Source organism: Pedobacter jeongneungensis (assembly GCF_000633455.1).
GTDB lineage: Bacteria > Bacteroidota > Bacteroidia > Sphingobacteriales > Sphingobacteriaceae > Pedobacter > Pedobacter jeongneungensis_A.
Window position 1 is genome coordinate 1 of the sequence record NZ_AYMG01000017.1, and the last position, 115343, is coordinate 115343.

At 38.6% G+C, this 115343-nt stretch carries 100 protein-coding genes and 1 tRNA gene (1 of these 101 running past the window's edge); 42 read left to right on the forward strand and 59 right to left on the reverse strand.

The features are described 5' to 3' along the window. Positions 1-1084: 1084 nt before the first annotated feature. From U859_RS0116200 to U859_RS0116225, 6 genes are all read left to right on the forward strand, one after another. Positions 1085-4537 carry a SusC/RagA family TonB-linked outer membrane protein gene (locus tag U859_RS0116200; RefSeq protein ID WP_029985845.1) on the forward strand — a complete coding sequence of 1151 codons (3453 nt, stop codon included), beginning with the start codon at positions 1085-1087 and terminating at the stop codon, positions 4535-4537. Positions 4538-4548: 11 nt separating this feature from the next. Continuing rightward, complete coding sequence (locus U859_RS0116205) at positions 4549-6021, forward strand: RagB/SusD family nutrient uptake outer membrane protein (protein WP_025144386.1); 1473 nt, start codon at positions 4549-4551, stop codon at positions 6019-6021. Positions 6022-6037: 16 nt separating this feature from the next. Next, positions 6038-7450 carry a substrate import-associated zinc metallohydrolase lipoprotein gene (locus U859_RS31155; RefSeq protein ID WP_025144387.1) on the forward strand — a complete coding sequence of 471 codons (1413 nt, stop codon included), beginning with the start codon at positions 6038-6040 and terminating at the stop codon, positions 7448-7450. 51 nt (positions 7451-7501) lie between these two features. Beyond that, positions 7502-8848, forward strand: a complete 1347-nt coding sequence (locus U859_RS0116215) for a DUF4302 domain-containing protein (protein ID WP_025144388.1) — start codon at positions 7502-7504, stop codon at positions 8846-8848. A gap of 316 nt (positions 8849-9164) precedes the next feature. Continuing rightward, positions 9165-10292, forward strand: a complete 1128-nt coding sequence (locus U859_RS0116220; RefSeq protein WP_025144389.1) for a hypothetical protein — start codon at positions 9165-9167, stop codon at positions 10290-10292. A 194-nt stretch (positions 10293-10486) separates the two neighbouring features. Further along, positions 10487-11392, forward strand: a complete 906-nt coding sequence (locus tag U859_RS0116225; protein ID WP_025144390.1) for a VOC family protein — start codon at positions 10487-10489, stop codon at positions 11390-11392. 147 nt (positions 11393-11539) lie between these two features. Here U859_RS0116225 and U859_RS0116230 read toward each other — a convergent pair whose 3' ends face one another. Further along, on the reverse strand, positions 11540-12121 hold the full coding sequence (locus tag U859_RS0116230) for a ferritin-like domain-containing protein (protein WP_025144391.1): 582 nt from the start codon (positions 12119-12121) through the stop codon (positions 11540-11542). Positions 12122-12587: 466 nt separating this feature from the next. On the opposite strand from U859_RS0116230, the gene U859_RS0116235 reads away from it, so the two are divergent. Continuing rightward, a complete protein-coding gene (locus U859_RS0116235; RefSeq protein ID WP_025144392.1) occupies positions 12588-13235 on the forward strand; it encodes a response regulator transcription factor in 648 nt (215 codons plus the stop codon). 196 nt (positions 13236-13431) lie between these two features. Here the strand turns inward: U859_RS0116235 and U859_RS0116240 are convergent, their stop codons facing one another. Further along, positions 13432-13935 carry an RNA polymerase sigma factor gene (locus U859_RS0116240; RefSeq protein ID WP_025144393.1) on the reverse strand — a complete coding sequence of 168 codons (504 nt, stop codon included), beginning with the start codon at positions 13933-13935 and terminating at the stop codon, positions 13432-13434. A 388-nt stretch (positions 13936-14323) separates the two neighbouring features. Here U859_RS0116240 and U859_RS32225 point away from each other — a divergent pair, with 388 nt between their 5' ends. The 3 genes from U859_RS32225 to U859_RS0116250 are packed head-to-tail and all read left to right on the forward strand — an operon-like array spanning position 14324 to position 17858. Further along, on the forward strand, positions 14324-15115 hold the full coding sequence (locus U859_RS32225) for a sulfatase-like hydrolase/transferase (protein ID WP_051584717.1): 792 nt from the start codon (positions 14324-14326) through the stop codon (positions 15113-15115). 13 nt (positions 15116-15128) lie between these two features. Beyond that, positions 15129-15758, forward strand: coding sequence for a sulfatase/phosphatase domain-containing protein (locus tag U859_RS32230; protein WP_410477228.1), 630 nt, complete (start codon positions 15129-15131; stop codon positions 15756-15758). A gap of 30 nt (positions 15759-15788) precedes the next feature. Beyond that, positions 15789-17858: a sulfatase-like hydrolase/transferase gene (locus U859_RS0116250; protein WP_025144394.1), complete on the forward strand. Its 2070-nt coding sequence runs from the start codon at positions 15789-15791 to the stop codon at positions 17856-17858. An 86-nt stretch (positions 17859-17944) separates the two neighbouring features. On the opposite strand, the gene U859_RS0116255 is transcribed toward U859_RS0116250, so the two are convergent. After that, positions 17945-18976 carry a S41 family peptidase gene (locus U859_RS0116255; RefSeq protein ID WP_025144395.1) on the reverse strand — a complete coding sequence of 344 codons (1032 nt, stop codon included), beginning with the start codon at positions 18974-18976 and terminating at the stop codon, positions 17945-17947. 221 nt (positions 18977-19197) lie between these two features. Between U859_RS0116255 and U859_RS0116260 the strand changes: the two genes are divergently transcribed. The 3 genes from U859_RS0116260 to U859_RS0116270 are packed head-to-tail and all read left to right on the forward strand — an operon-like array spanning position 19198 to position 21664. Next, the gene (locus U859_RS0116260; RefSeq protein ID WP_025144396.1) at positions 19198-20073 is read left to right on the forward strand and encodes a universal stress protein; all 876 of its coding nucleotides are present in this window, start codon (positions 19198-19200) and stop codon (positions 20071-20073) included. A 52-nt stretch (positions 20074-20125) separates the two neighbouring features. After that, a complete protein-coding gene (gene adhP, locus U859_RS0116265; protein ID WP_025144397.1) occupies positions 20126-21163 on the forward strand; it encodes an alcohol dehydrogenase AdhP in 1038 nt (345 codons plus the stop codon). A gap of 30 nt (positions 21164-21193) precedes the next feature. Next, positions 21194-21664 (forward strand): pyridoxamine 5'-phosphate oxidase family protein, encoded by a 471-nt coding sequence (locus tag U859_RS0116270; RefSeq protein WP_025144398.1) that lies wholly within the window; start codon positions 21194-21196, stop codon positions 21662-21664. A gap of 113 nt (positions 21665-21777) precedes the next feature. Here U859_RS0116270 and U859_RS0116275 read toward each other — a convergent pair. The 4 genes from U859_RS0116275 to U859_RS0116290 form a co-directional block, all read right to left on the reverse strand. Next, positions 21778-21864: transfer RNA gene (locus U859_RS0116275), tRNA-Ser, on the reverse strand. 172 nt (positions 21865-22036) lie between these two features. Beyond that, positions 22037-22483 (reverse strand): DoxX family protein, encoded by a 447-nt coding sequence (locus U859_RS0116280; protein ID WP_025144399.1) that lies wholly within the window; start codon positions 22481-22483, stop codon positions 22037-22039. 658 nt (positions 22484-23141) lie between these two features. Then, positions 23142-23966, reverse strand: a complete 825-nt coding sequence (locus U859_RS0116285) for a response regulator (protein WP_025144400.1) — start codon at positions 23964-23966, stop codon at positions 23142-23144. Then, a complete protein-coding gene (locus U859_RS0116290; protein WP_162799958.1) occupies positions 23951-27124 on the reverse strand; it encodes a two-component regulator propeller domain-containing protein in 3174 nt (1057 codons plus the stop codon). The genes U859_RS0116285 and U859_RS0116290 overlap by 16 nt, the downstream gene beginning before the upstream one ends. Before the next feature lie 156 nt (positions 27125-27280). On the opposite strand from U859_RS0116290, the gene U859_RS0116295 reads away from it, so the two are divergent. From U859_RS0116295 to U859_RS0116340, 10 genes are all read left to right on the forward strand, one after another. Beyond that, positions 27281-28297, forward strand: a complete 1017-nt coding sequence (locus tag U859_RS0116295) for an exo-alpha-sialidase (RefSeq protein WP_029985848.1) — start codon at positions 27281-27283, stop codon at positions 28295-28297. Between the two features lie 930 nt (positions 28298-29227). Further along, the gene (locus U859_RS0116300) at positions 29228-32455 is read left to right on the forward strand and encodes a SusC/RagA family TonB-linked outer membrane protein (protein ID WP_025144403.1); all 3228 of its coding nucleotides are present in this window, start codon (positions 29228-29230) and stop codon (positions 32453-32455) included. 19 nt (positions 32456-32474) lie between these two features. Then, positions 32475-34379 carry a RagB/SusD family nutrient uptake outer membrane protein gene (locus U859_RS0116305; RefSeq protein ID WP_025144404.1) on the forward strand — a complete coding sequence of 635 codons (1905 nt, stop codon included), beginning with the start codon at positions 32475-32477 and terminating at the stop codon, positions 34377-34379. 12 nt (positions 34380-34391) lie between these two features. After that, positions 34392-35093 carry a DUF3823 domain-containing protein gene (locus tag U859_RS0116310; RefSeq protein ID WP_025144405.1) on the forward strand — a complete coding sequence of 234 codons (702 nt, stop codon included), beginning with the start codon at positions 34392-34394 and terminating at the stop codon, positions 35091-35093. 151 nt (positions 35094-35244) lie between these two features. Further along, on the forward strand, positions 35245-36210 hold the full coding sequence (locus tag U859_RS0116315; protein WP_025144406.1) for a glycoside hydrolase family 43 protein: 966 nt from the start codon (positions 35245-35247) through the stop codon (positions 36208-36210). Positions 36211-36325: 115 nt separating this feature from the next. Continuing rightward, positions 36326-37366, forward strand: a complete 1041-nt coding sequence (locus U859_RS0116320) for a family 43 glycosylhydrolase (protein ID WP_025144407.1) — start codon at positions 36326-36328, stop codon at positions 37364-37366. Positions 37367-37381: 15 nt separating this feature from the next. After that, complete coding sequence (locus tag U859_RS0116325) at positions 37382-38461, forward strand: cellulase family glycosylhydrolase (protein ID WP_025144408.1); 1080 nt, start codon at positions 37382-37384, stop codon at positions 38459-38461. A 241-nt stretch (positions 38462-38702) separates the two neighbouring features. Beyond that, positions 38703-40556 (forward strand): glycoside hydrolase family 2 protein, encoded by a 1854-nt coding sequence (locus tag U859_RS0116330; RefSeq protein WP_025144409.1) that lies wholly within the window; start codon positions 38703-38705, stop codon positions 40554-40556. Positions 40557-40670: 114 nt separating this feature from the next. Continuing rightward, positions 40671-41216, forward strand: coding sequence for a GNAT family N-acetyltransferase (locus U859_RS0116335; protein WP_025144410.1), 546 nt, complete (start codon positions 40671-40673; stop codon positions 41214-41216). Positions 41217-41291: 75 nt separating this feature from the next. Further along, the gene (locus U859_RS0116340) at positions 41292-42815 is read left to right on the forward strand and encodes a glycoside hydrolase family 43 protein (RefSeq protein ID WP_162799959.1); all 1524 of its coding nucleotides are present in this window, start codon (positions 41292-41294) and stop codon (positions 42813-42815) included. A gap of 186 nt (positions 42816-43001) precedes the next feature. Here the strand turns inward: U859_RS0116340 and U859_RS0116345 are convergent, their stop codons facing one another. From U859_RS0116345 to U859_RS0116360, 4 genes are all read right to left on the reverse strand, one after another. Beyond that, positions 43002-43997: a hypothetical protein gene (locus U859_RS0116345; protein ID WP_025144412.1), complete on the reverse strand. Its 996-nt coding sequence runs from the start codon at positions 43995-43997 to the stop codon at positions 43002-43004. Positions 43998-44048: 51 nt separating this feature from the next. Then, positions 44049-44492 carry a GNAT family N-acetyltransferase gene (locus U859_RS0116350; RefSeq protein ID WP_025144413.1) on the reverse strand — a complete coding sequence of 148 codons (444 nt, stop codon included), beginning with the start codon at positions 44490-44492 and terminating at the stop codon, positions 44049-44051. 242 nt (positions 44493-44734) lie between these two features. Beyond that, a complete protein-coding gene (locus U859_RS0116355; protein ID WP_025144414.1) occupies positions 44735-45550 on the reverse strand; it encodes an MOSC domain-containing protein in 816 nt (271 codons plus the stop codon). A gap of 11 nt (positions 45551-45561) precedes the next feature. After that, the gene (locus U859_RS0116360; RefSeq protein ID WP_025144415.1) at positions 45562-47922 is read right to left on the reverse strand and encodes a mechanosensitive ion channel family protein; all 2361 of its coding nucleotides are present in this window, start codon (positions 47920-47922) and stop codon (positions 45562-45564) included. Between the two features lie 238 nt (positions 47923-48160). Between U859_RS0116360 and U859_RS0116365 the strand changes: the two genes are divergently transcribed. Beyond that, positions 48161-48754, forward strand: coding sequence for a hypothetical protein (locus U859_RS0116365; RefSeq protein ID WP_025144416.1), 594 nt, complete (start codon positions 48161-48163; stop codon positions 48752-48754). Positions 48755-48902: 148 nt separating this feature from the next. Here the strand turns inward: U859_RS0116365 and U859_RS0116370 are convergent, their stop codons facing one another. Both U859_RS0116370 and U859_RS0116375 read right to left on the reverse strand, forming a co-directional pair. Next, a complete protein-coding gene (locus tag U859_RS0116370; protein WP_025144417.1) occupies positions 48903-49868 on the reverse strand; it encodes a M57 family metalloprotease in 966 nt (321 codons plus the stop codon). Between the two features lie 283 nt (positions 49869-50151). Further along, the gene (locus U859_RS0116375; protein WP_025144418.1) at positions 50152-51117 is read right to left on the reverse strand and encodes a M57 family metalloprotease; all 966 of its coding nucleotides are present in this window, start codon (positions 51115-51117) and stop codon (positions 50152-50154) included. 434 nt (positions 51118-51551) lie between these two features. On the opposite strand from U859_RS0116375, the gene U859_RS0116380 reads away from it, so the two are divergent. Further along, positions 51552-52331 (forward strand): hypothetical protein, encoded by a 780-nt coding sequence (locus U859_RS0116380; RefSeq protein ID WP_025144419.1) that lies wholly within the window; start codon positions 51552-51554, stop codon positions 52329-52331. 14 nt (positions 52332-52345) lie between these two features. On the opposite strand, the gene U859_RS0116385 is transcribed toward U859_RS0116380, so the two are convergent. Then, positions 52346-52771, reverse strand: coding sequence for a hypothetical protein (locus tag U859_RS0116385; protein ID WP_025144420.1), 426 nt, complete (start codon positions 52769-52771; stop codon positions 52346-52348). Positions 52772-52946: 175 nt separating this feature from the next. Here U859_RS0116385 and U859_RS0116390 point away from each other — a divergent pair, with 175 nt between their 5' ends. Then, a complete protein-coding gene (locus U859_RS0116390) occupies positions 52947-53615 on the forward strand; it encodes a hypothetical protein (protein WP_025144421.1) in 669 nt (222 codons plus the stop codon). A 72-nt stretch (positions 53616-53687) separates the two neighbouring features. Here the strand turns inward: U859_RS0116390 and U859_RS31170 are convergent, their stop codons facing one another. From U859_RS31170 to U859_RS0116410, 4 genes are all read right to left on the reverse strand, one after another. After that, the gene (locus U859_RS31170; protein ID WP_025144422.1) at positions 53688-54281 is read right to left on the reverse strand and encodes a GIN domain-containing protein; all 594 of its coding nucleotides are present in this window, start codon (positions 54279-54281) and stop codon (positions 53688-53690) included. Between the two features lie 238 nt (positions 54282-54519). After that, on the reverse strand, positions 54520-55095 hold the full coding sequence (locus tag U859_RS0116400; protein ID WP_162799960.1) for a hypothetical protein: 576 nt from the start codon (positions 55093-55095) through the stop codon (positions 54520-54522). Between the two features lie 10 nt (positions 55096-55105). Next, positions 55106-55834, reverse strand: a complete 729-nt coding sequence (locus tag U859_RS0116405) for a hypothetical protein (RefSeq protein WP_029985854.1) — start codon at positions 55832-55834, stop codon at positions 55106-55108. Between the two features lie 120 nt (positions 55835-55954). Continuing rightward, on the reverse strand, positions 55955-56551 hold the full coding sequence (locus tag U859_RS0116410; RefSeq protein WP_025144425.1) for a GIN domain-containing protein: 597 nt from the start codon (positions 56549-56551) through the stop codon (positions 55955-55957). A gap of 266 nt (positions 56552-56817) precedes the next feature. Between U859_RS0116410 and U859_RS0116415 the strand changes: the two genes are divergently transcribed. Continuing rightward, positions 56818-57717 (forward strand): glycerophosphodiester phosphodiesterase family protein, encoded by a 900-nt coding sequence (locus tag U859_RS0116415; protein WP_025144426.1) that lies wholly within the window; start codon positions 56818-56820, stop codon positions 57715-57717. Between the two features lie 8 nt (positions 57718-57725). Here U859_RS0116415 and pepE read toward each other — a convergent pair whose 3' ends face one another. The 5 genes from pepE to U859_RS0116445 all read right to left on the reverse strand — a co-directional run bounded on the left by pepE (position 57726) and on the right by U859_RS0116445 (position 62920). Next, the gene (gene pepE, locus U859_RS0116420; RefSeq protein ID WP_025144427.1) at positions 57726-58421 is read right to left on the reverse strand and encodes a dipeptidase PepE; all 696 of its coding nucleotides are present in this window, start codon (positions 58419-58421) and stop codon (positions 57726-57728) included. A 109-nt stretch (positions 58422-58530) separates the two neighbouring features. Beyond that, positions 58531-58983 carry a Crp/Fnr family transcriptional regulator gene (locus U859_RS0116425; RefSeq protein WP_162799961.1) on the reverse strand — a complete coding sequence of 151 codons (453 nt, stop codon included), beginning with the start codon at positions 58981-58983 and terminating at the stop codon, positions 58531-58533. Between the two features lie 323 nt (positions 58984-59306). After that, the gene (locus tag U859_RS0116430; protein ID WP_162799962.1) at positions 59307-60236 is read right to left on the reverse strand and encodes a helix-turn-helix domain-containing protein; all 930 of its coding nucleotides are present in this window, start codon (positions 60234-60236) and stop codon (positions 59307-59309) included. 631 nt (positions 60237-60867) lie between these two features. Beyond that, the gene (locus U859_RS31175; protein WP_025144430.1) at positions 60868-61980 is read right to left on the reverse strand and encodes a sensor histidine kinase; all 1113 of its coding nucleotides are present in this window, start codon (positions 61978-61980) and stop codon (positions 60868-60870) included. 205 nt (positions 61981-62185) lie between these two features. Beyond that, a complete protein-coding gene (locus tag U859_RS0116445; RefSeq protein ID WP_025144431.1) occupies positions 62186-62920 on the reverse strand; it encodes a LytR/AlgR family response regulator transcription factor in 735 nt (244 codons plus the stop codon). Positions 62921-63284: 364 nt separating this feature from the next. Between U859_RS0116445 and U859_RS0116450 the strand changes: the two genes are divergently transcribed. Genes U859_RS0116450 through U859_RS0116480 form a run of 7 tightly spaced genes read left to right on the forward strand, consistent with a single transcriptional unit; the run spans position 63285 to position 70476 of the window. Continuing rightward, positions 63285-63506, forward strand: coding sequence for a hypothetical protein (locus U859_RS0116450; protein ID WP_025144432.1), 222 nt, complete (start codon positions 63285-63287; stop codon positions 63504-63506). 60 nt (positions 63507-63566) lie between these two features. Beyond that, positions 63567-64775, forward strand: coding sequence for a hypothetical protein (locus U859_RS0116455; protein WP_025144433.1), 1209 nt, complete (start codon positions 63567-63569; stop codon positions 64773-64775). Then, the gene (gwsG, locus tag U859_RS0116460) at positions 64772-65767 is read left to right on the forward strand and encodes a grasp-with-spasm system ATP-grasp peptide maturase (RefSeq protein ID WP_025144434.1); all 996 of its coding nucleotides are present in this window, start codon (positions 64772-64774) and stop codon (positions 65765-65767) included. The genes U859_RS0116455 and gwsG overlap by 4 nt, the downstream gene beginning before the upstream one ends. Then, on the forward strand, positions 65757-65951 hold the full coding sequence (locus tag U859_RS0116465; RefSeq protein ID WP_025144435.1) for a hypothetical protein: 195 nt from the start codon (positions 65757-65759) through the stop codon (positions 65949-65951). Before gwsG ends, U859_RS0116465 begins: the two co-directional genes overlap by 11 nt. Next, on the forward strand, positions 65938-66990 hold the full coding sequence (gene gwsS, locus U859_RS0116470) for a grasp-with-spasm system SPASM domain peptide maturase (RefSeq protein WP_025144436.1): 1053 nt from the start codon (positions 65938-65940) through the stop codon (positions 66988-66990). Before U859_RS0116465 ends, gwsS begins: the two co-directional genes overlap by 14 nt. Beyond that, positions 66987-69173, forward strand: coding sequence for a peptidase domain-containing ABC transporter (locus tag U859_RS0116475; protein WP_025144437.1), 2187 nt, complete (start codon positions 66987-66989; stop codon positions 69171-69173). Before gwsS ends, U859_RS0116475 begins: the two co-directional genes overlap by 4 nt. Positions 69174-69183: 10 nt before the next feature. Continuing rightward, entirely contained in the window at positions 69184-70476 is a 1293-nt protein-coding gene (locus U859_RS0116480; RefSeq protein ID WP_025144438.1) for an HlyD family efflux transporter periplasmic adaptor subunit, read from the forward strand. 134 nt (positions 70477-70610) lie between these two features. Here the strand turns inward: U859_RS0116480 and U859_RS0116485 are convergent, their stop codons facing one another. The 34 genes from U859_RS0116485 to U859_RS0116655 all read right to left on the reverse strand — a co-directional run bounded on the left by U859_RS0116485 (position 70611) and on the right by U859_RS0116655 (position 106087). After that, positions 70611-71006, reverse strand: coding sequence for a hypothetical protein (locus U859_RS0116485; protein ID WP_025144439.1), 396 nt, complete (start codon positions 71004-71006; stop codon positions 70611-70613). 202 nt (positions 71007-71208) lie between these two features. Further along, the gene (locus tag U859_RS0116490; protein WP_025144440.1) at positions 71209-71763 is read right to left on the reverse strand and encodes a WcaF family extracellular polysaccharide biosynthesis acetyltransferase; all 555 of its coding nucleotides are present in this window, start codon (positions 71761-71763) and stop codon (positions 71209-71211) included. 10 nt (positions 71764-71773) lie between these two features. Continuing rightward, entirely contained in the window at positions 71774-72370 is a 597-nt protein-coding gene (gene xrtY / locus U859_RS0116495) for an exosortase Y (protein ID WP_162799963.1), read from the reverse strand. A 22-nt stretch (positions 72371-72392) separates the two neighbouring features. Next, positions 72393-73247, reverse strand: coding sequence for a glycosyltransferase family 2 protein (locus U859_RS0116500; protein WP_025144442.1), 855 nt, complete (start codon positions 73245-73247; stop codon positions 72393-72395). Positions 73248-73259: 12 nt separating this feature from the next. Further along, the gene (locus U859_RS0116505; protein ID WP_025144443.1) at positions 73260-74441 is read right to left on the reverse strand and encodes an XrtY-associated glycosyltransferase XYAG1; all 1182 of its coding nucleotides are present in this window, start codon (positions 74439-74441) and stop codon (positions 73260-73262) included. A gap of 12 nt (positions 74442-74453) precedes the next feature. Then, positions 74454-75866: an exosortase Y-associated Wzy-like protein gene (locus U859_RS0116510; protein ID WP_025144444.1), complete on the reverse strand. Its 1413-nt coding sequence runs from the start codon at positions 75864-75866 to the stop codon at positions 74454-74456. Then, a complete protein-coding gene (locus tag U859_RS0116515; protein ID WP_240183067.1) occupies positions 75856-76590 on the reverse strand; it encodes a glycosyltransferase family 4 protein in 735 nt (244 codons plus the stop codon). The genes U859_RS0116510 and U859_RS0116515 overlap by 11 nt, the downstream gene beginning before the upstream one ends. Before the next feature lie 426 nt (positions 76591-77016). After that, complete coding sequence (locus U859_RS0116520) at positions 77017-77901, reverse strand: FkbM family methyltransferase (protein ID WP_025144446.1); 885 nt, start codon at positions 77899-77901, stop codon at positions 77017-77019. A 5-nt stretch (positions 77902-77906) separates the two neighbouring features. Then, positions 77907-79190: a hypothetical protein gene (locus U859_RS0116525; RefSeq protein WP_025144447.1), complete on the reverse strand. Its 1284-nt coding sequence runs from the start codon at positions 79188-79190 to the stop codon at positions 77907-77909. Then, positions 79187-80365, reverse strand: coding sequence for an acyltransferase family protein (locus U859_RS32675; protein ID WP_410477229.1), 1179 nt, complete (start codon positions 80363-80365; stop codon positions 79187-79189). The genes U859_RS0116525 and U859_RS32675 overlap by 4 nt, the downstream gene beginning before the upstream one ends. A gap of 52 nt (positions 80366-80417) precedes the next feature. Beyond that, entirely contained in the window at positions 80418-81653 is a 1236-nt protein-coding gene (locus tag U859_RS0116535) for a hypothetical protein (protein ID WP_025144449.1), read from the reverse strand. Between the two features lies 1 nt (position 81654). After that, complete coding sequence (locus tag U859_RS0116540; RefSeq protein ID WP_025144450.1) at positions 81655-82680, reverse strand: glycosyltransferase; 1026 nt, start codon at positions 82678-82680, stop codon at positions 81655-81657. Then, on the reverse strand, positions 82677-83663 hold the full coding sequence (locus U859_RS0116545) for a glycosyltransferase family 2 protein (protein WP_025144451.1): 987 nt from the start codon (positions 83661-83663) through the stop codon (positions 82677-82679). The genes U859_RS0116540 and U859_RS0116545 overlap by 4 nt, the downstream gene beginning before the upstream one ends. Then, entirely contained in the window at positions 83656-84606 is a 951-nt protein-coding gene (locus tag U859_RS0116550; protein WP_025144452.1) for a glycosyltransferase family 2 protein, read from the reverse strand. The genes U859_RS0116545 and U859_RS0116550 overlap by 8 nt, the downstream gene beginning before the upstream one ends. Continuing rightward, positions 84596-85678: an acyltransferase family protein gene (locus U859_RS31655; protein WP_162799965.1), complete on the reverse strand. Its 1083-nt coding sequence runs from the start codon at positions 85676-85678 to the stop codon at positions 84596-84598. Before U859_RS31655 ends, U859_RS0116550 begins: the two co-directional genes overlap by 11 nt. Beyond that, positions 85675-87012, reverse strand: coding sequence for a glycosyltransferase family 4 protein (locus U859_RS0116565; RefSeq protein ID WP_084153092.1), 1338 nt, complete (start codon positions 87010-87012; stop codon positions 85675-85677). The genes U859_RS31655 and U859_RS0116565 overlap by 4 nt, the downstream gene beginning before the upstream one ends. Beyond that, positions 87012-87938 (reverse strand): hypothetical protein, encoded by a 927-nt coding sequence (locus U859_RS0116570; protein ID WP_025144455.1) that lies wholly within the window; start codon positions 87936-87938, stop codon positions 87012-87014. The genes U859_RS0116565 and U859_RS0116570 overlap by 1 nt, the downstream gene beginning before the upstream one ends. Then, positions 87928-88797, reverse strand: coding sequence for a glycosyltransferase (locus tag U859_RS0116575; RefSeq protein WP_025144456.1), 870 nt, complete (start codon positions 88795-88797; stop codon positions 87928-87930). The genes U859_RS0116570 and U859_RS0116575 overlap by 11 nt, the downstream gene beginning before the upstream one ends. An 11-nt stretch (positions 88798-88808) precedes the next feature. Then, positions 88809-89816 carry a glycosyltransferase family 2 protein gene (locus U859_RS31180; protein ID WP_025144457.1) on the reverse strand — a complete coding sequence of 336 codons (1008 nt, stop codon included), beginning with the start codon at positions 89814-89816 and terminating at the stop codon, positions 88809-88811. A gap of 25 nt (positions 89817-89841) precedes the next feature. Further along, positions 89842-91056, reverse strand: coding sequence for a glycosyltransferase family 4 protein (locus U859_RS0116585; protein WP_025144458.1), 1215 nt, complete (start codon positions 91054-91056; stop codon positions 89842-89844). Then, positions 91049-91981, reverse strand: coding sequence for an FkbM family methyltransferase (locus U859_RS0116590; RefSeq protein WP_025144459.1), 933 nt, complete (start codon positions 91979-91981; stop codon positions 91049-91051). Before U859_RS0116590 ends, U859_RS0116585 begins: the two co-directional genes overlap by 8 nt. Further along, positions 91978-92925 (reverse strand): glycosyltransferase, encoded by a 948-nt coding sequence (locus U859_RS0116595; RefSeq protein ID WP_025144460.1) that lies wholly within the window; start codon positions 92923-92925, stop codon positions 91978-91980. The genes U859_RS0116590 and U859_RS0116595 overlap by 4 nt, the downstream gene beginning before the upstream one ends. Continuing rightward, the gene (locus U859_RS0116600; RefSeq protein ID WP_025144461.1) at positions 92922-93761 is read right to left on the reverse strand and encodes an alpha-1,2-fucosyltransferase; all 840 of its coding nucleotides are present in this window, start codon (positions 93759-93761) and stop codon (positions 92922-92924) included. Before U859_RS0116600 ends, U859_RS0116595 begins: the two co-directional genes overlap by 4 nt. Before the next feature lie 19 nt (positions 93762-93780). Beyond that, positions 93781-94686 (reverse strand): FkbM family methyltransferase, encoded by a 906-nt coding sequence (locus tag U859_RS31185; protein WP_025144462.1) that lies wholly within the window; start codon positions 94684-94686, stop codon positions 93781-93783. After that, positions 94673-95962, reverse strand: coding sequence for an ABC transporter ATP-binding protein (locus U859_RS32395; RefSeq protein ID WP_025144463.1), 1290 nt, complete (start codon positions 95960-95962; stop codon positions 94673-94675). Before U859_RS32395 ends, U859_RS31185 begins: the two co-directional genes overlap by 14 nt. 9 nt (positions 95963-95971) lie before the next feature. Continuing rightward, positions 95972-96829: an ABC transporter permease gene (locus U859_RS0116615; protein WP_025144464.1), complete on the reverse strand. Its 858-nt coding sequence runs from the start codon at positions 96827-96829 to the stop codon at positions 95972-95974. Next, a complete protein-coding gene (locus U859_RS0116620; RefSeq protein ID WP_205314409.1) occupies positions 96826-97983 on the reverse strand; it encodes a DegT/DnrJ/EryC1/StrS family aminotransferase in 1158 nt (385 codons plus the stop codon). Before U859_RS0116620 ends, U859_RS0116615 begins: the two co-directional genes overlap by 4 nt. Further along, complete coding sequence (locus U859_RS0116625; RefSeq protein WP_025144466.1) at positions 97962-98720, reverse strand: class I SAM-dependent DNA methyltransferase; 759 nt, start codon at positions 98718-98720, stop codon at positions 97962-97964. The genes U859_RS0116620 and U859_RS0116625 overlap by 22 nt, the downstream gene beginning before the upstream one ends. A 116-nt stretch (positions 98721-98836) precedes the next feature. Further along, a complete protein-coding gene (locus U859_RS0116630) occupies positions 98837-99232 on the reverse strand; it encodes a hypothetical protein (RefSeq protein WP_029985866.1) in 396 nt (131 codons plus the stop codon). 67 nt (positions 99233-99299) lie between these two features. Continuing rightward, a complete protein-coding gene (locus U859_RS0116635) occupies positions 99300-100292 on the reverse strand; it encodes a glycosyltransferase family 4 protein (protein ID WP_162799966.1) in 993 nt (330 codons plus the stop codon). A gap of 124 nt (positions 100293-100416) precedes the next feature. Continuing rightward, positions 100417-102204, reverse strand: coding sequence for an asparagine synthase (glutamine-hydrolyzing) (gene asnB / locus U859_RS0116640; protein ID WP_025144468.1), 1788 nt, complete (start codon positions 102202-102204; stop codon positions 100417-100419). A gap of 191 nt (positions 102205-102395) precedes the next feature. Continuing rightward, the gene (locus U859_RS0116645; RefSeq protein ID WP_025144469.1) at positions 102396-102899 is read right to left on the reverse strand and encodes a UpxY family transcription antiterminator; all 504 of its coding nucleotides are present in this window, start codon (positions 102897-102899) and stop codon (positions 102396-102398) included. 12 nt (positions 102900-102911) lie between these two features. Next, positions 102912-105326, reverse strand: coding sequence for a GumC family protein (locus U859_RS0116650; protein ID WP_025144470.1), 2415 nt, complete (start codon positions 105324-105326; stop codon positions 102912-102914). Beyond that, a complete protein-coding gene (locus U859_RS0116655) occupies positions 105326-106087 on the reverse strand; it encodes a polysaccharide biosynthesis/export family protein (protein ID WP_025144471.1) in 762 nt (253 codons plus the stop codon). Before U859_RS0116655 ends, U859_RS0116650 begins: the two co-directional genes overlap by 1 nt. Positions 106088-107355: 1268 nt before the next feature. Here U859_RS0116655 and U859_RS0116660 point away from each other — a divergent pair. The 6 genes from U859_RS0116660 (at position 107356) to gap (ending at position 112726) form a co-directional block, all read left to right on the forward strand. Further along, positions 107356-107808, forward strand: a complete 453-nt coding sequence (locus tag U859_RS0116660; RefSeq protein WP_025144472.1) for a hypothetical protein — start codon at positions 107356-107358, stop codon at positions 107806-107808. 812 nt (positions 107809-108620) lie between these two features. Continuing rightward, positions 108621-109052, forward strand: coding sequence for a hypothetical protein (locus U859_RS0116665; RefSeq protein WP_025144473.1), 432 nt, complete (start codon positions 108621-108623; stop codon positions 109050-109052). A 98-nt stretch (positions 109053-109150) separates the two neighbouring features. Beyond that, on the forward strand, positions 109151-109576 hold the full coding sequence (locus tag U859_RS32020) for a hypothetical protein (protein ID WP_162799967.1): 426 nt from the start codon (positions 109151-109153) through the stop codon (positions 109574-109576). Positions 109577-109685: 109 nt separating this feature from the next. After that, complete coding sequence (locus tag U859_RS0116670) at positions 109686-110426, forward strand: glycosyltransferase family 2 protein (RefSeq protein ID WP_029985869.1); 741 nt, start codon at positions 109686-109688, stop codon at positions 110424-110426. A gap of 102 nt (positions 110427-110528) precedes the next feature. Then, complete coding sequence (locus tag U859_RS0116675) at positions 110529-111608, forward strand: MraY family glycosyltransferase (protein ID WP_025144474.1); 1080 nt, start codon at positions 110529-110531, stop codon at positions 111606-111608. A 122-nt stretch (positions 111609-111730) separates the two neighbouring features. Beyond that, entirely contained in the window at positions 111731-112726 is a 996-nt protein-coding gene (gap, locus tag U859_RS0116680; RefSeq protein WP_025144475.1) for a type I glyceraldehyde-3-phosphate dehydrogenase, read from the forward strand. Here the strand turns inward: gap and U859_RS0116685 are convergent. After that, positions 112716-113117, reverse strand: a complete 402-nt coding sequence (locus tag U859_RS0116685) for a membrane protein (RefSeq protein ID WP_025144476.1) — start codon at positions 113115-113117, stop codon at positions 112716-112718. The two genes, gap and U859_RS0116685, sit on opposite strands and share 11 nt — an antisense overlap. 258 nt (positions 113118-113375) lie before the next feature. Here U859_RS0116685 and U859_RS0116695 point away from each other — a divergent pair, with 258 nt between their 5' ends. Together U859_RS0116695 and U859_RS0116700 are read left to right on the forward strand one after the other, a co-directional pair. Further along, positions 113376-113813 (forward strand): GNAT family N-acetyltransferase, encoded by a 438-nt coding sequence (locus U859_RS0116695; RefSeq protein ID WP_025144477.1) that lies wholly within the window; start codon positions 113376-113378, stop codon positions 113811-113813. A 5-nt stretch (positions 113814-113818) separates the two neighbouring features. Further along, positions 113819-115012 carry a phosphoglycerate kinase gene (locus U859_RS0116700; RefSeq protein WP_025144478.1) on the forward strand — a complete coding sequence of 398 codons (1194 nt, stop codon included), beginning with the start codon at positions 113819-113821 and terminating at the stop codon, positions 115010-115012. A 70-nt stretch (positions 115013-115082) separates the two neighbouring features. Here the strand turns inward: U859_RS0116700 and U859_RS0116705 are convergent, their stop codons facing one another. Beyond that, a protein-coding gene (locus U859_RS0116705) for a SusD/RagB family nutrient-binding outer membrane lipoprotein (RefSeq protein ID WP_025144479.1) crosses the window boundary here: on the reverse strand, positions 115083-115343 show its final stretch. The gene runs 1317 nt beyond the window's last position; the window shows 261 of its 1578 coding nt (coding positions 1318-1578); its start codon lies beyond the right edge, outside the window — the gene reads right to left on this strand; the stop codon is at positions 115083-115085.

Genomic DNA, 115343 nt, shown 5'->3' on the forward strand with positions numbered 1-115343 from the left:
AGCGCAGATTTTAAGGTAAGTATGAAAACATACATTTAATCAGCGGCTATAAATAAAACTGTAAACTGAAAATTGTCAACTACCCATCTGCGTTTATCATCTTAAATCTGCGGGAACAATATCATAGCGGTTTTTCCCGCAGATGACACAGATTAGCGCAGATGGTAAAAGATGCTTTTGTTCTAAGTCGAAAAAGCATAAACCTACGATCTGCAAGTATAATGATATCAAGTATAAACCTTCGAACTACAAGTATAATGTTATCGATGGAAAGTATAGAACTATTAACTGTAAGTATAAACCTGCGAACTGCAAGTGTAATGTTGTCGATGGAAAGTATAAAACTTTTAACTGCAAGTATAAATCTGCGAACTGCAAGTGTAATGTTGTCAATGGAATGTATAGAACTTTTAACTGCAAGTATAAATCTGTGAACTGCAAGTATAATGTTGTCAATGGAGAATATAGAACTTTTAACTGCAAGTATAAATCTGTGAACTGCAAGTATAATGTTATCGATGGAAAGTTTAAAACTATGAACTGCAGGTATAGACCTACGAACTGCAAGTGTAATGTTATCAATGGAAAGTATAGAACTGTCAACTGCAGGTATCATAAGCCTTTCCTGAATTTTCAACGAACTATACCGCTATCAGGTGCAGCGCCGAAGTGAGCCGGCATAAAAACATACACTCCCATCAAAGTTGAAATTTAGTTCCCTACTTAAAGTTTCAAAAGCAAGAAAACAGTCACGATTGAATAGGTGATCCGATCCCCTTAAAGTTAATAATCTGTTAGCATTGGTTAAGAAATGATTGTTTACAAATACTAAATATAGTTTACTTTGGTTCGTCTTCTTAATAACAATGAACAATAGAAATTTATAAAGAAAGTATTTGCATTTCGATTTTATTAATCAAGGAATAATCGCTGGTTAGCCGCCTTCAGGTTTTGACCAGAATAAGAAACAGGATATTAATTACAGCGGGATAAAATTTAAATCTTCAATAAACATACTAACGCTCAAAGTTTCCATATCATCAAATCTCACTAATACAACAAAATAAACTAAAAACTATTAATTATGAAGTTAAATCTCTACAAAAGAAGAATGGAGAGGAGCATCAGCAGAATTGCGATACTGTTACTCTCGGTAATCTTTTGCAACGCCCGGGCCAGTTCGGCAGAAGGCGGAAAATTACCCCTTTTAATAACTATGGTAAAAAATCAGCAAAAAGCCATAATTGTTAAAGGAACAGTAAAAGAAAAAACCAATGGAAAAACCATGCCCGGCGTTAGCGTATTTGTTAAAGGAACTTCGACCACAGTATCTACAGACGCCAATGGACAGTATCAGATCTCGGCACCCGAAAACGGTACCCTGGTATTCAGATTTATAGGTTTTAAAACGATGGAAACACCTGTTGAAGGAAGAGCGCGGATAGATATTGCCCTAACTGAAGATGCTGCACAACTTAATGAAGTAAATGTAGTTTCGACCGGTTACCAGGTTTTAGACCGGAAATTATTTACCGGTTCGGCAACATTGGTTAAGGCATCAGATGCACAGCGTAACGGCGTGCCCGATGTAAGCAGGATGTTAGAAGGGCAGGTTGCAGGGGTAAGTGTACAGAATGTTTCTGGTACATTTGGGGCTGCTCCAAAAATACGTGTACGTGGTGCAACATCGCTTTCAGGCGATAACAAACCACTTTGGGTAGTAGATGGGATCATTTTGGAAGATGTGGTCAACATTTCTAACGATGCCTTATCCACTGGTGATGCCAACACACTGATCGGTTCATCTGTTGCAGGCTTAAACCCCGATGATATTGAGAGTTTCAGTATTTTAAAAGATGCTGCCGCTACGGCTCAGTACGGTGCCCGTGCCATGAATGGTGTGATTGTAATTACCACGAAAAAAGGACGCGCAGGCGAGGGCGCACCTAAAATTTCGTACACAGGGAATTATACCACCTATTTAAAACCGCAGTATTCGAGTTTCGATATTATGAATTCTGCAGAGCAGGTGGGGGTATTAACGGAATTGGATAACAAAGGTTTTTTTAACCATGCATCAGCATCAAGAGGTGCTGATGGAGGTATTTTCTCGAAGTATTACAATTCATTGTACGATTATGATGAGGCTACCCAAACATTTAAAACCAAAAATGATATTGCCACGCGTAAAGCATTTTTACAAAGATATGCAGAGGCCAATACCGATTGGTTTGATCTCTTGTTTAAAAACTCATTGTTACAGGAACACTCGATCAGTATTAACGGTGGAACAGAAAAATTTCAGACTTATGCTTCAACATCTTACCTGCATGATAGTGGTCAAACCTTAGGTAATGGTGTTGACCGTTATACCGGTAATTTTAGGGCCAATGTGAAAATGAGCGATAAATTAAGTGCCGAGGTGCTAATAAACGGCTCAATCCGTGATCAAAAGGCACCGGGAACGTTAAATCGCAATTCAGACCCGGTTTATGGTACCTACTCGAGGGATTTTGACATCAACCCTTATTCTTACTCTTTAAACACCAGCCGTGCGTTAACTGCTTTTGATCAGAACGGTAACAGAGAGTATTTTACAAAAAACTATGCCCCTTTTAATATTTTAACAGAGCTTGAAAACAACTATTTAAAATTAGGTCAGATCGATTTAAAAGTGCAGGGCGGGATTAAATATCAGATCATTCCGTCACTTAAATATTCAATTGACGGTGCTTACCGTTTTGCCAAAACCGAACGCCAAACCTATATCCTCGAAGGCGCCAACCTGGCCCTGGCCTACCGTGCGGATCAGGACGCAACCACAATCGGATCAAACAAATACCTGTACAGCGATCCCGATCAGCCTTATGCCGATCCCACAGTAGTATTGCCTGATGGTGGTTTTTATAATACGCAGACCGATAACCTTAAAAACTTTTATTTCCGCCAGAACCTGGAGTTCGATAAAACCTTTAATGTAGACCACAGGTTAAACGTTTTCGGATCAATGGAAGTTCGTTATATCGATCGTCAGGCCGAAAATTTTGACGGGGTAGGTTACCAGTACGAAAACGGAGGTGTGGTTAACCCCAGTTATAAATACTTCAAATTTGCACAGGAATCAGGCTTCCCCTATTACGGAATGGCTACCTATAGAGATCGCTTTTCTGCATTTTCGCTAAGGGCCGCCTACTCTTATAAAGATAAATATAGCTTTAATGCCACTACGCGTTACGATGGATCCAACTTATTGGGCAGTAGCAGAAGAGCAAGATGGTTACCTACCTGGAACGTTTCGGGCGCATGGAATATAGATCAGGAATCTTTCTGGCCTAAAAACAACATTCTAAGTTCTGCCAGGGTAAGGGCAACCTATGGTTTGGTGGCCAATTTAGGCAATGCCAATAACTCATCTGCACTTTTCTATAATCAGATTACCAGGAGGCCTTACGAAAATGAAAAGGAAACAGCAACTTATATTTCCAGCTTAGAAAATTCGGAACTTACCTGGGAGAAGTTAAAGGAATTTAATTTAGGAGCTGATTTAACCTTGCTTAACGACAGGCTTAACCTAACCGTTGATTTATATAAGAGAAACATTTATGACCTGATCGGGAGCATCCGTACATCGGGTATTGGCGGGCAATTTACAAAAAATGCCAATTATGCCGATATGAGTGCCAAAGGTTTAGAGTTTACGGTTGCGGGCAACCCGATTAAAGGAACTGATTTTAAATGGCGGACCCAATTTAATTTCGCTTTCAATAAAAACGAAATCACCAATCTTCAGGTTAGTCCGAATATATTTAGTTTGATTGATGCAGATGGTGGTGCGCTTATGGGTTACGCACAAAGGGGACTTTTTTCGCTTCAATTTGCCGGTTTAGATCACAATAACGGTTATCCGTATTACATCGATCAAAATGGAAAAAGGAATTCAAACGTAGATTTACAAAGTACAAAAACCGCATTTTTAAAATATGAAGGTCCCGTTGATCCCACTTTTACAGGCGGCTTTTATAACCAGTTCCGCTATAAAGCTTTTACACTTTCGGCTCTGTTTACCTTCGCAACTGGTAACAAGGTTCGTTTAGGAAATGTATATTCTGCCACCTATCCCGATTTTTACGCCATGTCTAAAGATTTGCTTAACCGGTGGATCAAACCTGGCGACGAACAGTTTACCAACGTACCGGCACTGTTAGATTCATACCAAACAGGTACGCAGGTTAAAGATGTTAACGGCAATACCATTTCTGCAGTATATCCTTACAATCTATATAATTTCTCTTCAGAAAGGGTAGCCAGTGGCGATTTCATCAGGTTTAAACAAGTTTCGCTGGGTTACGAACTTCCCAAAGAATTTTTGAGCAAGCTGAAAATTGCCTCAGCGCAAATTTCGTTTGTAGGCAACAACCTTGCTCTGTTATATTCAGATAAGAAGCTTAACGGACAGGATCCGGAGTTTTTTGCCTCAGGCGGCGTAGCACTGCCTATACCAAAACAATATACTTTATCACTTAAAGTTGGTTTTTAAACAGCATAACAATGAAATTTAATCATACAAAAACTTTATTTCTTGCACTAGTCGCATTGCTTACCACACAATCGTGCAATAAATATTTAGATACAGAACCAGATAACAGGACTGAAATTAATACGATTGATAAATTGTCTCAATTGGTTACTACTGCTTATCCAGACCGCGATTACCTATACTTTACAGAGGCGGCTTCGGATAATTCAGAAGATAAAGGAAACGGTGTTGGCGATTTGACCAATGTAATTTCTAACCCTTATGCCTGGCAGGATTTTATAGGAAGCGATACCGGTTCGCCAACGGCGTATTGGAATGCCTGTTACGAAGCCATTGCAGCTGCCAATCAGGCGCTCGAATCAATAGAAAAAAATAATTTCGGAAGTGCCGCATTACCTTACAAAGGCGAAGCTTTGGTTGCCAGGGCCTATGCACATTTTATGCTGGTTAACTTTTTTGCCAAAGTATACGAAATTAACGGCGCCAACAATTCGCCTGGCATACCTTATGTAACCCAGCCAGAAACCAAGGTGATTCAGAATTATGAAAGAGGCACGGTAGCCTCAACCTATCAGAAAATAGAAGACGATTTAAAAGCAGGAATGGCTTTGTTGAACGGAACCGCTTACGAAGTTCCAAAATATCATTTTACCCCTGCAGCAGCCAGTGCATTTGCAGCCCGCTTCTATTTATTTAAAGGAGAGTGGCAGAAAGTTGTCGATTTTGCCACAGCCACAGTACCTGCAGGCGATTTTCTAAGCAATATCAGGCCTGTTAATACCACTTTACGGACTTATGGTACAGCAGAATTCAATTTGGCTTTTACCCGTTCCGATCAGAAATACAACCTGTTGCTGGCCACAACTTATTCGCTTTTTCAAAGACAGAATACCCCAAGACAAGGCTATGGACAAAATCTTGTTAAGATGTTTGGGGTAAACTACAATTTTACAGGCAAAGCAACCGGACATAAAATTCTGTTTAACGGGGTGCCTAATTATACCACCTATAAATATAAAGAGCTGTTTTTTAGAACAACCCCTAACGCACCAAGCGGTGTGCCATATATTATGATGCCGCTTTTCACTGCTGATGAAGCATTAATGAACAGGGCAGAAGCTTATGCAGAATTAGGACAATTGGATAATGCGGTAAAGGATATCAATATTTTTTACAGCACCAGGATTTTATCTTACAGTCCCGCAACTGATGCAGCCACCACGGCAAGGCTATCTACTTTTTATAATCTTCCTGATCAAAAACAGGCCGTGATTAAAACCATTTTAGAAACCAAGAAATTCGAGTTTTTACAGGAAGGAATCAGGTGGCTGGATATTATCAGAAGGGGTTTGACTGTAGTGCACAACAAGTACGATAGCAATAACGATCAAACATTTCTAGAGTTAAAAGCCGGCGATAACCGCAGGGTTTTCCAGATTCCAGAAGAGGCTAAGCTTTCAGGCGTGCCATTAAATCCAAGATAATTAAATTAATAAAGTCATGAAAAATAATTTAATCAAAACTTTCTTAGCACTGTTCCTTGTCATCATGATGTTCTCATGTAAAAAGGAAGCGCCTTTAAATGCTGAAAACAGTACTATAAACCTGGATAATCCAGTTGCAAATACCGAGTTGGATCAATGGTTGAGAACCACCTTTTTAGATGAGTACAACATTGATGTGGTTTACCGTTACAACAGGTTTTTGCATGGTAACGATAAAGATATTGCTGCGGTAAACGTAGATAAGGTAAGGCCACAAATGGAAAACATTTTACAGGGCTTTATTTTACCATACCGCAAAATTGCAGGAGCCACCTTTATTAAAAGGTTGGTGCCCAAGCAATTTGTGCTTTATGGATCGCCATCGTATAATACTGATGGATCAGCAATTGCAGCTACTGCATCTGCAGGCCGCAACATCACCATGTATAATGTGAACAATTTTGATGTAAACAGTGCTGCTGCCAATTTCGATAAACTAAGAACTATCCATCACGAGTTTACACATACTTTAAACCAGATTGTGCCGATGCCGGCAGATTTTCAGACCATTACAAAGTCTACTTATCTGGCTACCTGGACAACCACACCTGATGCAGCCGCAAGGGCCAATGGTTATGTAACCAGTTATGCATCATCATCACCTTTCGAAGATTTTGCAGAAACAACAGCATATTTACTGGTAAATGGTCAAGCCTGGTTCGATTTAAGGGCCGCAGGTGCTGGTGCGGCTGGTAAGGCTGCCTTAAAAGCAAAAGAAGCCAGTGTGGTGCAATATTTTACGATTAATTTAGGTGTCGATTTCCGGGCTTTACAACGCGAAATTCAAGGTATTGTTAGAGACGGATACAAATATATACCCACCAGTTTTGGATACTTTGTTGGGCAGGATTTAGGCGCTGCCGCAGATAAGGCGATATTAAGAACCCTCACCATAAACCTGGAAGATGCATTATATGTTAAGTATGGTATTTCAACTGAATTTGCAGCCGCTTACAACAATTTTAAAACACAGGTAGCTGCAAGCCCGGCATTTTATGCTTATCACGTAGATAACATACAATTGCGGTTCGAAAGCGCTACCTCAATGGTGGTGAGATTGGCCTTTACAGGAACTCAAAATATAGGGCCTACACAATACATGGCAGATTTTTCTTTCTCGTTTACTTCCAATTCAAATACCGGAGAGCTGGTGTTTACTAAAATTGCACAGGGAACAGGTACAACCTTTGGTAATGCCACCCAGTTTCTTACTGCATTTACCAACACCTTGCAGCCTTACCTAACAGGTAAAACCTTTATCGCAGATTGGATCCCCAAAAATGTATCAACTACCGATTTTAATACTTTCGGCGGTTTTTATGTAAAGGGAAACTCCGCAAATTATTTTTATGGCCAATTTGCTTATTAAGATAAAGGAAGTCATTCTGCATTTTATCAAAACCGATAAAAAATTAAATAAATGAAAAAACTATTATTCCTATATATATGCCTGTTGAGTTTAGCAGGCTGTAAAAAATCAGATTTTGAATCTAACTTCGAGCAATCGCCCGAAGCAAGGTATCAGGAAGAGCTTGTAAAAGTGAATACGGCCCTAACCGGAGCGGGCAATGGCTGGGTGGTTAATTTAGCTACTCAGGCTGGCGGCGGTTATGCGTTTTACATGACTTTCGACGGTGCGAAGCAGGAAGTTAAAATGTACGGCGATTTAAATGATAATACCGCTACCAGGATCGGAACCTCAACCTACAGGGTGAAGGCCGATGTGGGTGCTACATTGATTTTTGATACCTACAATTATATTAACTGGCTCCAGGATCCTAATCCTGCTGCGTTTGGAGGCGATAGGGCTACCGGCTTTAAAAGTGATGTGGAGTTTACTTTTGATCATATCACGACTGATAGTTTGGTAATGATCGGAAAAAAATATAAACAAAAACTATCCATGGTAAAAGCAACAGCTGCACAAAAAGCAATTTATGAAGCTGGCGGTTATAAGGCGGTTATAGATAACTTTAAGAGCTTTTTTGTAGCTAAAAATCCCTACATAGAAATTACTGCAGGAGGTAAAAATATTAAGGTGGCAATATCATTAAATACTTCAAACACGGTATTGTCTGGTAAAAGAGTTACCTTTTTAAACGTGGGCGAAGATGGTGTTTCCACATCTGTCATTGGAAAATATTCTACAACCCTTGATGGAATTAATATTTTAAATGATGGTTTGGTTTATCAGGGGATAAGATTTGTTAAGTTTGCTTTAAAAGACGCCACAAACATTGTCCTTTATGATAATACAGGAAAGGAGTATGCCATTAAATATAGTACAATACCCATCTTCCCATTGTCTCAACTATTTGGCAAGGTTTATACCAGTCTCTCATTGGTAAATGCCACAACCTATCCTGGATGGGGTGCCGATTATGTAGCCAGAAGGGCTACAGCAGCCAGAGAAATGCTGGTGACCAATAAGTTTGGACTTACCCTGGCTGAGATGTATTACACTTTTAATTTTGTGACTAAAACGATGGTATTAAAGGTAAATCAACCTCAAAATGGTACACTTTACGTGGCCAATATCACTTATGGTTTTACAAAAAGTGATGCAGGGGTGTTTAAATTTACCTATCAAACTGCTGATACCAATGGTGCTGATATTTATCCAAACCTGGCGGCATTGTTGGCGCAACGCTTAAATGTTGACGATTTTACAATTGATTACTTTGTACATCCAACAACAGGTGAAGTTTTGGGACAGTTTAAGAGTGTTCAGAACCCTACTTTTACTTTCTCGGGTTCGCTTCAATAACATTTGTTGAAATCGCTTTGTACGATTACTGGAAATGGATCTTCTTTTTAAGAAGATCCATTTTTTTATACCTGCTTTTTTCAGGTGACCTTATTTTTTTCAAAATAAATTTATAAACTTTTGTGTAATTATACTAAACTTTACCTTCCGTTCGTTTGAAGTATTTCATATTTAAAAATGACCACTAACCAAAAACTGAATCAAACTTTTAATCCACTATTTAAAGTAAATACTTCCCAGAGATGCCTCAAAAGCGGTTAAAATTCAACTTACAAAAAAGCAATCTACCTACTATTATTTACCTATAAAAACCTTTATGAAGACAAAAATTACCCTTTTAAAGAGCCTGACAGTGCTTTCGTTCGTATTATTAAGCATTGGATGTAAAAAAGAGAAGGAGCCGGTAGAAACAGGTCCAATTACGCCAACTTATTCCTTTATTGGTACCAGTGCCGATGAACTCATGTTTGAAGATGGCGAAGCCATGTCGACAATGATTAGCGAAAACAGGCGATTTGATGTGAGCAATGTATTGCGTATAGTGGCTGTAAATAATACCACCATCGAGGTTGCGAATTTTGCTCCGGTAGATATTACCGATGCGACCATTTTGGCTACTATTGCTGGTCAGCCCCAAAAAATTCAGCTGTTACATATTGGAACTATCAAAGGACATAGGGTTAAGCAGATACCCTATCCTTTTATCACCGGACAGACCGAATATCTGGATGTTAATCAGAAAACCGTAGACCTATCAGCTTATAAAACCAAAGGGATTGCTCCAACTGATATCAGTTTTGAGTTTACCGGTAACACTCCGCTTATAGAGAAGCTTAAAAAATTGAGTATCATCAGGTGGCAGCCTAAAATGGAGGATTTTGATCCTCAGAATTTAGACAATAACTGGCTGGATGAACCAACAGCAAAACAATTTAGAATGTTTACCGGCTTTATGATCAATTTCGCCTACATGTACACCGATGCCACCATGAAAAGCCGTATCGTTAATGAATATGTTATCGGTAATGATGGTACAACCCCATTAACTACTGCCGAAAAGGAAGCAGACTGGATCAAAGCTCAAACACGGACCAAAATCAATTGCGGTTTAACTGATACCCGTAAAGTTAACGGGCTTGGTGGCGGAAGTACTTTTGGTATGCCAGACTGGGTTACTTTAAATTTTATGACCAATAGTTATACCACGCCATTTCACGAAATGGGGCACGTGCTGGGCTACAATCATAGTTCATCAATGACCTACCCTCAAAACGACAGGGGCAATGTGCCCGTATTTATGGCCAGACAGAATGAAATGAATGCGGCTGGCGATTTCCCGGTGAGATTAAATAATTATTATAAACCTGATGACATCCCTTCGCCTAAAGCAAGTGCAGCGGCATCATTAAAAGCCAATAAAATAACAGAGGAAGGTATTCATTGACCGGATAGATAGGCTGTAAACTTTTTGGAGATGAATTTCTCCAAGGGCAGCACTTAAATAGCCATTATTGGGTTTCCTGGATTCGAAAACCACTGGTTGTCGCAATTCCCCCCTTAAGATGTCTGGAATATGCCCGACTAATCACTGAATTTGGGGTTATTTTTGATTAATATTTACCTTAAAATCATTTACCTATGTTTCCCATCAAACCTCATATCTGGTTCAGCCAGGATAAAGCCAAAGAGGCAGCCGAATTCTATGCATCATTACTGCCTGATTCGAGCCTGAATTATGTGAATCATTTCGCGATGCCCGGTGGTGGCCAATGCGAAACTGTCGAATTTACCATTGCAGGACAGCCTTTTTTAGGTATCAGTGCAGGGCCTGGTTTAAATATTAGTCCTGCGATATCTTTTATGATCAATTTTGATCCCTCCCGCGATCCTGATGCAGCCAGACATATCGACGAAGTTTGGAACAAGTTATTACCTGAAGGAGAAGTAATGATGCCTTTAGACCGATATCCTTTTAGCGAACGTTATGGTTGGCTAAGTGATAAATATGGCATTTCATGGCAGTTGATCCTCACAAATCCTACTGGCGAGGAAAGGCCTGTGATTGTTCCATCATTGTTATATACGGGCAATGTAGCCGGTAAAGCCAGTGAAGCAATAGATTTTTATTGTTCCGTATTTAAAGATGGTAAACGTGGTACCACGGCGCCCCGTACTGAAGATGTGGGACTCGACAAAGCCGGGACACTCATGTATGCTGATTTTTACATCAACCACACCTGGCTGGCCGCAATGGATAGTGCACACCCGCATGGCTTCGGTTTTAACGATGCCGTATCGCTACTGATTATTTGCGATACACAAGAAGAGGTTGATTATTATTGGTCGGCCCTTACAGCCGGAGGCGAAGCCGGGCAATGCGGCTGGTTAAAAGATAAATACGGTGTATCCTGGCAAGTGGCTTCTTCCTTAATGTTTGAAGCACTCAAAAATGGCAGCCCTGAACAGGTTACCCGGGTTACGCAAACTTTTATGACCATGAAAAAAGTTGATGTTGCGGCTTTACAACAAGCCTACAATGGTTAGATTGACTATTATGTTGAGTGATAATTGTCGTGAGAAATGATAGGCAACAATGATAATGCGGGTTGCTATAACCTACATTATCATTACTTCTTGCTTTAAAATATTGAATTTTCTATACCTATCATTAAATTAAATAAGTGCTTCGGGTTATTCAGCAGCTGCTTCAGCATTTATAGCGCTTACGGCAATTTCGGTAAGTGCTACATCTGTTGCTTTTTCATTCTCCAGCGTCTGACCTAATAGCTCTGCTACGTCAGAACGGTCTAAGTTTTCGGCAAAAACTTTTAATGTACCGTAAGTGGCAATTTCATAATGCTCTACTTTCTGTGCTGCAAGAATCAGCCCGGCATCGCGGATCATTGTTCCTGCATCAGTATCTTCTATAATACTGGTTGCCTCTTCAAGTAATCCTGCCATGGCATCGCATTTTTTTGCGACAGGTTTTTCGCCAAGTAAGCCGAATACCTGTTCCAGTGTATCAATGTGGGTTTGGGTTTCTTGTGTATGTTTTTCAAAAGCTGCAGCAAGTTCAGTACTGGTTGCTGCTTTTTTCATTTTAGGAAGTGCTTTTACCAAGTGTTTTTCTGCCCAATAAATATCTTTTAACTCATCCACAAAAAACTCATGGAATTCGGATGGTTCTATTTTTCCAGCGGTATTGCCACTAGCTTTTTTGGTTGTTGTTTTGCCGGCAGCCTTAGCTGTAGCTGTTTTTGTTGTAGTTGCCATATGCTTTATTATTAATTTTCGTTTGGTTTAAGAACCTTGCTCCAGCACAAATGGTTTAAGGAATTGAACAAACAGGTAATTTTACTGTGTTTTATACGTATTTGTCCCCTCCCGAGCTCGTTACCTGTTTTTGCTTTAACTGATAAAAAGCAAAACAATTTCTAAGGTATAGCGATTTTTGACTAAAACACCGTTATGGATATTGAAGTGCTTATGTCATTACGAATGGGTACATAATTTCTGGAATGTTGGGTTGAAGAAATGCTGAAAATAGAGGTTTAATCCCGGTGTAGACCAATAAAACCGGACGCATCAAGCGTTCGGTTTATTTTATTTGAATTAAAGCCACATTTCTTTAAGAAAATGAACAGCGTTATTTAAAACTTTATGGAATGAGCCGTGTTATTTTATTGCCTGACAATTTCGACAATCCAAGAAAGCCTTGTCCTGATCACGCCTAATCCCAATGAAAAATATCATTTTAGCAGAAGATCATAAGGTCATCAGAAATGGACTTAAAATGCTCCTTGAATCTACAAACGAATATAAAATTGTTTTTGATGCCAATAATGGTCAGGAAGTGATCGATGCGCTCAGCCAGGGAATACAGGCAGATCTCATTGTTTCAGACATTGGTATGCCCGTAATGGATGGCATTACGATGATTAAGGTATTAAATGAGAAAGATTTTCATGTTCCGGTGTTGATCATTTCTATGCTTGAAGATGATTCCCATCTTTATCAGGCCATAAGGGCGGGTGCTAAGGGATTTCTTACCAAATCTGTTGATTCGGACGAACTGTTTTTTGCCATATCGCGAATTATTAGCGGAGAACGCTACATCTGCTCGGGACTTTCTGTAAAGATTGTTGACCGGGTTATCGAATCCACCATTTTACCGGGAGGCATTATGCAGGGGACTGAGCTTTCTTCCAGAGAGATAGAAATCCTACAGCTCATTGGCCAGGGACTTACTAATATAGAAATGGCCAATAGGTTATTTATTTCGCGCCGTACAGTTGAGGGCCACCGCCAAAACCTGATCGATAAAACAGGTGCAAAAAACACAGCTGCATTGATGCGTTTTGCTTATACCAAAGGAATTCTTAACTGATGAAACGATTGACTTACGGTGAAAATAAAAGCCACTAGCCTTTTTATCGGAAACCCAAAAAATAGTATTTCAGGTATTTTGCGCAGATAAAAACGTATTTTACACAGGTAAAGAATTGTAGCATCTTAAGTTATTTTTATAATAGTGTACAAAAAAGAGGAAAGTAATTTAATCATTGCTTTCCTCTTTTGGTTTATTAGCGGTACTGCTTAAGGTACTTCTTCAGGAGGATCCTCGCCTCATGGATATATGTTTTAACCGTACCCAGAGGCAGTTGCATGTCATCAGCAATCTCATGGTATTTATATCCTTCAAAATAGCGGATAAATGGGACAGAATATTTTTCGGGCAACATGGCTAAGGCCAGATTAATATCCTGCATGGCAAAACTGCCTTCAGAGCCGTTTGTGGTTGCACTATGATAAAGATTGGCAGAGGTAATCTCTTCTTCCTGTACAGTACGATCGCGGGTTTTAAGGGTTTTTTTGTAATTGTTGATAAAGGTGTTCTTCATAATCACAAAGAGCCATCCCTTGATGTTGGTACCATCCTCAAATTTAGATACAAAGCGAGTGGCCTTAAGCAGGGTTTCCTGCAGCAGGTCGTTGGCATCTTCGGGATCTCTTGTAAAATTGAGCGCGTGCGATCTAAGTGACGACGCGTGAAAACTGATGGTCTCACTGAATTCTTTCTGTGTCATAACTTTTTGTTTTAGCGTATAACCAGTCGAAACAAAACCTATACCATTGAAATTATTCCTTACTGGTTGTATCATGTCTTATAGGTATATTCCACAATACCCGTATTTATACCTGCCTGAAAATGTTTAGTGGTTTTTAACGCACAATAATTGTTGTTGCCTGTATCAAACGCAGAAATGAAAATCAAAGATTATTATCTGAAAGCAGTAGTTGCTGTTGCCTGAGATTTGTCTTTATATCAAGTTAATATATTGTGCCAATCCGTTAATTGCTGATTATTATTCTGTTTAGTATTTGTTAAATTTGTTTGCCTGTTTTCATCATTATCCAGATCAATAATTACCTGCTTGCAGGTTGTTATATCATTTAACCGTTAGTTATTATTTTATGAGCCATTTCTTTAAGCCTCTTTTTATATTTATTCTTACATACACACTGTACTTTAATGCTCATGCTCAAAACCAGCAGCCTGTTGCCAAACCCAATATCCTGCTGATTTTTGCAGATGATCTTGGCTATATGGATTGTGGCTTTACCGGGAGCAAGATCATGGAAACCCCGAACATTGACGCGCTTTCGAAAAAGGGGATGGTATTTAACAATGCTTATGCCGGCGCAGGTAATTGTGCACCCAGCCGGGCAGCGTTAATTAGCGGGCAATATTCTCCGAGAACCGGCGTATATGCGGTAGGGAGTACTACGCGTGGGCCTGTAGATTTGATGAGGCTTGTGCCGGTGCGCAATAACGTTTCGCTCAATTCATCTTTTCATACCATTGCCGAAGGACTGAAAGGTGAGGGGTATGTAACTGCTATTTTTGGTAAGTGGCATTTGGCAGATTCTAAAGAAACCCAGCCCCAGGCACAGGGATTCGATTGGTATACAAAAGGTCTGAAAGAACAATCGGCTAAAGGCAGCAATGAGGCCAATGATCCAAAAGGCGTGTCTTATCTAACCGATGCTGCCATTAAATTTATGCAAAATACAAAAGATAAGCCCTTTTTCGCCTATCTGGCGCACAATGCAATCCATTCGAAACTTGAAGCAAAAGCAGAAACAATAGCGAAATTTAAGAAAAAAGGATTAAGTGATAAGATGGCAGTTTATGCAGCCTGTACTTACGATTTTGATGTAAGTGTAGGTGTAGTAATGGATTTTTTGAAAATCTGGACTGGATAAAAATACACTTGTAATTTTTACCAGTGATAATGGCGCCACCCAACAATCATCACAGGAGCCACTAAGGGGAAACAAAGGAGCGTATTACGAGGGAGGAATCAGAGAACCATTTATCGCCTATTGGCCTGATCACATCAAACCAGGCTCAGCAAATGCTACTCCCATCATCAACCTCGATTTTTACCCCACCTTTATGTCTTTAGCCGAGAATAAAAAATTTAAAGGCGATGGCGAAGATTTGATGCCCCTTTTGTTGGGACAAAAAACAGAAACCATCAGAAAATCGATATACTGGTATTTTCCGGGTTACCTGGATAATCCTGTCATCAGGGGAAGGGATAAGGTGTTCCGCACCAGGCCAGTTGCCGTAATCAGAAAAGGAGATTTTAAGCTGCATCTTTACCTCGAAGAATGGATGCTGGATGGAGGGAAGGCCAAAATCAATGAAAATAACGCCGTGGAACTATACAATATCAAAACTGATGAAGGTGAACACCTTAATCTGGCGAACGCTAACCAGGTAAAGAGAGATGAGCTTTTAGCTGACCTCTTAAACTGGATGAAAAAAACCAAAGCTCCGCTGCCTACTAAAATCACGGCGACCAACAAACCTGTTCAAGGTACGGTAGGGGGCGAAAATTAATTACAAATCACGAAACCATATTTATATCGAATGAAACCTGTTTTTTACCTCTTGCTTATCACAAACTTATTTCTGGCCGGCAATAGCCTTGCTCAGGAAAAAAAGAAAAAGACACCGAATATCATTTTCATACTTACAGATGATCTGGGCTACGGCGATGTGGGTGTGTTTTTTCAAAATAAAAGAGCAGCAGGTCAGGATAAAAGTAAGCCATTTACCCTTACGCCACATCTGGATGAAATGGCCGCTTCGGGGGCTACACTTCCGCAACATTACTGTTCGGCCCCGGTTTGTGCACCATCTAGAGCATCAATTCTGCTTGGGCAGAGCCAGGGACATGCCAATGTGAGGGATAATCAATTTGATAAGGCACTGGCCAATAATTATACCTTAGGTAATGTAATGCAAAAAGCAGGTTATGCTACGGTAGCCATCGGCAAATGGGGGCTTCAGGGCACCAAAGAATGGTCTGCTCATCCGCTAAACAGGGGTTTTGATTATTATTATGGTTATATGCGCCATTCAGACGGACATGAACACTATCCTAAAGAGGGTTTGTACAGGGGAAAGAAAGAGGTTTGGGAAAATAAAACAGAAGTGAGTGCAGGTTTGGATAAATGTTATACAGGTGATTTATGGACGGCAAGAGCGAAAAAATGGATCATCGACCATAGCAAAAGCAAAGATCCGGGTCAGCCGTTTTTTATGTTTTTAGCCTACGATACCCCGCATGCTGTTTTAGAGCTTCCTACTTCCGCATATCCTGCCGGCGGTGGGCTGAATGGAGGTGTGCAGTGGATCGGAAAAACCGGTGAAATGATCAATACGGCTACCGGAGTACCCGATAGCTGGACACACCCCGATTATATCAATGCCACCTATGATGATGACCATAATACCGCAACTGCTGAAAAACCATGGCCTGATACTTACAAAAGGTTTGCCACCTCAACAAGGAGGATTGATGATGAGGTGGGGGACATTTTACTGTTGCTTAAAGACCTCAGGATTGATTCGAATACTTTGGTGGTTTTTAGCTCTGATAACGGACCATCGATAGAATCGTACCTTCCAAAACCTCATGTGCCTTACAGTGCCAACTTTTTTGATAGTTTTGGTCCGTTTGACGGGATAAAAAGAGATGTACTGGAAGGTGGTATGCGCATGCCGGTTATTGCCAAATGGGCAGGGCACATCCCTGCACATACCATTGTAAATACACCAAGTATCTCATATGATTGGATGCCTACATTTTTGGATGTGGCCAACTTACCTGCACCGGCAGTATCAGATGGGGTTTCTTTGTTGCCGTCTCTAACCGGAAAAGGCAAACAGAAGGAAAGTATGATCTATTCGGAATATTTTGAAGGCGGTAAAACGCCATCTTATCCGGAGTATGCCAGTGTAAACCGTGGCAGGACCAGAAATCAGATGCAGATGATTAGAATGGGTAATATGGTGGGCGTAAGGTATGATATAAAATCACAAGCTGATAATTTCCAGATTTTTGATGTGCTAAAAGACCCCCATCAGAAGTATAATTTGGCTGAAACCCAAAATATGGCTTCTCTTCAGCGTAAAATGAAAGATATGGTGCTCCAGGTGCGCCGGGTAGACGTAGAGGCTAAAAGACCTTATGATACTGTAGCAGTGCCTGCCATAGTTAATACCACTATACGCAAAGGATTGTTATGGAAAACCTATCGCTCGGCAACAACATGGCTACCCAATACCCAGGGGCTAAGCATCATTTCTAGTGGTAAAAGCGTCGGGTTAGAGCCTGAAATAACCAATAAGGATGCTGCTAACCTTGTTACAGTTGAGGGATTTATAAAAATCCCGGCCGATGGAGATTATACTTTTTATCTGGCGTCCAAGGGTAAAGCATTTCTCAGGATACATGATGCGGTATTAATTGATGAAGATTTTGGCTACACCCCAAAAAGTGAAAAGCAGAGTACTATTAAGTTAAAGGCAGGTCTGCATCCCATCAAAATTTATTACAAGAATATTGCGCACAAGGGGGGAGATGTGACGTTGGAATGGTCGAGTGCTGCATTTGAAAAACAGCCTGTGCCAAAAACCGTTTTCTTTAATTAAATTTTTTGATCTTGAGCGTTAACTGCTGATCAGATTGGTTTCTAACAGTGAACACAATCTTTGGCCAAAAATTCGTACGCCACTATTTAATGTTTATTTGTTATAAATTTTATGGCTTCCTGAATATTTTTATCTGCCAACAGATCATCATAATTATCTTGCTTTGTAACCGTAACATCAGGAACAATTTGTTCATAATAGTTACCATTTCGATCGCTGTCATACGAGTTTGTCAAGGCCATGGTAATATCAAAAGGCATAGGCCATAAGATATTTCCTGTAGTAGCACCGTAAGTATTTTCTCCTATAAAAATAGTATTGGATCTCCCTTTAAATGCCAGTGCTGTTACTTCTCCAGCGCTCGCGGTAAATTTTCCAATGATGATAGCTGTCCTTGCTTTGTCGAGCAGTTCCCCATTGGGATTGATGGACGCAGGCGACTTTGAACTATCAATATACCTTCCATCTTTCAATTGAAATATACTTTCCTTTTTTTTATTCGCATTCAGTGATCCCCATATCTCATTATCCCCAAGAAAATCATATAAGGATAAAAGCATTGGAGTTGAGTTTCCTCCCGTATTTAAGCGCAAATCAACGATCCATCCTTTTACCTGATGCTTGATTTTAAGCTCAGCTATTTGGTTGTATAGCGGTTGTGCTATGATTTGCATGTTTTTTGCGCTTGTATCAAAAAATAACATACTTGGCATTAGGATATAGCCATATTTTCCATCAAGTAATTTGGCTTCGAAAGCTGGTTTTGTATCATACTTCTTTTTCCATTGCAGGCTATAATCCTCGATGGATATCTTTTTTCCTGTTGCAGCATATTTTTTCTGTTTATAAAATACAATACAATGGTTCGCACCGATTTTGTCAAAAAGGGGTTTTATCTCGTTTAAAGAATTTTGAAAGTTGCTGTATTGTATTAGATTCTGTTTTGTTTCAGCTTCAATCACTTTCCAGTTTACTGTTTGCTTATGTAAGTACCTGGATTTTAATGCTGAAAAAAGTTCATTATAAAATGTTTTAATGCTGTCTTGAGCGGTATTTTTTTCTTGTGCATCTAGGTTTACGGTCAAAAGGCACAACACAATGAGTAAAGTATATTTCATTTATATTTTTTTATTAAGATGTACACATCAAAGCGGAGGTTGCAAGCAGGTTAAAATAAAAATTATTCAAGGGATTATTTTCTGTAGATTTTAGTTTTTCTATCATAGATTATGTAGGCTTAGATATTGCATTTGGTTTAAGATCATTTAATTAGCTGATGCTGCTCACATTTTTAACATGGGTTTTTTACAAACTTTATACTTAATAAACAGAGCGCAATATGAAAAAGATCCTGGTACCTGTTGATTTCTCTCTTACATCAGAGAACGCGGCTAATTATGCAACTGCTTTGGCCTACAATATTGGGGCGAGGATAGAACTCTTCAATGTTTTTCAGGTTCCCATAGTGTCTCCCGTTGCAGAGTCGCTGGTTTGGCCTCATGAAGAATATAACCAGATGGAAAACGACGCTAAAACAGCATTGATGAAATTGCTTCATAAGGTCGAAAAGAAATACGAAGCCGCCTATCGCGATTATAGTCTTAAACCAGAAATATATGCGAAATCTGTTCGTGGAGAAGTGGATGATGAGGTTTATAAATATTTTACCGAATGTAAGATGAATCTTGTTGTAATGGGATTAAACAGTGCAAGCAAGTTCTCCAAAATTTTGATCGGCAGTAATGCCAGAAAAATGATTGAGCGCGAAATACCGCTTTTATTAATCCCTGAGGGCTTTCAGTTTAAGAAACCTAAAAAAATTGCATTCGCAACCGATTTTAGTCATAGTGACATCCCTGTTTTGTGCGCGCTTGCCGAATTTGCAAAACCATTTAATGCCGATATACTCATTATGCATACCGGTAATTCAATATCAGATCCGGCAGGTTACAAACAAAAAACCGAAGATTTTTTAAACCGGGTTGCCGATAGGGTGAATTATAGAAATATTTACCACAGGCATGTGAACAGTGAACGGATTAAGGATGGCCTGGACTGGATCGTAGAAAATGGACAGATCGATATGCTGACCATGGTACACCGGAAACACGGATTTTTTTATCGCCTGTTTAATGGTAGCTATACGCTGAACATGTCTGATCATATTCAGATCCCACTTCTGGTTTTACCACCTGAACATCGCATGCCGATGTAAAGCCAGGCGATTTGCATAAAAATCAATTGTAATCTATTTCTAAACAGAAAACATGTATCCAAAAACAATGAAAGCCGCCGTTATCCATGAATATGGAGGACCTTTGGCCATAGAAGAACTTCCGGTCAGACCGCTCAATCAATATGAGATTCTGGTCAAGGTAATTTCGTGTGGCGTATGCCATACCGATCTACATGCCTGTAATGGAGACTGGCCGGTAAAATCAAAAATGCCACTGGTTCCTGGTCACGAAGCCATCGGTTTGGTAGCCGCCATGGGGCATGATGTTAAAAGCGTTAAAGAAGGCGATGTAGTTGGCGTGCCATGGTTGTATAGTGCGTGCGGCTGTTGCGAATTTTGTTTAACTGGTTGGGAAACGTTATGCTATGAACAGCAAAATGGCGGTTATAGTGTTGATGGCGGTTTCGCAGAGTATGTAATTGCAGATTCCAGGTATGTTGCCCATTTTCCTTCGCATGTAAATTTTGCAGAAATGGCACCGATTATCTGCGCCGGGGTTACCGTTTACAAAGGCTTAAAAGAAACCGAGGTAAAGGCAGGTGAATGGGTTGCCATATCGGGTATTGGGGGATTAGGCCACCTAGGGGTTCAATATGCAAAAGCTATGGGTTTTCAGGTTGCTGCTATTGATGTTTCAAACGATAAATTGGAAATGGCCAGAAAATTGGGTGCCGACATTGTAGTCAATGCGCTTGAACAGGATCCTGGCGAATTTCTTAAAAAACAAACCGGCGGAATGCATGGCGTCTTGGTCACTGCGGTATCACCCATCGCTTTCAGTCAGGGGCTTTCCGCATTGCGCAGAAAAGGCACTTTATCGCTAAACGGGCTACCTCCCGGTAGTTTCGACCTTCCCATATTTGATACCGTGTTAAACAGGATTACCATCAGGGGTTCCATTGTAGGTACAAGAAAAGATATGCAGGAGGCAATCGAATTTGCTGTAGATGGCAAAGTGAGGGCGCAGATTAAACCTGCAAAACTGGAAGACATTAACGAAGTATTCGAACAGATGAAAATGGGAGAGATTGAGGGAAGGGTTGTTTTAGATATTTCAGGAACACAGTAGCAATAAATATTCAACATTAATTTTTTGAAAATGTTAGGGAAATTAGAAGAAGAGGAAGTTGAAAAGCTTCTTAAAGAGCAATATATAGGTCGGTTAGGCTGCCATGCCCATGGGGTGAGTTACATTATACCCATTAATTATGTTTATAGCAATGGAACTATTTATGCCCATTCTGCTCCCGGACAAAAAATCAGGATGATGAGAAGCAACCCACAGGTCTGCTTCCAGATTGACCAGATCCGTGATACCTTTAACTGGAAAAGTGTGTTGTGCTGGGGCAAATTTCAGGAAATCACCGATATTTCAGAAAAACAAAATGTTTTGCAAGGCATCATCCACCGGATGATGCCCTTAACCAATACACCATCCGAGCAGCCATCGCATGGCACAGGAAAAACAGATGCGTATGATGAAGAAATTATCGTATTCAAAATTATACCGCACCTTAAAACAGGCAGATTTGAGGTTAATGATACCCTACACTCCCTGTTTTCTTCATGAATTTTCCGCTTGATCCTGTTTTTTTAACCTGAGGAGATTTGGAGCGCAGAAAAGTACAAGAAAAGCTTAATAAACCAAAAAAGCCCAACAATGTTGGGCTTTAAATTACGCTGCGGAGAGTGGGGGATTCGAACCCGCGGACCCTTTAACAAGTCAACAGTTTTCAAGACTGCCGCAATCGACCACTCTGCCAACTCTCCGCCGCAAAAGTACAAACTTGAAGCAAATCTGCAAATAATTTCTACTTAAATATTTTATTTAATATTTTAACTCTTGCTAATCATTTAGTTAGCAAGCATAAAAAAATCAAAAATCATCCATAAACCGCTAATTTAAGCAGTTTATGCTGAAGTTTGGTGTTTGTATTTTGAACTAAGCGGCCTGTTTTGGCAAGATTTTTTCGTGTTCGACCGATAAAATTCCATTTCCTTCGATGGCGAAACAGATTAATCCAACCAATACTGAAACCGAAAACCAAAATTCTGAGTAGGGTTTAAAAATGCCTCCCGAAATATTGACAAAGAATACAGCCCCGATCAGTATGGGTAAATTAATGAGGCAAAATGTACGCGTATAGGTACCCAGGGTAATGGCTAAACCACCGATAATATGTAAAAGAATGATGAAATGTGCCAGTAAGCTGATGCTTATCGCTGTACCTAAAAAAGCTCCCCGCATTAAATTACTAAAGGCTTGCATATTGACATAAAAATCAATGCCCTTCCAGATCAAAACGAGGCCCAATAAGATTCTAAAATAGTCTAACCATTTTGGGTGGTGATGATCGCCCCAGTTTTCGATTTTCTTAAGCATGTTCATAACTTCTATATTTTGGTTAATACAATTTACGCATAATATAGGATAATAACAATGGCTAGCTAATTGTTTGATTTTGAGATGGAAAATAACATACTATCAATAGATAGATCTCAATAAAAAGAGTGGTAATCTCGACTAAAGCGCAGCAAAACGGAGAGATCTGTATACATAGATTTATCGTTAAGATTGCTTCCCCGAAAGGTCCTATCGTGTGGACACAAATATTTAGATTAGTCTTATTTGCTCCTATGCCGCAAGGCATCAAACTTTTGAGGCATCAAAAGTATGCAAAAATGCTTTGTCAATCCAGCAAGGGGCCTTTTACACAATCCACATTCACATCAAAAAAACAGTGGCACTTTGTTTTGTTTGTTAGGGCTTGGTGAAAAGTTTTTGCAAATATGAAACACAAAACCACTGCGTTCTAGGTTTGATAGTGCGATTTGTACTGTTGGGCTACTGTTTTTTTGATTTTCCTGGCCCTTGGGATTGACGGGCGTGCTTCGGTAAGGGCTGTGTTATTTCAAAGCAAGCTAGCATAGTGTCTTATATAGTGCTTAAAAAGATGTGTCCACACGATAGGTAAGGTCGGGGCAGGCTGTCGGCTGAAAAAGCCTTTTCGCAATAACGATTTTTAGTGCTTGATAACCCTTTGAAATTACACCTTCTTCTTTTCCGCTATCCTGCTGTTCAAATAATCAGTAGGAGACATTCCAAACTGTTTGGCAAAGTTCCGTCCGAAGTGCGATTGTGAGCTATAACCCACCATTTCCGAAATTTCGTAAATTTTCAACAGCCCTTCGTTTAAAAATTCGGCAGCTTTCTTTAATCTCGCCAAATTGATCAGCTCGTTGGGACTCAGATTGGAAATGGATTTGATCTTGCGGTAAAGCGTAGGGCGGCTCATGTTCATCTTCTCGGCCAGATGCTCTACATCCAGGTCGGGATTGCTGATGTTTTTATTGATCGTATCCTGTAGTTTTTCTAAAAAAATCTCGTCTGCTTTAGAGTAGGCAATACTTTTAATATGCAATAGGGGAGAACTGGAGAAATATTCCTTGATTTTGTTCCTGTTTTTGATCAGGCTGGAAATCTGTACCTGCAAAAATTCTGGCGAAAAAGGTTTTTCTACATAGGCATCGGCCCCCAGTTCCAAACCTTCTATTTTTGATTGGAGCGAATTTTTGGCCGTAAGCAGAATCACAGGGATATGACTGAACTCGAGGGTCGATTTTACTTTTGCACAAAATGCAAAGCCGTCCATTTCAGGCATCATCACATCGCTGATAATGAGCTGAACAATTTCACGCTGTAAAATTTCCAGAGCTTCAACACCATTTCTGGCCTGTAATACCTGGTATTTTTCTTCCAGGTCATCCGATATAAAATCAAGGATATCCTCATTATCATCGACCAATAGCACTACGTTTTTCTCTATTTCCTGTTGATCTTTCATCGTGAGCGTACCTACAATTTCTTCCATTTTCCGTTCAGGTTAAATTCAATAAGTTGGTGGATGGGCAGTTCTAATACAAATATATTAAAATGATGGTCATTAATTTCCAGGAACAGTTCGCCGCTATGTAACTGTGCGAGCGATTTGGAAATGGAAAGACCTATGCCCGTTCCAGTGGTGATTTGCGTTTCTTTCGCCCTGAAAAAAGGTTCAAAAATTTTCTCCTTGATTTCTGCAGGTATTTTATTGCCGTCGCTTTTAACGCAGACTTTAAATTTATCCTCTTCTATTGATTTCGATAAACTGATTTCAGCTGTTGTTTTTCCATATTTAATGGCATTATCAACCAGGTTGCTGATGATTTTGTAAAAAGCTTCTACATCGATATAGGCCTGAAATGCTTTTTCGGGCAGGTTGATGGCATAACTGATGTTGCGTTGCTCGGCTGCGGGCTGAAACTGGAGGAAAACATCCTTTAATATCTCTCTGATATCGGCTTTTACAAAGTTCAGGGAAAAATCGCTGGTTTCGGTTTTCCTGAAATCGAGCAATTGATTGGTAAGTTTGAGCAGGCGATCAGTATTGCGGCCCATAATCCGCAGGTTTTTTTCAATAGCAGGTACGGCATCTGCCTGTTTAATCAGTTTTTCCATTGGCCCGATAATCAGGGTAAGCGGTGTCCTGATCTCGTGGGCAACATTGGTGAAAAATTCGATCTTGGCCTGATATACTTCCTTCTGTTTTTCATGCTCAAAAACTTCCATGCGCCTGCTGTTTTTAAGTGCGATTTTTTGATGGTACCTTCGCACCAAAAAGAAAATAATTGCTCCGGCCGCCACTACATAAATAAAATAAGCCAACGGACTGAGGTAAAAAGGCGGAAGGATTTTGATGAGCAGTTTTACATTTTTGTTGCTCCATGTATTGCTTCCCTCCACCATTGCCTTTACTTCGAACACATAAGTGCCCGGAGCAAGTTTGGTAAAGTAAACCTTTCTGTTGGTTTTTAAATACTCCCAATCCTTATAAAGCCCGGTCATTTTGTAAGCATACTCCGTCATTTCCGGAGAGCGGTAGCTTAAAGCCGCAAAATCGATACTGAATGAAGATTGGTTATGGTTAAGCTCAATGGTATCAGCATAAACGATCGATTTATTGGATATCGAATCGGCACCGTTTAAACCTGTTCCGGTACTGTTGATCTGAAAACCGGTTAAGAACACGGGTATTTGGTAAACGGTTGGTTTGAGATCGGCAGGATCGAAGCTAATCAATCCTTTTACGCTCCCAAAGTAAATCCTGCCATCTTTGTCCTGATAAGCCGAATTGTAGTTAAACTGGTCGGTAAGCAAACCGTTTGATTTTGTATAGGTTTTGCTTAATCCTGTGGCAGGATCGAAATGGATTAACCCGCGTGTACTACTGATCCAGAACTTATGAGAAGCATCTTCTTCAATACGGAACAGATAATTGCTGGGAAAGCCATTTTTTATGCCATAACGTTTAAAAGTTCGCGTTTTTTTATCAAACCTGGAAAGTCCACCGCCATCTGTAGTGATCCAGAGATGGTGTTTACCATCTTCAAAAATGCTGTTAATGGTGTTGTGACTAAGACTTTTAGGATCGTCTACTTTGTTGCGATAATTGATGGCACCTGTTTTCGATAAATTAAACTGAAAAACACCATCATTAAAGGTGCCCGCCCAGATATTCCCTTCGTTATCTTCGATTACTGAATCGTAAAATAGAAAAGGTAAGCCTGCAATGGGTTCAAAATCATCGCGTTTGCGGTTGTAGCGGTAAATTCCATTAATGGTGCCTACTAAGATTTCTCCAGACCTTGTTTTGCAAAAAGTAACAATAAAATTGGTTCGAAGTGCATTTCCGATACCTGCCTGATAGTGTTTGATTACCTTTTCGGTTTTCAGGCTGATCACATCCAGTCCATGTTCAAAAGTACCCACCCAGAGTTTATCACCATCTACCAACAGGCCATGGATATTGGAATAAGCAATGCTCCCGGGTTTTCCATCGGGCAGAAAATGTTTAAATATTCCAGTTTTAGGGTCAAGTTTGTTCAGCCCGGCATCTTCCGTACCAATCCAGAAATTGCCAGCCTGATCTTTGGTGATTTCCCTTACATCGCTTCCGCTGATGGAATTGGAGCTTTTCTGTGGAAAATATTTGGTGAACAGCGAGGTCTGGCTCGAATAATAGTTTACGCCGCCAAAATAAGTGCCAGTCCAAACGCCTCCTTCACGATCCTGACAGATGGTATAAACCGCGTTATCACTTAAAGAATAATCGTTGTTATACTGTTTTTGAATATGTGTAATCTTCTCCGTTTCGTCGTTGTAGATATAAATGCCAGATTCGGTTGCAATCCAGAACTCATGGCTACCTGTTTTTTTAATATCCCTCACAAAAATCGGTGTCTTATCATCATTCAGCTTAATAATATTCTTCGATTGTAAGGTAGTTGGATTAAATAGTTTAACCCCCTGATTGGTGGTGCCGATCAGCAACTGGCCACTTTCGGTTTCTGCAATACGCGATACCCAGCCATATTCGGACTTTTTGTTTTTGCCATTTACATTTAAACTTTCGAAATTATTTTGTTTCGGGTTGTATTTTTCAAGTGTTCCCCTGCCGGTACTGATCCAGATACTGCCGTTTTTTAACACCGTAACCAAAGAGGCATCAAACGGTGCATTGGTGCTAAAAAGCTTTATTTTCCTGCTGCTTTTATGATAGAGGTATATTTTAAAGGAGGATAAGATCCAAAGGTTCCCGTTCTGGTCGCTGGCCAGATCGATAATGCGCATGCCTTTTGTTTCTTTGATGAGCGAAAAACTTTCTTTTGATGGATTGTAAGCATATACCCCGTCGTTGGTACCCACCCAAAGGATTTGATCCTGATCGTGGTGAAGGGCATAAATCAGGTCGTTGCCCAAGCTGCCGGCCTTTTCGCTATCGTGACGGTAGGTTTTAAAAGAATAACCATCAAACCGGTTCAGTCCGTCTTTTGTTCCGAACCACATAAAGCCATTACCATCCTGTACGCTGCAAAAGGCCGTGTTATTGGAAAGTCCGTTTTCGACCTGGTAATGCCTGAAATAGTAGGGCTGAGCCGAAAGTAATTTGGCCGGGAATAACAGACATAAAAGGATGAAGAGTTTTTTCAAGATATTTTGGTCAGCAGCTTCAAATATATTAAAGAAATGTTTGGCTTTTGGCCTAAATAAAATTTGAGAGGATAAGTAGAAAGATTGAGACGGTTCGGTTTTGTGCTGCGCGGCAAATGCTGTTATTTGTTCTTTGCTAACCAAAGCTTCCCTCACGTGAAAAATTTTAAAGTCGCTGTCTTATTTATATTGCTGTTTTTGTCGTTGGCTGCAACGGCACAACAAATGCACATTGCACCCTCACCCTTATACCGGGATCCGATTTATGATGGTGCTGCAGATCCGGTATTGGTATATAACCATGCCGAAAAAAGCTGGTGGATGCTCTATACCCAGCGCAGGGCAAATGCACAAACCAATGATGTGGCTTATTGTTATGGAACCAATATTGGTGTGGCCACTTCTACAGATAAGGGACAGACATTTGTGTACAAAGGTGCACTGGATCTGAATTTCGAACCCGGCGTAAATACCTTTTGGGCGCCTGATGTAATTTACGAAAATGGTATTTACCACATGTATCTTGCCTACATACAGGGTGTGCGTAACCATTGGGGAGGCACAGCAAAAATTGCACATTATACCAGTAAAGACCTTTGGAAATGGAAATACAAAGGTTTTATCTCGCTCAACTCAGAACATGTAATTGATCCTACCTTGTTAAAAATGCCCGATGGGAAATGGCATATGTGGTATAAAGACAGTTCGAAGGGAAGCATCACCATGACAGCTGAAAGTAAAGACCTGCAACACTGGACGGCCCAGACCGAACCTGCTATTGGTGGCGCACCACACGAAGGTGCAAAAGCTTTTTTCTTTAATAACTGGTACTGGATGATTACGGATGAGTGGCACGGACAGCGTGTATATCGATCGAAAGAGGGCAAAAATTGGGAAAAACAGGGCATGTTATTAGATGTACCAGGGCATCGGCCAGAAGATACGCCAACGGGTGCCCATGCAGATGTGCAGGTAATAGGAGGTAAAGCTTATATTTTCTACTTTACCCATCCCGGCCGTAAAACACACTTTGAAGGTACCTTAGATCAGGGTTTTACTTTTTCGTACGCCAATAAGCGTACATCAATACATGTTGCTGAGCTGGAATTTAAAGAAGGGACGCTGGTTTGCGACCGTGATAAACCTTTCGATTTTTATTTGGGGCAGCCTTAGCAGGATGAAACGTTATAAACATGAAAACTGCCAACAGTCAACTGAAAATTAATCTGGGCGTTACCTAAGCTGCGCAAAGCCCAGAGTAGAGTAAAAACCTCGCAGGTTTAACAAACATGCGAGGTCTGATCTCAAAAATAAGCGACTATCTAAATAATGTAACTGGTTATACCGTGTGATTAATTCCCCTCTTCCAGAGGGGTGTCCGCAGGACGGGGTGTTTTATTATACAAATATTTCATTTTGATTTGCCGCCACTCCTGAAAGGAAGCTTTCAAAGTAAAATCTGATCTTTTATATAATTTTAGGTTTTTTACTGTTTAAGAGTTTATCTGTAAAATATTGACCACCTCAGTCACCTTAGTACACCTAAGAAGGAATTTCTGTTGAGCCATTTTAAGTCGCCGGTTGAATTAAACCGAGTGTGATTAGTTTGTGCCCAAAAACCAACTGACTCTTGTTAAATAAACCCGATAGTAGCGTAAAACCCGCAGGTGAGGTACGAGCCAAGGCTTTGAAGCGGATAGCGGTACTTCCCTAACCGAAACGTGCAAGCCCCATCATTTCCAATATGATAATAACCAGCCAGGGAATGCAATTAATTATACCGCTTGATTAACTGCCCTCTTCAGTTAAGGATTTAACCACAGATGTACACAGATGAACACGGATTTTTATATCTGTGTGCATCCTTTTTATCTGTGGTTAACTAATTGCAAAACCTTACCCTAAATAAAATATCTGTGTTTATCCTTCTTATCTGTGGTTAATTGTATTTCTGTAATCCCCTCCAACATAAATCGAGACAAAATGGAGAAAGATTGATACAAATGCGTATCCCGCTCTAATGCTAAAAACCGAATCTTTGAAAAGAATTAAATCGAACTAAAACCATTTACTTCTAGTAACTAACCAAATCTCTAACCAAATATGAAAAGAAGTTTATTCTCCTATGGCGGCTTTGTACGCATGGATTGGTACTTGCTTCAAAAAATGTTTTTGAAACGCAAAATCCTTTCTGTTATTCTTACTTCAATTACCTTACTCTTACTTTCATTTCAGCTCAGTGCACAGGAACAAAACACCGTTACCGGTACCGTGACTGATGAGAAGGGCGAAACAGTCGTGGGCGCCAGCATTAAAATTAAGGGTACCACTACTGGTGCAACAACTGATGGTGACGGAAAATTTAAAATTCAGGTAGCCGATAAAAATGCAACGCTAATTTTTATTTATGTGGGCTACACCAATCAGGAAGTTGCATTGGCCGGTCGTACGCAGGTTAATGTAAAACTCAAACCTTCCAACAACGATCTTTCGGAAGTGGTGGTAGTGGGGTACAACACACAGAAAAAAGAAGCCATCACTGGTGCTATTTCGTCCATTAGCAGTAAAGACCTCGAAAAAGTACATGGCGGTTCAACCGTGAGTACCGGCCTTGCTGGTAAACTACCCGGTGTATCATTCAGGATGCCTGACGGTAGACCGGGATCGAGTGCCAACATCCAGATCCGTAACATGGGTAATCCTTTGTATGTGATTGATGGAATTCAACAGGATGCAGGACAATTTAATAATATCTCGCCCAACGATATCGAAACCATCAGTGTGCTAAAAGATGCTTCAGCTGCTATTTATGGCAGCAGGGCTGCTAACGGCGTAATTTTGGTAACCACTAAAAGAGGTAAAAACAGTACGCGCAACACCTTTAGTGTTGATGCTTATACCGGTTGGCAGAACTGGGTACGTTTCCCTGAAACTACTGATGCTTACCAGTGGATGTTAGGTAAGGCCACAGCCGAACTGAACCAGAATGGTAGCACACAAATTACACCAGCCGAACTGGAAAAATGGAAAGCTGGTACGGAGTATGGTTACCAGAGCCAGAACTGGAGAGATATTATCATTGCGCCCAATGCGCCGCAGTCTTCGATCAATTTAAGTGCTTCTGGTGGAAGCGATAAGGTAAATTATTACTTTTCGGGTACGCACCTGGATCAGAAAGGGGTATATGGAACGGCACGTGAGTTCGATTTTAACAGGACAAACATCCAGAGTAATATAGAAGCTAAAATAACCGACCGTTTTAAGGTTGGAATGTTGATTAACGGTCGTATCGAAAGCCGCGATCAGCCGGGTGTACCTGGTGGTGACGATTATTTTGCTGCCCGTTTTGCGCTATTGAGAAATAGACCAACTGAACAGGCTTATGCCAATGGTAATCCGAATTACCCGAATGATATCGGGCACAATACCGAACAGTTTGCCGTACAGAGCAAAGCTTTAACCGGTTACTGGAAATCAGACTGGAGGGTTTTACAAACCAATTTATCTGCAAGTTATGATACGCCAATAAAAGGTTTGGAAATAAAAGGATTATACTCTTATTACATCGCCGATAACGTAATTAACGGTCATGAATATACCTATAATGTATATACTTACCATCCTGAAACCGGTGTTTACGAAGAAAAAGTTGGAAGCTCTAACCCATACAGGGAGCGCAGAAATGAAAAGATATATACCAATACTTATCAGTTACAGGCAAACTACAACCGTACTTTTGGTAAACATACCGTTGGTGGTGTTTTGGTAGCGGAGCGTTTAGACCGTTTCAGGACCTATACTTTCCAGCATGCCGTACCACAGACTAATATTCTGCCTGTTTTGCAGTTCGCAGATATGGATGGACAGGATTTTGCCGACATTCAGGAAGAGGAGGCCCGCGTTGGTTATGTGGCCAGATTGAACTATAATTATGATAACAAATATTACCTGGAACTTTCTGGCCGTAGAGATGCTTCTTGGAAGTTTGCACCCGACAGGCGTGTAGGTTATTTCCCTTCAGCATCAATCGGTTGGAGAATAACACAGGAGGAGTTCGTAAAGTCATTTTTAGGTGAGAGCAAGATATTAAATGATTTAAAACTACGTGCCTCGTATGGACAGCTCGGAGATGATGATTTGCGCCTCAATCCATTTCAGGATGCGCGCCTCGATCCCTATGCTTACATTCCGGGCTATAGATACAATCAAGGTACTGTGATTTTGGATGGAAAGAACATTACAACCTCAAGGGATAAAGGGCCGATTATCAACAACCTCACCTGGCTTACCAGCAAGATTACCGATATCGGTTTGGACTTTGTGATGTTTAACAACAAACTTTCAGGAACAGCTGATTATTTTTATAGAAAACGTACCGGTTTACCGAACCTTAAAAATGATGTGGTAGCTCCGATTGAACTGGGCTATAGTTTAAGTCCTGAAAATATCGAAAGTGATGCGCAGTTTGGTGCAGAATTCGCACTAAATTACAGGGATAAGATTGGCGAATTCAACTACAATGTTGGAGGAAATATTTCCATTAGCCGAAGAAAATTTTTAGATCAGTATAAGCCACGCTATGGTAATTCGTGGGACAATTACAGAAACAGCTATAACCAGCGTTATACCGATATTTTTTGGGGATACGAGGTAACCGGCCAGTTTCAGAACGTTGATGAGATCAATAATTACAAAGTAAACATCGATGGCCAGGGAAACCGCTCTCTATTGCCGGGCGATTTAATTTACAAGGATCAAAATGGTGACGGTGTGATCAATGACCTGGATCAAAGACCGATCGGATATACCACAACAGGCCAGCCGAACATTGGCTTTGGTTTTACCATTGGTGGCTCTTACAAAAACTTTGATTTTACGGCCGATTTTTCAGGTGGTGCGATGTATTCGTGGAACCAGAACTGGGAACAGCGCTGGGCATTCCAGAATACAGGTGCTTTATTGCAGAGTTTTGCTGATGACAGCTGGCACCGTACTAACCCATACGACCTGAACAGCGCGTGGATCCCAGGGAAATACCCTGCATTGCGCTTTAACGATGGCGGACACAGCAATTATAACAAAAACTCCACTTTCTGGCTGCACAATGTAAGGTACCTACGTGCCCGTACGCTTGAAATCGGTTATACCATACCCAAAAGATGGGCCGAAAAAATCAAGATACAGAATGCCAGGGTTTATGTAAACGGATATAACCTGTTTTCTATTGATAACCTGAGCGATTATGGTGTGGACCCGGAAATTGCAGACGATAACGGATTACAGTATCCCCAGAACAAGTTTTTTAATATCGGTATTAAATTAACGCTGTAACATGAAAAAGACTAATCAGATGAAAAAAATTATATATGCATTTACTGCCATCGCCTTTCTGAGTTTTGCGCAGTCGTGCAAAAAAGATTCAGAATTTTTAGATAAACAACCTACCAATACCCTGCCTATTGATGCGGTATGGAAAGATCCAAACCTGGTGCTTACCGTTGTTGGCGATCTTTACGACCGTTACCCGGATTACCAGACCATCGAGGCATGGTGGACTTTTGCTGATTTTGACGAAGGTTTTGCCTCCGCCGGTGGCGATTATTTCCGTCACCAGAATTTAGAATACGGTTATGATGCCTGGAGATATTGGGACATGGGTGTTTATGGTTACATTCGCGACCTGAATATGTTTATTAAACGCGGACAGGAATCTACTGCTTTAAAAGCAGAAGACCGCGACCGTTTCCTTGCCGAAGCACGTTTTATCAGGGCTGGGGTATATTTCGAAATGGTCAAAAGAATGGGTGGTGTGCCATTGATCACAACCGTTTTAGATTACGATTATAGTGGCGATCCAAGCTACCTTCAGTTTCCAAGGGCAAAGGAAACTGAAATTTATGATTTCGTGATTTCAGAACTTGAAGCGGTAAAAACTATATTACCCGATAATCCGACTGAACAGAGCAGGGCTACAAAAGCTGCGGCACTTGCCATGGAATCAAGAGCCGCATTATATGCCGGTTCGATTGCCAAATACAGCAACTCGCAGTTAAGCTTGCCAGGTGGAGAAGTGGGTATATCCTCTGGGCTAGCCAATGCTTATTTCACCAAATCATTAGCTGCCGCAAAAGAGATTATCGATGGTGGCAAATATTCGCTGTACAAAAAGAACCCTAATCTATCTGATAATTTTGCCGCGCTTTTTACCGATAAAGGCAGTAATCCGGAAGTGATTTTTGCAAAAGATTTTAAATTGAAAACCAATAAGGTTCACGGTTTTACCATCGATAACCAGCCAAGGTCTTCTGCCGAAGAAGCACAGGGTGGGCGTTTAAACCCATCCTTGAATTTGGTTCAGTCTTTTGAAAAACTGGATAATACTTATGCATCCATGGCCTCGGTTGATGGAAGTGGTAACCCGGTTTATTACAGCGGGATCACCGATATTTTTGCGGGTCGTGATGCACGCCTGGCAGGAACGGTAATTCTACCGGGAACGCAGTTTAAAGGCAAAACCGTTGATATCTGGGCTGGCTATCAATTGGCTGATGGTTCTATCGTAACAGGCGATAATTTCGGACAGACCAAAACAAATGTACTTCCAGGCAATGCAGGTTCGGTACAGGTTGTAGGAGCCGACGGCCCTGTAGATGGACTAGAATTCAGCGCACAGTCAGGTTTCTACGTACGAAAATATTTAGATCCGGCAACAGGTTCAGGCCAGATTGGTACGCGGAGTGAGGTTTGGTGGATCCGCTACCGTTATGCCGAGGTATTGTTAAATGCAGCTGAAGCAGCTTTTGAACTGGGTGATCCGGCTACGGCAGCTAACTACATTAAACAAGTAAGAGACCGTGCAGGATTAACAGTTGCTTTAACCCCGGCGCAGATCACTTTCGACCGCATCGTACACGAGCGTAAAGTAGAATTAGCCTTCGAAGGACATGAACTTTGGGACATGAAACGCTGGAGACTGGCTGATAAAGTCTGGAACGGCAGTAACATGTCGGCAGCCGATTTCATTAATGCAAACAACATTGGCAGCGCAACGCGCACCAGTACGCAGGTGTTTGGTTTGTGGCCGTACAAATATTATAACCCTGGTAACGCGAACCATTTGAAATATATTTTTAAAGTGATCAAACCAAGCCGTGTAACCGCTGCACACCGTTTCCGTATCGGTAATTACTACTCTTCAATTGGGCAGGATGTACTTAACGGAAACCCTAAAATTGTAAGAAACCCTAACCAATAAGCAGATATAGATATGAAAATTAGATTTTATTTCATGATAGGGGCACTTATTGCCGTACTTTTTGCTTCATGTAAAAAAGATAACTACGATGCACCCGAAGCCGATTTTACCGGGCGCATTGTTTATAAAGGAGAACCCATCAGCGTTCAATATGGTCAGGTTAATTTCGAACTCTGGCAGTCAGGTTTTGGTAACTATTCTGCGCTGAACGTTAATGTGAGCCAGGATGGAACCTATTCTGCCAAATTATTTAGTGGAGATTATAAATTGGTTTTTTCGCCGAATCAGGGGCCATTTTTATGGAAAAAGAACGCTGCCGGCAGACAGGATACCATTGCGGTAAACATCAACGGCAGCAAAACCATGGATATCGAGGTAATGCCTTATTACATGATCCGCGGAGCCACACTTACCGCTGCTGCAGGTAAAATAAATGCTTTTTGCAAACTTGAAAAAATCATTACCAATGCCGATGGCAAGGATATCGAAAATGTATCGCTATACATTAACAAAACACAATTTGTAGATGGTAGTAATAACATTGCCACTCAACAGATCAGTGGTGCAGCTATCGCAGACCTCAATAACCTGAATATGAGTGTAACGATCCCAGGCATTGCACCTGCTCAAAATTATGTTTTTGCCAGGATTGGTGTCAAAATTGCCGGTGTTGACGATTTGATTTTTACCCCTGTAACTAAAATAGGCTTTTAATTCTTTTAAATTCGTCATTCCCGCGCAGGCGGGAATCTTAATGCTGATGTGATTAATCGTCATGCTTTAAGATTCCCAATCAAGTTGGGAATGACGATCAATCTAAATATTTTTAATAATCAATATCTTACCTTTAGTTAAACATTACTAAATGAAATATATTTATGCCCTTTTTTTATGCTTTTCACTCTGTTCGGTTAGCAAACAACTACTTGCAAAACCGCTGAACGACACCCTTTATCTAGCTGATCCGACCATTTTTGTAGATAAAGGCACCTATTATTTATATGGTACCAGCAGCGAGCAGGGTTTTTTGGTTTATGTTTCAAAAGACCTTAAAAACTGGAGCAAGAAGTCAGAAAATAAGGGATTTGCTTTAAAAAAGGGCGATGCTTTTGGAAGCAAAGGTTTTTGGGCGCCACAGGTATTTAAAAGAGGAAATACTTATTATATGGCTTACACCGCCAATGAGCAGATTGCCATTGCTCAGAGCAAAAGTCCTTTAGGTCCATTTAAACAGGAAACACTAAAAGCAATATCAGGGGTAGGAAAGCAGATCGATCCTTTTGTATTTACCGATAGCAATGGCAAAAATTACCTATACCATGTTAAACTCGATAGAGGAAACCGCATTTTTGTGTCAGAACTGAAGGCCGATTTTTCGGATGTCGTCCTAAACACCGCAAAAGAATGTTTATCGGGAACAGAATTTTGGGAAAATACTGCAAAAACCGATTGGCCGGTAACCGAAGGTCCGACGTTGATCAAAAAAGATCAGCTTTATTACCTTTTTTATTCCGCAAATGATTTTAGAAATCCCGATTATGCTGTAGGTTATGCCACTTCAGGTTCACCAAGGGGCCCATGGAAGAAATATGCAGGAAATCCGATCATTAACAGAAAGTTGTTGAAATTCAATGGAACTGGTCACGGCGATTTTTTTACCGATGAAAAAGGTGGGTTGCAGTATGTATTTCACACCCATCACAACAATCAAAAAGTATCGCCAAGGGCTACAGCTATTATAAAGGCTGCTTTTGTAAAAGATAAAAACGGTACTGACCAGATGGAGATTGACCCTAAAAGTTTCCGCTTTTTAATGCAGGGCATAAATTGATTGCTTTTGTGGAAATATTGAAACAAAAGGAGGCCGATTTAAGAAAATAAATCACTTTTTTTGAGATTAAGCGCTTTAAAAAACTGAAGAACCAGCTTGGGGGTAAAAATTAAAAATGAATAAATTAAAAATAAAATTACGGTTTACCCTGTTGTGCCTATTGGCAATGGGAGGATTAAATGCACAAACATTTACCAATCCTTTGTTGCCATCTGGTGCCGATCCTTATAGTTATTACAAAGATGGTTATTACTATTATACCAATTCGTTGGGCAACCGCGTAGATCTGTGGAAAACCAAAACCTTAAGTGATCTTAAAAATGCCGAACGGAAAACCATCTGGAAAGCTCCGGAGGGAACGATGTACAGTAAAGAAATCTGGGCACCTGAAGTGATGTTTTTGAGGGGGAAATGGTATGCCTATTTTGCTGCCGATGACGGCCGAAATGAAAACCACCGGATGTATGTACTGGAAAACGCTTCCGCCGACCCGATGAAGGGGGAGTGGGTATTTAAAGGCAAAATTGCAGATCCCACCGATAAATGGGCCATAGATGGTGATGTGATCGATTTTAAAGGCCAGCTGTATATGATCTGGTCGGGATGGGAAGGAGACCAAAACGGCAAACAGGAAATTTTTATCGCTAAACTTAAAAACCCATGGACGGTAGATGGAAACCGGGTTAAAATTTCTACCCCAAAGTTTGATTGGGAAAAAATAGGCGACCTGGGCGGCGGTGCTCATGTTGATGTAAACGAAGGACCACAGTTTCTGGTTCATGGCGATAAAATTTTCATCATTTATTCGGCCAGTGGCTGCTGGACGGATTTTTATGCGCTGGGTATGCTTTCTGCTTCGTCAAAGAGTAACCTGCTCGATCCAAAATCATGGACAAAAACCGATAAACCTGTTTTTCAGCAGTCGGCAAAAGATGGCGTTTATGCCCCGGGTCATAATTCGTTTTTTAAATCACCTGATGGGAAAGAAGACTGGATTCTCTACCATGCCAACGATAAACCTGGGCAGGGCTGCGGCGGTTTCCGATCGCCAAGGGCACAAAAATTTACCTGGAATGCTGATGGCACCCCGAATTTTGGGTTCCCTGTAAAACCGGGCGAAAGTTTAGCCCCACCTTCAAACCACGATAATAACTAATCAGATATAACCGATATGAACCTAAAAAACTATGTTCTCCTTGCTGCAATGAGCTTTAGCATCAGCACAGGGTTTGCACAAAAAACAAAAAAAAGCCCCGAACCCGCAAAAGTATGGTCGGTAGAGAAAGCCAATGCCTGGTATAGTGAGCATAAATGGCTAACTGGCGCAAATTATATTCCTTCTAACGCCATTAACCAATTGGAAATGTGGCAGGCCGACACTTTTTCGCCAGATCTGATCGATAAAGAACTGGGCTGGGCCGAAGGTATCGGCTTTAACACCCTGCGCGTATTCTTATATAGCAAAGCCTGGAGCCAGGATCCTGAAGGTTTTAAAAAACGGATGGACCAGTTTTTAACCATTAGCCAAAAACACGGCATACAACCCATGTTTGTATTTTTTGACGATTGCTGGAATAAAACTTCAACTATTGGCAAACAGCCAGAGCCGAAAACGGGTATTCATAATTCGGGCTGGTTACAGGATCCCGGCGATCCGGCTTTTAAAGAAGAAGCCAACTTCCCTGAACTGGAAAAATATGTAAAAGATGTGCTTACCCATTTTGCACACGATAAAAGAATTTTGCTTTGGGACTTATATAACGAGCCCGGAAACAGTGGCAAATTAGAGGCAACTATTCCTTTACTCACCAAAACCATCAGCTGGGCACGTTCGGTTAATCCCGATCAGCCGATTTCAATCGGTTTGTGGAGCTGGGGTTTCGAAAAGCTGAATGCCATACAACTGGCCAATTCGGATATTGTAACCTACCATAACTACGAAGCACCAGATTGGCACCAGAGAACCATCGACCTGTTGAAGGCCAGCGGCAGACCATTGATCTGTACCGAATACATGGCACGATCACGCAACAGCCGTTTCTCTAATATCCTGCCAATGCTTAAAAACGAAAACGTTGGTGCCATTAACTGGGGTTTTGCTGCGGGTAAAACCAATACCAAATATGCCTGGGATACTCCTCTTGCCGATGGTTCTGAACCGATCGAGTGGTTCCATGAAATTTTTCAGCCTGATGGCACACCATATCGCCTCGATGAAGTTAACCTGATCAAAAAACTCAATAACAAATAAATCATTGTCAGTCTGAGCGGAGCGTCATTCCCGCGTAGGCGGGAATCTTGAAGCTTAATGCATTAAGATTCCCAATCGACCCGATAGCTATCGGGTTGGGAATGATGACTCTTCGCAGCCTATCAATTCAAAAAATGTGATTTGTATTGATTTTACGAAACAAGTAAACCCTTAGTGAAATATTCTCTGCTTAAATTAACAACATTGCCGAACCTAACCTTAACACACAAAACTTAAACCAATGAATAAAAAAGTATCTGTTTTCTTATCACTGCTTGGGCTCTCACTTTCCCTATCCGCACAGCAGCAGGACAAATCGTGGAACATGGTGAAAGGGAAAATTGCCTCGCCATGGGCACTGGACGTTAACCCGAAAAATGTATTGCCAGAGTATCCCCGCCCACAGTTCGAACGTACGGGCAACTGGAAAAACCTGAACGGCCTTTGGGATTATGCCATTTCCGAAAAATCACAGCGTCCGGCCATTAATCAGGGTAAAATACTCGTGCCATTTGCGGTAGAATCTGCACTTTCGGGTGTTGGTAAAACGGTAGGCAAAGACAGTTTACTATGGTACAAAACTGTATTTACGGTGCCTTCGAATATGAAAGGTAAAGAAATTCTGCTTCATTTTGGAGCGGTAGACTGGAGAACAACTGTAAGCCTTAATGGCAAAGAAGTGGGGAAACATGAAGGTGGTTTCGATCCTTTTAGTTTTAACATCACACCATTTTTAAATAAAAATGGTAACCAGACCTTAACTGTAGAAGTTTGGGATCCGACCGATGAAGGACCTCAACCAAGGGGTAAACAGGTGAAAAAACCTGAAGGCATCTGGTATACCCCGGTAACCGGTATCTGGCAAACGGTGTGGATTGAAGCAGTAAATAAAACACACATTGATCATATCAAGGTAACACCTGATATCGATCAGCAATCGCTAGCAATTACCCCATTTTTAACGGGTGCTGCTTCAGGCGATCAGGTAAAAGTTTCGGCCTGGGATGGCACTACAAAAGTTGCTGAACAAACCGGTGATGGCAGTGGTGTAATTACGTTAAAAATTGCAGATCCTAAACTTTGGAGTCCTAAAAGCCCGTTTTTATACGATTTAAAAGTAGAACTGCTTGCTAAAAACAAAAAGGTTGATGAGGTGAAAAGTTATTTCGCCATGCGCAAAAGTTCGATCGGAAAAGACCAGAACGGCATTCAGCGCATGTTATTGAACAACGAATTTGTTTTCCAGTATGGCCCGCTCGATCAGGGATGGTGGCCGGATGGTTTATATACCGCGCCAACCGATGCCGCTTTGAAATTTGATGTGGATAAAACCAAAGAAATGGGTTTCAACATGATCAGGAAACACATTAAGGTAGAACCGGCCCGTTGGTATTACTATTGCGATAAAGCCGGAATGCTGGTTTGGCAGGATATGCCGAGCGGCGATCTGGGTAACGGCTGGGAAAACCGTCCGGGTATTTTAGACCATGGATCGGATCAAAACAGAACTGCCGAATCAGAAGGCTATTATAAAAAAGAGTGGAACGCCATTATCGATGCACTTTACAATGTGCCTTCTATAGTAGTTTGGACACCTTTTAACGAAGCCTGGGGACAGTTTAAAACCGTAGAAATAGCCAAATGGACCAAAGAGAAAGATCCTTCGCGATTGGTGAATACAGCCAGTGGAGGTAATTTTCATCCGGTTGGCGATATCATCGACTTACACAACTACCCGCATCCGGCGATGCCGAGCCCTGATTATTTTGGAAAAGAATATGCCCTTGTACTGGGTGAGTTTGGTGGTCTTGGCCTCCCGATTGATGGCCATGTGTGGCAGCAGAAAAACAACTGGGGTTACCAAAGCTTTAAAAACAAAACTGATCTATTTAATAAATACGCCGAGTTTACTAAGCGCTTGGAACAATTGATTCCGCTAGGGCTTTCGGCAGGCGTTTATACCCAAACCACTGATGTGGAAGTAGAAACGAACGGTTTGATGACCTACGACAGAAAAGATATCAAATTTTCAGAAATACAAATGAAAGCGCTGCACGATAAATTGTATCAGATTACCGTACCGGTGCAGAAATAAATTGAATTTTATCACCGCCGTTTTTTAAAAGCTGGATCATTTTTATAATGGTCCGGCCTTATTTTTTGTTCAGGTTTAATTAAATAACTTTAAGAAAGATTTATAACATAACCCATGCAACAACAAAATTTTTCAAAATTCCCGGTTTTAAATACAGAAAGATTAGTACTTCGAAGACTGGCTTTAACTGATGCTAATGAAATTTACCAATCGCGCTCGGACGCTAAAGTTGCTGAATTAATAGGAAAGGCACCTTTTACGACTATTGATCAGGCTGTTTCCTATATCAATATGATCGATGGCGTAATCAATAAAAATGAATCCATATTTTGGGCAATATCTTATAAAAGCACTACAGCACTGATTGGAACCATCTGCCTTTGGAATTTTGATATACCAAATGCAACGGTAGAACTTGGATATGAATTGCTTGAGGCGTTTCGGGGCAAGGGGATTATGGCAGAGGCTATGGTTTCGGTTATTGGGTATGCATTTGATGAGATGGGAGTTGAAAAAATAATTGCATGCCCATCCGTCGAAAATCTACCTTCAGTAAAACTGCTCGAAAAAATGGGGTTTGAATTGACACAAGATAATTTTTCAAATACACATGAAGGTGTACCTGGTATGCTTACCTATATTATTACTGCAGGGAAATAAAGTTTGCGCTTTCCTGTAATGGCATGCAGTCTGCAAAGATTTAACCAAATTAAACACCAACTTAAAGGCTATAGCATGATGATAAAAATAAATACCCGTCTTCTTTTGCGCTATGTAATGGTAATAGCCATTAAACTATTCCTGACTGCGAATTTTTTATATGCACAAACCGTTATAGAACCCGTAATTGCCGGAGATTTTGCCGATCCATCTATTATTCGGGCCAATAAGCAGTATTTTGCCATAGGTACTTCTTCCGAGTGGGCGCCACATTTCCCGATTTATACCTCAAAAGATCTGTTAGACTGGAAACAATCAGGTTATGTTTTTGAGCGTGCGCCAGCGTGGACTTCGGGATCGTTTTGGGCTCCTGAATATGATTATCACGATAAAACCTATTTCATTTATTATACTGCAAGAAGAAAAAAGGATAATGTTTCGTGCATTGGCGTGGCCACATCAAAATATCCCGATAGAGGTTTTGTTGATCAGGGTATCATTATTGATTATGGCAAAGAATCAATCGATGCGTTTGTTTACCTTGATGGTGATACGCGATACATTACCTTTAAAGCTTATGGTTTGGATAAACGCCCCATTGAGATTTTGGCTTATAAACTTGCCAAGAACGGAATTAAAATAGAAGGAGAGCCTTTTTCTTTACTTAAAGACGATCAGCATATAGGTTTAGAAGGGCAGAGCATCTTGAAAAAGGACGGATATTATTATCTTTTTTATTCGGCCGGGAATTGTTGTGGTGCGCAATGCGATTATAATGTTAGGGTAGCAAGATCAAAATCATTTGCCGGGCCATACGAGCTTTATGCTGCCAATCCGTTGTTAATGGAAAATGAATACTGGAAATGTTCAGGGCACGGCACTTTTGTGAAAACTACAGATGGAAAAGATTATTACCTCTACCATGCCTACAACAAAAAGACAAATGTTTTTTCAGGCCGGCAGGGGATGCTTGCGCAATTAAGCTGGACTGGAAAAGATGGATGGCCAGTGCTTAAAGAACAATCTGGTCCAAGTGTTAACCAGGATCTGAAATTGAGCTTTACCAATTCGGAAATTGACAAAAGATGGCAGTGGGATTTTAGAAACTCAACTCCAGGAATTTTGCAGCAAAACGGGCAGCTTCATTTATCCGGAAGGATCAATAAAGATAACCTTACCGGAATAGCATTAACGGTTAGGCCTATATCAGCAACTTTTGAAGCAACTACAACCGTAACAAATACCAATAGCGCGCTAAAAGGTTTAGTGTATTATGGCGATGCAGGCTCGGCTGTAGGTATTGGTATATCTGGAAATGAAATAGAATTTTGGAAGGTAGAAAATAAAACCAAAACGGTGCTTTCAAAAGTAAAAATATCAGCAAAAGTTCCGGTTGAGCTTAAAATGAAAACCGCAGATGATTTAAGCCTGCTTGTATTTTTCAAGCAACCTAATGAAGAATGGCAAAGTGTTCCGGCTAAGGAAAAAATCACGGTTAATTTCTTACCACAATGGGATAGAAGCCCACGTATTGGTCTTCATTTTAATGGAAGTATTAGTCAGAATGCTGATTTTTCCTCTTTTGGATTAAAGTATTGATTTCTGTGCCGTCAGATGTTACATCTGACGAGCATTTGAACTTTTTATTTATGGTGCAGTCAGATGTTTCCATCTGACCAGTAATACATTTTTATAGTAAAACAACATGGTGTCAGATGGTAACATCAGACACCACTCAGAAATCAGATGAAAAACTGAACCCACATTTCTAAGAAAAAAAGGTTATTAAGCCCGCGCCAGCCTAAACTCATTGTAACACATAATAATATTAAACCCTAGGAAAATTATAGCCTCCGAACTTACCTTAAGCCTATTGATATCAATCCCTAAAATCGATGAAATAAACAGGGTGGAGAAAACCAGGATCGCACTTAAAAAGATACTGATAAAGGCCGATCGTAGTAACATAGTAATCCTGAACAGGCTTGCCTTGAAAAAATACTCCGGACTCCGGATCATCTGTACCAGATTTACCATGATAAAAAAACCGATAACCAGCACGTAGATATTCATGTAAGGCGTAGCATTATCCCAGGACAGCAGGTTAAAATATCCTTTAGAGACGAAATAAGCAACAATACCGAGGCAAATGAGGGTTTTAAAAGCTATCCAGAATTTTTTGCCGGAGAGCATGAGGTATAGTTTAGGATATTTAATGCTATCAATCCGGTCAGCGATTCCTAATAGCTTTGCAGAAGGCTGCAAAAAGGGATTAAACATCCCTAACAATATAAGCATAATGGTACTGGAAAACTGAAAAATAGCATCCATGATCAACCGGTCCATTTTTGCCTTATCTAATATTGTATCGTCAGCGTAAGTAAATATCGATAACGAAATCAGCACAATAACCACGAGATGAAATATTACACCAACATAACTACTTAAACCTGGTTTGTTTAATTGCTGCCCTTCGGCATTTTGCTGTTTATTGCCAGGTGAAAATTTAGCGGACAGGGCTTTCAGTGAATCGGCTGTGCCTCTTGCCATTAGTGCAATGGCAAGGACAAAAATTCCAATGCCAATAATGAAACAGCCTATACCTGCTGCCTCAAAACTATATAAACCAAGGAGAAATATAACAGTACCAATGGTAAGTGCAGCATGCTTATATTTGATTTTAGTAAAACCATGCATATTAAGCAAGAGCGTGTAAAACAAGCCAAAGGCAGCGCCAATTGCGATAGCCATCAATAATTTTCCTGTAATATTTTCGGGCATGATTTAGATAAAAATTATTTAAGAGAGTGGTTTCAGTGATTTCGCCAAAATTTAAGCTTTTAATTCCATTGATAGGATAGGGAAAGGTTTCCCAGCTGCATCTAGCTCACTTCGTTCGATGGTTACGAAGCCGAGTTTTTCATAAAAGCCCACCGCCTGGTCATTCTGCTCATTTACATCTACCGTATTGGCACCATGTTCTTTTTTTGCAAAATCAATTAATGTTTTGCCGAGTCCTTCTCCTCTTGCATCAGCATGGATAAATAACATCTGTATAGATTCGCCATTGATACCAATAAAGCCCGTAATTTCCTGTTCAACCTTAATGCAGTACAATTGTACCTGATCAAAATATTCAGTTAAAATCAACGAACGATAGGTCATGATATCACTTTCTGAAAGAAAATGGTGCGTTGCCCTAACTGAGCTTTCCCAAACTGCGATCAGTTGTTCATAATATTTTTTGCCCGCCGGTTCAATTATTGCATCTTTCATTCAATGGATATTTAAATTACTTTATCTTCCAAAATTAAGTAGGAATTAGTTTTTAAACGTTAAATATGATGAAAAGTTTGCGCACGAAGCGCTTTGGTTTATGGCCCGGGCTTAGCTTATTTCAGGTGATTAAGGTGGTTACAAACATTGCAGATTAATGTTGAATAAAATCTTTATCATTAAGATTTAAGGTAGTTAAGGAATTTTTATCGAAATATTAGTTCCATCTCCCGTCTTCCATTTTACATCTTCCACCTCACTACTTTAAGTTCATCTCCCACACTGATTATGCCAGCTTTTTGGTGCAATAAATTCTGCCCGAACATGATTTTTTTGTCAATAGTACGGTAACCAGCTAATGTTCTCAATGGTTCCTGTCCTTTTTCGCCTGTTTGCTGATCGATGGTAATCAGTACACATCTTGCACAAGGTTTTACTGCAGAAAATAAAGTTTCGCCAATGTAAAAAGTATCAAAGCGGTCTTCAATGTGCGGCGTTCCGCCAGTAAACACAAAATTGGGCCTGAAACGGTCCATCCTGATAGGGCTTTGGAGCTTTTCATTAAGTCCATCCAAAGAAGACTGACCAATGAGCAGACAAGGATAACCATCAGCAAAACTCACTACTTCATCATTAGATGCATATCTTGGGTCTACTAACCTTTTTTCTGCCACCGGCATTTTTACCAGTTTTACTTTAAATTTCAGAAAATCAGAAAACCAATCACTTACCGCTTTATTTACTTCAATGCCAACAGTGGTATCGTTCCAGATCACAACGGGAATCTGCGTTCCATTATCTTCCTGCAAATCGAATGATATTCTTTGGTCGGTTTGGGTTTTATGTGATATAATTAACCTGCCCTTACTAATATTTACCGCAAGTAAAGCCAGTTCGAAATATTTTCTTTGCGTAATAAATATTCCTTCTTCATCAACAAGCATCCATCTCCTGTCGTATTGGAGGCCTTTTTCTTCTAATTGGGCTTTTTCAAGACTGATGCCACCTAGGGATTTAATAGGGTAGATATGTAATTCGGAAAGGAAAAAAGTATTCATGCAATTTATTATTATAAAATTTCAATACCCTTCTGTTCAAATGCCTCAAAAATCTGCGCATTGATCATGCTTTTAGTCAGATCAGCTTTCGAAATATCCTTGCACCAGAAATAAATATTGATTTTGCTGTTCAGTTTGCTCACCGGACTAATCATAATCACTGGTTCTTTGCTAATAAATACATTGTTGTTTTCGGTAATAATTTCCCTGATCAGGTTGACCACATCAGTGGTATTAAATGGCTTGGCAACCGACAAAGAAATGTTTACCCGCATTTGGTTATTGCTCAGTGTCCAGTTAATGATGTTGTTGGATAGGATGGCACCATTAGGTATGATGATCTCTGCACCTTCATCGCTAAGTAGCGTACTTGCACGCACACCGATTTCTTTTACGCGGCCTTTTTTATCGCTCAGTTCAACAATATCCCCAATGCGGATCGTTTTATCAAAAATAAGGATAATGCCTGAAACAAAGTTGCTTACAATATTCTGCAAACCGAGCCCAATACCCACACCTAAAGCACCCAATATCACCGTGATTTTATCTATAGGAAGGCCTGATGCCGCGACAGCGATTAAAAAGCCACCGATCAGCAGCACCAAACGGGTAACCAGCAATTTCGAACGTTCGCCTTTATTATCATCAAAGCTGTCGTCGCCGGTATCGCCGAAGAAATAGGCAATGTATTTCTGCAGAAAATTGGCAATCCAGATGATGCCAAGAAAGAGCACCACGCCACCGAAAGTGAAAGAGAAACTTCCGATCGTTCTTTTTTCGGTAAGGACCTCCATTACCGATTCATAGAGCCCGTTAAAAATATTCAGGTTGGTGGTAAATATTACAAACCAGATAATGGTGGCACCAATCCCTGTAAGCCTTTTCAGCCCGGCAATAACGGGCTGCCAGTCAAAATATTCGGGAAAGCCTTTGCGGATCCTGCTGCTTTTCATCTGCAATAAAAAAGCTTCTACCAATACTTTGGCTAGAATGGTCAGCGAAATCGCATTTAACAAAGAGCTTACCCCGGTAGAATAAAAAATCTGTGTAAGGGTAAAACGGCCAAATAAATTGCAAAAGGTAGCAATGATGGCAAATCCTGTATAAATAAATCCGGTAACCAGGATCATCCTGTATCTTTTTGTTTTTTCATCAAGCATTTTCCAAACCATAATGCCATAAGCTACCGAACTTACCGTTAGGAATAGCAGAAGCCAGCGCTGGTATCTTGGTGGCATGCCCAAAAGACGCAGAAAAACCGGAGCAAGAAGCAACACCACGAAAATACACCAATAGTAAAATAACCTTTTGCCTAGTTTTTTACGGAAAAATGCGGTAAGCAATATCGCCAGTATTACTTGTACGGCTTCTATATAAAGTGCCGGAGCCCTTAGATCGAAAATAGGCGCCAGGGTGAAAAGTGTGATAAAAGTGATCAGGTAGGGCTGCGGACTAATCAACGAAAAGCCATCAAGGGTTTCTAAGCGGCCACGCTGTTTCACACTCCTGAAATTAAAGAATACCCAGAAGAAAAATACAGCGCAGGTAAATAGTAAAAGCAATCGGCTGCTCCTTGTATAAACAAAATAATAGCCCGATATTTCCTGTTCGCCTTTAATAAACCTGCGGAACCCCATGCTTTTATTGGCCGGTTTATTTACCGATTCCCACAGGTATCGGCGTTCCTTACCGAAAGCCTTTATGCTAACTGCATCCAGCTGACTATCGGTTAGGTACATCAGCTCCTTAATATTAATGAGATTGGCCGAAGTTCTGGCCTGAAAATTATTAATTGCTAACGTCGTGTTTTTAAGCAGGCTATCCATCACTATACGTTTCTTTCCTAGCTCGGTAAACTGATCCTTGAACAGAATACGCACCTTGGGTGAAGTAAATAATCTAATCAATACGGTATCTTTCCGCAGGTTTAGGATCTCCGTTTTCAGTGCCCGCAATTCCTTTTCATATTCATCAAGGTCTGCCAAACAATCTTTATTGTTGCCTCGAAGCTCTTCCAGTAAAGTCTGGTCCATTTGCAGGTTCTGCAGGTTCAATGTACGGTCGCTTTGCGTCAACCTGCTTTTAAGCAGGGCCAGTGCAGCTTCATCTTGTGTTAAATGTGCCTCAATAGGCTTTAATTTTTTAAAAGAAGCAACAGTAACCGGTACTTTGTTCACCGTTTCGAATACTTTTTCCAGATGCGCAAGATAATCGCCTTTGGTCAATGTTGCCGAGTCTGCAAGTATTGATACATCCTGACCTTTATCTGTCTGGCTGTTTTTCTGTGCAGATACATTGCCTGCAAAAAACAAGGTAAAGAAAACTAGAAAAGTATAGGTGATGGTTATAGGAAAAGGTTTTCTGATAATCATTGATTTGAAAAGTATGGATTAAGTGCCTTAATAGAAACTCATTGCTCAAAAATAGGGAATAGAATTGGTTTTATGCATGTTTACAAGGTGATTATGGCAATGGGAGACCGTTAAAACTAAATTGATCAAAATTAATGCCTTTCTTAATAGAAATTAGCTAATTTATACCAACATTTATCTGTATTCGCTGTTTAAACAACAGGATAACTCAGACTATAATTAATTAACGAACCAACCTATGAATAAAGCCCGCATTTATTATACTACAGTATTGTTCTTTACAATGCTTTCAACCGCCGCACTGGGGCAGAGTACACGGCGATTGGTAAAAGATTTTGACCACGACCTTAAAAAAGATACAGTTTACATTAACAGTGATACCAAAACATTGGTGTGTAAACTGTCTAGTCAGAAATTCAGGAAAATAGAAAGCCAGAAAATCTGGAAACTCAATTTTGGCAATACACTCGTTGCCCTTAAAGATGGTTTCGAATTTTGGAACGATTATGGCCGCTCTGGCTTTATAAGCACATTTGCCTATAACAAAAAAGAGAAAAAAATGCAGTTGGTAAAGATGAAACGTACAGATTATGAGGTAAGTGGTACCTATTCCGGTGAAAACGGTGGTACCTCGAGCGTAAACCTGTTAACCAATAAATATACTGCTCATTTTAGGGTGGTACGCAATAAAAAGATGGTCGAATTACCGGCAGTCAATAGCATAATGGTTTTCCCTAAAACCTACCTGCAAACCTTTAGCGATGATATCAATTTCGACTATGAGGAAAAATGTGTGGCACTGTATAACCAGTATCAGGCCAAGAATAAATAGTACGGAACTACTTGCCGGAAATAAGAAACTAAAATATTATCATAGCATTAAATCACAAAGAATAAAAGACCAGGAGATATACTCCCGGTCTTTTAATCCAGATAACTATCCGAAGGACCTAATGATTCCGGCTTACCGGATTAAGTACTTATTGTTTTCCTAAAAGATAATATAAAGCGATTTTATCTTTTTCGGTAAAGGACCTTATGTTGGCGGGGCACGCACGCATCCACGACTTGGAGTCCTTTGCTACAGTTCCAGGAATTAAGGAGGCTGTTGTTGTTAAATCCAAAATCTTATTTCCGTTTGCATCCAGAATCCTGTCTCCCTTTTCATCTCTTAAACTGCTGGTGGTTGATTCTCCTTCCTCACCTAAACCGCAGGAACTTCTATCTGAATAATCTGTATGTCTAAAGCCTACACAGTGGCCAATTTCATGCGCAATCATGTTAGCAAGTTCATCAGCAGTGAAATCTGTGTCATTATAGTATTTATTGTTTAGTGAGAATCCTCCAGCAGGTTTACCATCTGCACTTGGAAATCCAAGTGACCACCCGCCAAAAATAGTACCAGGTGCTGATTTTATGACACTAAGATCTCTCATTGTAATTACAATGTCTGCTGTTCCGCTTGGGCTGGTCTCCAGCACAAAAGTAGTACCCAGTTTTAAGTCGTTGTATCTCCCAATGGCTATCTTGGTGGCCTTAGTAACAAATTTTTGCATATCACCTCCATCAACCCTAACCTTTATTTGCCCATTTTTAATGTATTTATCAGCTAATGTAAAGCCAGTCTTGTATTGCTCGGTACTAGGTCCATTTTTTCCTTTTAGTCCTTCTATTAACTTTATTTGATGGTTAAGCTCTTCTACAGAAAGTAGAATATCTCCTTCAACAAGATAAGAATCACCTACTTTTATGACATCATTGGTCGAAAATCCTGCCTTCATGATGCGGATTTCTTCAGCTTCTGTTAACTTCGATTGTACTGCTTGTTTGGTGTTTAATGAGTCATCGCTTCCGTTTTTTTTACAGGATGCCAGTGCTACAATAATCAATAGTACAAATGAGCACAGAATGATCCCTAATTGTTTTGTTTTTTTAAGATTTTTCATTTTTAGTTAAAATTATGGTTAAATAAATAGTTAATACGCTGCTTGCAGGTCGCGACTACTGGCTAATCTTTACCCAGGTGTTTTAACAAAAAAGGATGTAATGAATACTAAATAGGAGGGATTTTCAGTTCTAAGATAATCAAATAATAATTAGCTTAAAAATACTTTATAGAATTTTATGTTGATGCGGTTAATGAGTTATATAGTTGGGTATTAAGTTAATCATGTAATCCGGATATGAAGCATTGAAAACCTCAATATTCCGGATTACATGATTAAATACTTATTGCTTTCCTAAAAGATAGTAAATGGCGGTTTTATCGTTGGCGGTAAATGAACTTATGTCGCTGTTGCATGCGCCCATCCATGACTTAGAATCCTTAGTTACAGTTCCAGGGATGAGGGTGGCTGTTGTTGTTAAATCCTCAATCTTATTACCTTTTGCATCCAGTAAATATGCAGTTCCTTCGGCATTGGTGAGATAAGCAGTTACTGGTTCCCCTTTCGCACCAAAACCGCATGATTTTCTATCTGTATAATCTGTATGTCTAAAGCCTACACAGTGGCCAATTTCATGCGCAATAACGTTAGCAAGCGCATTGGCTGTAAAATCTGTCGCATTATAGTATTGATTGTTGAGAGAGAAATTCGGAGCAGGGCTACTATCTGCCCTTGGAAACCCGCCTGATCGTCCCAAAACGATACTGCCATTCCCATCTCTTCCACCAAGGTCTTTCATCACAACTGCGATATCTGCTGTCCCGGTTGAGCTTGTTTCCAGCACAAAAGTAGTAGCTAGTTTTAGATCATTGTACCTCTTAATTGCGATCACGGTTGCATCTGTAACAAGTTTTTGTAAATTACCTGCATCGATCTTAATTTTTATTTGCCCATTGTTAAGGTATTTAGCAGCTAATGTGTATCCAGACTTATATTGCTCTGTACTAGGACCATTTTTACCTTTTAGTCCTTCTACTAATTTAATTTGGTGGTTAAGGTCTTCTGCAGAAAGTAGAATGTCTCCTTCAACCAGATAAGAATCTCCCACTTTTATAGCATCGTTGGTTGAAAATCCTGCCTTCATGATACGGATTTCTTCAGCTTCTGTTAACTTCGATTGCATTTCTGGTTTGGTGTTTACCGGATCATCGCCTCCATTTTTTTTACAAGATGGTAATGCCATTGTAAGCAATAGCACAGAGGAACATAGAATGATTCCCAGTTGTTTGGTTTTTTTAAGATTTTTCATTTTTGGTTAAAATAATAGGTTAAATAATTGTTAGTTAACTGCTTGCAGGCCGCGACTACAGGCAGATTATTACCCAGGTGTTTTAACAAAAAAGGATGTGATAATCTAATTAGGAGTGATGATCAAAGCTAATAACATAATTATTAGCTCAAAATAGTTTGGTCGAATTTTACACGAATCCTGAGTGAAAGGCTTCTCTGGAGGAATAAGTAGGTGTTGTATTACTTTTTTTTACGTGAAAGCTTTATTTTATATGGTTGTATAATCATACTTAAATGTATGATTACACGCTCATTAAAAAGATTTGAACGCATTAAATTTAGAATATGTTAGGTAATTGGATATGTTTTTTATTTTTCATCAAATTTTCTTAGCTCAATGAGGACAGGAATTTATCATGAAAATTGAATTACCTTTATACTATAAGCAACTTTATGAAAAAACAAAGCAGAATTATTATTGCACTTTTAACATTTGTACTTTTGTTGGTCATTGTATTTGGTTATAAGCTTCACTGGTTTAATGCTGGTATAACATCTCAACAAACAGAGGATAGCATGGCCAATAGCCCGGTGCAAATCGCTACGAAAGAAGCGTCTGAAACAATATCCCCAAAAACAGAAGAACCAAAAGAAATAAACGATACCGAATTTCCAGAAAACGGTAATACGATTGATGACTTTGTAACCAGCCCCTATATTGTTGCTATGGATGCTAAAGGGTTTTTAAATAACGACGATATGGAAGATGTGGTTCTGGTGCTTCAGAACAAAACAGACAGCACCGATCTTCGGCCGGTTTTGGTTCTTTTAAAACAGGCTACGGGTGGCTACAATTTGTATGCAACCTCCTGGCAGGCTATTGGTGCTGCATATATTAATGGCGATTATCAACAGTATGACAGTGAGGATATTACGATAGATAAAAATAAAACCTTAATCATATCAACTTACGGTAGTGGCCCGGTTGGTAACCGCGAAACCAGATACTGTTTCAAAAACGGAGAACTTGTATTTACTTACATGGAAACATATAATGCCGGGGCAGGCCAGCAAACCATTGCAAAATATGATGTATTGGCCAAAAAGATTACAGTTGAGGATATTAATACCATGAAAGAAGATATGCCCACAAAGGTAAGTCATGGAAAATTGCCCCCACATAAACAATATCTGTTTAAAGAGGTTGATCCGGTAAGTATATTCTCAGAATAATAAAAAACGGGAAATCATAAATCAGGCCTTGGTTTATAGTAAAATCGTCCATTGGCTAAATCCGTGGGTAGACCTCTGATATTGGAGAACTTCATTACCACTATTGTATCGCTGATTAAAATAATTGAAGATGTATGCCTGCTGTTTACCTTTAAGTTGATCATTTTCCCTTTTGGATCATATTCCCAGTTTCCTGTTACCTCTTTCATGCCAGGGTAGCTTCTTAATATAAAGGTGTGGTCTCTTTTGAAACTATAAGAAATTTGGGTTAAAGTATCTTTATTCTCCACTTTTCTTCCCCGCAGTATTGAATAATCGCTTGTCCAATGGCGGCTGAACAGTGGTTTAAATTGGTTTTTTAAGAGGATATCACTTTGCGCATAATAAAGTCCTGTGGATAAAAGAAGGCTAAAAATAGTGTATGCAAAATGATTTCTCATAGGAAGCTCTGTTATGATTTCAAAAATATGATGCAAAAATGTAATAAGATCCATAATATAATAACGGGCATAAGATTGGTTGATCAAGTATATTGCAGATGTAATTTTTTGCTAATTGTAGCGGCAGGGGCTTATTATCCGTTTATAACTGTAAAATCAACACCTAACCAAAATAATGAAAAGATTATTACCAATAATGTTCTTGCTGATCGTAATATCAGCATGTAAAAAAGAGAAACAAGGCGATTATTCCGAATCGATTACCAAAGGCGAAAAATGGGGCGTTAAGATTGGCAGTACGCAAGCCGAGGTATTTGCCCAGTTGCAACAGGCGGGAAAAACACTCGATTTTCAATATGTAGCAATTTACGCGCGTAAGCCCTACAGTTCTCCTGAAAAACTTATCAAAATCCTTCCATTTTACTATGCACTTACGGTGTATAGTAACACAGGGACTTTAGATCGCGCTGTATTTCTATTTAGTGGGGATAAGGTGCAACAGATTGCAACAGGTGGCGGACTCACCTCAAATGTTACGAAATGGCCAGATGGCGCTGCTGATGATACGGCAATTAAAGTGGACGATCCTGTTAGTGGGATAGGGGCAAAACTGCTCAAAATTCATCAATTGCCAACCTACGCTGCTTATGGTTTTGTACTTTCAGACAAACCTTTAAACAAACCTTACGATCCCGATTTGAATAATTATAGTGACTGGCAGTTTGTGTTTTCTGATTTTGTAAGTTCAAGCGTTACCGGGGCTTCAACTGTAAAACTACATTTTAACGCAGGCAAGTTAGAACGGATGGACCACGATTACCGGGAGGCACAAATCTTTAATTAATTGAAAATTTGACTTAAACGCAAAAGGCGGCAAAATATTTATCTTGCCGCCTTTTGTATATATGGTGATGACTTATTTAGCCAATGATGCAATTTGAAGCGTTTGTTGATTGTTCATTTCGGTTTTTAAGGCTGCAAAACGATCTAAATTTAATTTTTGTGTTTTTCCCATTACCAAAATGTGGTTTTGAGTAGCGCCTTTCAATTTTAAATCTGCTTTACCTTCTATTACAGTATATAAACTCTCTGTTTTTGAGTTGATTTCGGCAACAGCGTTTTCTTTTAAGAATAACTGAAGGTATTTGGCGTCTAATTTGCCTTCTGTTTTTACCACAGCATTTCCTGATGCCTGTACCCTGTAAATGTTTTTTACGTAAACAGTAATTTTAGCTACATCTTTACTTTCTGAAGTGATTTTTAGTGCATCTCCGTCCTGGATCACTTTTACGCTTCCTGTGTTGTCGTCATTGTAGCTTACACCTTCTTTTTGGCATTGTACCAATGTAACTTCTACATTTCCGCCTACAACAACTTTACTGAAATTGTTTGGAGCTGAAACTTTGGTAGGTTGTTTTTCATCAGCCATTACGCTTGTCGAAAAAATAGATGATGTTAAAACGATTGCTGCTAAAAGCGATTTTGTTAGGGTTTTGATTGAGGTTTTCATAATGCTGTTTTTTATATTTTTAAATAATATTTTGTTTCTGTTTTTGTAGATAAGACGCCGGTAAGTACAAAACGTTGCACCAGAAAACAGGGTATTATACCAACACAGCTAAATCCTCGACGAACGGCTGTTAAAATCGGGCGAATAGTGAAATTTATTTTTCAGCCGATTTAATAATCATGCTGCACCCAGGTGGATGTAGATTTACTTTTTGTAGAAATTATGATAAAATAGCTGATTAAAGCTTCGGGGATTGATGGGTTTTCAACTTTTCCTGACCATTAATTTCTATCACATAAAAACTTATAGTCATTTTATTCTTTGGTTTATAAGTAGAATCGTCAGTTGTGGCTTTTTGCAGAAACTGTGCTTTATCATACTCTGCCACCAGATTATTTAACGAATCTTTGATCTGGATTTTAAAACCCTCAGGAAAATAAGTGCTATCACCCACCAATATAGGTAGCATGAGTTGTGAAGAATTATATTGGCCCTTAGCCAAATTTAAGGTGTCGCTTATTTTTTTAGTTGTATTTCCTTCATTTAGCAAATAAGAAACGATAGCCTGGTGGCTGGATTGAGTAAGGTTCTTAACCGATAACCATTTGTTCCGTGCGCCTTCTTCTGCCGCCCTTTCTCTTGGATCGGTTGAATTATAAAAAAGAATTGCCACTACCGCAATAAAGAGAATAAATGCGCCTAACAGCAGCGCAATGGAGCCAATAATTTTTACTTTTAAAGACTTTTTCCTAAAAATTAAAAGGTTTGCCAGAAGCAGTACAGCAATTACACAAAAGAGGAAAAAGAGTGTCATGTTATTGGTTTTAGTGGTTAAACTCAATTAAACTGTCATTTTGCAAATCATATTCATAAAGTTTATCTTCCTCACTATCTAAATATAACCATTGCACGGTGTTACTATGGTGTTCTAGGGTTCCGGCAATGCCGATTAGGGTGTATTCTTTATTATTTCGGGTCTGTTTTTCAATGGAATAATTTATTTCATCCTTGTTTTTAACAAGCAATTGCAGCAGTTCATTTTTCGAATTGGCGACATAATACTCTACGGCAGTGTAGAGCTTATCCAGATAAGGTTTTGAGTAATTTTCTTCCTGTGGCCAATGGTATTTTAGTTGTTTATTGTAAGTTTTCCTGAATTTTGAAACATTGCCATCTTTCAGTTTTTTTACAGAAACGATCTTATCTGCCTGTTGTGGTGTATCGCCATCACCTGCAATATAAATGGTGTCGGTTATCCATGTAACTACTATAGTATCACCTCTTAACAAACTTCTGTCGTCATTGCTATCGTTAATAAAGGAGAATGTTTCATTCTTCCTGCGGGCTGTGAGTAAGAAATAATCGCCATCATCATTATAGCTCAAAAACTCCATAAAGCCTTTTTTCTGTGGTTTGTTACCAGTTGCCTTTTTTACTTCAACTGTTTTTTCGGCTGTATCGGTATGTTTATTCTTTTTTTCTTCATTGGAGTGGCAGGAAACACAGGTGCAGATCAGTAAAATCTTCCATATATTCCTCAATTGAGTTTTCATTGGTTGAGTAGCATTATTTTTCATAGGATGAACCGTAAATATATGTTTTGTAGCTGAAAAATTTGAGCAAAAAAAAAGCGACAAATCAATTGTCGCTTTTAGAAAATATTTATGGGTTATTTATTTTGTTAAGGCTGCAGTTTGGATAGTAGCCGTTGGCGAAGTCATTTCTGTTTTTGAAGCAGCAAATTTGTCTAAGTTTAATTTTGGTGTGCTGCCCATTACTACGTTGTGGTTTTGAGTAGCTCCGCTTAATTTTAAGTCAGCATAACCTTCCATTACAGTATATAAACTTTCTGTTTTCGAATTGATTTTAGCAACAGCGTTTCCAGTTAAGAATACCTGAAGATATTTTACATCAAGTTTACCCTCTGTTTTCACGGTTGCGTCATCAGAAGCCTGTACCCTGTAGATGTTTTTTACATATACAGTGATTTTTGCCGGACTGTTATCTGTTGAGGTAATTTTCAGTGCCGATCCATCCTGGATCACTTTTACATTTCCGGTATTTTCATCTGCGTAACTTACGCCTTCGGTACCATTCTGGATCAGGGTAACTTCTACCTTTCCGCTTACCACTACTTTATCGAAGTTTTTTGGTGCAGATATTTTTACTGGTTGTTTTTCGCCAGCCATTACATTTGCACTAAAGATTGAAGCGCTTAATACTAAAGCTGCCATTAAAGATTTTGCTGAGGTTGAGAATAAAGTTTTCATAATGTTTTTATTTATATTTTTAATTAATAATTTGTGATTGTTTGATAATGAGACGCACTCATTTGAGAAACGTTTCAGCCGATTTGGCCGTATTATACCAACGCAGGTAAATTCTCGACGAACGGGTTTTAAAATCGGGCGAAAAACAGTTCATTTTTAATAGAAATTTTAGATCTGTTGTTTAAATGCTTAAAATTAACATTGCCAAAACACCTGCTTAACGGCCCGTTAATACTTTTGCGCATCGATCATTTTTCCAGTTTTGTATGAAAACCTCCCGTAGTATCCTTTTTTTATTGTTGAATACCATTACAATCGTTTCGCTGGCCCAAAGTCCGGCTGAAAAATTAAAAACCGTTTTTAAGGGGAATAACAGACAGATTTTAGTTGCCGCACACCGTGGCGATTGGAGAAATGCACCTGAAAACTCATTGAATGCACTTTACAATAGTATCAGAAAAGGTTTTGATATTATGGAACTTGATGTGAAGATGAGCAAGGATAGTCAAATGGTCGTGATGCACGATAATACGATCGATCGCACAACCAATGCAAAAGGAAAAGTGGGCGATTACACTTTGGAGGAACTGAAAAAGTTTAGGTTAAAGAATGGCCTGGGCCGTGTTACAGAAAATCAGATCCCAACCATGAGGGAAATGATGCTGGCGGCAAAAGGTAAAATCCTGATTAATGTAGATAAAGGAAACGATCATCTTGATCTGGTATTTAAGGTACTGCGCGAAACTTCTACCATTGATCAGGCTATTGTTAATGTGGGTGATGAGATACCTTATGGAGAACTTAAAACCAAAAACGTTATCCCAGATGATGCTTATTTAATGGTGGTGGTTAATGTAAAGAAGAAGGACATGCAAGATATTATCAAGTCTTATACACCTAATAAAAAAACAATCGTGCAGCCCATCTTTGATACCGATACTTTAAGCAATCTAAAAACTATAAAGGAATTGAACGGTAAGCCCTTGATCTGGCTTAACAGTTTGTGGCCATCGCTAAATGGAGGCCATGATGATGACCGCGCTATAGAAAAAGGTGAGAAGGAAGAAAGCTGGGGCTGGTTGATTGCTTATCACCCTGTAATTGTGCAAACGGATCGTCCGGCTGACCTGTTGATCTACCTGAAAGAAAGAGGACTGCATCACTAAAAATTTATTTAGAGCAGTGATGCTCCTGGCTGAAGCTCATACGGGCTTTTACCAGGTTCAAAAATCCTGGTTTCTTCGCTTCCTTCGGTAGTGATGTTATCACCCTGTATTCTGATCCAGTTTCCTTCACGTAAGCCAACCACTTTTATCTCGTTTTGGGTTAAAAACTCTTTAATTCTGGTTTCTCTTGTCTCCCCGTTATGTTTTAGATCAGGATTTGGGTCCAGGTAATGCGGATTAAGGTTAAACGGAACCAAGCCCATACAATCAAAAGAAGAAGGATAAACGATCGGCATATCATTAGTGGTTTTCATATTAATGCCGCCAATGTTGCTACCTGCGCTACAACCTAAATAGGCTTTGCCTTTTTTAATGTTTTCGCTCAAAACCGTCATCAGGTCAAGTTCGTGCAATGTTTTTACCAAAAGAAAAGTATTTCCACCACCGGTAAAATAACCTTTCGCCTGATGTACCGCTTCAGTAGGATTGGCAAATTCATGCAAACCTTTTACTTTGATATTAAGATTGGAGAAAAAATCTTTAGCTTTTTCGGTGTATTCATCATGCGAAATGCCACCTGGCCTGGCAAAGGGTATAAAAATGATTTCATCTGTTCCTTTAAATAAGGTAATAAGCTCATCTGTTAAGTATTCCAGGTAGTTTCCACCAAAAAGGGTAGAAGTAGATGCTAGTATAATATTCATTTTAATAAATTTTCTTGTCCACCTTTAAATTAGTGTTTTTGCAAAGTTAAAAAACGGATAGAATTTTATTTTAATAATATGCCTTGGTCAACCTAATAATGAATTGAAATTAAGCCAGCATCTTTAAATCCTGCACAACAGTCCTGTTTCGTATTCTGCTCAAAGTTTCTAAGCGCATACCCAGATAACTGGCTAAATAACGTTGGGGTATTCTATCAATATCAAAAGCTGTACTTTCAAGTTTAAGGTACCGTCCCAGTGCATTTGGGATCCTGGCCATGATTGATCTTTCGGCAGCATGGTAATATTGTATTTCCAGAATCTTTCTGGCGATAACATGCGACTCCGGATAATTCGAATATAAGAAATCAGTAGTTGTATAGGGGATGCGGATCAGGTGGCAGTCTTCAAGCGCCTGAAGGTATTCTACAGAATGATTAGATTGCTGATCAGGATGACGGATGGCCTCTATAATCTGATTTTCGAAGCCAAACCAGGTACTGATATCTTTTTTTCTATCTTTAATAAAGCCCCTAACCACCCCTTTAATTAAAAAATACATGGCATTGTTGGAATCTATGGGCGAGAGTATATGTTTGTGTTTTTTTACAGTTATGAATTGGCTGTTTATTTCACAATGCATCATGAATTCGCCAGACAGGGGATGAAATTTTTCCAAATAGTTGAAAAATGGCTTCATTGAAAGACGATTCTCAAAATCTATTATCATTATTATTAGGGATAGGATATAATCAATCAGCATATTTTCGAGTTAGTGTATGGTAACCCGAAAAAACTAATTCAAAAGTATTGGCTATTCCGAAAAAAATGTAGTTAAAGGGAGTAACTTGTCTCTAATGATTCAATCGTTAGAGCAAAATAGCGTTAAAATAAGCCTGAAACGTTTTCTCCCTGCGAAAAATAGGCCGTTGGCATGATGCCTTTTTCTTTTTTGAAAGCATTGTAAAAGGTAGCCTGATTTTTAAATCCGGCTTCCTGAGCAATTGCCTCTATGGTAATCTTATCAACAAGGATAGGATATTGCGTTAAAAAATGTGCTATGCGATAGCTGTTGATCCAGTCGCGGAAATTCTTTCCAATGTGGTTATTGATCACAAAGGAACATTGATGAACAGGAATGTTGATACGGGTTGCCAGATCTATAATTTGTAAATCTTGATTAAGGTACAGGCAATTATCTTCCATTTCTTTTTTGATCAGATCAACATATAATAAAATTTGTTCTTCTGATAGATTAAACTTCTTAACAGGGAGCGATAAGGCTTTCGGAACCCTTATCATGTCGGATATTGTAAAATCTTCCGGGGGGCTTACCTCATCAGATACTATTTTATCTTTCCATTCATTCTTATTCCAATCAATAGCTACCAGTAGAAAGCCATAAAAAATGCTGGGCTTATGCAATGCATATAAAAGGATGAGCAACAAAGCCGCACAGTTGATTACTACGAAAATTGAATTTTCAATAGGTAGTTTTATGTTCCTCAATATGATTGGTGCCAGGCCTAAAAGTTGGAAAAAAGTAGCAACCTTAAGTAAAAATATTGCCCAATATTGTGCGGTATGGTTTAGGGCGTTTTTCCTCAAAACCCTCGATTTAATAACAGCGAGCCAGGTTAAGCCTAAATAAACTATAGTAAGTACTGGTCTGAACAAAAAATGGATGTAAGAAGGGAATAATCCAGTCTTCGCTTCTAATGAAAGATAACCCTCGGCATGCAGCTCGTTAACAATAAGGTTCCAATTAATTGGGGCTGAACCCGGCCATGGAATAATATGTATAATGGCTAACATTGCGGGTATGAAATGAAAAAAATCCCTTTTTGTAATTATTCTCCTTTCGAACACAAAACCAGTGATATAAAGATAAAAACAAGCAGGTGCTGCGAAATAGAAGGGGGTAAAAAACTGGAAAAATACGGAAAGTGGCTCTGCTTGTCCTGTCGTAATGAACAGTGAATTAAGTACTTGCCCAAAACGTGAAAATAACAAGATAGACAACATGATATTCTGCTTTCTATTCCCATTTTTTGCGAAAAATAAATGGAGTGAAATTAAAAGCAGGAAAAAACAGGTGGTGCCAGACAGAAAGTTAACAAACTGCATATATTGATACCAAGATAAAGCTTTATTGTTATAAATATATAAATTCAGTCTTATTTTTAATACAAAATATAATAAAAATGATATTGTTTCGTCGTAGTGGATTTGTTTAAAAAACAGTTTGCAATTAAGCGCTTAAATATGGGCTGAGGACAAGATGCTTTATAATAGCTAAATCAATCGCTTAAGCCATTTGATTGTCTTGGTATTGTTTTGTCAATGCAGTTCAAGTTCCTTTAATTTGAAAAAATCATAAATTCCTGTCAACGGCAAAGGAAAGTTGGATTCTTTAATGTATAAAAAGCTGTAAAGTTAATCCACTTTACCCCTCTATAAAGATGCTAAGTTTTACTTTAAAACATTTCCGGTCATCAAGGCCATAACTAAATGTTGCGCCGTCTCCATAAGTATGTTTTAATCTGGTAGATATATTTGAAAGCCCGGAACCTAGGCCGCGATTATCGATATTTTGTTTTTGTCTGTTTTCAGTAGTAATCAGTAAAGTGTTTTCCTGGATAGAGATATCAACTTTAGGTATGCGCTCTTTATCGGTGAAGTCGCCATGTTTAAAAATGTTTTCTACCAATGTAATTAAGAGTAGCGGAATTACACGGGTATTAGCTGCCTGCTGACTATAATTAAAATTAAACCTGATCTGTTCTTCATAACGCATTAAGTGCAACTGTATAAGCGTTTCTATATGTTCGATTTCATTTTTTAGCATAACCATTTCTTGCGTATTTTTGCTATCGGCAGAGTAGCGCATAATCTTCGCAAGGGCCATAATAGCTTTAGCACCGTCTGGAGATGTTTTATAGCAGGTATAATAAATATAATTGAGTGTATTAAACAGAAAATGCGGGTTTACCTGAGCGAGAAGGAAGGAATTTTTAGCCTGGGTAAGTTCCTTCTCTATAGTTTCTTTTGCTACCTGGCGCTCAAGATCCTTCATTTGCATCGCTTCTCTTAAATCCCTGTTCCTTTTGTAATTGAGGAAAAAGCAATAACCGGTAGAAAAAAAAATGAAATACATTCCTCTCCAAACATAGGCGAAAATAAGTTGCTTATCGATAACCAATGGGCCATTTGAAAGAATATGTGTGAAACGATGCAGCAAGTTATCTACAATGCCTGTTACCACCAGGTAAACGGAAAGTTCTGTCGCCAGCAAGAACGCAAAAAACCATGCTTTTGGAATATTCTTCCCCGACATTATTTTTAAAAAAAGATAAGAGTGAAGGTAAAAAAGAGAAATGTTGATCGTATAGTGAACGATATAATTCTCTAAAGTTCCGAATATACCCCTAGCAATGCCGCCAAGTACTGCATCATAAAAGATAAATATAAGCCATCCTAGCAGGTGATACCTGCTATCTGTTAAAAATCTGCCCAAAGCATTTAACCATACAATTTGGGGGTTTGGAAAGCTAATCATCTTGTTTATGGTAAAAAATTATTTTTTTCTTTTTTAGGAGTTATGTTGCCAAAAAAACATGAAAAAACACCCGCTCTTAAAAAAACGAACAGCCTTTACATATGTTAAGGCTAAACACAATGGCAATTCACCATTTCCTACGGATCCGACAAATACCAATGCCACAATAACTATTTTTGGATACAGTAAATGAGATAAGCCCCGGTTATTTGGGGCTTAGTAGTTTATTAGCTATAAGCGCCATGAATTTTTTTTTATAGTTCTCACTAATGGGCGCTTTCCATTTTTGTTCCATATATACTGTATTCCCATCAACATGAACAATTTTTTCCATATTAATAATGTTCGATTGATGTATCCTGATAAAACGCCTGTCGGTTGATAAACGCTCCTCTATATTTTTAAGCGTTTCGGTTGTTCGGTACCTCGCTGCATGAGTTTCTATCATGATATAATGTTCCTGAACATAGATAATGATGATTTCTGAAGGATTAATGGCAATAAATTTTCCCTTGGTTTCTCCTTTTATAAAAATTTTCTCATTGGGTAATGGTTGCGGCTGGCTTTTATTAACACTAAGGTTCAATATTCTGTTGGTGCACACTATAAATTTTGCCGGCTCTATGGGCTTAAGTAAATAATCTGCCGCGTGTACACCAAAAGCTTCGAGTGCAAACTGTGGGTAGGCTGTGGTAAAAATAATATGCGAAACTTTTGTCGACAGCTTACTGGCCAAGTCAATTCCAGACAGCTGGGGCATATCAATATCTACAAAGAGAATGTCGATCTGTTCATGTTCTTGGATCTCAGCAAGTGCAGTAAGAGGATTGGTGTAAGTTTTATATAGCGTTAAATAGTCAAGTGTGTCGATCTGTTCGGAGAGTAGCTTTATGGCGAAGGGCTCATCATCAATGATAACGCATTTCAATGTGGGATGCATAAGTTAGTTTAGGGAATATAAATATCGTAAAAAAAATGTTGTTTTTGAAAGATTTGTACTACACAACAAGGAGTTTTAAATGTCGGTAGGTTATTATAATCTGATTAATAGTTTTAGTTGATGGAAAGACAATCCGCCTAAAGAGCAAAGCAATTGGCTGTTTAAAACGAAAAATTTATTGTATAACACTTCTTTTAATAATTTCAGCTCAGCTAGTACGAAAAGTCGACTATCCATTTTGTCTAGCTGGAGAGTGATTACGGTTGCAAACGCAGTCACTAAAAACATGCACCAGGTTTTAAAAGGGTGTAGCCTAAGCAATCCGGCTCGAAAGGATTGTACAATCTTGATATTAATTTTCTTTATGAAAAAGCCAAACCACGAAATCGAAAAATTTGATTTGGACCAGACCAGTCCACTAAACAGAGAACAAATGAAAAACATCCTTGGCGGATTAGCCGACGACGGTGATGAAGGCGATGGTGGCGATGATGATACTGATGATAGTTTAGAATCAGATACTTCAGCTACAGAGCTATCGGTTACTTATGTTAGAAAAACTAAAAAGAACAGAGTTGACCACTAGTTTTTAATAAATTTAAATAGGGGCAGAGCAAGTTAGTTCTGTCCCTTGTGATATTACCTTATGAAGATTTTTACCCTGATCCTATTTGTTTTTGCCGTTCCTGTTGTGATGAGGGCGCAAACTAATCCTTTTGAGCTGGGAGCAGAGTTGGTAGCACACAACAACTATTTAAAGGCAATAGATACCATTTATAAAATGAAATCGGCGCAATCTAAAAAAGATGGCTCCGGAAGGAAGAAACCTACGGTGTACGACCAGGCCCTTAGCTTTTTTTCTTCTGCCATTGGCGAAGATTATCCATTAAACTGGGCAAGCCGTAAAAAACAGGATAGTGTGGTATCTCCAGTTACTTTTTTACCTGCTTACAAATATCTTTCTAAAGCAGCGGATAATCATCAGGTAATTATGATCAATGAAGATCACAATACCCCAAAGAACCGGATTTTTACTGCCAATGTATTGGACGACTTATATAAAAAAGGATTTCGGTACCTCTGCCTTGAAGGACTTGATGAAGACTCGCTCGTTAACCAACGGGGATATGCAGACTACGAAACGGGATTTTATTTTTCTGAACCAAATATGGCAAACCTGCTTAGAAAGGCAAAAAGTATAGGCTTTAAACTTATTTCTTACGAATATGAGGATGATAGGGAATACACCAATGAAAACTATGGGCAGAATGTTAGGGAGTTTAACCAGGCAAAAAAAATAAGTGAAATCCTTAGTAGTGATCCTAAAGCAAAAATATTGGTTCATACAGGGCCTGGGCACATATGGGAGCAGGGTGGTAACGTAATTTTTATGGCAGAATATTTTCGCATGATTACCGGGATTGATCCGTTTACCATTAACCAGGAAGTGAACTCTGTAGGGGAGTTTACAGCTCAGATGTCTGGTCTTAACAAAGGGATGCCCTATGTTGTGGTTGATGCTAAAGGAAAACCAATAAACTCTGCGTACGATCACAAAGGAGATTACGATCTGCTTGTGTGCTGGTCGCCAAGTGAAGTGAATTTTGGAAGATTAAATGCCATCCTGCATAAAAAAGGAACTACGCTTTATAATTTTAGTCTTCTTCCATTATATCAGGGCAAGTTATTACAGATTTTAGGGCCATCCTCTTGGGGTCCGGTACCGGTAGATCAGTTTCGCATCCATTCTGGAGTAACCCAGTGGCAAACGGCCCTTGAAAAGGGCAATTACAGTATGCGCATCATTAATGAAAATGCAAAAATAGTGTGGACCCAAACAATAACGGTAAAATGATTCTGATTCTTAGTTCCCACGGTGATGATTCAACCGATTACGTTATGGATTGGCTTGCTTACTACAAAGAGCCTGTTACCCGGATAAATGATTCCGATCTTACGGATCGAGCAGCATTAACTATTGAGTTAAGCAGATCGGGGGTTTCAATGCTTGTTAATAAAAACATACAGCTTATGGATGCTAAGGCAACCTGGTTTAGAAAGTTTGGTCTTTTTTTCGAGTCTAATATTTATAGCCCTTCTAAAAAGCTTTTTGAAGGTAAACTGCATTATTTCATGCATAACGAGCATGATGCACTGATGAACGCCATATATGCACCATTATCACTCAAAACCAAATGGCTATGCAATCCTCTCATCGCCAATAACCTCTCTAAATTTCAACAGCTTGTAGCGGCCAGCAGGGCGGGATTGGATATTCCGGAGAGTAGGGTTACCAATAGGGCGGGCGCTGTAACCCAACAGGTAAAAAATACTTTTAAAAGATTTCTGCTTAAACCACTTGGCGAGTGTGAAGTAATTTTTCATAAAGCACTTGCTTACTATATCACACCACAATTACTGTCTCCTACACTTTTTTCGGAGCGGGTTAAAGCCAGATTCTTTCCGTCGCTTATTCAAGAATACCTTGAAAAAGATGTCGAACTAAGGATTTTTTTTCTTGATGGTGTAAGTTATGCCATGTCGATATTCAGTCAGCTTGATGAACAGACTAAGGTAGATTACCGTAACTATAACCACAAAAAACCTAATCGCTGGGTACCTTTTAAACTTCCGTTAGCGATCTCAGATTCGATAAAAATAATGATGGAGAGCCTGCAACTTAATACCGGTTCTGTGGATATGATCAAAACCAAAGATGGCAGGTATGTATTTCTCGAAGTTAATCCGAAAGGACAGTTTGATATGGTTTCAAAACCCTGTAATTATTATTTAGAAGAAAAAATAGCACTATCCCTTATAAAAAAGAAAAACGAAAATGTTCAATAAACTATCTGCTAAACTTAGTGCTATGCTTCCCTTAAATGTACTGCTTTCTAAAGGGAAGAAGGAAAAAAAAGAATACGATTCTTATCCTAACCGTTATAACAGTTCATTCTATAACAATGAGGATAGTTTGGTAAAGTCGAGTCCAAAATACATTTCTCTTTGTATCCAGCATGATAAAAGATAATGTTTATATCAAACTTTTTGCTTGTTGTATTTTGGTTAAGGGCGCCAAAAGGGCAACTATAGTAGATATTCAGCGGCACGATTATATGTTTGTGCCTCTTGGCATATCGGAGATACTCGAAGAAGGAAAATCACGGCCAATTGAAGAAGTGCTTCAAGGCTATAATGCTGCAGATGTAGCCAATATTACCAAATATCTCGATCATCTTATTACCCGGGAGTATGCATTTCGTACCACCGAACCTGAACTATATCCTAGGTTATCTTTAGAATGGAAAAACTCAAGCCTTATATCTAACGCCATAATCGATTTTGACTATCATTCCGATTATCCTGTAGAGCCAATAATCGATCAACTTGAAAAATTGGGCTGCGAAACCGTTCAGGTGAGGTATTTTGATGCTGCATGCATTTTATGGGTTAGCCAGCTATTATCGACTTTTGCAAGGGGAATGGGAAAAATCCGCAATATTCAGCTCGTTTTAGGTTATTCGCGAGAAATGGACAAAAGCTCCCTGATCAGGCTAATGCAAAAACATGAGCGGTTAACCGAAATTATTATACATAGTGCGCCTGAAGAAAGCCTGTTAATCCATCAAAAGAGATATCCACTGCGATTTATTAAACAGGAAATAAAAGATGAATCACATTGTGGTTTTGTAAGTCCGAAATATTTCAGGATAAATGCTCCTTTTTTTATTGAATCGCAGCATTTCAATAGCTGCCTAAATGCAAAAGTTTCAGTTGATAAAAATGGAATGATCAAAAATTGCCCTGCTATGGATAGTACTTATGGCCATGTAAATGATCTTTCTATTGATGATGTGGTAATAAGACAAGATTATTTGGATTGGGGAAACATTTCCAAGGATCAGGTTGAAGGATGCAGCGACTGCGAATTTAGGTACATCTGTTCCGATTGCAGGGTATTTACTAAAACAGGCGGACGTTATGCAAAACCTGCGTCTTGTACTTATAATCCATACACCATGAGCTGGGAGCAAGAGCCGGTTATCAAAGAAAAACAAGGCGCATTTTGAAAAAATTCCAAACATATCGGCAATTGGATAAAATGGACTGTGGCCCTACTTGTCTTCGTATGGTGGCAAGGCACTATGGAAGAAATATAAGCCTGCAGCGGTTAAGGAAAATAAGTGGAATAAATAGAGAAGGCGTTTCGCTTCTGGGAATTAGCGATGCAGCCGAAAAAATTGGGTTTAGGTCTATTGGCGTACAGGTTTCAAGTTCATCGCTCCGCAGTATCGATTTACCGGTTATCTTGCATTGGAACAAAAAGCATTTCGTGGTTCTTTATAAAATAAAGGGAAAACACTTTTACATTGCAGACCCTTCGCGTGGCAGTATGCGGCTTGACAGTGCCAGCTTTACCGAAAACTGGATTTCTTCAGCCGAAAATGAAAAACATAAGGGAATAGCCTTGATGCTTGCTCCAACTCCCGATTTTTTTGTCGATGATGAGGAAGAAATCAAAGGAATGGATTTTAGTTATCTTGCAGGATATCTAACCCGTTATAAAAAGCTAATCCTTCAGCTTTTTTTAGGTCTTGGTATCGGCAGTTTAATGCAGCTGATTTTGCCATTCCTCACACAATCAGTTGTTGATGTTGGAATAAATACACGCAATATCAGCTTTGTGTATGTTGTACTCATAGCACAATCAATGTTGCTTTTAGGGAGAATGGGGGTCGATTTTATCCGGTCATGGATATTATTGCACATTAGTACACGGGTTAACATATCCATTTTAACTGATTTTCTTGTTAAACTGATGAAACTGCCCATGGCGTTTTTCGATACCAAAATGACTGGGGATATTATGCAGCGGATGAACGACCAACATCGTATAGAATCCTTTTTAACAGGCCCTACGCTAAATATACTTTTCTCATTCTTCAATCTGTTTATTTTTGGCATCGTGCTCTCCTTTTATAATGCAGGCATACTGGCGATCTTTTTAGTCAGCACTGTATTGTATGGCCTTTGGATTATATTTTTCTTAAGTAAGAGGCGTACGCTTGATTATAAACGGTTCGAAATTTCTTCGAAAAACCAGAGTGCAGTTGTGCAGCTTATTGCCGGAATGCAGGAAATAAAGCTCAACAACTGTGAAAAACAAAAAAGATGGGAATGGGAACGTATTCAAGCCAGGCTTTTCCAGTTTAATGTTAAGAGTTTGGCATTAGGGCAATATCAAATGGCAGGCTCATTCTTTATCAATGAGGGAAAAAACATCCTGATTACTTTTTTAGTTGCCAAATCGGTTATTAATGGCCAGCTTACCCTTGGTGCGATGATGGCTGTTCAATATATTATCGGTCAGCTAAATAGTCCTATAGAACAGCTGATTACCTTTGTTCAGCAATTTCAGGACGCGAAGATATCTCTTGAGCGGTTAAACGAAATTAGGGTAATGAAAGATGAAGAGCCTGTAGAACAGCAATTTTTACATGAACTTCCTGTTAACCGCGGAATTAAGTTTGATAATATTTCATTTACCTATCCCGGCGCGGGGAACGAACCCATATTAACTGATCTTAATATTGATATTCCGGAAGGTAAAACAACCGCAATTGTGGGGATGAGTGGAAGTGGTAAAACAACGATACTAAAATTACTCTTAAGGTTTTACGAACCCGATAAAGGAGAAATTAAAGTGGGTAATAACGCACTATCGCAGATTAGTTTCGGTTATTGGAGAGGGCATTGCGGTGTCGTAATGCAGGATGGGTTTATTTTTTCAGACAGTATTGCCAGAAACATTGCTGTAGGAGACGAGTACCCAGATGTTGCAAAACTAAGGCATGCAATAAACATTGCCAACATTGGAGGCTTTATTGATAGTCTTGCTATGGGAGTAGAAACCAAGATCGGTGCAGAAGGAAATGGGATAAGCCAGGGGCAACGGCAACGCATACTTATTGCGCGGGCCGTTTATAAGAATCCTGATTATCTGTTTTTTGATGAGGCAACCAATGCATTAGATGCAAATAATGAAAGGGTGATTATGGAAAATATGGAATCATTCTTTCGCGGACGTACCGTAATTGTAGTGGCCCATAGGCTGAGCACGGTACGCAACGCCGATAATATAATTGTAATGGAAAAAGGCAATATAATTGAACAGGGAAGCCATGAAGAACTTAGTGCAAGGAGAGGTGCCTATTATAAACTGGTTAAGAACCAGCTTGAAATGGGGAGTTAGAGCAGACAATATGCCAAATAACAAAATCGACATTGAAGATGAAGACAATAGTGAAGAAATTCAGGACATCTTAACCGCTGTGCCAAACTGGTTATTACGTTTTGGCATTACCATTGCTTTTTTTTTAATGGTGGGAATTATTCTGATGTCGCACCTGATCAGTTATCCTGAAACTGTTAGAACAGGTATAACGGTAAATATGCTAAATGCACCTAAAGCCGTACTAAGTAGGCAAACGGGGAAAATTAGCCAAATTATAGTAACTGAAGGTCAACAGGTAATTTCCGGGCAGGTACTAGCATTTCTTGAAAGTTCTGCCAAAGCCCCTGATATATTGTTGATTAATGAAAGGCTTCGGCTTTATAAAACAAAGCTTCTTAATAATAACAATGGAGATATAGAACTCCCAACAATGCTTAACCTTGGAGAGCTTCAGTCTGCCTATCAAAATTTCTATCAGCAATATTTACGCTATAAATCAACTCTAAAGGATGGTTATTACCTCAAGCAGATCGATTACCTCGATAAAGACCTTAAGCATCTGAGCGAACTGGAATCAAAAATTGCAGACCAAAAAAAGATCCAGTCCTTGGAATTCAAAAACCAGGAAATAGAGTACCAGGCTTATCAGAAACTTTATAAGAATGGGGTAATATCAAGAAGTGAGTTTGCCTTTCAAGAGAACAAATATCTTTCTTCCCAATCCCCTTTAAATCAAAGTGAATCATCTCTGTTAAGTAACAGGATTACTTATTCGTCAAAAGAGAGAGATTTAGCAACCCTTAAACAAACCATTTTTGATGAGAAACTCAAATTTATACAATCACTAAATGAATGTATTACCCAAAGTGATAATTGGATTATGCAATTTGTGCTGCGCGCGCCTGTAAATGGAAAGATCAGCTTTTCGGGTATTGTGCAAGAAAACCAAAATGTTGTGGCCAACCAGGAAGTTTTTCTGGTAAACCCTGGGAATGATTCTTTTTTTGGGGAAGTAAAAATTCCGCAGTACAATATGGGTAAGGTACATGATGGCGAGCGTGTACTGATCAGGCTTAGAAGTTACCCTTATGAGCAATTTGGTATTTTACAGGGAAAGTTATCTTATATCTCTGATGTAGCTTATCGGGATAGTGTTTTTTTAGGAAAAGTAACATTTAAGGGCTTTGATTATAAGAAAAATACAGCCAGAATTAAACTGAAAAGTGGTATGCAGGGGGAAGCAGAAATTATTACTCAAGAGAGTACATTGTTACAGCGGTTTTTTAGGAATATTATTGGGATTTTCCGTAATAATGGCTAACGCTGTTGGTTTAGTCAAAATTATAGGCTTATTGGGTAATGTTTATTGCCATTTTACTCATTTATTCCGTGAGCAATTATTTGACTATAATTGCAACGGCTAGCACCTAAGGTACGCCAAAATCTTTGAAAAAGCTAGTGTTGTGGATTGGATACCCTTGGAGCAGATATATATTTCCTTTTATCGTTAATCCATTCTTTTACCCTTGGGAAAACGATTAGAATTGCAAATGCCAGTAAAGAAATAATCAGTTGTAAGGTGAGGTTTACCTTAGTAACAGGGCTAACATCCATATCTCCCATTACACTATACAATCGGTAAATACTTCTTAAAATAATAAGCACCAATAAATACTTGCTCCATTCAAACCTACGTTTAATCAGGATAAAGAGCAGATAGCGCATACTCAGGATTGATATAAAAACAATAGTTTCCTGCGTACTCTCATAATCGTAAAAGAACAGATTTACGATGCCGATTAAAAAAGTAATTAAAATAAGATTGGAGGACAAGGAATACTTGTTCTTCATTAATTTAAAATTTACCAACTTAAATAGTTTTATGACGACAGACAGTACAAATGTCAAAATAATTTTTAATATCAAGGTAATTTACAAGGTAAAAGAACTGTAAAGCTTTGATAATTGTCATTATATTTTTTTATAAACTGAGAAGTAAAAACAAAGGCCGCTTTTTAGCAGCCTTTAAATGTTTAATGATAAAGTTTAAATTTTATTCTTTTATTGAACGGTCTTTGATCTTAACTGCTGGGTTACCCTGATAAATGGCGTAAGGCATCAAATTTTTTGTGGCAATACTTCCTAGTGTTAATACCGAGTGGTTATGCAAGGTTACACCAGGACAAACCTTTGCCGCAGCACCAATCCACGCACCATCTTCGAGGATAATGGGAGCAGTTATCAAATTAAAATTAGTGCTTTTATAGTTATGATTACCAGTAATGAGAACCGCTTGTTGAGAAATACAGCAGTTTTTACCTATTTTAACTTCATCTAGGTTATCGATATAACAATCGGCCAGCCAACTATAATCTCCCACCTCCAGTTTCCATGGATATTTAATATGGATACCAGGTTTTATGCGTACCTCTTTACCAATTTTGGCCCCGAATAATTTTAGAAGGAAAATTAGTACGCTACTAACAGGCATCAATCGGCTTTTAAAAAAGAATATATCTATAAAATACCACAAAAACTGTTTGATTACAGAAGCACCTATTTTAAAGTTTCCAGTATCAAAATCCTTGCGTAATTGCGTTTTTAACAAAATTTATTAATTATTTGTTGATAATAGGTGGATTAAGATTTGGTTGGTTTATTGCTTTTTTGATCCAGAAGTATAACATGGTAAAAACGCATATATATACAATGATATTGAATACCTCGTGGTGATAAGTAAAATTGTTGCGCTGTGATTTAAAAAATCCAAGCAATACGCCCAAGCCCGCAATACGAAATACATTTAATACATAGATGGTTATTAAGCCGATCACCAACATTTTAAAAGTTGATTTCCACGATGCCGGGAATGCCAGTACAAAAGCAGCTAAAAAACTCATTACACCCAAACCCAGGCATGAATAGTTGACCCGAAGATACGGACCCGATACGACCATTACATCCATTTCATTGTAAATGGCATAAAAACCAAAGGCTTTGATGATCCAAACGGCAGGTACAATCAAAGCCGACTTTAAACCCTGGATATAATCAAGATGCTGGGAGATATAGGGATTGTAAAATCTCGAGCCTGGCGTCATCACACTATTCATAAACAGGTTTCCCTGGCTAAATACAATATAAAGTATGAAAAGGGCAACAACAAATTTGATGGCTTTTTTATTGGCCTGTTTTTTTGCTTCTTCTGGAGTCATAATGTTAACGGCACTTATAAATTTAACGGTTTTTTTTCTGTATGGCTTTAATTTTTCTATCAACCAGTCGCCTAAACCAAAAGCCCTGAAGATAGTGGAATTTAATGCCGGTGATGCCCTCAAATATACCGAGTTTAAAAAACATCCGGTAACCAAAATAAAGATAGGGGCGAAATCCTAGTGGAAGTTCCCACCACAGTCGTTTTAACCATGCGCGCTTTTCATCAGGGCTGCCTAATAAATTCGGTTTTAAGCTTTGGTGTCTTAGTTTCAGTATCCTTTCTACTTCTTCCTGGGCTACAAGATCACTATAAAGTTCGTGTTTGGCTTTCCAAAATGCAATATCGTTTTCTTTTAGGTTTTCTTCTAAGATCCAGCCTTTCTTCCAGATTTTAGTTTTACCTGGCGCAATAAACCGGTGGTCCATATTCTCGTTTAAATCAGAAAAGCCGACCCCTGTCCTGAACATTTTTAAAAGGTAAAAAGGATAAAATGTACCAAATCTGATCCAGCTACCCTGAAAGAAATTTTTGCGGTTAAAGTAAATGCCATTGATGTCTTTATTATCTTCCTCTTTAAAATTAGCCAGCATTTCGAACAGTTCAGGTGTAACAGTATGATCGGCATCGAGCCCAATGGTCCATGGGGTTTCTATTTCGAAATTTCTTAACGCAAAGTCCCATTGTTTCGGGTGATTTTCAAAGGGATTTTGTTTCACTTCTGCACCATAAGCTTCAGCAATTTTCAAAGTAGAATCAGTACTTCCGCTATCCAGGATGAACGTTTTCGCATTAAGGTTTTTTATAGAGTTTAATAACCTGGGCAGATGAATTTCTTCATTAAAAGTTAAGATGATGAAACTGAAATTTTTATTCATACCAACTTAAAATCAGATCCTATTGTAAAGTTCAATGTATTTTTTTGCCAAAATAACATCGTTGAAATCACCTTTAATTATTGATGGAGCACTTGTTCTTATCTTTTCTCTTTTGTTGAGATCATTGTAGGCAGAAACCAACTCGGTTCTAATTTCATTAATATCCAGACTAGTAACCCAACCTAATTTTTTATCTGCTACATAATCAGCTAAACCGACATGCTTGCTTATCAGAACAGGTGTGCCAACGCTTAAACTTTCGATTACTACATTGGCAAAATTTTCATTGTAAGAAGTAAGTACAGTCAAATCATGATCTGCCATTAAATTAAATTTATCTTCTTTACTCACCAGGCCAAGCCACTTGATCCTGTTGCTAAGCTTAAGCTTTTCAGCTTTAAGCTTCAGGCTTTCTAGATATTCTGTTTTTCCTGAACCTGCAATGGTGAATTGCCAGGGGATTTCAAAAAGACTCAAAGCTTCAAAAAGTAATTCAAGTCCTTTTTTTTCTTCGATACGCGAGAGGAAAAGTAAGCGAAATATATCATCAGTTACTGACTGCAAACCGGAAGCCGTTAACGGAAAATTAACCAAATTAGGGATAACAGTAATACTTTTTGGTTTAATAATTTTCAGAATATCTTGCTTCTCCTGTTCACTGGTCGCATGCACGTGGCAACATTTCAATAGCTTTTTGCCTAGAATTTTATGAATTAAAATTTTTGAAAATGAATTTCGATTGTTAAAAGAGTAGGAGGTAAGCATGCCACGTGGAGATAACACTACAGGTATTTTGTACCATTTCGCAATTAAGCAACTCATAACAGAAACCAAATTCCACCAGGCATGGATGTGGATAATGAGTTTGTCACCCTGAGCATGTCGAAGGGTTTTCCTTAAATCCAATAATAGTCCCGGCGAAAAATGACTGTGATCCTTCGTAAGGCGTTTAAAATAGGTAACTGGCACACCATCAATTAAATTAACTTTACCTGGGTGTACCTCTAATTCTTCGGTTCCGTTGGCAGTTGTGGTTAGTACTTGTAGCCTATTTATGTAAACATTATCATCGCTAACCGCCGATCGCTCATCGCTAACCCCAATTAGCGCTTCGCATAGTTTTGCTACACTCTGTATTGGTCCGCCATAAATGTATGCGGGTTTATAAGAAGCGGTGATGTGGATAATCTTCAATTTTTTATTGGATTAGTCAAATGTCTGTTTTAATACTTTTATGGTTCTAAGCAGGTAAAACAGAAACCACATAATCACATATCCCCAAAAAATATTATTAAACATAAATTCGAAGTTATTTCCTCTCCAAAGGCCCTGAAAAATACTGTTGAACATAATTACGCAACCCAGCTCATAACCGCCGAATAAACTTTCTGCCAGGTCAGAAAAATGTTGGACCATCATTCCATACAAAAGCATAAAGAAGAAGACTCCGGTAATGCCAAAGCTTAAATAAGCATCAACAACAGGGCGTGTTTTAGCAGAAACTGTCGACATTTGATGTGCCACGCCTGCATCGTAAACACGCTGCATGGAAACAGTTTCCATGTTGGGTTTTCCTGACCAGAAAATTCTCGGAATAAGTCCTTCTAAAGAATTTTCTACAATCTCCCAGTCATAATAAGGGTGGTGGTCAGGTACATATTCCACAAATTGGGTAAACATTTCTATTTCGCTTAATCTTCTGGTTAGAAATCCCCAGTTAGTGTCTTCAATCTGTTCTTCGTTTTTGGAGTTTAGATTTTCAAATGCCTGGTTTTGTGCTTCTTCTGCACTTACTTCACCACTCCAGCTCTGTCTTACTGTATTATTATAGGTTGGCAAAAAATAAAGCAACACATAAGCAACAGGTATGGCCAGGTAAATGATTAATTTTTTATAATAAGGAAAAAATACGCAGGCAATAACAATAACATTAATAATGATAGGCTCTTTATATCCTGACAATGAGGCGTGTATAAAATTAAGGATGAAAATTGTAGCACCTATGCCAAGGTATTTAATATTTCTAGTATTAAATCCTTTAACAAATAATACAGCCGCACAGGATATTCCAATCAAGGTAAGTGGGAGGGCAATTTGGTTAAGCCCCGAAAAACGCTGAGCCAATGATCCTATTCCAAATACAATAATGCTTAGCCAGATTAAAAAATCATCATCATCAAAAGTTTTTATACTCTTAATAATGATGTTATTTTTTTGAACTAATAGCATACCGGTAACCAGTGCTGCATGGGCAAGTAAACTCATGCGTTGGCAACTGGCAATAAGTGCGGTTTGTTCGCTTTCTTTAAACTGTGCCCCGTAATTAACTTCAGTTAAATATCGGTAACCTAAATGGTCCATAAAATAGAATATGGAGGTAGTGCACATAAAACCAGCAAAAATGAGTTGCGTAAGAAATATAGGCCGCATAATTTGCTTATGTAAGGGCAAATCCTGATTAATAATGGCGGCTGGAGATAATATGGTAGTATAAAAGATAAATAGCGAGCCAAACCAAGCCGCAAAATAAGACATGATGGGGCTATTGATTAGTAAATAACAAACCAGAACAGGAAAGTACAGGGTTAAAATAAGTCTGGTTGGAGTATTATTTTGCATTTATATTATAAAAAGTATTTACAATGGCTTTCACTTGTTTTTCGAATGACCAGTTTTGGATTATCTGTTGTGATTGCATTCCCATTTCTGCTAATTTTTCTTTGCTCTCTGTCAATTCTCCTAATTTTTGCATAAGATCATTTAAGTCATTTGATTTAAATATCTCTCCATTAATTCCAGGCTTAATCAAATCTACAGCACAGCCAACTTTTGTAGAAATCAAAACTGCTTTTCCGGCTGCCATGGCTTCGTTAACAGCTAAGCCCCATGTTTCGTTCGGCCCTTTAGATGGCAAACAAAATAAATCGCAGGCTTGATAAATAGCAGGCATCTTACTTTGGTTTTGAAAATCCATAAAATGGATATTAGAAAGATTACCAGCTGTTGTTTTTAATTCTTTTTCCAGTTCTCCGTTGCCTACAAATAGAAGGTGAAGATTAGGGTTTGCAAGCTGTTTAAAAGCTTGCAACAATAAAAGGGGTGCTTTTTTAGGCTCTAATTTGCCTGCAAAAAGAATAAGGATATTATTCTGATTGATAGCTAATTTTTCTCTTATTTCGGTGGTTTCTTGCGGATCAATTTTTCCAAATCTGCTATTATCTATGGCGTGCGGTGAAAAGATCACCTGTTTTTCTTTTAAACCAAATTGATTGTAATAATTTTTATTTGCAGTGCCAACATAAAAAGCTTTATCAATATAGCTGTAAACCCATTTAAGAAACAATCTCCGTAATAAGTTTTTAATGTTTTTCTTTTGGTCGAGCAATGTAGAATCGCCCCTGAAGTAAATTGGGATTTTACCTTTGAAAAACCTCAAAGCTTTTAAATGGCTTTTCCAGGCCCAACCGTAAATTAGGATTGCATTTGGTTCAAAATCTTGTATTGCGCTAAGTAAGCCTGGGTTGATGATGCCGCTAAAATGGTGTGTTCCCGGATTTTTTGAGATATTTTCTAAAAACTGGTAATCATAGCCATCTAATAGAGGTATATCCCATTCTATTTGTTTAGCAAAACCCTGGTCATATTTAACTATCGATTGTTCACCCCAGGTATAAAATATTTTGAGTTGTATTTTTTCGGCCAACAATTTAAAAACTGGTGCGTAATACTGGATTGGATGGGTAGTAATGATGGCTAGTTTTTTCAATTACTAAATTTTTTCATTGAGAACATGGAATGGCTTTGCATTTATCAATTTATCTCTAACCGAATCAACGTCTCTGATGTAAATGGTATTAAATGTTCCATAAGAGCTGATGGGATATAATATTCTGCTAAATGGATCATACTTAAACGGATTAAAGTCAAGTTTTATCAATTGCTGATGTATTTTTTCGTCATCATAGCTATACTTTTGTCCACTTCCATTAAGTTCTATAATGATTACTTTAAGCAAAGGATCTTTTAGTAACTTGAGCGCTCCTTTTAATACAGCTGTTTCAAAGCCTTCAACGTCAATTTTGAGCATGGCAGGCCGATGTGCCGGATAAAAGTAATCCAATGGAAAGATGTCTATACCTATTGTATCTGCACTAGCTATTAATGCAACATGATTGGTTGTGTCTTGGTTTTGGGTAAAGTGCATATGCGTATGTCGATCACCTACTCCTATGTTTTGGCAAGTTGCCAGTTCGGCCAAATTATTGAGCCTTATGTTAGCTTCTAGAATCTTAAAGGTGCAAAGTGCTGGTTCAAAGGCTATACTTTTCGCTTTTACAACGCCAGATGCCAAAATGGTATAAGCACCTACATTTGCGCCAACGTCGAAAAAAGTATCTTCGTGCCTTAAGAAATGTAGTAAAAAAGACATTTCTTCGAATTCGTGTAAGCCCACATATATATTTCCAGTTATACCGGTAATTCTTTTCCTGGCCAAAAATTTGGTTCCTTCTATAAATTTAATAGGCGTGGCTTTTGTATTAAGCCTTGAAACCAATTGCCATCTAAAAAAATTGGCATAGGCTTTTAGCAAGTGTTTTTTTGCAAGAGGGTGTTGCTGAATAAATCGAAGGGTTCTTTTTATAGATGCAATCATAAATTTTATTCTTCGATTGCCTCGTTGAATAAATCAACTTGTCTGGCCGTTAGAAAACGGGCGGTATAGGGTTCGAAGGTATCCCAATTGGTTAATGGATCTATTTTATTTTTTACGTTTAACAAATAGGACGTTAATGTGGCATATGCTTGTGCTGCAGTATCATTAAACCTGATCAACTGGCCTGCGTCACAATTTTCTATAATTGAAGTTACACTACTATCTGAATGAAATACTGCTAATAACGGCTTTTTTACTAAAATATAAGGATAGAGCTTGGACGCGGTATAGGCGGCTTGATCAGAACCAATAATTATGAGTCCATCTGCCTGATGCAATGCGTTTAGGCTCTCATAAAAGCCTATTCTATCGGTTTGTTCTCTAACATAAGAAGAAAGCTCAAATTGTTTAGCTAATAGACTGATGGTAGTTTGACCTTTTCCTTTAGGCGCGTAACTTGTGCCAATAAAATGCAACTTAAAACTGGCAAATAGCTCAATGTTCTCTTTGAGGCCTTTTGTATATGTAGTGAATAAGGTTTTTGTTGCAAGTTTCATATCATGGCCCCCCCTGCCAACATACACCAAATTGAAATTTTCCTTTTTTTGGAGATATGGCAACTGAAGCTCGTGTGCATTTGCTTTCGCCGTTTCCAGATCGGACTCAAAGGCTCCAAAGGTAATCGTTGCGCTTGGTCTCGATTTCAATTTTGGGTATCTCTGATGTAAAACGTCAATATAATTTGCTGAAACGCTGATAAGCCCTGCCACTTTGTCCATTGCTTTTGGTTCTAGATACTTATGAAGGTTGTAAGAGAACCAGTATTTTTTTGGCCTTTCATTTCGTGGCTTGTTTTTGTAGTAATCTGTATGCCAAGGATCCTGCATGTCAATTACATAAGGGACCTTAAATTTTTTGTTCCAATAGGCACCCAAAACACACAAAGGGAACTCGGTGGTAGAAAAATAGATCAGATCGAATTCTTCGGAAGCAAGTAACTGGTTTACCTTTTTGCGGTAAAAGTAAAGAGAACGTAAAGCGAGGCTTCCAAGGCCAAACTTAGCCGTCCATTTTTTAGCAAAAGCTTTTACCTTATGTACCTTAATATTTGAAGGAATTGAACTCAGCAAAAGGGGATCATTTAAAATATCAACGTATTTTTCATGAACCGTTACAATTTCTGCTTCCCAACCAAACTCGCTGTAGTAAAGTAAGCTGGTTCGTATGCGTTGCATATCGGCTGCATTAACAGGAGGGAAGTGTGGCGAAATAATAAGTAATTTTTTCAATTTGATTTAAATAGCTTATTAAAATAGGGCTGTAATTTAAATTCGAATAAATATATGGCTATGCTCGTAGTTATCAATATCAAAAGCAGCTTAATTACAAAAGAAATAGTTTGAATTCCTACAAATAGAACGATTATAGGATAATGTACGAGGTAAAGGCTATAAGAAAACTTACCCATGTGGGCCAGGGGCTTGATTATTTTTGAATAAATATACCTAAATAACTTGCCAAAGAAACTGAACATTATAAGCATAAAGAAAGGAAGAAAGATATAACATACCCTGATAAACGGGCTATAATGCTCGTCATAAGCTAAAGTAATAGCCGACCCCAACAAGATGATGGCATAAGTCCATAAAAGTAAATTATTTTTAGCCAGAGCCGATTGTTCTCTTTTCCTGATCAGGTATAAAAAAAATGGCGAGCTAATGATTGCAAATAAGGTGTATTTTACTGGATCAAGGTAATCGAAGAACAAATGTAATCTCGAAAGCAATGGCAAAGAGAAGAGAGACAATATAGCAAGATGGGAATTGCTGTATAGCTGCCGAAACTTAACGATATAGAAACCGATTAGCCATATAAAAGATAGCGCAAAAAGAAGAAAAAAATGAGCCAAAACTTTTGGGTAGACATAGGGCTGAACATTTAAATAAATACAGATCAAACCTAATATAGCCCATAAATAAAGCATATTCTTATTTAGCTTCTTGTTCCCGATACAAAATAGTCCAAAACAGAGGTAAAAGAAAACTTCGAAAGATAGGCTCCAAATTACGGGATTGCTTTGGTAAAGAGTTATGGAGGTGTCTAATGTTGCAATTGGCAGAGCGTTGGCTATGAAATGCGTTAGCGAAAAAGGGGTTTTAAAAATCATTCTTTCAATTACAGCTGTCAATATCACACAGCATATTAATATAGGGTACAGGCGTAAAACCCTATTTTTGATAAATTCTATTTTCGTTTTTGGCTGATTTTCAAACGACAGGTGGATTACAATCCCCGATATAATGAAAAAAACTATTACCGATTCGGTGCCCCAATTAGTGAATAGGTTCGTGAAATGGTTTTTGTATCTAGCCATTTCGGGCACAAGAGAAAAGAGATGGCAAATAAAGACTGCAATCGCCGCTAGTGCACGCATTGCTTCTAAATTATTATTCCTGGTGTTGATAGCTCCGTTTGTTTAATGATAAAGTGGATAGAACAGTTAGATTGAATTCCAGCTATTGCAATGTTTGTTCAACAATAGCCAAAAACTTTTTCTGCTCTATGTTCCAGTTTAAGTTGAACTTTGCACTGTTGCTGGCTTCGAGTTGCTGGTTTTTAAGTAAGGTATCGTCATCAATATAGGTTTTAAGAACCTGAGCCAGGTGCTGCGGGTCGCCTTTTTTATACGAGGAGCCTGTTTTTGGGTGCTCCCGAATAAAACTTTCTTGGGCACTGGTATCAGAAACAACTAGGACCAAACCTGCTTGCAGATACGAAAACAGTTTATTGCTCAGTGCCAAGTCGTTATTTATAGAAAAACTGGGCTCTGTAGCCAAACCAATGTGAAACTGACTGGCAAAACTAAACAAGTCGTCTGGAGCAATTGGCTCGTAAAAGAAGATTTGGGGTGCTTTGCTGAAATTAATGGCTGATATGATTTGATCCAGTTCAGTTTTAACCTGTATGCTTAACGAGCCCAATAAATGAAGTTCAATCTTTTCGTTCTCTAATAGTTTTAAGGCATAAATTACGTCTTGTAATCCTCTTGATAGGCCGATATGCTGCGAGAACCAGAATAGCTTTAAAATATTGTAGTCTTTGTTCGGTATAGTAATGTCGATTTCTTGGACGGGAAAAACATTAAGTATCAGACTAAAAGACAGTTTTGGGAAAATAGACTGGTAGCGTTCGCTAATCAGTGGACTGCTCGTTGTAAGGTAATCTGCTTTGGGAAAGTACGCTTCTTCTACATATTTGATAAGGCGAAAATTAAAATCCATGTTGTTGGTTTTTGTCTCATAGCGATGCAAATCTTCTGCGTCGAAACCACATTTGGCCTTGTATTTTGAAGCTGCTTTTACAGCTGCGGGCAAGGCGGCCAGGTTGTGGGCAATATAGAGATCTGCCTGTATGCTTTTGGCTATTTTAATTAGTCCGTAGGTACCCCTTGATAAAGCAAAGATCGATGTAATTGCATTGATGCCGATCAGCTTTGCTACTTTTTTTGTTGTCTTATGAATTGCTTTTGATAGCCAATAGCTAAACTTCTGCTCGACTGGATCCCCATTTACACGGATGGCTTGCCATTTTTTTGAAGCTAAGAACTTTTGGTCTAGTGCAGTGCCCCAAGCGTTCCAATACTGATAGATCACAGTTACCGCGTAGCCTGCTTCGGCTAGTGCATCGGCCTCTTTTACCAGTCTGGGGTTTAAAGAGGGTTGTCCAGAAGTAATCAATAATATTTTTTTCAACCTAGTTGTGGTCAAATAAGGTTAGGTATTCGTTGGCAATAACGGTTACATCGAACCTGCTTTCTGCATTTTCTCTGCAATGGCTTCTATCAATAAGTTTTACTTGATCTAACGTCTGTATCATTTCGTCCTTATTGTTTACCACGTAGCCATTAACTGAATTAATAATTACTTCTGGAGTAGCGCCGGCATTAAATGCAATAACCGGGGTGCCGCAAGCCATAGCTTCGGCCATTACCATACCAAAGGCTTCTCTCACATTAATGGGAAACAACATGGCCTTTGCAGTGCCGAGGTATTCGTTTTTCTGTTCGTCGTTTACCACACCCACATAGCTGATCTGCTCATTGTCTATAAACGGTTTAATTTCTTTATCGAAATATTCTTTTTCGCTTTCCAAAGCCGAAATATTGCCGGCAATAATCAGCTTTTGATTGGTTGCTTTAGCTACCTGGATGGCAATATGGCAACCTTTTACGCGGTCGAGCCTGCTTAAAAAGATGAGCGGTGCATCTGGGCCAACATTTTTTGCAAGCTTGTATTTTGAAAAATCAATAGCGTTGTACACCCTCGTCCAATGCCCAATGCTTTTTGCACTAGCCACACAATCATAACTTGGTGCAGTAAATCTTAGGTTTTGATTGGCAAATTTGTTGATCCCATAGATATTTTTAGCATCTACGGTTCGTCCATAGGTCATGATTTTTTTTACTGGTGCATTTAGTATAGGCATCAGGTAAGCCAGGCGACCGAAATTATGGATCAGATCGAAGTCTTTTCTCTTTTTGTACAGAAATTTCCAAGCAAAAAGGAGTTCCTTGATTTTTTGAAACTTGGACCTTTTAAGATCATTAATACCAAAAGAATGAGCAGTTCCAGAAATTTTTGAACCAGGCCCTGCCAATAAATGAACTGTATGGCCCATTTTTTGGTATTCTTCGGCAAACATGTAGACCAAACGTTCGTGCCCTCCATAAAGAGGTGGAGGCACTGCAATTCCAGGGTCCATAATCAACAAAATCTTCATGCTATATTTTTATTTTGCCCTTTGAAAAAAATCGTTGCCTTCCTTTTGTAGTTCATCATCAATTTGGCAACTTTCCAACCAAAAAGTTCATTGATCAGCTTTATCGAGCCTGGCAAAGGAATTTTGATGCTCGGTTTAAGCAATCCCTTTATTTTATGTTCGGCTCTTTTGATCAGGTCGCTATTAAATGGGTAATTATCATAAATAAACAGTTGTAAAAAGTTTGTACAGCACAGTAGGGCATCTTCTCTTCTGGTTTTTGCCAAGAGGTAATCGGTACTGAGGTCTATAGCCATAAATGCAGATTGCTGTGCCACCCTGTCTTTTCGGGCAGAAAGCGTATGGCCATGTCCAGATCGATAGTATAAAATAGAATCTGAGCTGAAAATGATGTGTTTAGCAGCCAGCACTATTCTTGTAAAGAATTCGAGATCGTTGATTAACGAGAGCTTTTCGTTCCAGCCACCTGTTTTTTCTATAATGGATTTAGGAATGAGCCAGAGTGCACATTGCATCATTGCCGCCCCATTTATCCAGCTTGTGCAGATCCAATCGATAGGATCCATATCCTGCCAGCAGGCTTCTGGATTTAATTTAAAGGTTGTAATGTCGTTGTTGTAAAAACGGCCCCATTTGGCAGAAGCAATACAGCCAGGGTTTTGCAGAAGCAATTCGACCTGCGCTGCAATCATATTTGGCGAAAGCATATCGTCGGCATCAAAAAACTTAATGTATGATCCTTTGGATTTCGAAAATCCATGGTTATTGGCTGCACATTGACCTTTGTTTTCTTGTTGCAACACGATTATTTTTTCGCTTTCGTATTTTTTTGCAATAGCCAAGCTGTTATCGGTACTTCCATCGTTTACTATAATGAGCTCCCAATTTTGATAGGTTTGGTTTACAATACATAAAATGGCTTCTTCTATGTATTGTGCAGCGTTGTAAAGGGGAATAATTATCGAAACTAAAGGCTTATCCATTGCTTTTTCTGAGTGCGGGTTTAAAAAGCCTGATCAGTTTCTCCCTCAACCAAAATGCAGCATAGGTATCGAGCATACCCAACACCCTAAAGAGTCTGCCTCCGCTTAATTTTAAGTTTTTGTTAAGCTGCTTTGCCAATTTCACAGCTTTGCTAACATAAGGCCAATCATTCACCGCCGCAAGTGTTGTGGCCGCCTGAAGCAACATGTCGCTTAATTCTATGGGATAAATATCTCCAAATTGATCTGCAGTTTTTTTGAGCACATAGTAGCTCGCTTCTGCACATTTCAATTGGTTAGATACCGACATGCTTTGCTGGTATTGATAGTTAATGCAAGTAATGGTATCGAGGTAATCGAATTTTAAACCATGGGCTGCCAATCTGATGTGAAAAGCCTTGTCTTCGTTATAAAGTACGTTCCTATCAGTGTCAAATCCGCCAGCCTCAAGAAAGGACAGACGTTCGTAGAGCCCGAAGTTTACAATTTTGTGTTCTATTGCATATTTCAAGCTATTTTGGCGCATCTCTTCTCTGTTGTGATTAGCCGTGTCTAGCTGTTGCTTAGAATCGAAATTGATGTAATTGAAATTTAAGATCAGTACCTTAAAATCATTATGGTTATTAGTGAGCCAATGCTGCATTTCGGCAGTAAAATTGGGCAACAGCTCATCATCGGCATCGTGAAAATGGATCCAATCGGCAGTAGTTATTTCGGCCAATCGGTTTTTTCCGGTAGAACAGCCTCTATTCACATCGCCGTTAATTATCGTTGCACCCAAAGCCCTAGCTATTTCTTCGGTATTATCTGTACTGCAATCATTGTACACTAAAATTTCATGGAACGGAATAGTCTGATCGTGAGCTAATTTTAGCAGACGGGGCAGATAATTTGCCGCGTTATAAGCCGGAATGCACAACGCTATGGTTGGTTTATCCTTCATTTTTTACAAGCTTCTTCTTTGCCCAGTTAACGGCTGGAAATTCAATAAAACGATAGGAAAGCTTAGCCAAAGCCGATGCTGCTGGAATGCCAATAAAAACAAGGATAAGTAACTGTGTCCAATTGTTCATTTGTGGATTTAGCTTTAACAAAACCCACAATATTATCCAAATAACAAGTTCGTGCAGGAGGTAAAGCGAATAGCTGATTTCGCCCAATTGCTTAAACAGCCTTGTTCTAAATAGGGCAAGCATAATATTGAATGCAAGTTTTGGGTTGATAATTGAAGATAAGAGCCCAAAAAAGAACAGAAACCAAATGAAAGCTCCAACACCTCCCTTATAAGAAAATAGGGTTGAATACATAAATAATGCAACAGGTACCAGCCATACTGCCAAACCAAATAATTTTTCTTTGGTCCTTATTACATAGTCAAAAACATAATAGGAAAAAATGCCAACCCAAAACAATGAGAATTTACTCAATAAAAACGCTCCGTCCCATTCGCCATATCTCGAAGCTAACCTGATAAGTATTATTGATAAAATTAAGGCAAACAAAGGGCCTACTAGCTTTATCCTATTTATAATGCCAAAAAGAAATGGTGCAATAAGATAAAACTGCCACTCTAATGAAATAGACCATGCCGGATTCAATATAGCACCAGAAGAATTCTTTAACAATGTTGGAGGAATTACGCCATGCAACATGGTAACATGTAATCCAATATGCTTGTATAAGTCATTCTCATCATAATTTTTTGGCATAATTCCCAATTGCCCAAGTAGAAGTGCTGCAATCAAACAAATAATGTACATTGGATAAATGCGCATGAATCTCCTGAATAAGTAAGTACTGAATTTCTCATGCTTACTCGTAATGAGCATACAGATGGTGAAACCAGAAACAATGATAAAAATGTCGACAGCAGTTTCTCCGTTGAATATGTTTTTTATGGTTTGTTGCTGAAAAAAAGTATCGAAAAATCCGGTAATGGCTACGATATGAAAAACGAAAACCCACAACGACAAGAAACCTCTTAGACCTTCGATTTCGATTATCTTATGCTTCACTTGGTGTATTTTTTTTTGATCCTGTTCATCAGGTAGGCGCTTAGTTTTTTCAGGCTGATCTGGTCTAACAGCTGTTCCATATAACCTTTTTTTGTTGTAGGGAAATAAGCCGAAGCCAAATAATTGTTGAGTTTGGAAACGGTAAATTTCTCCATCACTTCTTGGTAAAACTGCAGATTTAAAGGAATGATTTCGCTCCCAGCTAAATTTTTAATGGTTTGATGAGCCTCATTTACCAATTCATCATATTCATTTGCATTGATGTTGCTCATTTTTTCAATGAGCTGGGCTAATGCTTTGCTATCGTTGATACCAAAGGTGAAACCGTTTTTGCTATTAGCAATCAATTCTGATGCGCCAGCACCAACAGAGCATATTACGGGTGTTCCGTTAGCCATGTATTCGAGCACCGTAAAATTGAACATATCCCAAGTAGAAGGAACTATTGCATATTTGGCTTTCTCCTGTAATGTGCTTAGTTCTTTGGTTGGTAAAGGTGCAGTTAGCCTAATTTGTTTCCCCCAAACCATTGGATAATCTTGAGACAGCTGATTTGCTTTCGATTGGCCTGTACGGTATGCGGTATCTCTTCCTATCCAACGGAACTCCAGTTCTGGACGCTGTAATTCTTGAAGGGATTTGCAGAGTACATCTGGTCCTTTCCATTGTTGTACCCGGCCGCAGATGATGGCAAAATCTTCTTTTTGGCTAATTGGTCGCTGGCTGAGTATCATTTCAAATACGGGAGGAATGTATTTGATTTTTGCAACAGGAAGTATGGGTTGCCAAAATTCTGCATTTTGTTTGCTATGCGAAATGAGGCAATCTGCCTTGGCAAGCAACAAGGTTTCGGTGCTTCTGCAAAAATCGCCAAAAATTGCCTGTTCCAATTCAGGTTCATTGATCTCTATTTGGCCAGAACTGCCATGAAGCCTAACAACCAAGGGAGTGGCATGATGTATCGCCCAGGGAATATAGCCCATGGCAAAATCTGTGCATTCTACAATATCATAGCCTTTGCCTTCTTCTGCCTGTTCCCACATTGCCCATGCTGCGGCAATATTGGATTTGTATTCTGGTATAAAACTGAATTTGTCGAACTTTTGAAGGTAGCTGTTATATAAATCAGGCCATAGGTATTCTACTTTAACATTGTTATCCAAATCGAATTTGTCTGTTTTTTGTAGATACCCGCTCCCCACAATCACTTTGACGGACGAACAATGAGGCGCAAGCGCCTTAATGTATTGTATATAGTAAGTAGAGATGCCTCCACCACTATGTGGATAGTATTCGGGAAGAACAAATAAGACTCTGGGTTGCCCTTTGGCCATTACAATTGATTAAGGAAAGACTGGTTGATTTGCTGTACCGATCTGGTGCTTTGTAAAAAATCTCGATAAGTAGTTATTTTTTGAAGGTGTTCGGCCTTATCCCATCCATAAAACAGTTGAATGCTGGATTTGAACAGCGAATCGGGTTTGAGTTCTGTGAACAAGCTTTTGATCTCTTCTGGAAAACAAGTAGGCGACTGGCCAACAGGTAGGCATCCGGCATAGGCACATTCGTGAAACTTGTAAAATTCTATCTTACATCTTGAAGCGCACAAAAGCATATATTTAAAATTGGCCAAATTGCTGATAAAGTTATCGCCTACAAATTGATGGCTATAAGGCCGATCGGTAACATCAGGATAGCCTGGGTGTTTTAAAAAATGAAAGAAAGGCCTGAGAACCGATCTTCTGGTTTTTTTCAATATAGCCGAACGATAGGGGTACACCTCGTAATTGATGGCTCCAGAGATAATTAGTTTGTTTTTTCTTTTGGCTAAATCTTCTAAGCCTATTTCTCTGCTCGAGTCGTATACATAAGAGGTATAGATAACGGGCTTTTCGCTTAATTTCGAAATAAAATAACCGAGCTCTTTTGGCTCGTAAACAGAAAATAGCCTTACGTTTTTAAGCTGTACAATTTTGGCCAGCCACTGGTAATAAAAATGGATATGATGTTCAAAATACGGATCAACGATTTTGGCAACGAACAAAACCTGCGGATTTGCTACAACAAGCTTGTGGATCACTTCACATTCTGCAGCCGAAATGCGGTTGTCAATTACATAGACATGGTTCTGTTCAAGCTCATTTAGGCCTGCCACCGTTAGGCATGGCCATTGCATCGAAGCAGCATAGGCGGGCCCTGCATCATTGCAGATCAGCTTTTCGTATGGCAACTCATCAGAAATGATATAACTAATCTGCATTTACTAATTTTAAGAATAGTTTTTTGATAAAATGTAGGTTTATTCGTTGAAATGGTGTTTTGCGGATGGCAAGCCAAGCATATTTCAATGAAATGCCAAAAGGAGAATTTAATTTGAGCAATGAACGCATCAAATCGTTGAGGTCGGCCCGTTCTCTTTCTTTAAGCATTTTTTTAGAGACCGCTCCTTTGCAGATAGGCAAGTAGCTTCTCCATTTTTTTACTATTTTGATTTGGTTCTCTATCCAGGTTTTGTTGTTTCCTCCAAAACTCGAATGCGCAATCAAGATGTCGTAAACTACTACTACTTTGCCTAGTTGGCCCATTGCCAAACTAAAATCTACATCATATCCATGAAAGCCTTCCAATAGCGCCTCGTCAAAATTGGCTTTTTCCCAATATTTTTTTGTAGTGCCCAACAGCATGCCATCAAGTGTGGCCACTTCGCTTCTTTTTTCTTCAAGCGGATTGATGTAGTAATGCTGATCAGATCCGTGACTTAGTTTTTGTACCTGGTTAATGCGGTTGCTTTCTAGTACCGGCGAATAAACACCTGATGGATAGATGGTTTTAACCGTATTGCCCAATATGCCAAGCAAGGCAATGTCGGGTTCTTTTAAATGGCCCAATAAGTATTGATCCCAATTGGGTGTTAAAAATTCAATGTCTTCATGTACAAAACAAAGAACATCGAATTTGCTTTTTCTTGCACCTAAATTATAGGCTTGGCAAATGCTGTAATTATTGTTGCTGTTGTCGATGGCTATTAACTCATATTCACAGCTTGTGGTAGCCTGTAAGCTGTTTTGAAGAAGCGCCAGTTTGGCCTTGCTAATCGAGCATGTAATAACCGAAATCAAAATGTTTAGCGCTAGATCTTATTGTTTCGGTCTGGAAGCACAATCTTGTTTAAGTGAGGCGCAGTATTTGTAAAATTGAGATACCTGAAAAGCTTTTGAACATACCTTGCCTCTAGAACATAAAACTTAGATTGTACATATTTGAAGTAGGGAACAGTATGCTCAAAATCGTGAAGTTCGGCGATGATCAAGTTGTCTTGTTTCCATTTCTCTATAAATTTTTCATTATGCGTTTTGGTTTCGGGCTGGATCCGCACAACGCCGAGCGGAAATTTAACATGTTTAAGCTTTTTGTTGGGGATGAGCCTAAACCAAAGTTCTGAATCGACTGCGCAATACAGCTGCTCCAGAATTGGAAGATGGACTCTCGATCGCCAAAAACAAGAATGCTGCATAATAATGCCTCCCACAAACAGATACCTTTTGTTTACCCAATTGGCTTTTTGATAAACGAGGGTATTATGTTCTTCATTTAAAATGAGTCCATCGCCATAAACTACTTCTGTTTGTTTTGAAAACGACTTTGCAAGTGCATGAAAAGCACCTTCTGTATAAAGATCATCACTGTTGATCCAGCCAAATATTTCGCCAGAAGCTAAGCTGAAGCCTTTGTTAATGGCATGGCCCTGACCTCTGTCTTTTTTTGATTCGTAATAGCTGAGCCAAGGAGCATATTTTTCCAAAATTTCGAGGGTATTATCTGTACTTCCTCCATCCATCACAATGTATTCTAAGTTTGGATAGTTCTGTAAAAGTACGGCCCTGATGGTTTCTTCGATGTATTGGCCCTGATTGTAGGAAGGGGTTACAATGGTGATTTTTGGCCAATTTTTTTTATTGCCGTATACCGACACATCAGTCTGCATATTCCAAGGCCAGCCCTTTTTATCACTTATAGGAAGCTTGTCTAATAATCCAGATTCAAGAAAATGGACCTTGTTTAAAGGATAAACCACACCTTCTTTTACAAAGTCGTTTCTGTATTCGAGTAAATCAGGAGCTTTAATGTCTTTTGCCAAGATAGAGAAGATTAAAATTGAAAAATCATGACCAGTTTTTGCGAATAGAAGCGGTTTTTAACAGAACCTGTTCTAATTTCTGAATGGCGTTTTTAATCGTAAATATGTTAGGATTAGGAAAGGATGCCTGATCTGTTGTATGTTCCAATGCCGAAATCATCAGTTTGCTTAACGATTTATGATCTAAAGGATCAAAATAAGTGGCGTAACTGCCTAACAATTCCCTATGCCCAGGCAAATCGCTCACCAAAACCTGGCAGTTCAAATTTGCCGCTTCTAAAGGAGGCATATTAGAAGGCCCCAAAAAGGTTGGCATTACCAGCGCCACTGCATTTTTGTAAAGTGTGTAAAGTTCTGTATTTGAGATAAATCCAAGGTTTTTAACGCGCTCTTCTAAATGCCTAGATTGAATATAGTTTTTGATGTACTTCAAATTACCCTTATCCGAACCGGTAAATACCAAATGGGTATCAGGGTGCACGGTCAGCAAAGTTTCGAAAGCATCTATTAAAAGCGTATGGTTTTTATGTGCCCAAAATTGGGCCGGATAAATAAAAAAATTTTTATCGTTGAGGCCGAAATTTTGCAGAATGGTTTCCTGTGCCTGCTGTTCAACCTGTTCTGTTATTACTTTGCCAGGAAAGATCGGCATAACTTCTATCCTCGTCGGATTGATAGTTGTATAATTGGCAAGTTCTTGCTTTCCGGCTTCGGTTTCTGTAAGAATAAACAAAGCTTTGGGCAAAATATCCTGATAATAGCCACACCTGTTTTTAAAATCGGCAACAAACTCTGGGAACATGAAAGTAGACAGGTGGCCAATGTCCCAATGGATGGTGATGAAGGGGAAATTAAATGTATGTCCCTCAGGGCTGGTATAAAGCAAAACCTTAATTTCATTAGCTTCTAAGGTCTTTACAATATTTGCATTTCTTGCTTCGGAATGTTGCAGTTCCAATTTATTGAGCCAGTTTTTAAAAATGCCACTTTTTTTAAGCAACAGCATTTTTGCTTTTCTAAAAATGTCGGCCGAACTACGCTTTTGGAAAGGATGGAACGACAGCAACTGGTGTTTTGTAGCTAACTGTTTGCCTTCGTAATTGATAAAAACAATTGCTATTTCATCGTTAAAATGATGGTTGTCTATAGCCTCAATCAATTGTGTAATATACGAATAGCCTCCACCTGCATTTGGACTGTAGTCGGCACTAATCGGTATTCCTATTTTTAATTTATACATTATAAATCAGGTCGTTAGCAGAACTTCTGTTGATTTGAGTTTCTATTGTCTTTATTTCTTCAAAGATATCTTTGTCGCTTTCATGAAATGCAGCTATGTCTAAAAAAGGAAGAGTTACATTGTAATTTGCAATGTAGTTGTGCAAATGCGCTATAATATGCTTGTCTTGTATTTTGCTTGAAAGGATAAGCCGTCCTGTGTGATCGTAGAAAATGAGATGGTTATAATTAAGCCCTTCAAGCATCTCAAAAATATGGAGTGTATCATCACCAACATTTTTTAAGTGTTGTTCAGAATACTCAAAAAATAAAACGGGGTTTTGATTTGCTATAAATTCCATCGAGCCCATTAAAACCTTTACATCAAATCCGTCGGTATCAATTTTTAAAAGCTTGCTGGTTAGAAACCAATGTGGATTTTTGTTTACAAGCTCATCCAACGTTTCTATTTGTATGTTGCTCTGTTTTACTGTGGTATCAATTTTTAATGAACCATGTGTTTGGATTGTTTTGGCCTGAATATCAGGTGTTTTTTCGCCCAGAAATTTATTTATGATTTTTACGCCTTCAAACTGCTCAATGTTTTTGGCTAACATATAATAATATGTCTTGTCGCCCTCAATACAAATTATTGGAACATCAATTACACTTTTGATCATAGCTACAGTATCTCCAATATTTGCACCGATGTCGATAATACTGAGGTCAGGATATTTCGATTGGATGGTTTGCGCTAAGCGGGACAAATTCTTATCATAATTTCTGTTCAGAAATTTCGAATTATAAATATGCCCATAGTTCATTAACAAGGAGAAATTGCCAACTTTACGTTTAATAATTTTGTTGGGATCTGTTTTGTCAATTGGGGTAATATGAAGTCCCACCCAATTCAATAACTTTTTGGCTAACGATTTTAAAGTGCTCATTTTTTGCTTTGAAAAAAGGAGAGTATTTTCTTTATTATTCGATTAGTAAGTCTCCAAAGAACTGAATTTGATTGAAGCGGTTTTCCATAATAGTCTCCATGTCCACTATAGCCTAATTCCATGGCCTTCATTACATGATTTACAGTCTCGATTTTAACCTTTTCGCTTAAAGGATAGGCTTCCAATAGGGGAGGAACAATGTTAGAAGTATTGTGCGTGGCATTGCCTAAAAAAATATGTTGCGAGGCAGATGGATTTGGATAAAGCACAAACCAATTGTTTAAAGTGTTTACCGCAAGCCATTGGATATCCCATGTATTAATTTCTTTATTGATTTGTGCCAACAGCATGTCTTCCATTTTGGCATTGCCATGCAGGTTGAACTGATCTAACAGGTTGTTTTTTTTCAGTTGCTCGTATAAGGTGGTTGCATCATACTCGTATTTGGCCCACCTGTCTGCCCATGTTGCCCAGCCCCAACAATCGGTCGAAGGAACAAAAAAAGCACTGGGATATTTGTTGCCACAGGCAAAAAAATTACAGGCTCCAATTTGGCCTACTTGTTTGTCGTCCTTGTATTTTTCTAGCGAATCGTTCATGTAGCTCAGAAAATAAGGAGAGAGCTTGAGGTCGTCTTCTAATACAATGACTCTGCCATGCTCGTTAACGAGTTGGGTAACCCCATTGATGATAGACTTGGCCAAACCAATGTTGATTTCCGATTCTACTATAATGTTTTGTCCGCACCAGTTGCTGCTCTTAATCAATTCTCTAGTCTCTCTTACTTTTTTGAGCTGTGCCGGTGTAGCATCTTCCTTCGGACCATCGGCATAGATATAAAGCGTAGAGTCTTTTGCTAAAATATTTTTAGCCAACGATTCTAATAAGATTGCCGTATTTTCTGGCCTATTGTATACAAAAAGGATGATAGGTGCTAAAGTCATTTGATCTCTATTAATTGCCAGTTGCTCATCGTAATGCCAACAGGCTCTTCTTTTTTCTCTCTAAAGCCGGTCCAGTATTTGGGTGCCAATACGGTTGGATTGTTTTTATTAAGGTAGGCACCCCACCAGCTAAAACTGCTATTAGACAAGATGCAGCAGTTTGCATGGATAAGAAACTGGAAATCTATGATTTCTGAATGATTGGATATATATTTCGGTTCAATGTCGGCAAAATTTACTTGCACAAACTCAGGGTCGTCAGAAATAAATACGAAATAGGCATTTGTTAAGGCAACCTTGGCAATGGCTTCTTTGTAATAATCAAGAGGTAATACTATATCAAGCCCTATGTAATCTGTTCTACGGATGTGAATGGTTACAATGGCCGAATCTGGAGGGAGTTGCTTAAAGATCTCAGCAAAAGATTGCCTAAAAGAGGGGTTAATGGCAAATAAGGTTTTGATTTCCTCACTGGCACTAATAAAAAAAGATTCCGATTGGAAAAAACCACGGATTAAGGTTTTGTTGTTAAGTTCGAACTCCTTTTCGCGACCAGTGGTTGAGATCTTTTTGAGGTTCAGAAACCAGCTAAGGCTGTTATAGAAGAATTTTCTTAAATAAAAACTGAAAAAGTTCTTAAAACCTTTGATGTGAAATATATTCCTGTCCAACCAGATAAAGCGGTCGTTCTTGATTTCGAAATAGCGGTGTATTAAAATTGGCTCTATGCTTTTGTCAAGATAGAAGGAAACCCCGAGCTTTTTGGCCCAAGCATAAATAAACGCATATTGAAAAAGTTGATTTCCTAACCTGCCCTCTAGTTTTACCGCAATCAAATTATTGGAATATTATCGTCTAAATCGTATGTAGCCTTTGCTTTACGGATGGTATGTTGATCTTTTTTATAGCAATCAGGTTTTCGTAAGGATAGTAGGCTTTTAACTCGGCATGTTCTAGCTGCAATGTTTTTTCATTAAGGTCAAACCATTCATATCCCTTGCTTACCATAAAGTTATACAAGTCTCTACAAGAATAGCCAGCCCTAAAGGCATTCTCTTCTGTAAATTCTATTAAGAAGCTGGCATTAAAGCTATCGTCGTTAAAAAATGATTCCATCCCCTTTAGCACATTGAGCTCCCAACCTTCAACATCGATTTTGATGAGCGCTATGTTTTTTGGTTCCAGCTTATGCTGCTGCACAAAATCTGGAATTGTAACCACATCTACTTCAATTTTTTGTTCTAAGGTAATCTCTTTAATTGGGGCAAAAGAGTTCCAGGCATCATAGCCACTTTCCGAAACATTGAGGTACAGTTTTTCGTTGCTGTCTGATACGCCCAAATTAAATGAACTGATGATAGCTTCAAAGTTGTTTAGCCTGATGTTGTCGTTTAAACGGTCGAAAGTAATAGGCGTAGGCTCAAATGCATAGGCCTTTCCACCATTTCCGATTGCTTTTGCGGCAATGAGCGAGTGTAATCCAATATTGGCCCCAATATCGAAAAAGACATCACCCGGCTTTAGAAATTGCTGGATGAATAGTTCCTCTTTTTTTTCAAACCCATCATAGATAAATTTCGACAGGTGACTGTCTTTATAAAGATTGATTTTTATCCTATCGGCAAGCGAATGCGTAAAAAAGGCGAGCTGTTTGGGAAAGTGCTTCAACCATTCCTTTTCTGCCGGTCCTCTCCTCAATAAAATATACTTGTGGAAAAGATTAATGACCTTTTGTGCAATGAAAATATCAAATTTTGCCATGATTTATGTTCCAGTTTATCTTTGGCGCAAGTACTCCAGGTCTTTCGTCTGAATATAGGTTGTTTACACCTCCGATATTAATGATGTTTAAGTGAAGCTGATGCGTTTTAAACGACAGCCATTTGATGTTGTGTATACCTATTGTTGGGTAAATAAAATACTCTCCGATGTTTAAAAGGTCTTTTGGTATTTGTGCAGAGAGTACGTATTCTCCTGGCTCAAAAGCCAGCATCTCTTCGTAATCATCATCATGAAAAGTCCTGAAAACACAGAGATCGGTAGAAGGGCTTACTATTTCGAAGCCAATCCTTAAGCCCAGTACTTTTTCAAATATCTTAAAGCCAAATTGTACGTTTACGTCTTTGCTAGAAAGAAAATCGCTTGAGTTTTCGAAATGAGCTTCCATCTTAAACACGTTTAGCTGTACACTTTCGTTGCTTTCGTTTTCATTGAAAACAATTTCCAGATTTTTATGCGCAGTTGCCGTACTCTCGGCCAAATAGCTGTCTATGGCTTTCTTGGTACTCGAGTAAAGCTCGAGCATGCCGTTTTTCAGGTAGATAGAACTGCTGCAAAGCTGGTTGATCATGCTCATGTTGTGACTAACAAAAAGTACGGTTCTGCCTTCACCCTTGCTTACTTCGCCCATTTTGCCCAGGCATTTTTTCTGAAACTCTGCATCGCCAACTGCCAAAACCTCGTCAACAATCAGTATTTCGCTTTCCAGGTGGGCTGCCACGGCAAAGGCCAATCTTACATACATGCCCGAACTGTATCTTTTAACCGGAGTATCTAAATACCTTTCTATGCCGGCAAAATCTACTATTTCATCAAGTTTGCGGGTAATTTCCTTTTTGCGCATGCCCAAAATGGCACCATTTAAAAAGATATTCTCTCTGCCACTCAGTTCTGGGTGGAAGCCAGTGCCCACCTCTAAAAGGCTTGCAATACGGCCTTGTCCAGATATTTTTCCGGTAGTTGGTGCGGTTATTTTGCTCAGTATCTTTAATAAAGTACTTTTGCCTGCTCCATTTCTGCCAATTACCCCAACGGCTTTGCCTTGTTCGATCTCAAAATTAATGTCTCTTAAGCTCCAAACTATATCTCTCGTGCTTTTCGAGTTTTGCGTATTGGTTTCTCCGATTTTTAAGAAAGGGTCTTCCTTGCCACGTATGCGTGCAAACCAGCGTTCTAAATCGCGGCTAACAGTTCCGGTACCAATTTGGCCTAATTGATAAGCCTTACTTAGGTTTTCTACTTTTATTGCGTTAGACATGCTCATGTTTTAAACAGTATCTACAAAGTTTTTTTCTACTTTATTAAACACAACAATGCCAAATAGGAGGATAACTACAGTTAGCAAGGCCGTATAGCCCAGCGATTCGAGACTAAAGGACCCTTTGCCAAGAAAACCGTAACGAAAGGTTTCGATGAGGGTTGTCATGGGGTTGAGTTTGATGATCCAGCTATATTTCGGGTAACGATCTATCGCTGCAGAAAGAGGATAGATAACAGTAGTGCCATACATTAAGAGTTGTACCCCAAATGTAACCAAGAAAGACAGGTCCCTATATTTCGTGGTCATTGCGCTGATAATCATGCCCAGGCCCAAACCCAATAACGCCATTAAAATAATCAATATGGGGAAAAGAAGAACAACCCAAGTGAGCTGAAAATGGGCCCCTGTGATAAAATAGAAGTAGGCCATAAACAAAAGGAACAGTAACAACTGTACGGCAAAACGCACCAAATTGCTAACCACTATGCTTAAGGGCATAATTAGCCTTGGAAAATAAACTTTGCCAAAAATGGGCGCATTATCCTTAAATACCGTTGATGTTTTTGTAAGGCAATCTGCAAAGTAATTCCAAGCGGTAATACCAGCCATGTAAAACAAAGGGCCAGGCAAGCCGTCGGTTGAAATACCGGCCAAATTTTCGAAAACAAAAGTGAAAACAATGGTTGTAAACAAGGGCTGGATAAAAAACCATAATGGTCCGAGTATGGTCTGCTTATAAAACGAAACAAAATCTCGTCTTACCAGCAGGATCAATAGGTCGCGGTATGCCCATAATTCGCCTAACTTGAGATCTAATAAACTATGACTGGGGTTTATTTCCCATTTCAGCTCTTGTTTGTTCATGTTAAATGAATTGGATTTGCCGAATGATATTGACGGAGGCTGTTGATTACTTCTTCTTGTTGCTGGTTTGTAGTACCTAAGCCACTTGGCAGGTAAAATCCATTTCTGGCTAGTTTTTCTGCAACCGGATAGCTTTCATTTTTAAATAGGCCCATGTTTTGAAATACGGGCTGTTCGTGCATACACCAAAAGAAAGGACGGGTTCCTATCTTGTTTTCGGTTAAGTATGCCACTATTTTTTCTTTTTCGGCTAAACTTGGTGGTACTAAGCCAAATACCCAATAGATGTTTTCGCTGTTGTCATCTTTTTCTTTGGGCAACTGATAGCCTCTGATTTTCAAGAAAGAAAGCCCATTTTGATAAAACGAAGCCATTTTTCTTTTCTTTTCTATAAAGCCATCTATTTGCTCGAGCTGCGCAAGGCCAAGCGCGGCCTGAAGATTAGTCATACGGTAATTCCAGCCAATTTCATGATGAACAAAACGAGGACCGTCAGGTTCAAAACAAAGGTTACGTAATTTTTTGCATCGATTAGCCAATTCTTCGTCATTGGTCAGTAGCATGCCTCCCTCGCCGGTTGTGATGTGCTTGTTTGGATAGAAACTGAAAATACTAATATTGCCAAAACTGCCGCACATTTTGTTTTTGTAGGTTTGGCCATGCATTTCGGCCGCATCTTCAATTACCTTTAGGTTGTATTTTTTTGCCAAACTTAGGATAGGGTCTACATCCACCGGCAGGCCATAAATATGAACTATCAGAATGGCTTTAGTGCGAGGTGTGATCTTGGCTTCAATTTGTGCTACATCCATATTCCAGGTTAAAGGGTCACTGTCTACCAACACCGGCAAAGCACCTGCAGTAACTACCGACTGTGCCGGAGAAATGATGGTAAAGGCAGGCATGATTACTTCGTCCCCCGGACCAATGTTTAGTGCTTTAACAGCAATATCTAGTGCGGCAGAGCCGTTGCTAACAGCTACGCCATGTGCACAACCGATGTATTGGCTAAACTGCTGTTCAAATTGGGTTATAAATGGCCCTTCGCTGCTGATCCATCCTGTTTCAATGCAAGCAGTTAAGTACTTAAGCTCGTTGCCGTTAAGAAGCGGCGTGTTAACCGGAATTGGGTTCATCTTATTTTTTTTCTCCATGTATAGCAAACACCCCAGGTATTTTGAGAAGGAGAGGCCTTGCTTAAGAATTCTTCGGTGTGTATAATTTCAAAACCTGTAGCATAAGCCAAGAGCTCTAGTTCTGGTTGGCTAAAGTGGCGCATTGGGTGTTGTTCGCTTATGCTTGTTTGTTGTCCGGTACCAAGTTCCTCTACAACGATGTCGTAATTTACTTCAACAATATTCAGTTCGGGATAAATTACAGGATCGGCATGTCTTGTTACCGAAATGTTTTCATCCCGAAGTGTTTTTGTGCGTTTTTCGGGTACCTGAAAGTGTACTGCAGCACTATGCCAAACGTCGAAAATAAACAGGCCTCCGGTATTTAAATGGCGATGCACATTATTAAAGGTATTGATCAAACTCTGATTTTTTGTAAGATAGCTGATAACGTGAAAAAGCGATAGTGCGATGTCAAATGATTGGCCTATTTCAAAATCGGTAATGTCTGCTACTTTAAAATCTACATGAGCCGCTTTTGAGCGGTTGGCAATTTCAACCATTTCGGCGCTTCGTTCTAAGCCAACAATTTGATAGCCTTTTGCTGATAACAGATCTGCATGTTTGCCCGTTCCGGAGCCCAGCTCAATAATGGATTTGCTTTGGGGTCTATACTGTTCTATCAGGCTAACAACGTAATTTGTCTCAGCCAGATAATCTTTGTCTCGATACAAAAGATCGTAGTATTTGCTATAGAATTTAAAGTTTGCGTCCAAATTTTGTGAAGTTAGAGTTTTCCGTTAGCTTCGGACATGTATTTAATACATTTAAACAGAAAATTATTAGTAGTATTTCGTTTCAGCTAAGTAAAACAAATGGCTTTGTTTGAACATTAAAACCTGATTTTGTCTCTATCACCATCATATGGGCCTTGTTTTATTTCGATGATTTCGCTGTCGTCGATCATTTCGAAGCCATGGCCTCCAGAAGCCAAGAGAATAACATCGCCAGTTTCAAGAAGGCTGCTTTCGACAAATACCTTTTGCTGATCATAAAAATCGACCCTTATTTTACCTGATTTGATATAAAGGACCTCTTGGGTTAGAGTAACCTTTCTTTCGTTGATGTTATGGATATGAGGCTCTATTAAATAACCTTTAGGCCGGTTCATATAGCCAAGTTGCTGAGAAAAATCATTTGGTGTAAAAAATGAAATGCCTTCTTTCTTATAATTGGCTCTTATGATTATTGCCAATAGCAAATTTTGGCTCTCAATTTTTTCAATCATTGATTAAAGTCTTTATGAAAAAATAAATCATTAACTTTTTAAATTGGTGATTATAAACTCTATTTAATTAATCGTCAGTATTTACAATTATATTCTTGAATGATTGCAGATAACTGGCATATCCAAATGCTTCCATGCATTTTTCTTGAAGATTTTTTTTCTCGCTTTCTGTTTGATTATGCTTTAATAAATTGAAGATACTGGTTAGAATACCATCCTGATCATCAGGATCAACTAGAACACCCAGCGTTCCACCTTTAAGCGCATCTACACTGCCATCTTTATTGCCTGCAATAACCCTGAGGCCACTAGCCAGCGCTTCAATAAATACAATCCCGAAACCTTCTTTTTTACTTGGCAAGATAAACATGTCAGAGAGTAAAAAATGTTCGGTAACCTCTGTTTCATCAATAAAACCGACCATTCTGATATGATTCTGAAGGTTATTTTTTATGATCAATTCGTCCAGTCTTTTCTTCTCAATTGCATCCCATTTGCCGCCTAACAAATAAATTAGCGTTGGGTATTTCTCTAGTAGTTTTGGTAAAAGTTCAATCGTATGATCATATCCTTTGTATTTTTCAGAAGAGGATAAGCGCGATAGTGAAAATAGGATTATATTCTCATCATTTAAACGGTACCTATTTAATAATTCCTTCGGTTTTTCAAACTGTGTAGAGAGGTGATAAAATGGGTCTAGACAATTGTTTAATATTTCAATTTTCTCAGCTGGAATATGGTGCATATCCATTATCTTTTGTGCAGTAAAATGGCTGACGCAAATAATTTTATCCAATTGGTTTAAAATCTTGAGCTTAGAATCTGATAATTTTTTCCATATCTCAATTCCATGTGCCAGCAGATATATTTTTTTATTGGGATGTATTTTTTTTATGAAATAGACAATATTGATTAAATGGATATGGCTTAACAAAATAACGTCGGCTTTTAACCCACTTAAAAAGGAGTGAACCACAAACCGTTCTTTTTTTCCTTCAAAACCTTGAAATTGTTGTTTGCTCAGGTATCTCGAATCGCGGTCCGTATTTTTATCGTACATCGAATATACGGTAGATTGAACAATTTCTTCTTCGCTCAGATCGTATAAAACTCGCGATAAACTTCGGCATACTTTTTCAATGCCGCCGGTTAAACTAAAAGTTTTAAGGGTTAAAAATAATACTTTAACTGGCATGGTAAGTTCTGTATAACGCCAGGGCTGAGCTCCAGTGCAGTTTGTTTTCTCCAAAGCTTTTTATGAGCGATTTTGCCCGTTTATTATGATAGCGTGATGGATCTGCAATATCATTGTTTTTTCTCATCCACTCCTGAAAAGGGAAAGTGAAACCCATCTTAGATCTTTTCCACGTTTCAACCGGCAAATCTTCCTTATATGCTTCTACCAAAAGTTTCTTTTTTTGTTCATAGCTGAATTTAATCTCTGTTGAGATAGAAAGTACGAGGTCAACAAAGTTGCGGTCGAGAAAGGGCACCCTCACCTCAACGCCATGGCTCATACTCATAAAATCAGTATCTTTTAATAGCTGGTTCTGCATATACATGTTAAACTCGAACCAGCTTGCCCGGGTTTCGTTACTGGTTTTTTTGATGCCGGGCTGCAATGGAATTTCTTCCAGGCAATCGATAACGGTTCTCATATCGATATCCAGTAACTCCGCTATTACATCGGGAGAATAAACGCCCCTCAAACATAAATACTCTCCAATAGGAGAATTTAGGCTGAGGTAATATAATCTTTTAAACTTGGTGTTGTTGGAGAAACGCATGCTCCTTAATACACTTTTACTTAACCAGTTTAAATTCTGTATTTTATGGATCCGGTCAAATGAAGGATAACCGCCAAAAAGTTCATCTGCACCTAAGCCAGATAGTACTACTTTAATTCCTTGTTCCTTTGCTGTTTTACATACAAACCAGGTATTAATCCCATCATTAGTGGGCTGATCCATATTGCCTAAAACGGTTTCAAAATTCTGCACAAAATCGCGGTAGGTAATAAGTTTTTCTATCTTTTGTACCTCAATTTTTTGAAGCAGGCTATTGCGCTGTTTTTTTTCTGAAAAATCTATTTCATTAAAATTGGCCGAAATGCACGAAAGTCTACTGCCATTGTGTTGATTTGCCAAAATGGTAATAATGCTCGAATCAAGACCTCCGCTAAACAGTACACCAACATCAACATCGGAAATCATCTGCTGTTTGATGGAGTTACCCAATTGCTCGCGGATGAGCTCGATAGCATAACTCTCGTTTCTAATGTAAGAAGTGCTTTCAAATTCATGATAGGATTGAATAGAGTGCCCGGCACTTCTAACATGATATTTTAAAAAGCAGCCTTTGCCTAAGCTGCAAACATTTTTTAGTGTGGTGTAAGGCTCTGGTATATGACCAAACGCAAGGTAGTAAATTCGCCAATTTTCGTTTTCTTGTGAGATTTCGGCATATTTGAATGCTTTCACTTCAGAAGCAAAGGTTAAGGTTTCATTATCAAAATGATAATACAATGGCTTTATCCCATTCTGATCACGGACCAGGTACACACATTGTTTTCGCCTATCGTAAATACAAAAGGCAAAAATCCCATCCAATTTTTCAAAAGCGTCTTCACCCCAATGTTGATAAGCATAAAGTATTACTTCTGTATCTGTTTGTGTTTTAAAGATATAACCTAAATTGATTAATGCGATTCTTATTTTTTGATAATTATAAATTTCGCCATTGTAGGTAATCACAATGTCTTCTTTATGGCTCAACATAGGTTGGTGACCATTACTGCTGAGGTCTAAAATAGCTAATCTCCGATTGCCTAAACAAACAGATTCGTTTTCGGCCATATAAATACCATGGTCGTCTGGTCCACCGTGTTGCATACTATCGCACATGGCTTTTACCTGTTGGTTAACTTTTTCTAGTGAATTTTTGCTATTTATAATACCCGCTATACGGCACATTGGTATTTTGATTTCGACGAATTTTCAACCCTATAAAGTGCGTTGGATACAGCTTCGCCCTTTCAGTCACATTTTATGTTTCAAAATGAACCGATTATTTTTATGAATAAAACCGGTGCCTAAACATCGGTATTTATTAATTTAACTTTTATTCACCCATCTCCACATCAAGCATCCAATCTTTTACATTTCTATAGCGGTTCTACAAAAGCTATAGATGTATTGATATTAATTGAGTAGCCCATATTTTGTAAACGTAAAATAATACGCTGTTTGTTTTGTATAGACACCAGTTCGGCAATTATCCCCTTAAATGGCCCGGCCTTAATCAATACCCTTTCTCCTGGTTTAATGTCATAATCAATAAGCTCAAGATCTGCATCTGTAGCGAGTAAGAGTTTAAGATCATTGATTTGTTGGTCAGGGATAGAGGCGATTTGGCTGGAGAAATAAATAAACCTGGCTACACCATTGGTCATTAAAACTTCTGCATATTCTTTAGCCGAAATATACGCAAACAGATACGATTTAATCAAGGGCTCTTCTACGATTTTTTTACGATCGCTCCATTGTTTAACTGTCTTTTTTAGAGGTAAATAACTTAAAATTCCTTTTCTGTTTAATTCTTCATGAGCTTTTTTTTCTGCCCTCGAACGCGTATAAACCGGGTACCACCTGTAATTTTGATCAATCATTAAGCTTAAGTTTTACCCTCTTTTCTTCCAAAACTCCCACCAGCTTTTCTCATCATCGTAATAGCCACTTTTTCCATAACCGGTATAATTCGAATAGTAATAAGTTCCGGTATTGCTATGTGCATAGTTGGTGGTGTAAATATTGGCATGTAGTTTTTCATCACCAAATGAATTTAGGATGATTGCAATATTGTTAAGCCCGTATTCTTTTGATAAACGATCGGGGATGGTTGCGGCCCTGAATTTCGAAACACCCGAACGGATAATAAAAAGATTAACATCCGCTTTTCTGATCAAAGGTATCGAGTCTGACACCAGTCCAACAGGGGCAGTATCGATAATGATATACTCGTAAGTTTCCCTCAGTTTTTCGAGTAACGTTTCCATTGCTTTGTGGTGCAAAAGTTCTGAAGGATTTGGAGGTACAGGCCCCGAGGTAATGTAGTCAATGTTGTGCCGTTCATCCGTAAAGATGATATCAGATAAGCCAGCCTGTTTAGATAAGTAACTGCTCAGACCGATGCGGTTGTCAGAACCAAATGCATGATGGAGCTTAGATTTACGTAAATCGGCAGCTATAATGATTACTTTTTTCTCAATAATAGAAAGTGTTCCGGCAAGATTTAAACTTACGAATGATTTACCTTCACCTGAAACTTCAGAAGTAATAGCGATTACCTTAGTATCTTTATCGCTTGCCATAAAGCTTAAGTTGGTTCTCACAGACCTAACCGATTCAGCAAATATTGACTTTGGCCGTTCTATTGACAAAACACTTTCTCCCGGCTGAACTTTTTTGGGATATTTTAAAATTACCCCGATAATCGGTGTTGTAGTTAAGCCTTCAATGGTTTCTATGTCGTAGAGGTAAGGATTTAAAATCCTGACCAGTAAAATTAAGCCAAGGCCCGAAAATAAACCCATAAAGAGGTAAGAAGAATAGATTTTTTTAGGGACTGGAGAAATAGGATAAAAAGAAGGCTGTGCCACGCTGATAATGGTTGCGCCGGATATTACTGCCGCAGAGCTGATCTGTGCTGAAAGTTTTCTTTCAAACAACATGGAGAACATCCTCTGATTGATATCAAAGTTGCTCTGTAACTTGGCGAAATCATTTTGTTTGGCTGGTATGTTGCTAAGTGCCTGATTGGCTTGGCCAATCTGTCCGTTAATATAACTGATGGTTTTTTGGTTGCGCTCATGCAACAACCGGATATTGGTTACAATGGCCTGCTTTACTTCATTAATCTGCCTGTTAATATCTTGTATGGGCTGAGCATCGGCATTAAAGTTTTGTAACTTGTTTTCCCGGTTTATAATAAGCCCGTTAAGTTGGGTTATCAGGCCTGTTAACAGCGTGCTATTGGTGCCTTCTAAATTAAGGTTGAGTTGAATCCGATCTTTATTATTTTTTACCTGAGTTTCTAGTTGTTGGATGCCAAGTTCCTGCAGCTGTAGCTCAGCAATCTGGTTTTGTAAATTACCAAGTTTAGAACTCCCAATTTGCCTGTCGCTATTTGGATCTATGAGTTTGTTATTGCTTTGAAAGCTAGAAAGTTTATTCCCCGATTTATTTACTTGTGCATCTAAAAAGGCAATCTGGCTATCAAGATAATCAATGGTTTGTTTGGCCGACCTTTTCTTAAGTGTTGCATCATTTTTTACATATTGTTTTATAATTTCATTGAGTACATTCGCAGAGAAAACCGGGTTACTATCTGTGTGGGTAACGCCCATAATATTGGTATTTTTCTCCTGTTCAAATACGTTTAATCCTCCTGCAGCTCTGCCATACAAATCTCTAAGTCCGTTGAATTTGAAGCTATAATTCCCGGCAGATGGAATTTCGCTTTTAACAGTAAACACCATGTTGCCAACATTAATTGCCTGGCCGTAACTATATTTTTTCGAACTTTTGTTATTATCGTCGCTACTTGATAGCTCGAAGGATTTGTTATCAATGGGTTTAACCGAATAGGTAGCCCTACTGAAATTAACAGAATCCTGGGTTAAAATATCAACCTGAAAAGGTTGTTTTGGATAAAGTTCGGTTACGCGTACCCTTCCTTCCAGATAATAACTGATTTTATAATCAAGGTTTTTTAAGGCATTTAAAATTACATCTTCTGAGCGCATAATGATCCCTTCAGTCTGTATCTGATTTTGATTAAAAGGACGATAGTTTACCGGTGAACCTGGAAGTGAAGCCATTTGTTGCTGCTGATCGCCATCTAACTTTAGTGAAGCAGAAGTGATATAAATAGGGGTTATGCTGCGTACATACAGCCAGGCCAGGATAAAACTGATCAGTACCGTTCCGGCAACCCAGTACCATCTACTTAGGAAAATTAAAGCAATTTTCCAGTAATTGATGGTTTGGCTGGCTAACTTCTTGTTCTCTGTCGTTATCGTTGTTGTGTTATCCATTAGCGGGTGAGGGTAAAGATTAATACAGCCAAATTGACTACAACCAGAAAAGGTTGTACAATATTGTTCACGCTTGTTAACTTCTCGCTAAGCGCAGCACTTTTAGTTTGCTGAAGTACAATGATGTCGTTATTTTGAAGCACCAGTTTTTTACTCGCCAAACTATTGATATCATTTAGATTAACATAGATAATTTCCGGATGGCTTCTATCGCCACGAATAATTTTGAGTGTTTTAGGATCGGCTGTTTTATTTATGCCGCCTGCTTCACCAATTATGTCAATTAGGGTGGTGTTTTCCCTTTCTAGTAAAAAATTCCCCTGCTTGCTAAATTCACCTAATAAAGTAACCTTTAAATTGACCACACTGAGTTCTATAATTGGATCGCGTAGTAATTGTTTCGCATATAAATCTTGTATTTTTATTGCTGCATCTCTTCTGCTCAGGCCTAATACCTCAACTTTTCCAATAGCAGGAAGGTTTACTTTTCCATCAATATCTACTAAATAAGAAAGTGTATTATTGATGGTTCCACCGGCTGTTTGATTACCGCTTGTACCACTGTTGGTAGAAGCGGTGGCACCAAATTCTTTATTTTGTAAATTTCGGATGGCCAACTGATCATTCACCTTTATTTTATAATAAGCATCACTAATACCCTGATCATTTACTACATATACCTGTTTGATAGTGTCAGTTACAATATCACTTGGGGCATTAAACAGGCTGTGTTCTTTACGCGAGGCACAGCTTGCAAGCATTGCGCAAACAGAAAAGATACAAAGAAATTTAATAATTGCTTTTGTTGGGATCATATTCAAGAATCGGGATGTTGTACAGTTACTGTCACTGACAGTACACGTAAAATATGGGTTAAAGATGCTTAAAAAAAAATTAATGGAAAAATGATTTTAGGCTTGATCAGGTATTGGGTATTTTCTTGAGGCTATTAAATTAATATTTAATGCTTATATTGATGTACTATCCCGCTTATAATGTAGGAATACATGTCTGCAAAAGATTTTTTGATTCTATCAAAATTTGGAAGCAGTATGTTTACAACTAATGGTTGTATGTAATTAAAACATTATATCTTATGCGGGCTTTTAAATTATTCACTTCGTTCTTTTTGTGGTTTCTAAAGCCTGCTTTTGGACAGACTTATCAATATCCTGTCAATAATGTTCTCGGAGTTTCGCCATGCTACATTAGCAAAGGTTGTATTATAAAGATTTAAGCTTGAAATTGCTGGTATGCGGGGATAACTCCGATTATTACGTTGATAATGGTGATGGTGGAACTATTGGGGAAAGAACATTTAGTTATTTAACATTACCACTTGATGATTACATTTTTTTATGTGGACTATTTCCGGTTATCTGCTCGTTTTATTATCTGAGGCGCCAAGTAATGAAAAATCGGCAAACTTGATTTAGACATGACCTTACCAAGACACAAAAATATAACAAAACTCCTGCGATAAAAGAACGTTTGTTTGAGTAATATACTACTATTTTGTTTGGTATATTAGGTAGTCTCATCATAAACTACTTAGTATGGAGTTCACGACAATAATTTCGACGTTGATAAAGATCAACATAATTATGATCATAATGATATGTCCCTTTAAGGCTAATAATGTATTTACTATTAACTGTATAGATTGTGTAAACCATTTAACTGTTTTATTATTTGCAGTTAGAACTGTAGCTTATTAGAAATTGTAAATGTTAACAATATTTTGCTGATCATACGCTTGAATATTCAATAAAAACACTAAAATTTCTATACCTAAATAATCCTTCTTAAAAAAAACTATTAAGTTTTTTTTCTTATTTCTATTCAGGGTGTTGAAACTATGTAAATGATTGATGACCGCAAAATGAATACAAATGGAATGTGTATGATATATTTGAATGCATTTTTTTTAATGCTAATCGGCTAAGGTAAATCTTAAGCTCAAAATTTGCTGCATTAAAGTTCTGATATTATATCTTTGCAATACATAGTTGTCCTTTCTGATCCCTGTATGAAAAAAATAGTAATATTATTTGTTTTTTGCCTATTCTTTGAAAATTTGTTAGCACAGCCAGAAGTGGGCAATGGGTGCAAAATAGGTACCCGTAGGTATCAACAGCCTGTTGCAGGAGAAAGTCAGTATAGTGGCTTGCCCTTATATTTAGGTTATGGAGGGGTTAAGTACTCTGAATGGGACGGTGTTGATAATGTAGATCCTCAATATAGTTGCTACAAGTGGATACCCGGTGCCGCAAATGGTTGCTATATTAAAAACTCAAATTGTACAACTCCTTCTTGTTATACGATAGGGGATGCAGGGTATTTTACAGGTGCATCAGTAAATTGTCCTCTTGATGATGATGCCTGGTTTTGTTTTTTTATAATAGGGAGTATTGGTTACTTCTTTTTAAGGAAGACCTATTTTGTTGAGAATTGTAAAAATATTTTTGGATCATCTTGTTAATATTCATTTCGCCTGTAAAGGAATCATCTCTTTTTAACACACTATTAATTTCATGCGAAAATGAGCTAAGTTGGTTGAGAAATTTCTGTACTTTGTAAGAAATTACTTAACAGAAGAGTGAAATTATTGGTACAAGTTATAATCACTAGGATAATGATTTTGTTCTCAAAAGCATGATTAACTTAGTAAAATATGTAGTCTGAAACAGTTTATTCTAAGTGATTTTACAAAATTTAATTATTAAGGCTTTTTGATTGAATTGAAGTTGCTATTTAATAAATGTAGCGTTCTTCTTTCTTCCTTTGCTGTAATATAAATCATAACTTCTCAAATTAAACAATCATTTCTCAATTTCTTTCTTCAAAACTATTTCTTATCTAGTAGATTAGTCATTTCATACAATTGATTAATTGAAAGTCATTTATTAGTCACGATAATTAAGTTTCTAATTTTTTAGATTGATTATTGTCAAGGTTATAATTGAAATTTTACATCTCTCTTAACATAGAATATTATGGTAGTTTTCTCACTTTTGCCTGCTCTAAGTTCTGTAAATAAGGTTTTATGCCTGATTTAACTCTTATTCAATTCTTCATTTTATTGTAAAAACGGATTTGTTATTCAAATTATTCATTTTATAAAATTGCATATTTATCTATTTTTGTAAAATAAATAATACAGATATTTTATTTTTTGTTAGTTTGTTGTTTCTCTTAACTAAAAAGACATTTAGATTCAGAGCATTCATTTAGAGTTGACAGGAATTAAAACAATTTGGTTTGAAAAACTACCATTAATTCGTCTTTCTCTTTATGAAATTTTTTAATTGGACAATCTTATTTTTGTCCTTTTTTGCTATCCTTCCAAAGTTTTCATTTGCTGATGTTACCGGGTGTGTTATCAGTGGCAGACTTTACGATATCCCTGCAGGTCAAGATAATAGCGATCCCTATAATATAGTTTATTTCTATTCTTACTCCCAAAGCTACCCAATCAATTATGATTATAATAATCCGGCAATTGGTCATGTTTCCTGCACAGTCGAAGATCCATACGGGTATGCTGGTAAATGTAAAGTTGTATATTCTGGAGGGACATACTCAGGTCAAAACGATATTTTTTCAGCCAAACTTATTCCTTGCGACCCATCTACAAATAATCTGCCATTAGATCAAAGTATTATCTTCATGCTAGTGCCGTTGGGCTTTTTTGGCTTTTGGAAAGTAAGGCAAGTTGTATTATAGTGGGAGACAAACCTTTATGTCGCATTATTGAACAAAACGAACAATAAATCAGGCTTTTAGTGTGTGTAAGTTTGTGATTAACTCTCACAGACTCGAACATGAAAACGCTAAAGGTAAGTTTGTCAATTCTATTTTTTTTCATTTCAAAACTATCTTCTGCTGATGAAGGTTGCTTGGTTGGTACCACTGTTTATCCTAATTTTGCAGGCTACAATTCGGTTAACCTTATCCCATTATCGTTGGGCACTAAGTCGTTCTACACTACTTCTCCATTTTCTACAACAATCGGTACGTGTCCTGGTTGGGTAAATATAAATAGCAGTGGGGGGACCTGTCTATACGGTAATCCAACGTTAGGCTTGAATTTGGGAGGATTTCAGATTGCAGTCTGCGCCGCATGCCCTACAGGTACTTTAGTTGATTATACTTTTATCAACTGCAACCTCGACGATTACTCCTGGACCTTTGGCGCCGCCGCAGGCCTCTTCGGTATTTTCGTTATCAGAAGAAGAAATAAACCATAGTAAATTTTCAATCTGCTTAAACCATCAGGTTGGCATTTCAATTTCTTATATTTACCACAATTTTTTGCCTTCATCCCAAAAGAAAGCCAAAGAATCCCATTTGGTAATAATGAAAATATCCCTCATCACCGTTGTTTATAATGGAGAAGCATTCTTGGATGAATGTTTTAAATCTGTAGCGGAGCAAACTTATCCTGATGTAGAATATATTGTAATTGATGGGGGATCGACAGATAAAACGCTGAGCATCATTAATCAGCACAAAGCTCATATTGATTATTTTGTTTCGGAGAGAGATAATGGACTTTACGATGCCATTAACAAAGGGATTGAAAAATCTACTGGTGATATTATCGGAATTTTAAATGCCGATGATATGTTTGCAAGTAGCGATGTGTTAGCTTCAGTAGCAAAAAATTTTATGATCAACCCAACAATTGATGGTCTTTATGGTGATCTGGATTACATCCACCCCATAACAAATAAGGTAATAAGGAAATGGAGATCCAAACAAACAACGGCTGAAGAAATTAAAAAAGGATGGATGCCTGCTCACCCTACTTTGTATTTGAAAAGAACTTTGTTTGAAAAGTATGGAGACTACGCGCTCGATTTAGGTACAGCAGCAGATTACGAACTCATATTACGCTATTTTTATACTCATAAAATCAAAGCTAAATATTTACCTATGCTAATGGTAAATATGCGGATGGGGGGGCTGAGTAATCAATCTTTAAATAGTAGATTATATGCGCTTATAAATGATTACAAAGCCTTAAGAAGAAATAACTTATCAAATGCGCTATTAGTTTTGCTTAAAAAAAAGTTAAGTAAAATCAGTCAGTTTTAGGAATATAGGGTATTCTAAATTTGATTTTTATCATGTTAAACCTTTATTGCTTTCATTTAGTTAACACAACTATAGTTATATTTGCTGTAAGTCCCACAAGTTTTGTTAGAGCGTATACTAAATACCAATCCCAATTATTTCTATCTTGCCATTTTTATACTGGCCTTTTCGATTGTAACTTTAAGTATTCCAAGTGTAATTTATACTTCATTAAAATATGGGCTTTTTGATAAAAATGATCTGCATCGCAAAACCCATAAGCGCAACATTTCCCGTTTGGGTGGTTTGGCAATTGTAGGTAGTTTTACCATTAGTATCCTTTTGTTTTCCTCCATTATCAACTTTAAAGAAGCTAATTTTTTGATTGCATCCAGTATCATTCTATCCGCACTTGGTTTAAAAGATGATGTTTATGGAACCAATACCAGCACCAAATTTGTCCTGCAGATTGTGGTAGCTTTTATCCTTGTCTTTTTTGGTGCTTTCCGCTTAACCAGCTTATATGGTGTGCTGGGCATTGGCGATATGGCACCCATTTACGGAGGGCTTTTTTCCATCGCTTTGATTATTTTCCTGAACAATGCATTTAACCTGATTGATGGTATTGATGGATTGGCAAGTGGAGTAGGCATTTTTACCAGTTTGACATTCGGGATGCTATTTTTGTTAATGGGACAGATTCCTTACGCATTCATTGCTTTTGCACTTGCAGGAGCCGTAGGTGGCTTCTTAAAATACAACTGGTTCCCGGCAAAGATTTTTATGGGAGATACCGGGGCCTTGATCATTGGACTTATTTCTGCAGCATTGGCCATTAAATTTATCGAACTCAATAAATTTACCGGCAAAAACCACCCCGCCTTTTATTCCGCACCTGCAATTGCAGTATCGATACTAATTGTACCGATATTCGATTCTTTAAGGGTCTTCACTATAAGGATATTAAAAGGAAGGTCGCCATTTAGAGGCGACCGTAACCATATTCATCACCGGTTGGAAAAACTGGGTTTAAAGCCCAGTTTGATCGTTATTTCTACTTTAGGGTTTAACATCATTATTCTCGCTGCCACTATTGCGCTGCAACATTTGGGGAACTTTGTTTTGATCCTGGTCATTATCGGTATCTGCATGGTTTTTAATAGTGTGCTTACGCTAGGCCTATCACAAAAGGCAAAAAAATAATTCAGCCATTACCTCAAATTTGCAGTCTTTTAAACACTTTTATCACGTCTTTTCCATCTTACATTATAAGGGCTTTGCTTTCATAAATAAATACTAATTTTGCGCTCTAATTTTTATATATAATGAGGCTGGCAATAAATGGTTTTGGTAGAATAGGAAGAACATTTTTACGTTTAGCATTGGCTGAGGGATTCGAGGTAGTGGCAATCAACGATCTTGCCGACGCGAAAACCATGGCCCATTTATTTAAATACGATACCGTTCATGGTGTATTTGCTGGTAAGGTTTCAGCTAAGCCTGATGCATTGGTGATCGGTCAGCTCTCTATTCCTGTATTTGCCATAAAAGAGGCTGATGAATTACCTTGGTCTGCATTGAGAGTGGATGTGGTGATTGATTGTACCGGTAAAAATCTAACCAGGCAGGCAGCCGAAAAACACATTACAGCAGGAGCAAAGCAGGTACTCATTTCCGCACCGGCTGCAGATGATATTCCGATGGTGGTATTGGGCGTTAATGATGATCAGATTGACTTGAAAAGCCCAATATTATCCAATGCAAGCTGTACAACCAATAACATTGCTCCAATGATCAAAATCCTGAACGATAACTGGGGGGTAGAAGAAGGCTATATCACTACTATCCACTCGATGACGGGCGATCAGAACCTGCACGATGCAAACCACAAAGACCTTCGCAGGGCTAGGGCTGCATCTTCGTCTATTATTCCAACTACAACAGGGGCCGCCAAAGCCATTACCCATATTTTTCCTGAACTTGATGGCCGTTTGGGTGGTGCAGGTATCAGGGTTCCTGTTTTGAACGGATCACTGACCGATTTTACTTGCCTTTTAAAAAAGAAAACAACCATCGAAGAAATTAATGCCGCCTTTAAGTTAGCTGCAGAAAATGAACTAAAAAATCTACTTGAGTATACCGAGGATCCGATTGTATCGGTCGATATTATTGATAACCCCCACTCATGTATATTCGATTCCTTATTAACCTCGATTGTTGGTGATCTGGTTAAGGTTGTGGGCTGGTATGACAATGAATACGGTTACAGCAGCCGGTTAATTGATGTGGTAAGAAAAATCGACACGCTTTCTAAAGGCTGATTTTAGATTTTTGCGTAGATTTCAATGCCCAATAAACCAGTGCAGGTTGAAAAAACAGACGTAAAAAACGCTTACTGTCAGTATTAAGTCCAAAGGCGCTGCGTTTATGTGTATACTGTGAAATATTCCCAGGGAATACGCCAACAAATAAGCCTGCTGCAATTTTGCCTATTACATCTTTATACTTCTTAGGCGCAAGTACTAAAGCTGTGCCCAATGCAATTTCAACGAAGCCTGAATATACAACTGTATCATCTTTTTTTAAGGGAACCCAATCCGGTACCTGCGCCTGGAAAGGTTTGCGCGCAAAAGTTAAATGACCGATTCCGGCAGTAATCAGGCCTGCCCCTAGTAATATTCTTGCTGCTGCTTTGATGTTTTCTTCTTTCACTTTAATCCTGTCTAGATGATATTATTTGCTTATACTATAATTATCAACAAGTAAACCAAAGGTCTGTTTGCTATCATCTAAATTTAAGTTATCTGTGTTACCCATTATCTGTTTATCAGATTGGTTATCTATTCAAAATGTTAACAATTCTATTCAATATTATTACCACCTTTCAATTGCTTTATTAACTTTGCAAACGTTTGCGGCGCACTCTATAGCAACATCCTGATATCAGGTATAAGCTAACTGATAAAAAATATGGTCAAATTTATTCTCCCGGAAGAAGTTCTACCTTTAAGAAGCCTGGTTTTACGCAATGGCAAACCATTCGAAGCATGTGTTTTCGATGGCGATCTGGCTTACGATACCTTTCATCTGGGTTTTTTAAAAGATGGGGAGATAAAATCGATAGCCACTTTTATGCGGAACGATTTTTTTCCTGACGAAGGTGAAGGCTATCAGCTCCGCGGCATGGCTACACATCCCGAAGAGGGAGGGAAGGGCTACGGCGCCGCATTGGTTACTTTTGCCATCGAATACCTAAAAGAATACAATACCGATTATTTATGGTGCAATGCCCGTTCAACAGCGGCCGCCTTTTATAAAAGGATCGGCTTTACGACCGAATCACCCGAATTTGATATTCCGGGTATCGGTTTCCATTACGAAATGAAATTAAACTTAAAATCAAAATAATTAACATGAATACAATTGACCAGTTTGACTTTAAAGATAAAAAAGCCTTAATCAGGGTAGATTTTAATGTGCCTTTGGATGATGAATTTAAAATCACCGATGATAAAAGAATCAGGGCTGCTTTGCCAACCATTTCTAAAATTTTAAAAGATGGTGGTTCAGTTATCTTAATGTCGCACTTAGGCCGTCCGAAAGATGGACCAACTGATAAATATTCTTTAAAACACATTCTAACTGATTTATCTGCTTTAATCGGTGTTGAAGTAAAATTTGCTGATGATTGTATCGGCGAAAGTGCAGTGAAACAATCAGCTGACTTAAAACCAGGTGAAGTATTATTGTTAGAAAACCTTCGTTTCTACAAAGAAGAAGAGAAAGGTGATGTTGCTTTTGCAGAGAAATTATCAAAATTAGGTGATGTTTATGTAAACGATGCTTTCGGTACAGCACACCGTGCACATGCTTCAACTTCAATTATTGCGCAGTTTTTCCCTGATGCAAAATATTTCGGTTATTTAATGGCTTCGGAAGTAGAAAATGCAGAGAAAATCCTGAACCACGCGGAAAGACCTTTTACTGCGATTATGGGCGGTGCCAAAGTATCGGATAAAATCCTTTTGATCGAAAAATTATTAGATAAAGTAGATAACCTGATTATTGGTGGTGGTATGGCTTATACTTTTGCCAAAGCACAAGGTGGTGAAATCGGTACTTCATTACTAGAAGCAGATAAACAGGAACTTTCTTTAGAACTGATCGAAAAAGCAAAAGCCAAAGGGGTAAACCTGATTTTGCCTGTTGATACCGTAATTGCTGATAAATTTGCAAACGACGCAGATAAAAAAGATGTAACATCAGGCCAGATCCCTGCAGATTGGATGGGATTGGATATCGGCCCAAAATCAGTTGAATTGTTTCAAGATGTAATCAAAAAATCTAAAACCTTGTTGTGGAACGGGCCGATGGGTGTTTTCGAAATGGAAAGTTTCCAGGTAGGTACGAAAGCAGTTGCAGAAGCAGTTGTAGCGGCTACCAAAGATAACGGTGCATTTTCATTAATCGGTGGTGGCGATTCGGCTGCGGCTATTGCTAAATTCGGTTTAGAAGATGAGGTAAGCTATGTTTCTACTGGTGGTGGTGCTTTACTCGAATATATGGAAGGTAAAGAATTACCAGGTGTTAAAGCCATTAACGGATAAACGATAAATCTTAATATTAAAAAGGCCTTGCAGATTAATTTTGCAAGGCCTTTTTTATTGTTTCAAAAGTTTAGAAATTACTTGTAGTGCTTGTATCCCACCATAAGCGCGAGGCAATATCGTCTTTACCTGAATTTAAAAAAGTCGCGGCCTCTGCAACAGCAGTTGTATTTCCGGTTCTTTCTGCAGGCACAAATACCAGTCGTTTTATCCATTGATCGGCTGTGATAACACCCCAATCCGGACTGCTGTCATTTTTGGCAACGTGTGGAATTTTGGGATAACCTGTCCTCCTGAAATCTACCCAGGCCTCTAAAGTATTGGTAAATGT

What these genes read in the sequence shown, in the direction of transcription:
- U859_RS31185 (WP_025144462.1), bottom strand. Translation starts at nt 94,686, where the DNA reads ATGGCAAAATTTGATATTTTCATTGCACAAAAGGTCATTAATCTTTTC.
- U859_RS0116410 (WP_025144425.1), bottom strand. Translation starts at nt 56,551, where the DNA reads ATGAAAACTTTATTCTCAACCTCAGCAAAATCTTTAATGGCAGCTTTA.
- U859_RS0116700 (WP_025144478.1), top strand. Translation starts at nt 113,819, where the DNA reads ATGAATACAATTGACCAGTTTGACTTTAAAGATAAAAAAGCCTTAATC.
- asnB (WP_025144468.1), bottom strand. Translation starts at nt 102,204, where the DNA reads ATGTGCCGTATAGCGGGTATTATAAATAGCAAAAATTCACTAGAAAAA.
- U859_RS0116500 (WP_025144442.1), bottom strand. Translation starts at nt 73,247, where the DNA reads ATGAATAAAAATTTCAGTTTCATCATCTTAACTTTTAATGAAGAAATT.
- U859_RS0116365 (WP_025144416.1), top strand. Translation starts at nt 48,161, where the DNA reads ATGAATAAAGCCCGCATTTATTATACTACAGTATTGTTCTTTACAATG.
- U859_RS0116220 (WP_025144389.1), top strand. Translation starts at nt 9,165, where the DNA reads ATGAAGACAAAAATTACCCTTTTAAAGAGCCTGACAGTGCTTTCGTTC.
- U859_RS0116445 (WP_025144431.1), bottom strand. Translation starts at nt 62,920, where the DNA reads ATGCATCCCACATTGAAATGCGTTATCATTGATGATGAGCCCTTCGCC.
- U859_RS0116565 (WP_084153092.1), bottom strand. Translation starts at nt 87,012, where the DNA reads ATGGCCAAAGGGCAACCCAGAGTCTTATTTGTTCTTCCCGAATACTAT.
- U859_RS31155 (WP_025144387.1), top strand. Translation starts at nt 6,038, where the DNA reads ATGAAAAATAATTTAATCAAAACTTTCTTAGCACTGTTCCTTGTCATC.
- U859_RS0116285 (WP_025144400.1), bottom strand. Translation starts at nt 23,966, where the DNA reads ATGGAAGAAATTGTAGGTACGCTCACGATGAAAGATCAACAGGAAATA.
- U859_RS0116585 (WP_025144458.1), bottom strand. Translation starts at nt 91,056, where the DNA reads ATGTATAAATTAAAAATAGGAATACCGATTAGTGCCGACTACAGTCCA.
- U859_RS0116450 (WP_025144432.1), top strand. Translation starts at nt 63,285, where the DNA reads ATGAAAAAGCCAAACCACGAAATCGAAAAATTTGATTTGGACCAGACC.
- U859_RS0116345 (WP_025144412.1), bottom strand. Translation starts at nt 43,997, where the DNA reads ATGCCCGAAAATATTACAGGAAAATTATTGATGGCTATCGCAATTGGC.
- U859_RS0116545 (WP_025144451.1), bottom strand. Translation starts at nt 83,663, where the DNA reads ATGGATAAGCCTTTAGTTTCGATAATTATTCCCCTTTACAACGCTGCA.
- U859_RS0116590 (WP_025144459.1), bottom strand. Translation starts at nt 91,981, where the DNA reads ATGAGCACTTTAAAATCGTTAGCCAAAAAGTTATTGAATTGGGTGGGA.
- U859_RS0116415 (WP_025144426.1), top strand. Translation starts at nt 56,818, where the DNA reads ATGAAAACCTCCCGTAGTATCCTTTTTTTATTGTTGAATACCATTACA.
- gap (WP_025144475.1), top strand. Translation starts at nt 111,731, where the DNA reads ATGAGGCTGGCAATAAATGGTTTTGGTAGAATAGGAAGAACATTTTTA.
- U859_RS0116230 (WP_025144391.1), bottom strand. Translation starts at nt 12,121, where the DNA reads ATGGCAACTACAACAAAAACAGCTACAGCTAAGGCTGCCGGCAAAACA.
- U859_RS0116370 (WP_025144417.1), bottom strand. Translation starts at nt 49,868, where the DNA reads ATGAAAAATCTTAAAAAAACAAAACAATTAGGGATCATTCTGTGCTCA.
- U859_RS31170 (WP_025144422.1), bottom strand. Translation starts at nt 54,281, where the DNA reads ATGAAAACCTCAATCAAAACCCTAACAAAATCGCTTTTAGCAGCAATC.
- U859_RS0116330 (WP_025144409.1), top strand. Translation starts at nt 38,703, where the DNA reads ATGAATAAAAAAGTATCTGTTTTCTTATCACTGCTTGGGCTCTCACTT.
- U859_RS0116550 (WP_025144452.1), bottom strand. Translation starts at nt 84,606, where the DNA reads ATGAAGGATAAACCAACCATAGCGTTGTGCATTCCGGCTTATAACGCG.
- U859_RS0116360 (WP_025144415.1), bottom strand. Translation starts at nt 47,922, where the DNA reads ATGATTATCAGAAAACCTTTTCCTATAACCATCACCTATACTTTTCTA.
- U859_RS0116520 (WP_025144446.1), bottom strand. Translation starts at nt 77,901, where the DNA reads ATGATTGCATCTATAAAAAGAACCCTTCGATTTATTCAGCAACACCCT.
- U859_RS0116635 (WP_162799966.1), bottom strand. Translation starts at nt 100,292, where the DNA reads ATGTACGATAAAAATACGGACCGCGATTCGAGATACCTGAGCAAACAA.
- U859_RS0116205 (WP_025144386.1), top strand. Translation starts at nt 4,549, where the DNA reads ATGAAATTTAATCATACAAAAACTTTATTTCTTGCACTAGTCGCATTG.
- U859_RS0116570 (WP_025144455.1), bottom strand. Translation starts at nt 87,938, where the DNA reads ATGCAGATTAGTTATATCATTTCTGATGAGTTGCCATACGAAAAGCTG.
- U859_RS32225 (WP_051584717.1), top strand. Translation starts at nt 14,324, where the DNA reads ATGAGCCATTTCTTTAAGCCTCTTTTTATATTTATTCTTACATACACA.
- U859_RS0116645 (WP_025144469.1), bottom strand. Translation starts at nt 102,899, where the DNA reads ATGATTGATCAAAATTACAGGTGGTACCCGGTTTATACGCGTTCGAGG.
- U859_RS0116270 (WP_025144398.1), top strand. Translation starts at nt 21,194, where the DNA reads ATGTTAGGGAAATTAGAAGAAGAGGAAGTTGAAAAGCTTCTTAAAGAG.
- U859_RS0116280 (WP_025144399.1), bottom strand. Translation starts at nt 22,483, where the DNA reads ATGAACATGCTTAAGAAAATCGAAAACTGGGGCGATCATCACCACCCA.
- U859_RS0116255 (WP_025144395.1), bottom strand. Translation starts at nt 18,976, where the DNA reads ATGAAATATACTTTACTCATTGTGTTGTGCCTTTTGACCGTAAACCTA.
- U859_RS0116325 (WP_025144408.1), top strand. Translation starts at nt 37,382, where the DNA reads ATGAACCTAAAAAACTATGTTCTCCTTGCTGCAATGAGCTTTAGCATC.
- U859_RS0116240 (WP_025144393.1), bottom strand. Translation starts at nt 13,935, where the DNA reads ATGACACAGAAAGAATTCAGTGAGACCATCAGTTTTCACGCGTCGTCA.
- U859_RS0116215 (WP_025144388.1), top strand. Translation starts at nt 7,502, where the DNA reads ATGAAAAAACTATTATTCCTATATATATGCCTGTTGAGTTTAGCAGGC.
- U859_RS0116340 (WP_162799959.1), top strand. Translation starts at nt 41,292, where the DNA reads ATGATGATAAAAATAAATACCCGTCTTCTTTTGCGCTATGTAATGGTA.
- U859_RS0116480 (WP_025144438.1), top strand. Translation starts at nt 69,184, where the DNA reads ATGCCAAATAACAAAATCGACATTGAAGATGAAGACAATAGTGAAGAA.
- U859_RS0116595 (WP_025144460.1), bottom strand. Translation starts at nt 92,925, where the DNA reads ATGACTTTAGCACCTATCATCCTTTTTGTATACAATAGGCCAGAAAAT.
- U859_RS0116355 (WP_025144414.1), bottom strand. Translation starts at nt 45,550, where the DNA reads ATGAATACTTTTTTCCTTTCCGAATTACATATCTACCCTATTAAATCC.
- U859_RS0116670 (WP_029985869.1), top strand. Translation starts at nt 109,686, where the DNA reads ATGAAAATATCCCTCATCACCGTTGTTTATAATGGAGAAGCATTCTTG.
- U859_RS32020 (WP_162799967.1), top strand. Translation starts at nt 109,151, where the DNA reads ATGAAAACGCTAAAGGTAAGTTTGTCAATTCTATTTTTTTTCATTTCA.
- U859_RS0116400 (WP_162799960.1), bottom strand. Translation starts at nt 55,095, where the DNA reads ATGACACTCTTTTTCCTCTTTTGTGTAATTGCTGTACTGCTTCTGGCA.
- pepE (WP_025144427.1), bottom strand. Translation starts at nt 58,421, where the DNA reads ATGAATATTATACTAGCATCTACTTCTACCCTTTTTGGTGGAAACTAC.
- xrtY (WP_162799963.1), bottom strand. Translation starts at nt 72,370, where the DNA reads ATGACTCCAGAAGAAGCAAAAAAACAGGCCAATAAAAAAGCCATCAAA.
- U859_RS32395 (WP_025144463.1), bottom strand. Translation starts at nt 95,962, where the DNA reads ATGTCTAACGCAATAAAAGTAGAAAACCTAAGTAAGGCTTATCAATTA.
- U859_RS0116405 (WP_029985854.1), bottom strand. Translation starts at nt 55,834, where the DNA reads ATGAAAACTCAATTGAGGAATATATGGAAGATTTTACTGATCTGCACC.
- U859_RS0116650 (WP_025144470.1), bottom strand. Translation starts at nt 105,326, where the DNA reads ATGGATAACACAACAACGATAACGACAGAGAACAAGAAGTTAGCCAGC.
- U859_RS0116235 (WP_025144392.1), top strand. Translation starts at nt 12,588, where the DNA reads ATGAAAAATATCATTTTAGCAGAAGATCATAAGGTCATCAGAAATGGA.
- adhP (WP_025144397.1), top strand. Translation starts at nt 20,126, where the DNA reads ATGTATCCAAAAACAATGAAAGCCGCCGTTATCCATGAATATGGAGGA.
- U859_RS0116455 (WP_025144433.1), top strand. Translation starts at nt 63,567, where the DNA reads ATGAAGATTTTTACCCTGATCCTATTTGTTTTTGCCGTTCCTGTTGTG.
- U859_RS0116465 (WP_025144435.1), top strand. Translation starts at nt 65,757, where the DNA reads ATGTTCAATAAACTATCTGCTAAACTTAGTGCTATGCTTCCCTTAAAT.
- U859_RS0116425 (WP_162799961.1), bottom strand. Translation starts at nt 58,983, where the DNA reads ATGTATTTTTTAATTAAAGGGGTGGTTAGGGGCTTTATTAAAGATAGA.
- gwsG (WP_025144434.1), top strand. Translation starts at nt 64,772, where the DNA reads ATGATTCTGATTCTTAGTTCCCACGGTGATGATTCAACCGATTACGTT.
- U859_RS0116665 (WP_025144473.1), top strand. Translation starts at nt 108,621, where the DNA reads ATGAAATTTTTTAATTGGACAATCTTATTTTTGTCCTTTTTTGCTATC.
- U859_RS0116200 (WP_029985845.1), top strand. Translation starts at nt 1,085, where the DNA reads ATGAAGTTAAATCTCTACAAAAGAAGAATGGAGAGGAGCATCAGCAGA.
- U859_RS0116510 (WP_025144444.1), bottom strand. Translation starts at nt 75,866, where the DNA reads ATGCAAAATAATACTCCAACCAGACTTATTTTAACCCTGTACTTTCCT.
- U859_RS0116385 (WP_025144420.1), bottom strand. Translation starts at nt 52,771, where the DNA reads ATGAGAAATCATTTTGCATACACTATTTTTAGCCTTCTTTTATCCACA.
- U859_RS0116630 (WP_029985866.1), bottom strand. Translation starts at nt 99,232, where the DNA reads ATGATTGAAAAAATTGAGAGCCAAAATTTGCTATTGGCAATAATCATA.
- U859_RS0116225 (WP_025144390.1), top strand. Translation starts at nt 10,487, where the DNA reads ATGTTTCCCATCAAACCTCATATCTGGTTCAGCCAGGATAAAGCCAAA.
- gwsS (WP_025144436.1), top strand. Translation starts at nt 65,938, where the DNA reads ATGATAAAAGATAATGTTTATATCAAACTTTTTGCTTGTTGTATTTTG.
- U859_RS0116375 (WP_025144418.1), bottom strand. Translation starts at nt 51,117, where the DNA reads ATGAAAAATCTTAAAAAAACCAAACAACTGGGAATCATTCTATGTTCC.
- U859_RS0116250 (WP_025144394.1), top strand. Translation starts at nt 15,789, where the DNA reads ATGAAACCTGTTTTTTACCTCTTGCTTATCACAAACTTATTTCTGGCC.
- U859_RS0116615 (WP_025144464.1), bottom strand. Translation starts at nt 96,829, where the DNA reads ATGAACAAACAAGAGCTGAAATGGGAAATAAACCCCAGTCATAGTTTA.
- U859_RS0116390 (WP_025144421.1), top strand. Translation starts at nt 52,947, where the DNA reads ATGAAAAGATTATTACCAATAATGTTCTTGCTGATCGTAATATCAGCA.
- U859_RS0116430 (WP_162799962.1), bottom strand. Translation starts at nt 60,236, where the DNA reads ATGTTAGCCATTATACATATTATTCCATGGCCGGGTTCAGCCCCAATT.
- U859_RS0116300 (WP_025144403.1), top strand. Translation starts at nt 29,228, where the DNA reads ATGAAAAGAAGTTTATTCTCCTATGGCGGCTTTGTACGCATGGATTGG.
- U859_RS0116380 (WP_025144419.1), top strand. Translation starts at nt 51,552, where the DNA reads ATGAAAAAACAAAGCAGAATTATTATTGCACTTTTAACATTTGTACTT.
- U859_RS0116485 (WP_025144439.1), bottom strand. Translation starts at nt 71,006, where the DNA reads ATGAAGAACAAGTATTCCTTGTCCTCCAATCTTATTTTAATTACTTTT.
- U859_RS0116350 (WP_025144413.1), bottom strand. Translation starts at nt 44,492, where the DNA reads ATGAAAGATGCAATAATTGAACCGGCGGGCAAAAAATATTATGAACAA.
- U859_RS0116660 (WP_025144472.1), top strand. Translation starts at nt 107,356, where the DNA reads ATGAAAAAAATAGTAATATTATTTGTTTTTTGCCTATTCTTTGAAAAT.
- U859_RS0116305 (WP_025144404.1), top strand. Translation starts at nt 32,475, where the DNA reads ATGAAAAAAATTATATATGCATTTACTGCCATCGCCTTTCTGAGTTTT.
- U859_RS0116620 (WP_205314409.1), bottom strand. Translation starts at nt 97,983, where the DNA reads ATGGAGAAAAAAAATAAGATGAACCCAATTCCGGTTAACACGCCGCTT.
- U859_RS0116320 (WP_025144407.1), top strand. Translation starts at nt 36,326, where the DNA reads ATGAATAAATTAAAAATAAAATTACGGTTTACCCTGTTGTGCCTATTG.
- U859_RS31175 (WP_025144430.1), bottom strand. Translation starts at nt 61,980, where the DNA reads ATGATTAGCTTTCCAAACCCCCAAATTGTATGGTTAAATGCTTTGGGC.
- U859_RS0116315 (WP_025144406.1), top strand. Translation starts at nt 35,245, where the DNA reads ATGAAATATATTTATGCCCTTTTTTTATGCTTTTCACTCTGTTCGGTT.
- U859_RS0116540 (WP_025144450.1), bottom strand. Translation starts at nt 82,680, where the DNA reads ATGAAGATTTTGTTGATTATGGACCCTGGAATTGCAGTGCCTCCACCT.
- U859_RS0116335 (WP_025144410.1), top strand. Translation starts at nt 40,671, where the DNA reads ATGCAACAACAAAATTTTTCAAAATTCCCGGTTTTAAATACAGAAAGA.
- U859_RS0116310 (WP_025144405.1), top strand. Translation starts at nt 34,392, where the DNA reads ATGAAAATTAGATTTTATTTCATGATAGGGGCACTTATTGCCGTACTT.
- U859_RS0116260 (WP_025144396.1), top strand. Translation starts at nt 19,198, where the DNA reads ATGAAAAAGATCCTGGTACCTGTTGATTTCTCTCTTACATCAGAGAAC.
- U859_RS0116655 (WP_025144471.1), bottom strand. Translation starts at nt 106,087, where the DNA reads ATGCTTGCAAGCTGTGCCTCGCGTAAAGAACACAGCCTGTTTAATGCC.
- U859_RS0116695 (WP_025144477.1), top strand. Translation starts at nt 113,376, where the DNA reads ATGGTCAAATTTATTCTCCCGGAAGAAGTTCTACCTTTAAGAAGCCTG.